Source organism: Halogeometricum limi (genome assembly GCF_900115785.1).
GTDB lineage: Archaea > Halobacteriota > Halobacteria > Halobacteriales > Haloferacaceae > Halogeometricum > Halogeometricum limi.
Genome location: NZ_FOYS01000001.1, coordinates 644,962 through 728,152 on the forward strand (window position 1 = coordinate 644,962; position 83,191 = coordinate 728,152).

Here is an 83,191-nt window from a genome sequence, read left to right on the forward strand (position 1 = left end):
TGGTCGTCGCGAGAGAGCGTCAGGTCCGCGAGGAGGCCGTCGAGACTCCGATGCTCGGATGCGGGCCGTGGTGGCCGGCCGCGAGTCCGTTCGTCCAAGCTCATATCGGTACGTCTCGTTCGCAGTCCGGTCGTCGTTCTGCCGCAGCCGTGAGGGACGTTTATATGATGTCGGCGAACAGTCACGTCCGTGAAGTCGCTCCGCGTCCGCCTCGCACTGCCCGAAGCGTACGTCCACCCGATGCACGCGTTCGTCGCCGACACGCCCGGGTTCAGACGGACGAGTCTCCTCCTGTGGAACCCCGACGTCGGCGCGGAGAACACGCTCGTCTTCCACGTCGACGGCGACGACGTGGAGACGTACACCGACGCCGTCGCACGCGCGCCGTCGATTCTGGACTACGAAGTCGCGACGGTGGCGAACCGGCCGGGGTTCTACCTCGCCGTCCACGAGGGACAACGCGACGCCGACGCGACGCTTGTGGGGGCGTTCGTCGAGAACGGCGTCGTCGTCGTCCCGCCCGTCGTCTACCACACGGACCGCAGCGTCGAACTCTCACTCGTCGGCGCGGCGGACGCCGTCGAACGAACGCTGGACGGTCTCCCGTCGGACGTCTTCGTGGACGTCCGGTCGATACACGACTACGACGGCCGGGTCGTCGACCCGGTGGCGGCGCTCTCGCCGCGCCAGCGTGACGCACTCGTGGCCGCCGTCGAACTCGGGTACTACGGCGACCCGCGGGCGGCGTCCGTCGGTGACGTCGCCGACAGAATCGACTGCTCGTCGGGAACGGCGGCCGAACACCTCCGAAAGGCGGAAGCGACGGTTCTCCGGCGTGCCGTCCGCGACGCCCCCGCGCGCTGGTGACCGTCGTTTCGAGTGTCGAGAACCGACTCGGGGGGAATCCGTCGTTCTACGGCCGGATACACTGACTGGACCGACAGCTAGTATCACGCGTGAGAACCAGCGGGATACAGTTATTGTGGATGTTGCGAAAGGGGGGACGATGTCCGAATCGTTGCTCACCCGACTCGTAGACGTCTTACCGGTGGGCGGCGACGGTCGCCCCCGGGCCGACGGTGGGGTCGGTTCCGGTGACTCGGAGATAGTCACCGGCGTCGCACGCTCGTTGAACAGCACGCAACTACTCTGTGGTATCGGCGCGCCGACGTTCGTCCTCGACGCCGACGGCGTCGTCGTCGCGTGGAACCAGCAGATAGCCGACCTCACCGCCGTCTCGTCCTCGGAGGCGCTGGGTTCCGAACACGCCAGCGAGGCGTTCTACCCCGACGGCCGGCGGGCGAAGACGCTGGCGGACAAGGTGCTCGAAGCGCCGACGGACGCAGACGAGGTGTTCGGCCTCTGTTCGACGGGCGACGGCGGATTCGAAGACTCGAGTACCATGGTGACCGGCGACGGCGTCGAACGACACATCCGCTTCGTCGCACGGCCGGTGTTCGAGGGCGACGAACTCGTCGCCGTCGTCGAGACCATCTACGACCGGACCGACGTCGTCGCGAGCGACCGCAAGTCGCACGAACTCGTCGAGGAACTCTTAGACACCGTCGACGACCTCGCCGAGGGCGACCTCTCGGCGCGCATCGAGTTCGAAGACGACACCGGCCTCCTCTCGGATGCGGCGCTGTCGGTCGTCCCCGAGTTCAACGCGATGGCCGACCGCTTCGAGCGACTGGCCGACGAGGTGGACGAGAAGGCGGTTCACCTCGGCGAAGCCATCGAACGCGCCGCCGACGCGGCGGCGCGCATCGAGTCGCAGGTCACAGAGCAGAGCGAACTGCTCGACGAGGGCGCCGACGAGATGCAGAACCTCTCGGCGAGCATGGAGGAGATAGCCGCCACGTCCGACCAGGTGGCCAGTTCCGCCGCGCAGGCGCAGACGGCCGCCGAGAGCGCTCGCGGGGCGGGCGAGTCGGTCCGCTCTGCGACGGACAACGTCATCGACATCTCCGACGACCTGCTCGACAGCGTCATCGAACTGCAAGAGCGGATGGGTGCCATCGAAGAGGTCGTCGAAGTCATCGCGGAAGTCGCCGACCGGACGAACCTGCTCGCACTCAACGCGAACATCGAGGCGGCGCGGGCGGGCGAGGCGGGCGAGGGGTTCTCCGTCGTCGCCGACGAGGTGAAGCAACTCGCCAACCAGACGCACGAGCACACAGAAGAGATCGCACACAGCATCGGCCAGATTCAAGAACAGGCCGACGAGACGGTGATGGCGTCCGAGCAGTCACACGAGCAGATTCAGGTCGCCTCCGGCGAGATAGAGGACGTCTTACGCTCACTCGAAGAGATAGCCGAAGCGACGAGTGCGGGCGCGGACGGTATCGCCGAAGTCGCGCGGGCGACCGACAGTCAGGCGACCAACATCGAGGAGGTCACGACGACCATCCAGACGGCCCAGACGCACGCGTTCGACGCGCGCGACGCCTCCACCGAGATTACGGACGCGACGGCCGACCAGACGATGGCGCTCGACGAACTCACCGACCGGGTCGCCCGCCTCTGCGGCGACGCCGAGGGGTCGTTCGACGCCGAACAGGTCGACACGTTCGACTTCGGCGACCACTCGGACGGTTCCGACCGAGACGACGCGGACGACGGCACCGCCGAAGTCGCTCCCGACGCCGAACTGGCCGACGTCGGGTCCGACGACGCGAGGACGAGCGACACGACGGCGGACGAACCCACCGACCCGGAACCCCTGGCGGTCGAACAGACCGACGGCGGCGTCGACACGCAGTAACAGTAACAGTAACAGTAACCGGCCGGTCTTCGCTTCTCTCGCCCGTCTAGTCCGACGACACCGTGCAGGCGTCGGTGTACTCCACGTCGGCGACGGAGTCTATCGGGTCGTCGCCGCAGACCAGACAGTCGGGGTTCTGCCGGTACGGCACCGTCTCGAACGTCATGTCCATCGCGTCGTAGAACAGGAGGCGACCGACGAGGGGGTCGCCCGCGTCGAGAGCGAGTTTGACCGCTTCCGTGGCCTGGATACAACCGAGCGTTCCCGGGAGGACGCCGAGGACCCCCGTCGTCGCGCAGTCGGGGACCGTCCCGGGTTCCGGCGCCTCCGGGAACAGACACCGGTAGCAGGGGCCGTCGGGGACGAGCGTGGTCGCCTGTCCCTCGAACTTGTAGATGGCCCCATGCGCCACCGGGATGTCGTGGATGCGGCAGAAGTCGTTGACGAGATAGCGCGTCGGGAAGTTGTCCGAGGCGTCCACCACGACGTCGTAGTCGGCGACGAGTTCGACGTTCTCCTTCGTCAGTCGAGTCTCGTAGCCGTCGACGTCGACGTCCGGGTTGAGTCGGCGGACGAACGCCGCGGCGCTCTCGACTTTCGGCGTCCCGACGTCGTCGTCGCCGTGGACCACCTGTCGCTGGAGGTTGCTCCGTTCGACCACATCGTCGTCGACGATACCGAGGTGGCCGACGCCCGCCGCGGCGAGGTACTGGATGACCGGCGACCCGAGACCGCCCGCGCCGACGACGAGAACGGACGCGTCGAGGAGGCGGGCCTGCCCGTCGGGGCCGACTTCGTCCATGATGATGTGTCTGGAGTACCGGTCCAGTTGCGTCGCGTCGAGTGAGAGTGACATGGTCGGAGTTGGTCGTTCGCGCGAATAAATCCGCGCCCGTCGGCAGGACGAACGCCGTGGTCTTCGACACCGTCTCTCGCCGCCCGCAGACTCGTTCTTCACGGGCGTTCGTGAGAGAGAGGCTCGAATCGAAGACGGTTTTTGACGCCGCACGAACACTCGCGTATGGTGATGGAGACGACACCGGAGGAGTTGGAGACGAGACTCGACGCGACCGACTCGGAGACGACTGTCGTCGACATCCGCGACCCGTCGTCGTACGCCGCCGGCCACATCGAGGGGTCGGTGAACCTCCCCGCCTCCCGCCTCTCGCTCTCGACGGTCGACGGTAACTGGAGCGACGACGTCGTCGTCACCTGCTACGTCGGCCAGAGTTCTCGCCGCGTCGCGTCTATGTTGGACTCGCACTTAGACGCCACCGTCTCCAGTCTCCGCGGTGGCTTCGACGCGTGGGACGGCCCCACCGAATCCGGTCCCGACACCTGACGCCGGAGCGAACGCCGGGCTTATCCCGTCACCACGTGAGTAGGTGACAGATGACACGGCGTCTCACTGCCAGCGACGGCCGTCCGAACCGCCGACAGCGGTACGTTCGTCGCGTCGGGGCACTGTTCGGCGTCGGACTCCTCGGCGTCGCCGCCCTCGGCGTCACCCTCGCGGTGTCCGGACTCCTCCCCGCCGTCCCCGAGACGTCTCCGCTCGTCGTCCTCGCCCTCTCGCTTCTCACGCCGACGGTGTTGCTCGGTGTGGCGGTTCTCGTCGGCACGCGCGCCGCCGACCCGGTCGGTCTCCGTTCGCTCGTCGCCGAACGCGTCGACGGCGGCGGCCCGGTCTGGCCCGAACTCGCCGCGGCCGCACCGCGCGCACTCGGCGCGGGTGTCGTCGTCGGGTTCCTCCTCGCCGCACTCGACGTGACGTTCTCGCCGTTGGGCGCGGTTCCCGCGGCGGCGACGCCGCGGCCGACGCTCGTGGACGTTCTCTCTTCGGCACCCGTCCGCTTTCTGTACGGCGGACTGACCGAGGAACTCCTGCTCCGTTGGGGGTTGATGTCGGCGCTCGTCTGGGTCGGGTGGCGCGCCGCCGGCGGCGTCAGTCGTCCCGGCCGCGACGTCGTGTGGCCCGCAATCGTCCTCACGGCCCTCGTGTTCGGCATCGGCCACCTCCCGGCGCTCGCCGGACTCGGTCCGCTCACGTTCGCGACGGTGATTCGAACGGTCCTGTTGAACGCCCTCGGCGGCGTCGTCTACGGGTGGTTCTTCTGGCGGTACCACCTCGAAGCGGCGATGCTCGCGCACGCGGGCACGCACGTCGCCTTCCTGTTCCTGTCGGTGCTCGTCGTCGTCCTCGCGTGAACGGACGCCCCACGAGCGTTTGACGGCGCGTTCGCTCTGCGGTCGGCGTCGAAAGAAATCAAGACCGTGTGGTACCGTTACTTGCCGCGGCGACGGTCGCTCCCGATGCTCGGGCGCGTGTGCTCGGAGCCCTTCCCGCGCGTGCGGAGACCGCGGTTGGACTTCCCGGCGTTCGTCAGACCGCGGAACGCGCGGCCCTTGTGGTCGTCGCTGCAGATCCAGTTGAGGTCGTCGTCGTTCTGAATCGCGGCGTGTTCGGGGTCCACGAGGATCACTTCGTGCCACTTCTGCGACCCGTCTTCGCCGACCCAGTAGGAGGCGAGGGTCCGCATGTTGGGGTGCTTGCGCGAGGCGCGCTCCTCGGCGATGCGCTGGATGCTCGTCCGGCGACCGAGGCGGTTGACACCCTGCCGCTTCGAACGGCGGCCGGCCTTGTGACGCTGTTTGCGCGCCCCGCCCTTGCGGACGGAGACGCGGACCACGACGATGCCCTGCTTGGCTTTGTAGCCGAGTTCGCGGGCCTTGTCGAGGCGCGTCGGTCGGTCGACGCGGACGATGGCGCCCTGGTCGCGCCACTCCTGTTTTCGCTGCCACTGCAGTTCGGCGAGTTTGCCGTCGCCGGGGTTCTTCCACGCGTCTTTGATGTGGGAATAGAAGCTTCGTGCCATAGTTTCACCACGGGCGCTTGCGATTCGGAGCGCGTTCGTTTCGGCCGTGAACGCGACTCCACATGTCGTCCCGAGTGCTCGGGTGCCCGCTGGCGTCCCGTCTGACCAGCGAGTTACCGTGACTACCTCCGGTTCGCCTTTAACGACTTCGAATCTTCGAGGTGCGTGCGGTTCGGTCACAGGGCAGCGTCGTCGAACGGGGGCGGTCCGAGAATCTCGATGCCGTACTTGTCGACGACGGCTTCGACGCGGGCCCACTCGGCGTCCGTCGGTTCGGGGGCCGGACCCGACGGGTCCGCCACGCTCGTGCCGACGTCTTCGAAGAACGTCTCGTTTCCCGGCGACCGACAGATGAGGTACCGAGTTCCGTCGGCCGCGATTCGAAACGCGTGCGGGACGCCGTGCGGGGTGAAGGCGGTGTCTCCGGCCGTCGCCGAGACGATGGACCCGTCGACGTACAGTTCTATCTCTCCGTCGAGGACGTACCACAGTTCGTCTTCCGAGCGATGGACGTGCAACGGCGTCACCACCGACCCCTCGTCACCCCGTCTCTCGACCAGACTGAACGACCCGCCCGTCTCTTCGGCCGTCGCCTTCAGTATCGCCACCGCGCCGAGGGCGTGGTAGGCGGGTCCCTCGTCTCGTCGCTTCACGAACGGTTCTCCCGGCGCGTCGTTGTGCACACTGCTCACCAGTCGCTCAGAGGTGCCGAGCGGAGATGAATCGACGGACGTCCGCGACGATGACACTCGCGGCGTCGCCGTCCCGCGCACGCGCGAAGAAGAAATTTTAGCCGCCGTTCAGCCTTCCATCCCGCTGAACGACAGGCCGCCCTCGATGTACCGTTGTGCGAACAGGTACACGAGCATGAGCGGCGAGGCGAACACGAGCGCGAACGCCGAGAACCGCGCCCACGGGATGGAGTACTCGTCGACGAGCGAGTACAGACCCACGGGCAGGGTGTAGTTCTCCGTGCCGAGCAACGTCTGCGCGACGACGAACTCCGTCCACCCCGTGAGGAACGTGAAGATGAACACCGTCGCCAACCCGGCCGCGGACAACGGGAGGATGACTTCGGTGACGACGCGCCACGGCGGCGCGCCGTCGACGACGGCCGCCTCCTCGTAGGAGGTCGGAATCCCGTCCATGTACGTCTTCAGAAGCCACGTGTTGAACGGCACCGCCGTCGCCGCGTAGTAGACGGCCAGCGCGAGTTTGCTGTTGTTCAGACCCACCTGCACGTAGACGGCGTACAGGCCGATGAGAAGCGCGATACCGAGGCCGCCGCCCACCTGCGTCAAGAGGACGTACGTGAAGAGCACTTTGCGCCGGAAGATGAACTCGCGGCGCGAGAGCGCGTACGACGCCGGGATGATGAGACACATCGCGATGATGACCGTCGGAATCGACACCGTGAGGCTGTTCCAGAAGAACGACTTGAACTCCGAGGGGTTGTCGACGCCGTAGGCCGAGGCGTCGAGGAAGACGAGTTCGGGCGTGTTGAACACCACCGCGAGGTTGGTGAACGGGACGTTCACCGTGATGGCGTACGCCGGGACGATGAGGTCACCGACCACCCACAGGAACGGCTTCAGCGACGGGTCCTGCGGGAGGAGGTGGAGTCCGCCCGACGAGTAGATAGAACCGCCCGTCCCCGACAGCGCGGACATCAGTATCCAGTACACCGGGAACAACAGAAGCGTCACGACGACGAGCGCGCCGAGCGTCGCGCCGACGGACTTCAGCGGTTCGGTCGGTGACGTCTCCCCGCGTGCGACGCTCCGCGCGGTGTACACCGCGTCGCGGCCGACTTCGACCGGGGTGTACGCGACGGTGCGCGCGTCCTCCGCGAGTTTGTCGACAACGCCGCGAACGAGGCTCACGAGTCGCTCACCCCGTCCGCGAGCTTTCCTTTCTTCACGTTCAGCCACATGAACGCGCCGATGAACAGGACGGCGAGGAGGCTGATGGCCGCACCCTCACCGTACTGCGAGAAGGTGAACGCCTCGCGGTAGCCGTAGACGACGAGCAGTTCGTTCGAGCGCGCCGGCCCGCCCTGATTGAAGACGAACGGGATGAGGAACGCCTGGAACGACGCCGCGGCGGTCAGAATCGAGGCGAACAGCACCGGCCGCTTTATCGAGGGGAGCGTGACGTGCAGGAAGCGCGAGAAGTAGCCCGCGCCGTCGACCATCGCCGCCTCGTGGAGTTCCTTCGGTACGTCCTGAAGCGCGCTCACCGTGATGATAACCATGAACGGGTACGCCAGCCACATCTCGGTGACGTTGTACGAGAGAAACGACATCCAGCGCTGCGAGAGCCACGCGACCGAATCGAAGCCGAGTTCGCGCAGTATCTGGTTCGCGAGTCCGAACTCCGCGGAACTGAAGATGCCGCGCCAGACGGTCACGGTGAAGATGGCCGGAAGCCCCATCGGGAGGATGATGAGAGAGCGCATGAAGCGCTTCCCGCGGACTCGTTCGTTCGTGACGACGAGTGCGACGCCGATGCTGAACGTTATCTTCGCCGTGACGCTCGTCGCGACGAACAGCCACGTCACGCCGAAGGAGTTCCAGAACGCCGGGTCCGAGAGCGTCGAGACGTAGTTCTGTAAGCCGACGAACTCCGCTTGACCGAACGTCAGCACGTCGAGCGCCGTCTCTCCGGCGAACAGGTTCGCGGGCCTCGCGTTGGTGAACGAGATGCCGACGAGGTACAGCACCGGGAACAGCATGAACGCGGCGAAGACGAACAGTCCCGGTAGGACGAGCAGCAGCGATGCGTCGTCCTTGTCGAGGAACGGCACCTCTCCCACCTTGGTTGCGACGCGCGATGCGGTGCTCATGGCGCGGTCACTCCCAGTTGCTACGGATGGTCTTCGCCGCTTCGTCGAGCGCGGGCTTGACGTCCATGTCGCCGTTGAACAGTTTGGTCAGCGCGTCGCCGTACGGCGTCCAGACGGCGTTCATCTTCGGATGCGTCGGCATCGGGACGCCCTGTTGGACGGCCTCGGAGAAGCCCTGGACGTTCTCGGGCAGGTCGTCGCTCGTGGCGATGCTGTCTAAGACGGGAATCGCGCCCTGCTCTTTCGCGTTGCGGAGGGCGATGTCTTCGTTCGTCGCGTACCACTCGATGAAGTCCATCGCCGCCTGCGTGCCGGGGCCGTCTTCGCTCATGGCCTTCGAGAAGTACCACATCGTGATGCCCGTGAACGGGTTGGGTTCGCCGCCCTCGGGCGTGGGGAGTTTGGCGACGCCGTAGTCGACGCCTTTCTCGTTCAGCGTGCTCAGATACCACGGGCCGTTGATGGCGAACGGCGCGTTACCCTCCGCGAACGCGGCCGCCTGCGGGCCGTACGTCGGGTCGTTCGGCATGTACGGGGCGAAGTTATCGAGCGCGAACTTCACGCCCTTCGCCGTCGCGTCCGTGTTGACGCCGAGTTGGGGGTCCTCTTCGGGGTCGAAGATGTAGCCGCCGAACGCCTGTGCCCACGCACTCGTGAAGTAGGGGTCGAACGGGTAGCCGAGACCGTACGTTCCGTTCTGCGGGTCGTGGTACTCCTCCATGACGGTCTTCATCTCCGACACCGTCGAGGGTGCGGAGTCGACCATCTCCGTGTTGTAGACGAGCGCCACCGTCTCCGCGGAGTGCGGGAGGCCCACCGTCGCGCCGTCGAACTGAACGGCGCCCTGTGCGGCGTCGGTGAACTGGTCCATCTCGACGGAGATGGAGTCGCTCTTGTCGACGATGAAGCCGCGCTGGTAGTAGTCGCCGACGAAGTCGTGCGCCCACTCGAACGTCTTCGGACCCTGGTTCGCCGGGATGGCGGAGGTGGTCTTCTTCCGGAGGTCGGAGATGTCCGCGCCCTCGATGGTGTGCTTGGACGCCTCGTTGTACATGCCGAGAGCCTCCTTGCGGAGCGGAATCTCCGTGTCGGGGAGCGAGTACCACGCCTTCGCCGTACCGGCCGGGCCGGACGACTCCGTCGTCGAGTCGGCGTCACCGCTCGCGGTGGAGTCGCCGGACCCGTCGCCCGACTGCGACGCCTCCGTCCCTTCGCCCTGTTCTTGTACGCCGGCACAGCCAGCGAGCGCGCCGACGACGCCCGCGGTTCCGAGGTGCTTGAGCACCGTTCTGCGGTCCATTGTCATGGGTGAATATGGGATGAATTATTCGTTCACAACTTAAATCATTCGGATAGGACACGATTTTTCGTACGATAGTCCCCGTTCGGCGTGGATACGATTCCTCTCCACTGCGGGTCGAAACCGCCGAATTCGGCCGTTTACTTCACTCACGTCGGTCTCTCCACAGTCGGTCAAAAGTAATACGAAATCGTACCTCACAAATTCCTCTCGGAGGGCAAGAACTATATCTCGCCGTCACAAGCATCGGTCAAATGGCAACCGTAACGCTCGATAATCTACGAAAAGAGTTCGACAACGGTCGCATCGTCGCGGTGGACGACGTCTCCTTCGAGGTGGAGGACGGGGAGTTCGTCACCGTCGTCGGACCGTCAGGCTGTGGGAAGTCGACGACGCTGCGGATGATAGCGGGACTCGAAAGCCCGACGTCGGGGTCGATTCGCATCGGCGAGGCGGACGTGACGGACGTCCACGCGCGGCACCGCGACGTTGCGATGGTGTTTCAGAACTACGCGCTGTACCCGCACAAGACCGTCCGGCAGAACATGGCGTTCGGTCTGCGGATGAGCACGGACTTCTCGAAGGACGAGCGCAACCGCCGCGTCGAGGAGACGGCGGAGATGATGGGCATCGAAGACCTGTTGGACGACAAGCCGAACGAACTCTCCGGCGGGCAGAAACAGCGCGTCGCCCTCGGGCGCGCTATCGTCCGCGAACCCGACCTGTTCCTGTTCGACGAACCGCTGTCGAACCTCGACGCGAAACTCCGGACGACGATGCGCACGGAGATTCAACGCCTCCAGAACGAACTCGGAATCACCTCCATCTACGTCACGCACGACCAAGAGGAGGCGATGACGATGGGCGACCGACTCGCCATCCTGAAAGACGGCATCCTCCAGCAGGTGGGGAAACCGAAGGACGTCTACGAGAACCCGAAGAACGCGTTCGTCGGCGGGTTCGTCGGGTCGCCGTCGATGAACTTCGTCGAGGTCGAAGCCACAGGCGACGGCGGGACGGTGACGCTCTCGAAGGACGGCGGCTTCGACTACACGCTCACGGGCGACGTCGCGCGCCGCGTCTCCGAGAGCGGACTGCAGACGCTCCGTCTCGGCGTCCGACCCGAGGACGTGACCGTCGCCGATACCGGGGCGGGTATCCCGACGACGGTGGACGTCGTCGAACCCGTCGGCTCGGACAACTACCTCCACCTCGACGTGGACGTGGACTTCATCGCCCGTGTCGACTCCGACGTCGAACCCGAGGTGGACGACACCATCGAGATAACGTTCGACCAGTCGGACGTCCACCTGTTCGACGCGACGACGGGCGAGGCGTTGCTGTACGAGTCACAGGAGACGGAACTCGCCGCGCAGTAGGCGTCGTCCGACTCCGTTCGAGAAGTTCGTCGAGACGGCGTCGTCAGTCGTCCGCGACGACCGAGCGTTCCTCGCCTTCGAGCAGTTCGTACTCGTCCATGAGCGCCACCGTCGCCAGTCGGAGCGCGTGCGGCCATCCGAGCGGCGTCGCGCTGTCGGGCGTGCCGTCGTCGAACACCTGTTCCGGTAAGTAGCCGCTGTCCATACAGAGCGGACCGTCCGGGAGGACGAGAGCGAGAAGGTCACGCGCCGTCGCCGCGAACGTCTCGCTTCGGTCGTCGCCTCGGTCGGCGAGAAGCGCGCTCAGACTCGCGGCGGCGTGCGCTCCCCACCCGGTCGAGACGGTCCAAATCTTCTCGTGGTCCTGTTCGCGCGTCCGCCAGCCGTCGCCCTCGTAGCGAACCAGGCCCTCCACGTCGCTCTCCGAGGGGTCGTAGTACAGTTCGTCGACGACGCGTTCGACGTGCGAGACGAGCCTGTCCGCGCGTTCGTCGTCCACCTCGCCCACGCGGGCGTACGTCCGATGGGCGTCCGCGAGAGCGAGCGTCGCGGAGTCGGCGCGTTCGTCCAGTCCGTCCGCCTCGTGGTCGTCGGTGAACTCGCGGAGCGCGTAGATGCCGCGCGAGGGGACCCACAAGTCGTCGATAGCGTCGTACACCTCGTCGGCGCGCGCTTTCGCCTCCGAGGCGAGGGCGGTGTCCGTCGCCGCCAGCGCCGAGTACGCCTCCAAGAACGTCGCCGTGGTGTGCGCGAAGCGACCCGACATGTCCTCCCACGCGTTCTGACAGGCGATTGGTCGGCCGTCGTCGGCCAGCGTCTCGTTCAGGCCGGTCAGGGCGCGCTCGACCGTCTCCGAGACGTCTCCGTCGGACTCCTCGAGATACGTCGCGAGGAAGGCGACGACGCTGCCCGTCTGGTCGGCCTGGTAGTCCACGTCCGACCCGGCCTCGATGCGGCCGTTCGCCCATCCGGGGGCGAGTTCGCCGCTGAACGGCCAGACGCGGTGCGGCCACGACCCGTCGTCCAGTTGCGTCTCGCGGTACGCGCGGGCGCTCCGGTCGTGCCACTCCGAGAGGTCCAGTCCGAACTGCCGGTCGCTCTCCAAGAGGAAACGAGATATCTCGGCGTCGTCGCGGAACCAGGTGTAGCCGTACCCGCCGGAGTAGGCGTAGTAGGGGTCGAAGTCCGGCCCGGCGATGCGGAGGCCGAGGCGACCGGAGAGAAGCGAGAGAACCCGGAGGTCCGTCGAAACGGCGTCCGCGTGCGGGAGGTCAGCGGACGCCGTCTCCTCGGCGGCGACGCGCGCCAGTTCGTCGGCGTCGTAGTCGGCGGCGGCGGTGCGAACCGCGTCGAGAGCCTCCGCGCGGGTGTGTTCCGAACGGGACGTGAGAAGCGTCGTGACCGTCGCCGTCCCCTCCTGCGTGGGGACGACACCGACCACGTCGCCGCTCAGGTGACCCTCCTCGTACCGGTCGTCGGACACCGGTCGGGGGTAGGCCGTCGGTTCGTCTTCCACGAGCGACTCGAAGTCGCCGAACGCTTCCCCGCGGAGTTCGACGAAACCCGTCTCGCTCGCGAGGTAGTCCGTCTCCTCGGCGTGATACACTTCCACGGCGTCGTCGTGGCGGAGTTGTCCGATGCGGGTGTCTCGCCCGTCCGGGGCGAACCCGACGCAGACGACGACGTCCAGTTCCTCGTCGGCGTCGCCCGTATCGAAGTGCGTCACGTGCGTCTCGCCGACCGTCGCGTCGTACTGCGTGACCGGGCCGTACGGCGTCTCGTGTTCGGTGACGACGAGCGCCGTCCCCGTCTCGTGCCGTTGGGTCGCGGCCTCGGCTTCGAACCACGCCGTGGTCCCCGACTCACCGGCCGGTCGGACGCCGAGTCGCGAACGGACGATACCCGTCAGTCCGACGAGCGGATAGCTGAAGTCGCGGAGTTGTCCGTTCTCGGCGACGTGGACGAGTCGCCCGGCCTGCCCGGAGAACCGGCCGAACGTCGTCCGGCACTCGCCGGGAAAACGCGTCCGGTGGTCGCGGTTGTGTTTGTAGTCGTTCAGCGCGTCGCGAAGTTGCATTGTCGGCCAGTCCACCGCCGAACGTTATAACTTTTGGTGAAATAGTCGTTCACGATTTCTCGTCGCTCCGAAACAGTGAAACGACTCGGCCTGCCTCTGTGCGTATGCACCATCCCGGACCCCCGCGCTTCACGGCGGTGGGCGACGCCGTCGAACTCGCGCCCCGAGACCCCTCGCCCGAAGAGACGTATCGGTGGCGAGTCACCGACAGACCGGACGGGAGCGAGGCGACGGTCGGAGACGCTCCCGTCGTCCACCTCGCGCCCGACGTCCCCGGTATCTACCGCGTCGAACTCGACGCCCCCGACGGAACGCACCGACAGACCGTCCGCGCGTTCCCCGACGTACGCACCGAGACCGAGTTTCGCGTCGGGGCGGACGAGGTGGACGTCGACTCCGACGACGTGGACTCCGTCTCCGTCATCGGTCCGTTCAACGACTTCACGATGGGACTCACGCGGCCGACGTTCGACGGGGAGGCGTGGACCGTGCCCGTCTCGCTCCCGCCCGGCGACCACGACGCCATCTTCGCGTTCGACGACGGCTTCGACTCCTACGCGAACACGTCGGTCACGGTGGACGGCCCCGGCCGTCCGCGACTCCGACTCGACGGAACCCGCGAGGGCGAGGAGGTGGTCGTGACGGCGACGGCCGACGCGGCCCCCGACGGCGACGACCCGGCCGTGGAGTTCTTCCTCGACGGCCGCGACGGACTCCGAGAGGAGGACGCCGCCGTCGACGGCGACGAACTTCGTCTCCCTCTGTCCGCCCTCTCGGAGTCCGAGACGACTCGTCTCCACGCCGTCCCCGTCGCCGAACGCCACGGTCTCTCGGACACGCTGGAACTCTCTCGCGACGGCGACGCCGTGACGTTCTCGCGCCCCGCCGACGCGCCGGCGTGGGTCGAAGACGCCACCGTCTATCAGATATTCGTCCGCGAGTTCGCGGGCGAGACGGTGGACACCACGTTCGAGGAGATTTCGCGGCGTATCCCGTACCTCGAACACCTCGGCGTCGATACCCTCTGGCTCACCCCCGTCTGCGCGAGTCCGACGCACCACGGCTACCACGTCACCGACCTGTTCGACACCGCGGACGACCTCGGGACGAGAGCGGAGTTCGAGTCGCTCGTCTCGGACCTCCACGACGCCGGCATCCGCGTCCTGTTCGACCTCGTCATCAATCACACCTCGCGGGACCACCCGGCGTACCAGCTCCACGAGGCGGGCGTTCCGGGCTACGAAGACCTGTACGAACGCGTCCCCGACTCGCACGACACCTCTGATATCGACTGGTCCGCCGACGGCACGCCCGGCGTCTACTTCAACTGGTGGATGATTCCGAATCTGAACTACGACTCACTGCGCGTCCGCGAGTGGATGCTGGACGTGGTGGACGAGTGGGCACCCCTCGTCGACGGCTTTCGGTGTGACGTGGCGTGGGGCGTCCCCCACGGGTTCTGGAAGGAGGTCAGAGAACGCGTCAAGGCCGACGACTCCGAGTTCCTCTTGTTGGACGAGACGGTCCCCCGCCGACCGGAGTTCCGTGAGAACGAGTTCGACCTGCACTACGACACGGACCTCTACTTCGCCCTCCGAGACGTCGGCACCGGCGAGAAGTCGGCGGCGGCCGTCTTCGACGCCCTCGACGCGTCCGAACGACTGGGCTACCCCGACGACGCCGTCCACATGCGCTACGTCGAGAACCACGACGAGGACCGCTACCTCGACGAGTGCGGCGCGGACGCCCTCCGGGCCGCCGTCGCGACGACGTTCACGCTTCCCGGGACGCCCCTGATATACTACGGGCAGGAACGCGGGGTGACCGAGCAACGCGGGACGATGCGGTGGCACGACGGCGACGCCGACCTGACCGACTTCCACCGCCGCCTCGTCTCGCTTCGGCGGGCCGAACCCGCTCTCCGTCGTGGGACGGTCGAACGGGTGGACTGTTCGGTCGGCGGTGACGACGACGGCGACCGCGACCGCGATGATGACGACGGCGACGCCGCCGACGAGTCTCGGGTCGCGGCCTACGAGCGAACGACGGCGGAAGACCGCCTCCTCGTCGTCGTCAACTTCGGTTCGGAGGCGGCGACGGTGTCGTTCGACGACGGGGAGACGGCCGCTCTCGCCGACGCCACCGACCTGCTCTCGGGGACCGACGTCGGAACCGACGAGGGCGTCCGCGTCGCCGACGCCGTCGTCCTCCGTCTCGACTGACCCCGGAGCGACGCGCCGTCTCGAACCGTCCCGAGCCGTCGCGTCCGACTCGCGGGGACAGGGGGACGTATAAGTGACCCTGTTCTGCATGTATCTTCATGGACGACGCGGCTCTCATCGACTTGCTCCAGCGATTCGGGTTCTCCGACAAGGAGATAGACACGTATCTCACTATCCTCGAACTCGGCGAGGCGAAGGCGAGTACCATCGCCGACGAGGCGGACGTGTCGAAACGCTACGTCTACAGCATCGCCGAGAAACTCGACGACCGCGGGTTCGTCGAGGTGAACGACCACGCCGTGCCGACGACCATCCGCGCCAAGCCGCCGTCGGACGTGGTGGACTCGCTCTCTTCGGACTTAGAGCAGATGCGTCCCGCCTTGGACGCGCGATTCTCCCGGGCGGCCCCGCGCTCCGAACGTTTCGAGGTGGTGAAGTCCCGCGTCACCGTCGTCAAACGCCTCGCTGAACTCGTCGCCCGCGCGGAGACGGAAGTGACGCTCAGCGTCCCGTACACGCTCGTCGACGACGTGGCCGACGAACTCCGCGACGCGGTCGATAGGGGCGTTCTCGTCCTCCTCATCGTCACCGGCGTCGGCCCCACCGACCCGCTGGAACTGTCGGGACTCGCGTCGGTGGTGCGAGCGTGGGAGCAACCGATGCCGACGATGCTCACCGTCGACCAAGCGGCGGGGCTGGTCGCGCCGACGGAGATGGTGACGCGGTCGAACAGCGAGGCGCAGGCCATCGTCTTCGCGCAGGAACAACTGGGTCCGGTCCTCGTCGGGTCGTTCCTCGGCAACTACTGGCCGATGGCCACCGAGACGTACACCTGCGAACCGGACGAACTCCCGACGGCGTACGGCGACTTCCGCCACGCCGCCCTGCAGGCGACGCTCCACGTCCGGATGGGCCACGAAGTGCGGGCGCGGGCCACCGGGCGGTCGGTTCACCTCGAAGACGGCCGCACGGAGTTGAACGGCCGAATCGTCGACGTCCGGCAGGGGCTGCTCGAACCGGCGACGAACTCCTTCCCCGTCGAGAACACGCTCGTCGTCGAAACCGAGGACGGGACGTTCAGCGTCGGCGGTCAGGGGGCGTTCATCGAGGACTTCGAGGCCGAGTCGGTCGAACTCTCGCTCGTCGAGTGAGAGAACCCCGCCGCGAGCCACGTCGCCGAAACCGCGCCTCGCGCCTCGCGAACCGCGCCAGCGTCGTCAACGCACGCCGTTCTTCACCGTCTGAACGAGTCGGTCGAGTCCGACGTCGAACTGCCGGTCCGCCAGCAACACGACGACCGGATAGACGACGGCGCCGGTGAGAATCGAGAGGACGAGCGTGACGAGGGCGCCGTACTCGGCGGTGGCGTTCTGGACGGCGACGACGGCGGCGAGCATGAGTGCGCTCGCCGCGGCGGGGTAGAACACCCGCGAGAGCAGGTCGAACGCGCCGCCCTCGAGGATTCGGACGACGAAGAGACCGGCCACCGGCGTCGCGATGGCGGCACCGACGACGGTCGCGCCCACGGTCCCCGCGAGTCCGTACGCGGCGCTCAGGGGGTAGAGCGCGAGGAACATGACGCCGACGTTCAGCGTCCGCGTCACCGTCTCGTAGTTCGGTTTGCCGACCGCGCGGAACAGCGGAATCGCGGTCGAGCGAACCGACCGGAGGAGCCCGTACACCGCGAGCAGTTGCAGGGGAACCACCATCGGCAACCAGTCGGTGCCGAGGACGACCCGCGTGAACGGTTCGGCGACCACCGCGATACCCGCCGCCATCGGGAAGCTGACGAGCGTCGTCACCTGCAGGGTGTTGGCGTAGCCCGTCTTGAGACTCTCCAGTTCGTCTTGTAACTTCGCGTACGCGGGGAAGACGGTCTGGGAGATTGTGTGGGTCACCTCGGTCGCCGGCGCGTTCGAGAGTCTGAACGCGAGCGTGTAGTAGCCGAGCGCGGTGCTGCCGAGGAACCAGCCGACGAAGGCGTCGTCACCTTCGTTCGACAGGTACGACAGCGCGCCGGAGACGAATATCCACCGCCCGTAGTCGAGCATCTCGCTCGCGCGGCCGACGTCGAGCGCCACCCTCGGGCGGTAGTCGTGAAGCAGGTACGAGACCACGACCCGCGCCGCCTTGTTCGCCAGCAAGCCGCCGACGAGCGCCCAGATGGTTGGGTCGTACAAGGCGATGCCGAGCGAGACGGCCGTCTCGAACAGGCGCGCGCCCATCTGTAGCCCGAACTGCTTGTGGAACGCCATGTCCTTCGAGAAGTAGACGATACCGGGGTTCTGAATGCCGCCGAGGAGGGGGACGATACCGAGCACCCGAATGACGGGCACGACGTTCGGCGCGTCGAACACGGACCCGATGAAGGGGGCGCTGAAGTAGACGACTGCGGCGAGTGTGAGTCCGCGAATCAGCCGAAGCGTCCACGCCGTGTCGAGATACGCGTTCACGTCGTCCTCGCGGTTGCTCACGAGGGCCTCGTCGAGACCCATCTGGGTCAGTCGCTGGAAGGCGTGAATGGCCAGCGTCGCGATACCGAAGACGCCGAACGCCGTCGGCCCGAGGAGACGAGCCAACACGAGGATGGTCGCCAGTTGGAGGACGCGGCCGAGGACGTTCATCGACCCCACCCACGCGCCGCCTTTGATGGCCCGCTGGGCGACGGTTCCACCCGGTGAGAGTCGCTTCACCGCGCGCCGAAGCCTATCGATCATCGCTCAGTCACGCTCCGTCCCCGGACGGTCGTCCGAGGTGACTCGCGCGCCGACAGTTCCGCTCCGCGCGGACCGCAGTGGAGATACTCCCATGTATACGACCATCTCACGAACTACAGGCCGTTAGTTACGGGCTCGACACCCGAGACTTATCGTCTCGTTTCGAGCGCTCCGTACCGCTCTGTATGTCTCCTTCTGTCATTCGCACCTCTCTTCGGAATCCTTCGGTAGGGTGTTGCTCCCACCGGTACTCGCGTCTCACGACGCCCTAACCCTGCGGAGAACGACCTTAACGACTCGTTTCGCACCGCTCGCGCCCGCGCTCACCGTTCCGAGTCGACGACCCAAGTGGGAACGAGACGAGCGAGTCGAACCTCGCAATCACGACCGTACCGCTGTCGGTCTCTGACTTCGACACCCTCTATTTAGTATCGCGATATCGAGTTTATCGACGCAGTTCGCTCGCTGGCTCTCGTCGTCACTCACGGGCGTTGCAGGGTCTCTCTGCCGGAGAATCGTCTCGGCGCGTCTTACGGAGCGAACGCGCGGACCGTCTCGAACTCGTTCGCCGCCACCGCGTCGCACAACGCCGACTGGTCGACGTCCTCGGGCATCGCCGCGGGATATTTTCGTCTGAAGTAGCCGAGGAGGTTCTTCACGTCGCGTTCGAGGAGTTCGCGCGCGTTGTCGTGTTCGGTCGCGACGGCCTGCGGCCAGTCGAAGATGGTGACGCCCGCCTCGCCGACGGCGACGTTGTACTCGCTCATGTCGGCGTGGACGTACCCGGCGTCGTAGGCGCGCGCGACTTCCGCGACGACCAGGTCGAAGACGCCGACGACCTGTTCGTCGGCTAGTTTCGCCCGGTCGAGTTCGACCCCCGGGAGTTTGTCCATCACGATGGCGTGGCGGTTCTGGTCGATGGGCCGCGGAACGGAGACGTCGGGGTAGAGGTCCTCTAACACCTCGTACTCGCGTTCGGCCGCCTTGCGCGCGGTGTAGAGCCACGAGACGTGCTGGTTGTCGGAGGTGTACTCGCGTTCGCGCATCACCTCGCGGAAGTTGGTGTAGCCCTCGCGGTGGAACTTCAGCGCGAGGGGTTTGTACGACTGCACCTCGAACACGTCGCTCTCTTTGCCGACACCGAGTGGCGCGCCGACGCCCTGGATGGTGTCTCGCTTCGAAAACGTGCGGAGGGCGAGTGCGTCGTACCCTTCGACGGCGAGTTTGTACCCCTCGTACTGAATCGTCTTCCGTTCGACGAGGTCACGCCGCATACAGCGGTTCAGTCGGTACTCGACGTTCTCCGCGGTCAATCCGGTGAGTTCGGGGAGTTTGCCGCGGTTGACCCACTCGCTGAAGCGCATCCCCTGCTCGACGCCAGAGAGGAGGTAGAAGTCCTCAGTTTCGAGTTCCGCCATCACTCCCGCGACGTTCCGCACCATACCCGAACGACGCCCGCGACGCCTAAAAGGGCCGCGAGTCGTCCGTGATAAACCAATGTATGCGATACAGAACTCCCGACGACACGGCACGACTCCCAGCACTTTAGGAATGTCACTCGAATAGCACTCGCATGGTCCCCTTCACGCGGAGACGACTCCTCCACGGAACCGTCGCGCTCGTGGCCGGACTGGCCGGGTGCGGTGGCTCGAACAGTCGTTCGAGTACGGCGACTGTCGCCGCACCCGCGCGACGAGACGACACCGGTTCGGTCCCCGCCCATCAGATGGTTCGCAACCCGGAGAACCGCGTCCCGGTATGGCTCGTGAACGAGTCAGACCGCACGGACGACGGGACGACTCGAACGCCACCGCCCCACGGGCGGTCACGCGCCTTCGTCGCGACGGCGGAGACGGCTGAGTGGCTTCGGTTCGCCGACGTCGAGGGCGCGGGCGCGGCCCGGCAGTTCGTCGCCGACACCGACTTCGAGACGGAGACGGTGTTCCTCGAATCGCGGACCGTCCGCGCGTGCCACACGCTCACGCTCTGTCACGTCTCGTGGACGAACTCGTCCGTCGAGACGGACTACGGCGGTGGCTATCGCGACGCCGACGTTCCCTGCGAGGTGGACGACGAGGACTCGGTCACGACGCTGATTCGCATCCCCGAAGCGCTCGACCCCGAGAGCGTCCGGAGTTACGGGTCGGGGTGGAGCAGTAGCGGGTGTCGGCGGCCCCGCCCTCGCGACGACGAAGCGACGGACGTGCCCGACTTCGGTCCGAAGACCGAGAACGGAACCGTCCGGACGACGACGGAGGGGCGATGACTCGCTCGCACGCGAGTCGCCGCGGATTCCTCGCGCTCCTCGGGAGCACCGCGCTCGCCGGGTGTAGCGGCTTCGACCCGCTCTCCGAGGACGAACAGACGCGCGTCGAGGTGTCCGCCCTCCGTGAAGCGCTCTCCGAGGAGGCACCCGCGGTTCCCGAGACGGTTCCCGTCGACATCGAACGGTCGCATCTCGAACGGACGGCCGCCGACCTGCGAGAGACGCTCTCTGCGGTTCCGGCACCGTTCGGCGAGCGCGACGTTCCGAACGGCGCGATTCGGACCGAACTCCAGCGACGGTACGACCGCGCGGAGACCAGACTCGACGAGTGGACGGAGACGGAGTCCCCGCTGGAGGCGCTGGACCGTCTCCGCTACGCTCGCCGGTCGGTGTACTCGGTCGTGGGCGCGTGGGAGGCCATCGAGTCGGACCTCACTTTCGCCGACGTCCGCGAGCGAATCCCCGAGGTTCGCGCGTCGTTCGACTCGTTTCGCGAACGCTGGGGGTACGTCGGCGACGACCGAATTCGCGCGGTGTTGGTCCACGCGACGATAGAGGAACTGGTCGCGAGGGCGGGCGGATTTCTCGCCCGCGTTCCCGACGCCGAACGGTTCCACTCGGACGACGTGGTCTCGGTCGGCGAGTTCGCGGGGCGAGTCGAGTCCGCGCGGGCCGCCGTCGCGGACGCCGCGTACCTCTACCACCGGTTCGTCGCGTCGCTGTCGACCACGCGTTCGCTCGGGTCGGTGTTCCGCGATATCGGCGAGTCGCTGACCGCGACGCTCGAATCCCGACGCGAGTCGCTGCCCCCGGAGTCTCGCGACGCGTCGTCGTTCGTCGACCGCGACGTCGAAGACACACCGGTCGGGGGTGCGCTCTCGGACCTCCGGCGCGCTATCGACTACGCCGACAACGTGGACGACGAACGGGAACGCGGCCAGCGCGCGAGCGTCGTCCTCTCCGCACACTGGACGCTGGCGCGAATCCGGGCGTTCGAGTTCCTCCGAGAACGCGTCTCGAACGACGAGTACGTCACCGTCGAGACGGTGGACGACGCTCGACTGATTCGAGGGCGGACGGTGTCTGCCGTCGAGGACGCACTCGCGAGCGACGAGCACCCGCGACTCACCAGACACCTGCTCCGCGTCGCGGAGGGACTCGACTACTTTCCGAGGCGACTCGACGAGTACGACGCCGACGACACGATTTCACTCGAGTGGCTCGCCGACGACTTGGGCGAGTACGTCCACATCGAGGCGACGGCGCGGGCGAGCGTCGAGACGAATGCGGACGTCGCCGACGCGATTCGCCGCGCCTGAGTCCGGCCGGCGTTCGTCACGTTTACCGGGAGACCCCACCGACTTCCGACGACAGATGTTGCGACGACGCCTCCTCTCCAGTCTCGCCGGTCTCACGAGCGTTGCCGGTCTCTCGGCGCTCTCCGGTTGCTCGGCCCTCGCGCCCGGTGCTTCGACCCCCAGACCGACCGCCTCGTTCTCGCTCCGATGGGTTCCCGACGAGTCGGTCTACCGCGTTCGATTCGAGGAGGGCGAGACGCTCACGGCGGCGAACACCGGCGAACTCCACGTCGCCTCGCCGGGCACGGACACGCTCTGGGCCGGCGGCGAGGACGCGGTGGCGTCGTTTCCGCTCGAACCGGGCGCGACGGTCCGCCACGCCGTCTCCGACCGGTCGGTCGTCCGCGTCGTCTGGGTGTCTCCGAGCGGGAACGACTCGGCGACGCTGGCGCAGTGGCGCCCCGATTCCCAGCGGACTGCGACTCCGTGACGCGACGACCCGTCGGCGTGGTCACCAACTTTCTTGTCTCTCCCCTGCGACGTACGCGCGATGCCCTCCAGACACAGACTCGGCTTCGTTCTCGCCGCCCTCGTCCTGTTCGGCACCGTCGGCGTCTCGTTCGCCGCCGTCCCGGTCACCGCACAACAGTCCGACCGGATGGCCTGCGCCGTCTGTTCGAGCGCGCTCGACACCACCGCCGCCCACGACGGCTACACGCTGACGCGAGGTCACTCGAAAATGGTCGTCGACGTCGCCGAGAACGGGTCGACGACGTGGACGGCGCACGTGACCATCGTCGACGGCGTCGAGCGATTAGAGAACGATTCGTACCGGGCGGAACTCGTCGCGTCCACCATCGCGCGGGGGCAGGCCGTCGCCGACCCGACCGACGTGTCGTCACGCCTCGAAGGGGACACGCTCGTCGTCACGTACCGCGGACAGGACGCGGTGACGGAGACGCACGGCGTGCTGTTCTTCACGCCGCTTCACGCCGATGAACCGATTCAACCGTTCGCCGCCGGCGGCGAGGGAACGGTGTACGTCGGCGCCGACGAGTTCGTCGTCCGCGCGCCACCGGGCTACGCCGTCCGAGGGAACTACGGGAACGCGACGACGACGGACGACACCGTTCGGTGGACCGGCGACGCCGCCGGTGACTCGCCCGTCAAGCGGTCGACGACGCTCGCGTTCGCCCGCGAAAATGACTCTCTCTGGTGGCCCAGAGTGACGGTCGCTCGCGCACTGCTGGACGCCTGAGTCGCTTCCTCGGCGTCCCTCGACTTTACTCGACGTCGATGACGACGGGGCCGTCGTCGTCGCTCTCGTCGACTCCGCTCTCGTCGAATCCGCCGCCGAAGTCGCCCTCGTCGAACTCCACGTCGTCGGTCAACTCCGAGAGGGCCATCTCGATGTTCCACTTGTTCGACTTCCACACCGCGTCGAACAGCGTCCCGACGTACGGAATCGCGCCCCCGGCGGTGTCGATAGCGACGTTCGCCAGCATCGCGAGGAGCGTCTTGTAAGAGACGCCGAGACGCGCCGATTCGAGGACGATGTACAGCGAGAACGCGGCACCGACCACGTCGCCGACGACCGGAATCGAGCCGAGGAGCGGGTCGATACCGACGCGTTTGTTCGTCCCCGGAATGCCGACCAGGTCGTCGAAGACGTACGCGACGGTTCGCATCCGCTCGACGGCCGCTTCGTCTACTCCCTCGGGAATCTCTCCGCCGTAGCCGTCGAGTTCGTCAACGATGTCGTGTCGGTCCATACCCCTGGATACTCACTCAGTGCTCAAAAGCCCGATGGCGGACGTTCTCGGCGCTGTGTCTCTCTTTTCGGTCGGACAGTACGAACATCCGACTGGCGGCGTCACGGCGGTCGCGGTGCGCCCGCGTGAGGACGAACGCCGGTTCGAGCGCGACGCGTCGGTGAGCTACGTTTATACGGTCACTCGAAAATCAGAGAGACGATGGTTGACCGAATCATGGTCGGCGACGACCAGTTGCGCGCCAAGGTCAAAGGCGAACGCGCCGGCGCGGACGTCGCGGGGATGCAGTACATCGGCTACGAAGTCGGCCTGACGAAACACAGCGTCCACGTCCTCGGAAAGCAGTGCAACGCGGACATCGCCGACGAGGACTTCCGCTACATGGTCGTCCCGATAGACAGCATCCGCGCGGTCAAACTCTCGGACGTGAAAGACCGCGGCCGGACGATAGAGGTTCACCTCGGCGAAGACGACGACATCGTCCTCCACAGCGAGGGCCAACGGACGCTCGGCGAGAACCTCAAGCGCCTCTTCTTGCTCCTCTCGCGTCTGCTCTCGTGAGTTAACCCGACTCAACCGCGCCGTTCAGGTACGTGGCGCTCCTCGTCGCACGCGTGACACGAACTGCCGTCGTCGTCGGCGCGTCCTCCGGTATCGGCCGCGCCCTCGCGCACGAACTCGCCGCGGACGGTTACGAAGTCGGCCTCGCGGCCCGCCGTCTCTCGAGACTCGAATCGCTCGGCGCGGACCTCCCGACGACGTCGTACGTCGCGCGGATGGACCTCTCCGACCCCGACGACGCCAGAGAGCGGATGGACCGCCTCGCCGACGCGATGGGCGGCGTCGACCTGGTCGTCGTCTCGGCCGGCGTCGGGTTCGAGAACCGCGCGCTGGAGTGGGAGGCCGAACGCGACACCGTCGACGTGAACGTCCGCGGGTTCGTCGCCCTCGCCACGTGGTCGATGGCGCACTTCGAGGCGCGCGGACACGGCCACCTCGTCGGCATCTCGTCGGTCGCCGAGTTCTTCGGGAACCCCGTCGCTCCCGCGTACAACGCCTCGAAGGCGTTCGTCTCGCGGTATCTCGACGGCCTCCGCTCTCGCGCGTCGGCCGGCGACGCCGAGGTGACCGTCACGGACGTGATTCCGGGGTTCGTCGACACCGAGATGGCGATGGGGAAGACGTTCTGGATGGCGTCGCCGGAGGCGGCGGCCGCGCAGATTCGCGACGCCATTCGCGCCGAACGGAGTCGCGTCTACGTCACGCGTCGGTGGCGACTCGTCGCCCTCCTCCTTCGCCTCCTGCCCGAGTCGGTGACGCGCCGCGCGTTCGACTGACCGCGTTTCGACGGCGTCACGCGACGAAACGGGTCTATCGAAGCTCTCGCCACCTGTCGGGTGTGCGTGCTGAATACGGAGGGTGAGCCGCTCGAAAGCCGCCCGCGCTATCCACCCTCTCGGGCGTCAATTCACATCCTCTCGGAGTCAAGAGCTGACTTTCTTGCTTATCTCCGTCTTCAGACGAGTCGTACTCCTCTCCGGGCTATCCAAACAAGAGCGACGGCAAACAGATAGGTGAAGATGAAGAATCCTACCGTGCCGAGTGACTGGTTCACCGGAGCGATGGCCCCGAAGAGCGTTGAGTAGAGAATCAACATCGGGAGGGCGAACAAGAACAGTCCCCCGAGGAAAATCCGAACAATCCCAGTCGGCTCACCGAGCAGAAACTGGGAGAGAAACCCGAGATAACCGAGTGCAGGTAGGGCAAACAGGACAAGGACCGCACGATTCCACAGGTGGCTTCGGAGGGCACTGTCCATACAAATGCATACGTAGTGACACGATATAACTGATACTGACCGACTCGCGCCCTGTATTCAGCACGGTCGCTGAGACCGCTCATCAACTGAGGGTTTCGACGAGGCCGACGAAACCGCTTTCCGAGACTCCCCCGTAGCCCGCGGCATGGACGAGGGACGCGGACGCGGCCCGTTGGCCGACAGAGAGTGGCGACTGATACGCGAAGAGCAGAGAGGCGGGGCGATGCAGATGGCGTTGGACGAAATCGCGGCCGAGACGGCGGCGGCGGGTGGGCCTCGGACCGTCCGGGTCTACCGCTGGGACCCGAGCACGCTCTCTCTGGGCTACCATCAGGACCCGGCGACGGTCGACTGGGAGTTCTGCGAACGCGAGGGTGTCACGGTCACCCGCCGTCAGACCGGCGGCGGCGGCATCTACCACGACTACGACGGCGACATCTCCTACTCCATCGTCGCGCCGAAAGCCGAACTCCCGGGCGACCTGATGGAGAGCTACCACCTCCTCTGTGAACCGGTCTTAGACGCCTTCTCCAGACTCGGCGTCGACGCGGACTTCGTCGCCGAGTCGGTTCCCGAGATATGGTTCCCGGCGTGCTATCTGCGCGAACTCCACCCCGCACACGACGTCGTCGCCGACGGGAAGAAGGTGAGCGGGAACGCGCAGTACCGCCGAAACGACGCCGTCGTCCAACACGGCTCTCTCACCTACGCGGTGAAGGCCGCCGACCACCTCGGCGTGTTCGACGGCCACGACGTCGCTCCCGAGCGGTTCGAAGAACGCGTCGGCGGCATCGCCGAGTTCGCGGACGTGACGCGAGAAGAGGCCGTCTCGGCCGTCGAATCCGCGCTGGCGACGTGGGCCGACGCCGCCGAAGGCTCGTGGACGGACGAGGAACTGGACCGCGCCCGCGAACGCGCAGACGAGAAGTACGCCGCCGACGAGTGGGTCCGACGCGACCCCAGAGACCGCTGAGTCAGAAGCCGAACGTCTCCGTCTCTCCGGGACCGAACTCCTCGACGATGGCGTCGTGAATCTCCCCGACCGAGGGCGTGTCGCGCGTGGGGTCCAACCAGTGTTCGCCGACCCACTTGTACCGAACCGTCATCTCCTCGTCGACGAGGAAACACGACCGACGTGAGCGGTCCGAGATGCCGAACGCCTTGTACCGGACGCCGAACGCCTCCGCGAGTCGGAGGTCGGCGTCGGCGAACAGCGGAAAGCCGAGGTCGAACCGACTGATGAACTTGCGGTGCATCCGCTCGCCGGACTTGCTCGCGCCGACCACCTGCACGGTGTCGCCGCTCGCGAACCAGTCGAAGTCCCGAAACTCACACCACTCCGACACGCAGTCGGGGCTGAAGTCCATCGTGTAGAAGTTCAGGAGTACGGGCCGTTCCGCGACCAACTCCGACAGTCGCGTCTCTTCTGTCTGGCCGTCTTCGCGGACGAGCGATTCGCGAACGTCCGGAACCGTCTCCCCAATCGAGAGTCCCACCTCTGACATCGTCGTGTCACAAGGAGTCGGAGAAAATAGCTGTTCGCCATCGTGTCATCGAGGATTCGGTTTTTCGCGGACAGTTCCGCGTCTCGCGCGCGCCGCCGTCGTCCGAAGTCACTATACCCTCCTACCACTTGCCGTAGTCCATGCGAGTCGGTGCACACGTCTCGATGTCTAGCTCGAAAGTCTCCTCGGACGAGGAGACGCCACCGCACGGGAACGTCGCGAACGCCGTCCACAGACAGGTCGCCTTCGGCGGCAACTGTGGACAGATATTCACCACCTCTCCGCAGGTGTGGCGCGACCCCGAGATAACCGACGAAGAGGCCGAACTCTTCCGCCGAGAGACGGCGGAGAAACTCGACGGGCCGTGGGTCATCCACTCGTCGTACCTCGTGAACCTCTGCACGCCGAAAGACGGCCTTCGGCAGAAGTCGCTCGACTCCATGCAGACGGAGGTCGACATGGCTGAGAAACTGGGAATTCCGTACGTCAACGTTCACCTCGGCGCGCACACGGGTGCGGGCGAGGAACAGGGGTTGAAAAACGCCGTTTCGGTCTTAGACGACCTCGACGTCCCCGAGGACGTCACGATTCTCATCGAGTCCGACGCGGGGAGTGGCACGAAGATGGGCGACGACTTCGAACACCTCGCGTACGTCGTAGAGCACTCCGAACAGGACCTCGACATCTGTCTCGACACCGCCCACGCGTTCGCCGCGGGCTACGACCTCTCGACGGCCGAAGGCGTCGAGGAGACGGTCGCGGAACTCGACGAGGTGGTCGGTCTCGAACACCTGCAGTGCGTTCACCTGAACGACTCGAAGCACGAGTGCGGGACGAACAAGGACGAACACGCACTCATCGGCGAGGGTCTCATCGGCGAGGAGGGGATGCGCGCGTTCGTCAATCACCCGGACCTCGCGGACGTCCCCCTCGTCTTGGAGACGCCCACCGAGGACGGCAAGGGCTTCGCGTGGAACATCGCTCGCGTGCGAGAACTCCGCGAAGACTGAGTCCGACGGCGATTGAGCGAGGTACTCACCGACGACTATCCGACCTCCTCGGTACGAACGTTCATCAGTGGGAAGGCGTAATCCGGCGGTATGGCCCCCGATACACCCGCGCTCTCCCGCCGGTCGGTGCTTCGCGGCGGTCTCACCGCCGGCGCCGTGGTCGGTACCGGCGTCACGCTTCCGTCCGTCGTCCGCGCCGTCACGTCCGCGGATTCGACTCCCGCTGACGACGCCGACGCTACCGAACTCCGCGTCGCGACGTGGAACCTCGGCCTCGGCGCGAACCTGTTTTCGCTGTTCTCCGTCGAGGACCGCGCGGACCTCGCCCGGACCGTCGGCGACCTGTACGAGTCCATCGGGCGAAGCGCCGTCGAGGCGCGGATGGGCGCCGTCGCGGACGAACTCGCGCGGACGCGACCCGACGTGGTGGGCGTCCAGGAGGCGGCACTCGTCCGAACCGGCCCGCCGACCGAGAGCGAGGCGACGGACGAACGCGACGCCGAGACGGTCGCGTTCGACTTTCTCTCCGCGCTCACCGACGCTCTCGACGAACGCGAGACGCCGTACGACGTCGCGCAGGTGACGACCAACGCCGACGCGGAGTTTCCGGGGCGCGTCGACGGCCGCCGCGTGGACGTGCGACTCACCGACCGCGACGCGATTCTGGTCCGGTCGGACGCCGACGTCTCCGTGACCGAGCGTTCCGCGGCGACGTTCGCGGAGGCACTCGTCTTCCCCACCGGCGAGAGTCGAACCCTCCGCGTCGACAGGGGGTACGGCGTCGTCTCCGCGACCATCGACGGCGGGCGCGTCACCGTCGTCAACACCCACTTAGAGTCGGCCTCCGAACGCGTCCGCGGCGCGCAGGCCGACGAACTCGCGTCGGTCCTCGACGGACTCGGCGGTTCCGTCGTCCTCCTCGGCGACCTGAACGACGGCCCGGCGTTCGGCGGCGGCGCGTACGAGACGTTGTCGTCGAACCTGACGGACGCGTGGGACGCCGCCCGCCCGGACGCCGACGGCGACACCTGCTGTCGGGCGGCGACGCTCGACGGACCGGGCGCACTCGACGAACGGGTCGACCACGTCCTCGTCGGATCCGGTCTCGCCGCGACGGACGCGCAGTTGGTCGGCGTGAGCGAGGCGAGTCGCGTGCGAACCACCGTCGACGGCGCCTCGCGGACGCTCTGGCCCTCGGACCACGCGGGCGTGGGCGCGACGCTTCGAGCGACGGCGACGGCGGAAGGGTCCGCGGACGCGGCGGACACCACGCCGGTGCCGACGGCGGAGAACGGTACTGGGACGGGAGACGACGCGACCGGAACCGAGACGTCGCCCGCCGAACCGACGACCGACGCGGCGAATCGGACCGCGAGGCAGTCGAACGGGACGGCGGACGCCACGACGGGCGACGGCGGACGAACCGGGGATTCGGAGACGGCCACGGAGTCGCCGGGGTTCGGCCCCCTCGCCGGCGTCGTCGGCGTCGTCGGCGCGGCGGCCGGTCTCCTGCGACGGCGGCGCGACGGAGCGGAGTAGTCGGCGACCCGCGCCGTTTTTGTCTCTCTGCGGCGAACGCCGACCGTGCGGAAGTTCTCGCCCGAGTATCTCCGACGGACGCGCGACGGCATGTGGACGGGGTCACGCGACGCCCTGCGAGACCTGTCGCTGTCGGACCGGAATCGAGTGCTGGACGTGGGGTGCGGCACCGGCGAACTCTCCCGCGTCCTCGACGCGGAGTCGCCCGGAGACGTTGTCGGCGTCGACGCCGATACGGAACTGCTCGCGGTCGCGCGGAGGGAGACCGGACTCGGGGCCGTCGCGGGCGACGCGACGCGTCTCCCGTTCGTCGACGACGCGTTCGACCTCGTGGTGTGTCAGGCGCTTCTGGTCAACCTCCCGCGACCGACCGACGCCCTCGCGTCGTTCTCGCGCGTCTCCTCGGACCTCGTCGCCGCCGTCGAACCCGACAACGCCGCGGTCAGCGTCGACTCCACCGTCTCGGCGGAGGTAGCACTCGAACGCTCGGTCCGCGAGGCGTACATCGAGGGCGTCCGGACCGACGTCGCACTCGGCGACCGACTCCCCGACCTGTTCCGCGAGGCGGGCCTCCGAGACGTGCGGACGCGCCGACACTTCCACCGGAAGGTGACCGAACCGCCGTACGACGAACTCGACGTCCGCGTCGCCGCGCGGAAGGCCGACGGGTCGGGACTCGCGACGCACGAGGCGGAACTGCGTCGGACGCTCTCCGACTCGGCGTACGACGCCCTCCGCCGAGACTGGCGACAGATGGGCAAGGCGGTGGTCGAACAGATGCAGGACGAACGTTACCGGCGCGCGGAAGTCGTCCCGTTCGACGTGGTCGTCGGACGCGTCCCCGACCGCCTGTAGGCCGGGTTCACCCGAGGAACAGGTCCACGAGGTTCCCGCTCGAATCCTTTCTGTACAGTTCCGAGTAGCCGCAGTTCGAACAGGAGACGACCGTGAAACTCCGGTTCTGGACGTCGAAGAACTTCGACAGTCCGGTTCCGCTGGTCGCGATGCTGTCCATCTCCGCTTCCGTGTGACCGCACTTCGGGCAACCGCGGTCGTCGAGCGCTTCGTTGCTCATGCAACTCGTCGGTGACGCGGTGCGGCCCTGAAACTTCGCGGGGTAGCCTCGACGCTGTCGTGACAGTCGTGACAGACACGACGCTCGCGGGGAAGCGACTACGGGGGTGCGGCGACGAGACGGCGTATGGCCGTCGAACTGCTGGTGTTCGCCCTGTTCGCCCTCCTGAGCGTCGGCGGAACGCTACTTTTGTACGCGTTTATCCAACGAGAGACGGACGCAGAAGAGACGATGGACCGCCGAGACGCCGAACGGGAAGCGCAGGAGGAATCGCGTCGGCGTTGATGACGCCGCGGTGGCGACGATGGTGCGGGGGACGGCGAGTTCGACGGAGAGACGACTCAGACCACGTCGCCGCGCACCGTCGCGCCCGTCTGGGAGGCGCGGTAGTCGCGGACGGCGTCCGCCGCCTCCGCCGCGTCGTCTTCGTCCATCCCGAGCATCGCGAGTGCTTCCGGGAGCGTCGGAAAGACGAGTTCGCCCGCGCGGAGTTTGTCGAGCGCCGTCTCCGACCGTTGACCGTCGGCGTACAGACAGACGCCGCGCGGGTCGAGAATCTGTTCGTAGGCGTCGCGGGCCATCGCTCCCTTCAGTCGCTGGGTGACGTTGTCGTCGAACGAGGCGTTACACACTTCGAGGTGGACGGGTTCGTCGTCCGGGAGGAGGTGGGCGGCGAGACACTTCTCGGGGGCGGCGTAGCCGTTCGTGTTCGCGCGGAGGGAGTCGGGGTTGGCCTCGGCCCACTCCGCGGAGACGCTCTTGCCGACGCCCTTCACGCCGTGTGACCGCTCGAACGCCTCGCTCGCCTCGGCGTCGCTGGTCATGAGGAGGTCCTTCGTGACGTAGACGTCGAGTCGGTCGATGGGGTCCAAGCCGAGGGCGACGTCGCCGTACACCCACACTTCGCGGACGGGCACGGGCATCGGTTCTGTCTCGACGGCGTCGAGGACGGACGCCACTCGGTCGATGGCGCGGGCGCGTTCCATACCCCGTCTGCGGCTTCGGGGGCCAAACGGGTTTCGACAGGTCGGGGAGAGACGAAACCCGTATTCGTCCCGGCGAGTAAGCGGGTGGTGATGGAGTGCGACAAGTGCGGCCGAGACGCGGTGATGCACGCGGGATACTCGGGGGCCCACCTGTGCGAGAGTCACTTCTGTGCCTCGGTGGAGAAACGCGTCCGCGGCCGGATTCGCAAGGATAGCCTCGTTCCGCGGGACGCGACGCCGGAAGACCCCGAACACTGGGTCATCGGCCTCTCCGGCGGCAAAGACAGCGTCGTACTCACCCACATCTTGGACGAAACCTTCGGCGAAGACCCGCGTATCGAGATGATGGCGCTGACCATCCACGAGGGTATCGAGGGCTACCGCGACGAGAGCGTCGACGCCTGCGTCGAACTCGCGGGAGACCTGCAGATGCGACACGAACTCGTCACCTACGAGGAGGAGTTCGGTATCCGCATGGACGACGTGGCGCGCGAGGACCCGGAGAACATGGCCCCCTGCGCGTACTGCGGCGTCTTCCGCCGCGACCTGTTAGAGCAGTACGCAGAGGAGTTCGGCGCGGACAAACTGCTCACCGGGCACAACTTAGACGACGAGGCGGAGACGGCGCTGATGAACGTCCTCGAAGGCAACGTCAAACAGATGGCCAAACACTTCGACGCGAGTCTCGGCCCGTTCGACGAACGGCATCCGACGGACGACTTCGTTCCGCGAGCGAAACCGCTCCGAGACATCCCCGAGAAGGAAGTCGCCCTCTACGCGCACCTGAAGGACCTCCCCGCGCACATCACCGAGTGTCCGCACGCCTCCGAGGCGTTCCGCGGCGAGATTCAAGAACTGATGCTCGACTTGGAGGACCGCCACCCGGGGACGCGTCACTCTATCATGTCCGGCTACGAGGAGATAGCGGAGATGGCCGCCGACCGCTACCGCAGCGACGACGGCGACGTGGACCTGAACGAGTGCGAACGCTGCGGGTCGAAGACGATGCGCGACCTCTGCCGGAAGTGCGGACTGTTAGAGTCGCTTCGAGCGGTCTGAACCTCTTTTCCACTTCTCGGCTGTCGGTCTGGATACGTCTCGTCGGCGTTCGGTGACCGACGACGAAAAGAACGAGAGTGCGCGGTCGCGCGGAGGCGAGCGGAAACCGCCCGTCTGCGTCGCGTTACCGGATGACGTCGAGACCGTTCTGCTTCTCGGACTGGTCGCGTCCGCCGTCGGACTGCCACGACCCGCTGACCGAGGACGGACTCTGCGTCTGTCCGCGACCGTTCGTGCTTCCGTTCGAGCTAAACTCCGAAGCGGAGCCTTCGATGCTCTGCCGCGACTTGTCTGCCTGTTTCTGCGTGGACGGACCGAGTACCTGTGCGGACTGGACGCCCGTCATGATGGCCATGACGCGGACCTTGCCCTTGTACTCGTCCTGGATGCGAGCGCCCCAGATGACGTTCGCGGAGGCTTCGAGTCGTTCCGTGATGTTGTTCGCGATGCCCTCGGCCTCTTTCAGGGTGAGGTCGGGACCGCCCGTGATATGGACGAGACCACCGGATGCGCCGCGGTAGTCGACGTCCAAGAGCGGGTGGTTCATCGCGTCGTTGACCACTTCTTGGGTCTTGTTCTTGTCCTGCGTCTCGCCGACCAGCATCACCGCGACGCCGCCCTGGTTCATGATGGTGGACATGTCGGCGTAGTCGAGGTTGATGAGCGAGGGCTGGGTGATGGTCTCGGAGATGCCCTTGACCGTCTCGGCGATGATCTGGTCCATCACGGAGAACGCCTTCCCGATGGGGAGGTTGGGCACGTAGTCGAGCAGTCGGTTGTTGTCGAGAACGATGATGGAGTCCGCTTCGTTGCGGAGTTTCTCCAGTCCTTCCTCGGCTTTCACCGTCCGGGCGCGCTCGACGTTGAACGGCGTCGAGACCATGCCGACGACGATGGCGCCCTGCTCTTTCGCTATCTTCGAGACGACGGGTGCCGCGCCGGTCCCCGTCCCGCCACCCATACCGGCGGTGACGAACACGAGGTCGGCGTTACCGAGGACCTCCTTGACGGTTCCCTGCGCCATCTCGGTCGCTCGCTCACCCATCGACGGGTCGCCACCGGCACCGAGACCCTGCGTCAGCGACTTGCCGACGAGAATCTTCGTGTCGGCCTCGATCATCTTCAGGTGCTGCTTGTCGGTGTTGATGGCCACCGTCTCGGCGCCGTCGACGCCGATGTTGTAGAGGCGGTTGACGGTGTTGTTACCGGCACCCCCACAACCGACGATGACGATTCGGGGGTTCCCGAACTCGTCGTCGTCGTCTTTCATCTCCGCGTCGCGCTTCTCGGCCTCGTCGCGCTCCATGGCTTCTCTGACGATATCCTGCATCGTCTTACACCTTGGCCCAGCTTCGCTTGGTCGAGGATTCCCGGCCCTCGACCTGTTGCTCGTTCAACATCTCACGCACGGCGGACCGGATGGCCTCCGACCGGTTCGGGAACTCCCCGGTCTCGACCATGCGTTCGACTTCTTCGATCTGCTGCTTCGGAATTCGTAGTGTCACACGCTCCATGTATGCATTCCCCCGGTAAGACGGCGCGCACGATTCGTGCGAGCGTCTTACACACCGAAATCGCCGGACGAGAGCGACTTCCTCCCGTCGGACCGGTGCTGTAAGACAACCGTCTTACGCGAGAGTTACCACAGAGCGTTATAATATAAATGTAACGGCGACTGTAAGACACGCTGCAGAAAGGCCGTATACGCTAGCGTCAGCGACGTTGGCCGCGCTCCAGTACGTCTGCCGCCGACGTCCGACGACCGCATCCGGGGCAGAACGCCCAGTCGGAGCGCACTTCGTCGCCGCACTCACAGAAGACGCGGTGCGTCGCTTTCTCCCCGCAGTTCGCACAGTAGACGTCGTCTGCGGACAGTCCGTCTCCGCACTTCTCGCAGGACTTCTGGCGGTCGGGTGCCTCCGACGCCGGGTTGTCTCGGTTCGTCTTACGGTCCACCGCGTCCGCCGTTCGAGGCTCGTCTGCCGCGTTTACGGGCGTCTCGGACGCCGACCCGTCGACGGAGATGTTGACGTTGACGTCTCTCGGTGGGAGCGACGCCCCCCGTCCGACGGAGTCGAATCGCTCCGCGAGGAGTTCGTCGACGCGCCGTCCGACGAGTTCGTCCACGCGCGAGCGTATCATCTCGTCGACGGTGTCCGACGCGACGTCGGCGTCGGACACGTCGGCGTCGGCGTCAGCGTCGTCCGAACGTTCCGCGTCGTCGAGATAGAGGCGAAGCGCGTCGCGCATCACCTCGCTCTTGGAGGTGTCGAGGTCCTCCAATCGCTCGACGAGTTCGTCGTCGGCGCGGAACGTTATCTTACTCATCGAATACTCATTCTCGCAAGCCTATTTTAATCTTCCCACGCGTCTGACGTGCGTCGGTCGCGACCGAATTGGTAATTCTTAAACCGGGTGGTTGGCTACGTGAGAGTGACCGCTCTTAGCTCAGCCTGGCAGAGCAGCCGACTGTAGATCGGCTTGTCCCCCGTTCAAATCGGGGAGAGCGGACTGAACTTCAGCACCCGTGAGCGACAGCGAACGGTGCTGAATGTGAAGGACGTCTCGACCCGGTTTGAGCAGCGAGCGAATCTCTGATTCGCGAGTGAGTTCATATCGGGGTAGCGTGTTCCCCTCGTCACGAGCCTTCGTTCGCTTCGCTCGCGAAGACGGAGAGAGCGGACTTCTCTTGCGACCGTCGGACGACCGATTCGTCGCCCGCCACTACCCTGCCGCTTCACCCACACTTACTCCGCACGCGCGGGACCTCTGAGTATGAACCAACGACTGCTCGGAACGACCGGGTTCGAGGTAGGAGAGGTCGGATTGGGAACGTGGCAACTCGGCGGCGACTGGGGAGAACTCTCCGACGAAGCGGGCCGCGAGGCGGTTCACGCCGCCCTCGACGAGGGAATCGACTTCCTCGACACCGCCGACGTGTACGGCGACGGCCGGAGCGAACGCCTCGTCGGCGAGGTACTGGACGAACGCGACGCGTGGGACGACGTGACCGTCGCGACGAAGGCGGGCCGCCGGTTGGACCCCCACGAGGCCGACGGCTACACCGCGGCGAACCTCGAACGCTTCGTCGACCGGAGTCGCGAGAAACTCGGCGCGGAGACGCTGGACCTACTGCAACTGCACTGCCCGCCGTGGGGGGTGTACTACCGGCCCGAGACGTTCGATGCGCTCTCGTCGCTCCGCGCGGACGGGAAGATAGCGCACTACGGCGTGAGCGTCGAGAAGGTCGAACAGGGGTTGAAAGCCATCGAGTACCCCGGCGTCGAGACGGTGCAGATAATCTTCAACCCGTTCAGACAACGACCCGCAGAGCGGTTCCTCCGGGAGGCGGAGCGACGGAACGTCGGCGTCGTCGTCCGCGTCCCACTCGCGTCTGGACTCCTGACCGGCGCGTTCGACGCCGACGAGGAGTTCCCCGAGGAGGACCACCGCAACTACAACCGCGAGGGCGACGCGTTCGACGTCGGAGAGACGTTCGCGGGCGTCCCGTTCGAAGTCGGTATCGAGGCGGCCGAAGCACTCGAATCTGCGGTGCCGGACAGCGCGACGATGGCGCAGCTCGCCCTTCGCTGGATTCTGGACCACGACGCCGTCACGACGGTCATCCCGGGGTCGTTGGACGCCGACCACATCGCGGACAACGTCGCCGCGTCGTCGTTACCGTCGCTGTCTGCGAACCGACACCGGCAGGTCGAACAGGTGTACGACGACGTCGTTCGCGAACACGTCCATCACCGCTGGTGAGACGCGTTCGCAGACAAAACGAGCCGAGACGGTCGAACGGGAACGTTCAGCCCTCGAAGGGGTCTTCGAAGCCGTTGCGGATGAAGTAGCGGACCCAGTTGCCCTGCGTGCGGTCGGCGGGGTGGTCTGCGACCTGTTCGTACCGCACCTGTCCGTCCGTGTCGATGACGTACACCGCGGCGATGCCGGTCAGGCCGTGACTGGTCTGTTCGGTGCCGCTGTACTGCTCTGCGACTTCGCCGTCGGGGTCGGCGAGCAGTTGGATGTCGAGGTCGTAGCGGTCGCGCATCTCCGTCACCGGACCGATGGGGTCGGTGACGACGGGGACGATGTCGACGTTGTCGTGGAACCAGAGGTCGTACGACACTTCGGAGAACGTCTGCAGTTGTTCGGCGCAGAAACTACACCAGTGACCGCGGTTGACGACGACGACGGTCGGACCGTCCTCCAGCGTGTCCGACAGCGTCAGTTCGTCGCCGTTCGTGCTTTCGAGCGTGAAGTCGGGTGCTTCAGAACCTTCGAGACTCATGCACTCCGTCGTCGGGGCGTCTCGGATAAAGACGTACGGCGGTTCCGTGGCGGCCGTACAGAACCGCCGCACGGGATGCTGTCGGACGCCCATCACGCCTTTGGGCGTGGCGACCCCCGCTCTACCCATGCCGAGCGACGAACGCGACCTCGACCGAGTGTCGGACCGCAAGAGCGAACGCGCCGAACACGTCGAGAGTATCCTCGACGAGACGGAGTCGCTCGTGCGCGACGAGCAGAAGTTCCCCGTCCGCTCCGAGGAACTCGCCGAGGAGTACGCCGACCAACCGCTCGACATGCCGAACGAGACGGAGTCGCTCGGGTCCGTGTTCGACCGCCTCGACGAACAGTACGAGAACGCCGAAGAGGCCAGAGAAGCCGTCTACGGCGCGTTGACGGGCGAGGCGGGCGGCGACGAGGAGTACAACGAGGAGCGCGACCTCGGGGCCCTCGACCGCGCGGAGAGCGACGCCCCCCGGAACGACGTGGACGGGGAGGCTATCATGGACGACGTGGCGGCGGACGACGACGCGGAACGGCACGACCCGCCCGAGGAGCGATAGGTCGGTTCCGTCCCGGTCGTCCGGCCGGGCGTCACTCCACCACGCGACTGGCCGCCTCCTGAGGAATAAAGGTGATAGAACCGCGTCTTTCGGTATGGCGACCAAACTCCCGTCCTCCGAGTTCTCGACACGACTCGACGCGATTCGCGGCCGTCTCGCAGACACCGACGCCGACGCGGCCGTCTGGTTCGACGCGACGAGCATCGAGTATCTCACCGGCTTTCACCACATCCAGACCGAACGCCCCGTCGTCCTCGCGGTGACGGACGACCGCGTGGAGATTACCGTCCCGCGACTGGAGGTCGAACGCGTCCAGGAGAACCCGCGCATCGACGCCGTCCACCACTACTTCGACTACCCCGGCGGGGACCCGATTCGAACGGCCGCGGAGATGCTGTCGGAACGCGACGTCCAGTCCGTCGCCGCAGACGGCGACGGCGCGCCGGGCGTGATGGGGTACGAGGGTCCGAAACTCTCGGAGTTCGTCGACGTGGAGACGCAGTCGTGGGTCACGCGCATGCGCTGGGAGAAGACTGACGCGGAAGTCGACCTCATCCGCGAGTCGGCGAAGTGGGCCAACCTCGGCCACCAGTACCTCGCGGACTTCACCGAAGTCGGCGCGCACCCCTCGACCGTCTCCCAACGCGCCTCGCTCGAAGCGTCGCGCGCGATGCTCGACACCCTCGGCGACCGCTACGCCGTCCGCGTCCGCGGCGGCGGCCCCGTCCACGCGGGCTACATCAGTGGTCGCGAGACGGCCCTCCCGCACGGCCACACGCCGAACGAACGCCTCTCGGAAGGCGACGTCCTCGTCACCGGGGCGACGGCGAACGTCGACGGCTACTACTCCGAACTCGAACGGACGATGTTCGTCGGCGAACCCTCCGCCGACGACGTCCACTACTTCGAACTCATGCTGGAGGCGCAGACCATCGCAATCGACGCGCTCGGTCCCGGCGTCGAACTCTCGTACGTCGACGACGAGGTGAACGACTACTTCGAAGAGCAGGGCGTCCTCGACTTGGCGCAACACCACGTCGGCCACAACATCGGCCTCGGCGGCCACGAACCGCCGTACATCGACTCGGGGTGGGGCGAACACTGCACCTCCGAGCACACCGAGATGAACGAGTCGGACGCGACGATGGCTCCGGGCCACGTCTACACCATCGAACCCGGCCTCTACACCGAGGACGCCGGCTACCGCCACTCCGACACCGTCGCCGTCACCGAGACGGGCACGGAGATGCTGACGTTCTTCGGCCGCGACCTCGAATCGAACATCATTCGGTAACGGCCTCGAACGCTCCGTTTACTCCCCGTTCTACTTTCACTCCCCCCTTGGCCGAGGTTCATACCCGTTCCCCCGCACTACCGCGTATGACACTCACCGGGGACACGACGCTCGCCCTCCCGACGGCCGCGCCGTTCGACTTCGACCAGTCGGTGCGAGTGCTCTCGCGGTCCGCTCCGTGCGCCCGCGGACGGGCGTGCGGGGAGTCGACGCTCGTCACCGGCGGGTTCGCGCCGGACCCGTTCGTCGCCCGCGTCACGTCCGACGGCCGCGGTGCCGTTCGGGCGCACGTCGAGTGGTTGGACGGCGCGGGCGACGGAACCGCCGTCGCGGCGTCTCTCGAGGCCTCCCTCTCTCTGTCGGACGACCTCTCTCGACTGTACGAGGCGGCGCGAACCGACGAGGCGTTCGCGCCCGTCGTCCGCGACCTGTTCGGGTACCACCACGTCCGCTTCTCGACGCCGTTCGAGGCGGCCTGCTGGGCCGCCGTCTCACGGCAGACGTCCTCCGCCGTCGCGGCCCGTCGCCACGACGCACTCGCCCGGTCGTTCGGACGGGTGGTCGCCGTCGGCGACGAGACGGTGTCGCTGTTTCCGACGCCCGCGATGGTCCGTACGCGGGCCGATGCGGTCCGCGAGACGCTCGGCGACGACCGGACGACGGAGACGGTACTCGCCCTCGCGGACACGTTTCTCGACGAGACGTTGGCCGACCGTTCGACGCCGGACCTGACGGAGAGACTCGGCGACGTGGAGAGGTTCGACCCGCGAGCCGCCGAGTTCGTCGCGCGTCGCGGCTTCGGTCGACTCGACGCGTCGCCGACGCACGACGACGGATTCCGCGCCGTCGTCGCCGACCGATACGGACTCGACGACGTGACGGGAGACGAGGTGGACCGCCTCGCCGCCCGGTACGGCGACCAGCGAGGCTACTGGGCGCACTATCTCCGGGTGTGGGATTCGCTCCGCTCCGGGTCCCGGACGCCGACGTAGCGTCGTCGTCGCTCCCCCCGTCAGACTGTCTCCGAACCCGGCACCGTCCGGCATATTCAAGTCCAGTTTCACCAATCCAAACGTAGTGGCAATCTCGTTCGACCTGTTCGGAACGCTCGTCGCCGTGGACCGACCGGCCGACCCCGCGGCGGCGGTCGCGACCGAACTCCGAGACAGGGGTGTCGCCGTGCCGGACGACTGGCCGGACGCCTACACCGAGGTGCACGTCGACGCGCCCGACGGTGCCGAAGTCCCCCTGCCCGCGCACGTCTCCGCGGCCCTCCGGTCTCGCGGCGTCGACGCCCCCGCGAACGCCGCCCGCCGCGCCGTCGTCAGCGCGTTCGACCCCGAGGTTCGAACCCGGGCCGGTGCCGTCTCGGCCCTCGAAGCGGCGGCCGAACGCGGCCCCGTCGGCCTGCTCTCGAACTGCGCCGTCCCCGAACTCGTCGCTCGCACGCTCATCCGGTCGGACCTCGACCGAGACGCGTTCGACGCGCAGGTGACGAGCGTCGCCTGCGGGTGGCGTAAACCGAGTCCGCAGGCGTTCGAGACGCTCGCCGGGAACCTCGGTGTCCCGCCCGCCGAACTCGTCCACGTCGGCGACGACGCGCGGACGGACGGCGGCGTCACGGGCGTCGGCGGCCGGTTCGTCGACGTGAACGGCGCGAGTCTCCGTCGCGTCGCCGCCGCGATTCGGGAGGACTCGCTCTCCGACCTCGCTTCGGGGGGGTCGCCGTGCCCGTGACGGCCGCGTTCGCCGTCGCCCTCGCGGCCGGCCTCGACACCGCGTTCGCCGAACCGCCGAGTCGGGTGCATCCGGTCGCCCTGTTCGGCCGCCTCCTCTCGCCGGCGAATCGGTCTTGGCCGACGCCCCGACTCGTCGGCGTCGCCCTCGCCGTCGTCGCTCCCCTCGCGTTCGCCGGTGTCGCCGCCGCCGCCGTCCTCGTCGGTGCCGCCGTCTCCCCGTGGGCGGGTGCAGTCCTCGCCGGTCTGGTCCTGTTCTCCGTGACGAGTCTTCGGATGCTGTCGGACGCCGCCCGCGACGTGGCCCGTGCGGCCGAGTCCGACCTCGAAACCGCTCGTCGCGAACTCCGCGCGCTGGCCGGACGCGACGCCGCCGAACTGGACCCCGCGCACGTTCGCTCGGCCGCCGTCGAGAGCGTCGCGGAGAACCTCGCCGACGGCCTCGTCTCTCCCCTCCTCGCGTTCGCCGTCTGCGCCCCGTTCTCGCTCGCACTCGCGGCGGCGGCCGCCGCGTGGGTCAAGGGTGTGAACACGCTCGACTCGATGTTCGGCTACCGCTCGAACCCGCTCGGATGGGCACCGGCCCGCCTCGACGACGCCGTCATGTGGCTCCCGGCGCGACTCTCGGCCGTCTGTCTCGCCGTCTCGGCCGGAGACCCGGCGCTCGCGTTCTCCGACCGCGTCCGGACGCTCGCGCGCCGCCCGCCGTCGCCGAACTCCGGGTGGCCGATGGCGACGATGGCCGCGGCGCTCCCGGCGCGCCTCGCCAAACCGGGCGTCTACGACCTCGACCCGGCCTCCGACGACGCGGGGACGCCGCTCCCGACGACCACCGACGCGATGCAGGCGGTCAGGCTGACCACCCGCGCCGGACTGCTGGCGTTCGCCCTCGCGGGGGTGGTCGCGTGGCTCTGACGGCGCTCAGAGGCGGTGTCGCCTTCCTCACGCGCCTCCCCGTCGGGGCGGACGACGCCGCGTGGGAGGCGTTCCGCCGGACGCCCCTCGCGTTCACCCTCGTCGGCTACCTCGTCGGGGCGTTGGCGGCGCTTCCGCTCTTGCTACCGATTCCGGTGCCGACGGCCGCTGCGCTGTATCTGGCGATGCTGTATCTCCTCACGGGCGTCACGCACGCGGACGGCCTCGCGGACGCGGGCGACGCGGCGGCCGTCCACGGCGACCCCGACCGTCGTCTCGCGGTGCTGAAAGACTCGCAGACCGGCGTCGGCGGCGCGTTGGCGCTCTCGCTCTCGCTCGTCGCGCTCGGACTCGGTGCGCTCGGCGTCGCCGGGACGCTCCCCCGAACCGCGTTCGCCCTCGCGCTCGCGGCCGAAGTCGGCGCGAAGACGGGCATGGCGACGCTCGTCTGCACCGGCCGGGCCGCACACGAGGGGATGGGGTCGGCGCTCCTGTCTGCGAACGACGCCTCGAACCTCCTGCCCGTGGCCGTCTCGCTCCTCCCGCTTCTCCTCGTCGCGCCTGTCACGGGCGAGGCGGGCGTCGTCGCCGCGGCGCTCTCGCCCGTCGCCGGCGCCGTCCTCGTCGGCCGGTGGGCCGAGAACCACCTCGGCGGCGTCAGCGGCGACGTGTTCGGCGCGGCGAACGAACTCGGCCGGGTCGTCGGTCTCCACGCGGGGGTGGTGGCGTGGACGCTGTTCTGATGTGCGGCGGACGCGGGACTCGGTTGGGCGGCGAGACGGAGAAACCGCTCGTCCCCGTCCGCGGCGTCCCGATGGTTCAGCGCGTCCTCTCGGCGCTCGACGGGAGTCGCGCAGAGACGGTGTACGCCGCCGTCTCGCCCGCGACGCCGGAGACGGCTCGGTTCCTCGAATCGGTCGAGTCGAGGACCGTTTCGGTCGTCGAGACGGCCGGGACGGGGTACGTGTCCGACCTCTCGACGGCGCTCGGCGTCGTCGACGGACCGGCGGTGACCGTCGCCGCCGACCTCCCGCTTCTCGCGGCCGACCACGTGGACGACGCTATCGACGCCGCGCGTTCGGCGGGTGCCGACGACGCTTCGACGGCCCCGTCGTCGGTCACCGTTTGCGTCCCCGCCGACCTGAAACGTCGCCTCGGCGTCTCCGTCGACACGGCGTTCGACCACGACGGGCGGTCGGTCGCACCGACCGGACTGAACGTCGTCGCGGGCGAGACGGACATCGTACAGTTGACGTGCGACGACCGCCTCGCGGTGAACGTGAACCGACCGAGGGACCTCGAACTCGCGGAGGCCCGATGCGACTGATGCTCGTCGCGGGGACGACCCGCACCGCCGAACGGGAGGGTATCAGCGCCGCGGGCGCGACGCGAGACCTGATGCTCCACACGCCGAGCGCCGACGCCGAGATTCTGGAGTACGGCGAACTCGTCCGCGCGCCCGTCACGCCCGTCAGTCCGACGGGCTGTCCGACGCCCGCCGCGGTCACCCGCGCCGTCCGCGAACGCCTCGGATTCGACGTGACCGTCGTCGACGGCGGCCTCGCGAAGCCGACGGGCGCACCGACGGTCAACGTGGGCGCGAAACCCGGCCGCGACGTCGGCGAGGCCGACCCCGTCCAGACCGCGCCGGGCGCGTTCGCCGCCGCCAGACAGTTCGGCCGGTCGCTTCCAGACGACGAACTCGTCGTCGGCGAGACGATTCCCGGCGGGACGACGACGGCGATGGCCGTCCTCCGCGCACTCGGCGAGGAGTGGCCCACCTCCTCGTCGCTCCCGGAGAACCCCGTCGAACTGAAGCGAGCGGTCGTCGAGGAGGCGTTCGCCGCCTCGGAGATAGAACCCGGACAGGCGGCCCACACGCCGGAACTCGCCGTCCGGTTCGTCGGCGACCCCGTCCTCGCCGTCGCCGGCGGCCTCGTCGCCGGCGCACTCGAAGCCGGCACCGAGGTGGTGCTCGGCGGGGGAACCCAGATGCTCGCCGTCGCGGCCCTCGTCCGACACGCGGGCGTCGTCGGCCCGTTGACGCTCGCGACCACCTCGTACCTCCTCGCGGACGTGCCCGAACTCCGGGCGGCGACGGCGGCGCACGACGTGGACCTCGTCGTCACCGACCCCGGGTTCGACGCGGCGGACGCGGGTCCCCTGTCGGCGTACGCCGACGGCGTCGCCAAGGAGGGCGCGGCGATGGGCGGTGCGCTCTACCTCGCGGACCGCGCGGACGCGCTCGAATCCATCACCACCGCAACACTTGACGTGCTCGCGCGTCTCCGGGACGACGATGGACCCTGACGCCCTCTCCGCCATCTCTCGCGTCCCCCACGGGGGCGACGACGACGTCGAACTCGTCGATTTCAGCGCGAACACGAACCCGTCGCGACCGTCGGGAACCGCGTTCACCTTCGAGTCCTCGTTCGCCGCGGCCGCGCGCTACCCCGCGGACGACTACGTGCCGTTCCGCGTCGCCGCGAGCGACTACGTCGACTGCGACCCGCACGACGTCGTGCCGACTGCGGGCGGGATGGCGGCCCTCCGCCTCGCGTTCGGCGTCGTACTCTCGCCGGGCGACGACGTGCTCCTCCCCGAACCGAGTTTCGGCGAGTACGACCGCGAGATACGGCTTCAGGGAGGCACGCCCGTCGCCGTCGCGTACGACGAGGTGTTGGCGACCGACCCCGCCGAGTACGCCGCCGTCGTCGTCTGTAACCCGAACAACCCGACGGGCGGCGCGTACGACCCCGACGAACTCCGCGACTACCTCGCCGACTGCCGCGACGCCGACACCGTCCTCGTCGCGGACGAGGCGTTCCTCGACTTCACCGACCACCCGAGTCTCGCCGGCGAGGCGGGCGTCGTCGTCTGCCGGTCGTTGACGAAGATGTTCGGGCTCCCCGGCCTGCGGATGGGGTTCGCCGTCGCCGCCGGCGAACTCGGCGAGCGGATGGAGGCCGCCCGCCCGACGTGGTCGCTGTCGACGCCCGCGGCCGACGTGGGCGCGTTCTGCATGCGCGAGGAGGCGTTCGTCGCGGAGACGAAACAGCGCGTCCGGACCGAACGCGACCGGATGGCCGGGCGACTCTCCGAGGCGTTCGACGTGTTCCCCTCGGACGCGCCGTTCCTCCTCCTCGGCGTCGACGGCGACGTGGACGAACTCCTCGAACACGCGCGCGAACGAGGGTTCGCCCTCCGCGACGCCCGCACGTTCGCGACGCTCGACTCGCACGTGCGCGTGGCCGTCCGCCGCCCGCACGAGAACGACGAACTCGTTCGGACGCTCCTCGAACTCCGATGACGGAGGTGTTCGAATCGACCGTCCGCGACGGCGTCCTCAGACTCCGCAGACCGAAGACGCGGTGGCTCTCGACGGGCCACGCGGGCGGGGAGTCACTCGGCCCCGTCGCGTACAACGTGAGCGTCCCCGAGGGGTGGGACGACAGAGACGTGGACGGCTACGTCGAACGCCGTCTGGCGGCCGCGGGGTTCGAAAGACCGGGGCCGACGCTCCTCACGGGCGTCTCGATGCGGCACGCGCGCCGCGCCCGTCTCGGCCCCGTCGAAGCCGTCGTCACGGCGGGCGTGTCGAACCCGGCGGCGCTTCCGGTGGACGGCGAACTCGGCCGACCCGCGCGCGGGACGCCGCCGGACGACCACGCCGGGACGGTGAACGTCCTCGTCGGAACCACGCGCTCGCTCGGGCCCGGTGCGCTCGCCAACCTCGTCGCCGTCGCCGCCGAGGCGAAGGCGACGACGCTTCTCTCGCGGGCGGGCGTCCCGGGGACGACGACAGACGCCGTCGTCGCCGCGTGCGACCCGGCGGGCGACCGGGCCTCGTACTCCGGAAGCGCCACCGACGTCGGCGGGGCGGCCCGCGCGTGCGTCCGCGACGCCCTCTGCGCGTCGTTGGACTCGCGGTACGCCGAAGACGACGGCGGCGCGACGGCCGCCGCCGCGGACGCGCCGTACGGCGTCGTCACCGACGAACGGGCGTCGGTGTCGCGGGTTCTCACAGCCGAGAACGACGGCGAAGCTCTTTAACGGAGAACGAAGGAGAGTCGGGTGATGACAGACACTCCGGCCCCCGCGGACCTCCCCGGGTTCGTCCTCGCGGGGACGGCCTCCGGCGTGGGCAAGACCGTCGCCACGCTCGCGGTCTGTCGGTCGCTCGAACGCGCCGGGCGGACGCCCGTCGCGGCGAAGGCCGGCCCCGACTTCATCGACCCGAGCCACCACGCCGTCTCGCTGGACCGGCCGTCGCGGACGCTCGACCCGTGGCTTTCGGGCGACGACGGCCTGCAGCGAACGTACGCCCGCGGCGCGCGCGACGGTGACATCTGCGTCGTCGAGGGGATGATGGGGCTGTACGACGGCGACGTGAGCACCGCCGCCGTCGCCGCGAAACTCGACCTCCCCGTCGTCCTCGTGGTCGACGCCGCGTCGGGGATGGAGAGCGTCGCCGCCACCGCGCTGGGCTTTCGCACCTACGCCGACCGGATGGAGTACGACGTGGACGTGGTCGGCGTCCTCGCGGCCCGCGCGCACGGCGGCAGACACGAACAGGGTATCGCCGGGGCGATTCCGGACTCGATGCACTACGTCGGCCGAACCCCGCCGCTCGCCGGCCTCTCCGTCCCCGACCGGCACCTCGGACTCCACGGCGGGCGCGAGGCCCCCGTGGACGACGACGCACTCGCGGCGGCGGCGCGCCACCTCGACGCGACGGAACTGCTCGCACTCGCCCGCCGTCCGCGGGTGGAGGCACCGCCCGAACGCCCGGCCGAACCGACGGACGCCACCGTCACCGTCGCCGTCGCCGAAGACGACGCCTTCCGTTTCGTCTATCCGTCGGTCCGCGAGCGACTCGCCGCCCGCGCGACGGTCGAACCGTTCGCGCCCGTCGCCGGCGACGACCTACCTGACTGCGACGCGGTCTACCTCCCCGGCGGCTACCCCGAACGCCACGCCGCCGCGCTGTCGGACTCGCCCGCGCTCTCGACGCTCGCCGACCGGGCGGCGGCGGGCCTGCCCGTCTTCGGCGAGTGCGGCGGCGCGATGGTCCTCGGCGAATCGCTGCGGACCGACGACGGCGAGGAACACGAGATGGCGGGCGTCCTCCCCGTCTCGACGCGGATGACGGACGGCCCCGTCGCACTGGACCACGTCGGCCTTCGCGCTCGCCGTGACTCGATACTCGCGCCGCGAGGAGAGACCGTCCGCGGCCACGAGTTCCACTACTCGGCGGCGACGGCGGACAGGGACGCCCGCTACGCGTTCGAGGTAGTTCGCGGCGCGGGGTTCGACGGCGCGAACGACGGTCTCACGGAGTACCGAACGGTCGGGACGTACGGGCACTTTCACGCGGAATCGGGCGCGTTCGACGCGTTCGTCGAGAGCGCCGACGGGTAGCGTTCAGGTCGCTGTCGATTCACCGACCGCTTCGGGTTCGTCTCGCTCCCGCGGCTCTCGGACCGTCGTCACCGGAATTGGCGACTCGCGGAGGCGAAACGTGTTGGCGAAGTCGTTGGCGTTTCTGAGGAAGACGGCCAGTCGGGCGGGGTGGTTCGCCGTCGCCGTCGCGGTGAAGCCGACTGTCACCGCGGCGTCGTCGGGCGTCCGGTAGTGCTGCGCGGAGAGCGCGTAGGCTCTGGGCGTCGTCTCCGCGTGTATCACCTGCCGCCAGTCGGGCCGCTTCTCCGGGAACGTCTCCGGGTCGCGACCGGCGTCGGGAGTCGAGGACGGCGTCTCGGTGTCCGTCTCGGATTCCGTCTTTTCCGCGGGTGCGCCTCGCGTCGTCTCCGACGACGAGCGAGGGTCGTTACAGCCGGCGGCGACGGGGAGGGACGCGGCGGCGATGGTCGCGAGGAGGCGGCGTCTGCGCATATCGGATGCATCCTGTCGGCGGATAAGTCTCTTCTGAAGACTGAAACGACGACTGAGTGTCCCGGTCGAAACGGCTTTTTCGCTCGCGGCGGCTCTCCCCGCATGGACACCGACACCGCCCGCTCGGTCCTCGAAGCGAACCGACGCGACGGCTACACGATACCGTCGGCGACGCTCTATCCCTTCCAGTGGAACTGGGACAGCGCCTTCATCGCCGTCGGCCTCGCGCACGCCGACCCGGCGGCCGCGAAACGCGAGATTCGGACGCTCCTCGACGCCCGATGGGAGAACGGGATGGTCCCGCAGATAGCGTTCTGGTCGGACGCCGAGGGCTACTTCCCCGGCCCCGATGAGTGGCGCGTCGGCACCGACCGCACCGTCCACGCCGCCGTCGAGACGAGCGGAATCACGCAACCGCCGATGGTCGTCCCCGCGGCGCGGTACGTCTACGAGGTGACGGGCGACGAGGCGTTCCGCGACTCCGTCCTTCCCGACCTGCGCGCGTACTGCGAGTGGTGGCTCCGAGAGCGCTCCGACGACGGCGAACTCGTCTGGATTCGCCACCCGTGGGCGACGGGGATGGACGACTCGCCCGCGTGGGTCGGCCCCCTCGAACGCTTCGACCCCGGCGAGGTGTCGTACGTCCGCGAGGACCGGAAAGACGACGACCTGGCCGACCAGCGACCGACCGACTGGGACTACGACCGCTACGTCGCCCTCGTCAGACAGGGGCGTGAACTCGACTGGGACGAGGCGCGACTGCGCGAGGCGTCGCCGTTCGTCGTCGAAGACGTGTTGACGAACGCGCTGTTCGTCCGCGCCTGCGAATCGCTCGCGGCGCTCTCCGCGGACGCGAGCGACGAGAGCGAGGCGACCCGGTGGCGCGAACAGGCCGAGACGACGCGACGGGCGCTCTCGGACCGGCGGTTCGACGACGAACGCGGCCTGTTCGTCTCCTACGACCTCGTGGCCGACGAACCGCTTCCCGCACGCTCTATCGCGGGTCTCGTCCCGACGCTCGCGGGCGCGCCGACGCCCGACCAGTTCGACCGGATGCGCGAGACCCTCGACTCGTTCTTCGACTACGACTACGCCGTCCCGTCGTACGTCGGCCCCGAGATGGACACCGACCGGTACTGGCGCGGTCCCGTCTGGTTGAACACGAACTGGCTGGTCGAACGCGGCCTGCGCCGGATGGGCGCTGAGACGGCGGCCGCGCGCGTTCGCGAGGACTCGCTCTCGCTCCTCGAACGCGAGGGGTTCCGCGAGTACTTCAGCCCCGAGACGGGTGCGGGGCGTGGGAGCGACCGATTCTCGTGGTCGGCGGCGCTGTCGCTGGCCTGGGACGGCGACGGTACCGACGAGGGCCGGATGCCCATCGGCCTCGGCCGCGACTGACCACTCGGCGGCTTCTTGTCCGTTCGCACGAGAGATGCCGGCATGAGCGACGGTGAGCGACCCGATACCGCGGAGACTTCACAGAACACGCCGGGCGGCGGCGTCTCGCCGACGGCGACGGCTATCGAACCCGACGCGCCGGACGAGTTCGGCCTCGTGCAGGCGTGGTGGGGCGAGGGGAAAGGCAAGACCACGGCGGCGTTGGGGATGGCGTTTCGCGCGGCCGGGCACGGCTACCGCGTCCACCTCCTCCAGTTTCTCAAAGGCGGTGCAGACTCCGTCGAGGGCGTCCGCGGCGAGTACAACGCCATCGCAGCGCTTCCCGGAATCTCGTACGAGAACACCGGTCACTACGGCTGGAAGGGCCTCATGGACGGCTCTGACGACGACGAACACGCCGCGAAGGCGCGGGCGGCGTTCGACCGCGCCCGGGAACTCGTCGCGGCCGCGGGCGACGCCGACCTGACCGAACCGCTCTCACTCGACGGCGACCCGGAAGCGGGCGTCCACATGCTCGTCGTCGACGAGGCGTTGTACGCCGTCGAGATGGGTCTGGTCGGCGAAGAGGAACTGCTGGAACTGGTCGCGTCGAAGCCCGCAGACCTCGAACTCGTCCTGACGGGCGGACACGAGGAACCGACGTTCCTCCTCGACGCCGCCGACCTCGTCACCGAGGTTCGGAAGGTGAAACACCCGTTCGACGCCGGCACGCGGGCGCGGAAGGGAACCGAGTACTGATGAGCGATGGGCGAGGCGCGACGGGCGGTGGAGACACCGCGACCCGCGGCCGGACGAAGACGCTCCTCGTCGCCGGGACGGCGAGTCACGTCGGAAAGAGCACCGTCGCCACCGGCATCTGCCGTCGCCTCGCCGACCGCGGTGTCTCCGTGGCCCCGTTCAAAGCCCAGAACATGAGCAACAACGCGCGGGCCGTCCCGGTCGCTCCCGACGCGAACCCGGTGTGCGACGAGGACGATGCTCCCGACGCGTTCGGCGAAGTCGGCGTCTCGCAGTACGTTCAGGCCCGCGCGGCCCGCGCGACGGCGACGACGGACCACAACCCCGTCCTGTTGAAACCCCGCGGCGGCGGCGAGTCGCAACTCGTCGTGGACGGTCGCGCCGTCGGCACGAACGCGGCGGGCGACTACTACGAGGAGGACTGGCACCGCGCCCGCGAGGCGGCCGCGGCGGCGCACGCGCGACTCGCCGACGCGCACGACGCCGTCGTCGCGGAGGGCGCGGGGTCTATCGCCGAGATAAACCTCCACGACCGCGACTTGGCGAACGTCGAGACGGTCCGGTTCGCGGCCGACGCGGGCGACGTCGACGTCCTCCTCGTCGCCGACATCGAACGCGGCGGCGTCTTCGCCTCTCTCGTCGGGACGCTCGAACTCGTCCCCGACGACGTTCGAGAACGGGTCGTCGGCGCGGTGATAACGAAGTTCCGCGGCGACGAGTCGCTCCTCGCCTCGGGTCTCGATGCCTTCGAGGAGCGAACCGGCGTCCCCGTCCTCGGCGTCCTCCCGTACGACGACCCCGGACTGCCCGAAGAGGACAGCGTCTCGCTCCCGCCGGTCGGGGAACGGGCCGTCGTCGGCCGCCGCGGCGACGGTGACGACGTCGACGGCGGTAGCGGTGACGACGTCCGTGTCGGCGACGGCGACGAACCCGCAGAGGCCGTCACCGTCGCCGTCCCGCGTCTCCCGCGCGTCTCGAACGCGACGGACCTCGAACCCCTCGCGGCCGAACCGGGCGTTCGCGTCGTCTTCGTTCCACTGGACGCCGACTTCTCCGACGCCGACGCCGTCGTCGTGCCGGGGTCGAAGAACACCGCAGACGACCTCCGGGCCTGTCGCGCGGCCGGGTTGCACGAGGAACTCCGCGCGTTCTCGGGACCCGTCGTCGGCCTCTGCGGCGGCTACCAACTCCTCGGCGAACGCCTCCGCGGGGTCGAACACGAGAGCGTCGCCGACGACGGGGAACTGCCCGGGTTCGGACTCCTCCCCGTCGAGACGACGTTCACGACGGAGAAGCGCGTCGCGCCGGTGGACTGGCGGTTCGACGGGACGGGGCCGTTCGACGGGTTCGCAGGTTCGGTCTCGGGCTACGAGATTCACACCGGCGAGACCGAACTGGTCGCGGGTCAGACGACGGGAGACGACGTGGCCGCGTTCCGCACGCCGTTCGCCGCCGACGGCGTCGCGGACGCCTCGCTCGGATTCGCCCGCGGGGTCGTCGTCGGGACGTACCTCCACGGTCTGTTCGAGAATCGGGGGGTACGAGCGGTCTTCTGCGACCACCTGTTCGACGCCGCCGACGTCTCGCGTCCGACCGCGGGAGTCGAGGACGCTCCCGTCTCGCCGTACGACCGGGCGGCCGAACTCGTCTCTCGACTCGACTTCGGACCGCTCGGACCGCCGTTCGACGTGGCGTAACCGGACGCGCGAGAACCGGTCGACTCGTCCCCAGCCGATTCGTTCTTCCCCTCTCGCATCCTTTCGAAAGAAAATGATCGAGACGGCCCGCCCGACGCGGACGCGACTCCTCCGCGTGGACCTCGATTCGGGCACGCTCTCCCACGAGACGGTCCCCGGCGAGTGGCGCCGACGGTTCGTCGGCGGGAAGGGACTCGCCGCCCGGTATCTCTACGACGAACTGGAGGGCGGGACGGACCCGCTGTCGCCGGAGAACGTCGTCGTCCTCGCACTCGGCCCGCTCTCGGGCGTCGCCCCCGGCGAGGACCGCTACGCCGTCGTCACGAAGTCGCCGCTGTCGGGCACGTTTTTGGACTCCTACGCCGGCGGGTCGTTCCCGCGGACGCTCGCGGGTGCGCTCCCCGAACACCTCCTCCTCGTCGTCGAGGGCCGGGCCGCGGAACCGACGACGCTCGTCGTCGAAGACGGCGACGCGCGACTCGAACCGAGCGACTGCTGGGGTCTCGACACCGTCGAGACGGACGCGAAACTCGACGGCTCGGTCGCCTGCATCGGCCCGGCGGGCGAGAACCTCGTCCGCTACGCCACGCTCGCCTCCGACGGCGGCGACCACCACGCCGGACGCGGCGGCGTCGGCGCGGTGTTCGGGTCGAAGCGGTTGAAAGCCGTCGTCGCCCGCGGTGACCCACCGGCGTCGACGCCGGAACTGGACGCCCTGCGCCGCGAGACCGACGACCGACTCGCGCGCGAGGGGGCGGGCGAGTGGCTCCGCGCCGGCGGGACGGTGGAGACGATAGACTTCGCCGACGAGGTGGGCGTCCTCCCGACGCGCGGGTGGGAGTCGGGGTCGTTCGAGGGGACCGAAGACGTGGGTATCGAGGCGATACGCGCCGCGGCCGTCGCCCGCGAGTACGGTGACGGCCCGGACGGTTCGGGCAGCGAGCGAGCGGTGGGCGACTTCCGCGTCGCCGCCGGCGAGGGCGACGACCGTACCGAATCCGTCCCGCGCGGGGCGACGCCCATCTCGCTCGGTGCGGGACTCGGCATCGACGACTTCGACGCCGTCGCGACGCTCGGTGCGCTGTGCGACCGACTCGGAATCGACGTGGTGAGCGCCGGCAACGCCGTCGCGTGGGCGATACAGGCCTCGAAGGCGGGCGTCGTCTCGCTGGACGTCGACTTCGGCGACGCGGCGGGCGCACGCGAACTCCTGACGAGCATCGTCGGTCGGACGGGCGAACTCGGCGACGCCCTCGCGGACGGTGTGGACGCGGCGGCCGTCCGATTCGGCGGCGAGGGATTGGTTCCGACGGTGAAGGCGATGGCGCTCCCGTCGTACGACCCGCGCGGGTCGCCCGCGATGGCGCTCGCGTACGCGACGAGCGACCGAGGGGCGTGTCACCGCCGCGCCCGCCCGGTGGTCGAGGAAGCGTTCGCGACGGAGGCGTGGTCCGTCGAAAAGCGGGCAGCGGCCGTCGCCGAAGAGCAGATTACCCGGGCCGTGCTGTGGTCGCTCGTCGTCGACGACTTCGCGGGCGAGGCCATCGCCGACTACGGGGCGTCGTGGCTCGCGGCGGTCGGTCTGGACTACACGCCCGAGGAACTCCGGACGGTCGGCGAACGCGTGTGGACGCTGACGCGACTGTTCAACGTCAGGGAGGGGTTCGACCGCTCGGACGACTCCCTGCCCGACGTCCTGACGCGCCCGCAACGCGAGGGCGGCCACGAGGGACTCGACGAAGCCGAGTTCGAGGCGACGCTGGACGCCTACTACGAGCGTCTCGGGTGGGACCGAGAGGGCGTGCCGACGCGGGAGACGTGCGAACGGTTGGGGCTCGAAGGACTGCGATGAGCAGCGACGTCGAAACTATCAGTTGTTGACAGTTCTTTGGGCAGTGCGCACGCGGCGTGCGAGTCGGTCAGCGACGACACCGCGTCCAGTGGTACGCTCGATCGGCTCTCCGATTTATCGTCTTCAGGAACGTAGAGTGACAGATGAAAAAGATATTTCGAGAGCGGATGGCGGCGGAGATGGACGACGGATTCGTGATCTACATCAACGGGATGCGTCTCAACAAGTTACGGGCGCTTCCACACTGGTTACTGGCGAACTGGAAAGTCGCGAAGATGTTCGAGGAGTTAGAGGCAGACCCCGATAGCGGGTTCCTCGGATATACACCGATCTTCCTCGGGTTCCGGAAGGGGGCCGCGATGCAGTACTGGCGGTCGCTAGAGGACCTTCAGCGGTTCGCGACCGATCCGAACGGTTCCCACGTGCCTGCTTGGAAGTGGTACAACGAGCAGGCCGACCCGGACGGAGGACTCGGGTTTTGGGCGGAACTGTACGTCATCGACGCCGATTCGTTCGAGACGTTCTTTCGGAACGTCCCTCCCATCGGAGTGGGGAAGTTCGCGAAGATGGTTCCGATGCGCGACCATCAGCGACGACTCGGACTCTCTCCCGACGGGAGCGCTCGAAAGGCGACTTCAGTCGAAGAACCCGTCGAGGGGTGACCGACTCCGTATCGGTTCCGGATAGAGCAACGCTCTCTGTCGAATCTATGCTCTCTGCTGCACGGCACTCCCGTCGAGTTCGGAGTGGTTCGACGGAGCCGCACAAAGAAGTTCTCGGGGAGAGCCGCCGTCTCGGACCGTTCAGTCGTCGCCGGTGGCCGGTTCGGGACTGTCTCCGCCGTCTTCGACGTCGGGCAGGTCGACGGTGAGCGGTTCCTCGTCCGGGTCGGGCCCGAGCGGCGTTATCTTCACGCTCGACACCTTGTACTCGGGGATGTGCGAGGTGGGGTCGAGTTCGTGCGCGGTGAGTTCGTTCACCGCCCCCTGCGCGAAGTGCATCGGGATGAACACGACGCCGGGGTCGGACTGCTCTTCGACGTGCGCGCGGACGACGATAGAGCCGCGTCGCGACTCGACGCGGACGTATTCGTCGTCTTCGACGCCGAGTTTCTCTGCCATCTCCGGATGGATGGTGACGTAGCTCTCCGGGACGTGGTGCATCAGTGCCTCCACGCGCCGCGTCATCGTCCCCGTGTGCCAGTGGTAGAGGACCCGCCCCGTCGACAGCGTCAGGGGGTACTCTTCGTCCGGCATCTCGACCGGCCCGGCGTAGTCCGCCGGGACGAACCGGGCGAGGCCGTCGTCGTGGTTGAACTCTTCCTCGTAGAGATACGGCGTTCCGGGGTCGTCCTCGTCGCGGCAGGGCCACTGCAGGCCCGTCGGCTTCTCCTCCAGTCGGTCGTAGCTGACGCCGCCGTAGATGGGGACGAGTCGCGATATCTCGTCCATCACGTCGGAGGCGCTGTCGTAGCCCCAGTCGTAGCCGAACCGTTCGGCCAGCGCACAGAGGATGTCGAGGTCGGACTTCGCGTCGCCCCGCGGTTCGATGGCCGGACGCACGCGCTGGATGCGACGCTCGGTGTTGGTGAACGTCCCGGACTTCTCCGCGGCGGAGGCGGCCGGGAGCACCACGTCGGCGTACTCGGCTGTCTCGGTCAGGAACAGGTCCTGCACGACGAGGAAGTCCAACTCCCGAAGCGCCTTCTCGGCTTCGTTGATGTCGGGTTCCGAGAGGACGGGGTTCTCGCCCATGATGTACATCCCGTGGAGGTCACCGTCGAGGATGGCCTCGTACTGTTGCGGGAGGAACAGTCCGAAGTCCTTCGGGGGCTTGACGCCGTCCCACTCGTCGGCGAACTTCTCGCGGACGTCCTCGTTCGAGAGGTCCTGATAGCCCGGCAGCGTGTGCGGGGCCGGACCCATGTCGCCGCCGCCGCCCTGGACGTTGTTCTGCCCGCGGAACGGTGAGAGTCCGGCGCGCGGTTTGCCGAGGTTACCGGTGACGAGTGCGAGGTTCGTGATGGCGAGGACGTTGCGCGTCCCGTGGGCGTGCTGGGTCATCCCCATCGCCCACCCGAAGATACAGGTGTCCGCCGTCGCGATGGTCTCGGCCGCCGTCTTCAGTTCCTCCGGCGGGACGCCGGTGAGTTCTTCGACGCGTTCGGGCGTGAACGAGTCGACCTTCTCTTTCAGTTCCTCGAAGTTCTTCGTCCGTTGCTCGATGAACTCCTCGTCGTGCAGGTCCTGGTCGATGATGTGCCGGACCATCCCGTTCAGCCACGCGATGTCCGTGCCGGGCTTGGTCTGGACGTACTGACTCGCGTGTTCGCCGACGCCGATTTTCCGGGGGTCGAAGACGATGAGGTCCGCGCCGTCGGCCGCGTTCTGCTTGATGCGCGTGGCGAGGACGGGGTGACTCGACGTCGTGTTCGACCCGGTGATGAGGTAACAGTCGGTCTCGCCGATGTCCTCGTTGATGCGGTTCGTCATCGCCCCGTAGCCGACGGTCTGTTGGAGACCGGCGACGGTCGAGGAGTGACACAGGCGAGCGCAGTTGTCGACGTGCGGGGTCTGCAGGACCTGTCTCGCGAACTTCTGGTTGAGGTAGTTCTCCTCGTTCGTCGCCTTCGAGGAGGAGGTGACCGCCACGGAACGCTCGCCGTGTTCCTCCTGAATCTCGGAGATGCGGTCGTACACCACGTCCAGGGCCTCGTCCCACGACGCCTCGCGGAACTCGCCGTCCTCCTTGATGAGCGGCGTCTCCAGTCGGTTCGGACTGTTGACGAAGTCGTAGCCGAACTTCCCTTTCACGCAGGTAGAGAAGTCGTTCGCGGGGGCCTCGTCGGGTTCCGACGGGCGGACGCCCAGCACTTTGCCGTCCTTCCCGTACAGGTCGAAGTTACAGCCGACCGCACAGTAGTTACAGGTCGTCTCAGCCTTCGTAATGCGCGAGATGCGCGCCTCGCTGACGATGGTGGCGATGCTGAACAGTTGGCCGATGGTGAACGTCTCGGAGGCGACTTTCTCACCGGCGTGTTCGAGTTGCTCTAAGCCGTCGTCGACGACGCGGTCCTGCACCGATTTCGCGCCGTCTCGCGCCTTCTTCATGAACCGCGCGACGCCCGTGAGGTCCTCGTCTTCGTCCGCGTCGCCGCGGCCGCGGTTCGGCGCTCTCGCGGTGTCGGCCGTCTCGACGGGTTCGTGTTCGATGACCTTCCCGATGGAGTTGCGCTGGTTGAAGCCGGGGAACGGGATGGTCGTCGTGTTCGCGAGGCCCTTCTCGACGAGCGACCCCGTCGGACAGACCGTCGCGCAGTGTCCGCAGGAGACGCAGGTGGAGTCGGCCATCGTCTCGGCGTCGGACTGGAAGCCGATTCTCGTGTCCGGTCCCTGCCCCTCGATTCGGAGGACGCCCTCCACCTGCACGTCGTTACAGGCGTCCACACAGCGGTTACAGAGGATGCACTTGTTGCGGTCTATCTGGATGACAGACGAGGTGTCGTCTATCGGTTCGTACTCGTCTCGCTCCTCGAAGACGCCGTAGCGTGGCTCTTCGACGCCGTGTTCGATGGACGTGTCCTGCAGTTCACAGCTCCCGTTCTGTCCGCAGGTGGTACAGCGGAGGTTGTGGTTCGAGAGGACCAAATCGAGGTTGACGTCGCGCGCCTCGGCGGCGTCCGTCGCGTCGGTGCGGACGTGCAGGCCGTCCTCGGCGGGGAAACTGCACGCCGGGACGACGCCGTGTTCGTCCGTCTCGACCATGCAGGTCCGACACTCGCTGCGCGGGCCGATGTTGTCGGCCTGTTCGGTGCCGCGGTCGTAGTAACAGAGCGCGGGCACGTCTTCCTCGGTGTCCATCGTCTCGATGGCGTCCATGATGGTCGCTCCCGGCGGCAGCGCTATCTGCTCGCCGTCCACCGTGACGTGGCTCATCTTCTCCGCTCGCGACCCGACTTCGGGGTCGTTCGCCGTCCCCGTGTTGAAGTCCTCCGTCAGCGGCGTACTCGGCCGCGGGTCCGTCACGTCCGGGACGCCCGGAAGCGGGTCGTTCGGTACCGTCGCGTCGTCTGCTGATGGGTCGTCTACACTCATTGAACTGCCCTCGTGTCGCACTCGCCGCTGGGACACCGTCCCTCGGCGTGCGCCTCGAACTCCGTCTCGAACGCGGCCATCGCCGTCCCGACGGTTCGGGCGGCGCTTCGGCCGAAGTCGCACGTACTCGTGTTGCCTATCGTCCGCGTCAACTCGCGGAGCATGTCGTCGTCGTAGTCGCCCGCGTAGATGTCGCGCAGCAGGTTCGTCAACTGCTTCGTCCCCTCGCGGCAGGGGACGCACCGCCCGCAGTTCTCCTCGGAGGCGAACCGGGCGCGGTCACCGACCGTCGCCAGCGCGCACCGGTCCTCGCCGAACAGTTCGACCACGCCCTCCGTCCCGAGGTTCGCGCCCGCGAGTGCGGGTGCGGAGACGCTGTGGTCGAGGCGGCGCGTGACGCCGCCGAACTGCCCGCCGACGATGGCCATCTTCGTCGTCTCGGCGTCGACGGCGTCCGTCGCCCGTCGGAGCGACGCCCCCGTCGCGAGTTCGACTGTCACCGGGTCGTCCACGTCGCCCGTGACGGTGACGAGTCGCGTCCCCGGGTCGGCGTCGTCGGCGTCGAAGCCGTCGGGTCGGAGGATGGCTTCGCGGACCTGCGCGAGCGTCCGCGGCGTGTGAATCACGGTCGGCCGCCCGTACAGACCGTGCGTCTCCGGTCCCGGCGGACGGAGGCGCGCCTCCAGTCTGTCGTTCCCTTCGAGCGATTCCAGCGCCATCGTCGGTTCGCCCGCGATGTACATCTCGGGGCCGACGGCGATTTGGGGTCCGTCGCCGTGTTCGCGTCGGTGGCGCGAGGCCGCCGACGAGAGGCGTTCGGTCGCCCGCGACTCCTCCTCGCAGTAGACGACGACGTCCTCGGCGTCGACGAGGTGCGCGACGGCCATCGCGGCGTCGACGACGCTCGCGGCGTCGCCCTCCGAGAGCGTTCGGTCCGTCCGGTTCCTGTCGTCGGCGTCGTTCGCGTTCACCACGAGGACGGCGTCGCCGTCGGCCTCGCGGCACTCCTCCCAGCCCTCCGCTATCGGACGGTCCGCGCGCGCGTCGCCGCGGCCACGTCCGAGGAGGCCGAGCGTCCGCATCGCCTCGCGTGCGCCCTCGGGGTCGTCACGAACCGCCTCCGCGACGGATTCGGCGGGCGGTTCGGTCGGGTCGACCCACCCACACCGCGCGAGGGCGCGGCGACGGCCGACGCTCAACGGTCCGTCGTCGGGCGTCGGAAGCGTCTCTCGCTCTTCGTCGTGCTCTACCACCGCGTCGGCGTCGTCTCGGTCACCCGCTTCGGCCGCGGCGACGGCGTCCGCGACGCGGTCGAGCGACGGTTTGGCGTAGAACGCCGTCTCCGCCCCCGTCGTCACCAAAAGCAACGGTTCGAGCGACGTCGCACCCGTCGGTCCCGTCTCGCGGACGACGGCCGCCTTTGCGGCCTCCCGCGCGGCGTCGGCGACGGCGTTCGCCTCCGTCCGTCGGGCCGACCCCCCCGCGACGCGAACGACCGGCGAACCGCCGGGTTCTTCGTTCGAAACTGTCATTCAAGAAGATTACAGACGGGGAGGAGGAAAGGTTTGTTGCCCCCGGCCGACTTGTCGGGTTCTTCTCAGCCCGCGGCGTGCGCTCAGAAAGGCGGTTCGAGGTCGGTGTCGTCGCCGCGACTGGCGACGTAGATGACCGCGGCGGCCACGCCGGCGAGTGCGAGCATGACGAGTCCGATGCTTCGGCTCCCATCGCTCTCGTCTTCGACCGGGTCGTCCTCGATGGGGATGCGAACGGGTCCGTCGTCTGCGGAGTCGTCTGCCATACGCGAGGGTAGAGTCGTCGGGAGTAAAGGCGTTCGGGCAGGCGGCGGACGCGACTGGGCCTCCACCGACCGGTCCGCCGCGTGTCCGAATCTTTAATTCGGCCAACCGTGAGGCGCGAGTATGGTCGAAGCGTTCGCCGTCGCCAGCGGAAAAGGGGGGACGGGCAAGACGACGAGTACGCTCGCACTCGGGATGGCGCTCTCGGAACGGTACGACGTGACCGTCATCGACGCCGACACGGGCATGGCGAACCTGCTGTTTCACACCGGACTGGACGACGCCGACGTGACGCTCCACGACCTGTTGGTCGAGGGGTGCGACGCGAGCGTCGACGACGCCGTCTACGACCGATTCGGGATGTCCGTCGTCCCCTGCGGGACGAGTCTGGAGGCGTTCGAGGCGGCCGACCCCGCCCGTCTCCGCGAGGTGGTCGCCGAACTCGCCGCCGACACGGACGTCCTCCTCTTGGACTCGCCCGCCGCGCTCGGGTCCAAGAGCGCCGTCCTCCCCGTCGTCCTCGCGGACCGCGTCGTGGTCGTCCTGCAACCGACCGTCCCGTCGCTGTCGGACGGTCTGAAGGTGCAGGAGTACGCTCGCTCCTACGGCACCGAGACGGCGGGCGTCCTGTTCAACCGCGTCCGCGACGACGAGGACACGGAGCGAATCGCCGAACAGGCGGCGCGCTACTTCGGCGGGACGACGCTGGCGTCGGTGCCCGAGAGCGACGCCGTCCGCGCGGCCCGCCGGGCGGGGAAACCCCTGCTGGCGCACGCGCCCACCGACCCCGCCGCGGACGCGTTCCACGAGGCGGCGTCGAACCTCGACGTGCGCGACGGCGACGCCGCGGGCGTGGCCGACCGGTTCAAGAGCGCCGTTCTCCCCGACCGGGTGTGACGATGTCGCCCGACTCGACGCTCGGCGTTCCCGAAGGCGACCTCTTGCACTCGCGCGTCGCGAGCGACGCGGGCGAGACGCTGGCGGCGGCCCTCGACACCGAACTCACGGGCTACGCCGTCTTCGAACCGCAGGGGTCGCTCCTCGGCGGCGGCGACGACGCCACCGTGGTGACGTTCGAGGCGGGCGTTCCCGTCCTCGCGTACGACGCGACGACGGACTGCGGTGGCCCGGACGCCCTCGACGCCCTCGACGCGGCCGGCCCGTACCGGGTCGAACTGTTCGAACTCGCCGCCGCGGACCTGCAGGTGGTCCACCGCGACGAGACGCATCGCGTCCCGCCCGCCCGCCCCGCGGACAGACTGTCGACGGACCCCGAACTCGCAGAGCGAACTCGCGCGGCGGCCCCCGACCACCGCCGGGCGGACGAACGGAGTTCGGTCGAGGCGTTCCTCGCCGACGCGGACCGCATCGAGGAACTCAAGCGGGAGGCCAGACGCGAGGCGCAGTCCCGCGCCGAGGAGTGGGGGCTGACGGGGCAACTGGAGGAGTGACCGGTCGTTCGCCGACGCGAACGCCGGTCGGACCGTATATACCCGACGCGGACCAAGTGCCGATGTGACGGTCTTCTCACTGGTTCCGTTGCGGACGCCCTCCGACTTCGCCGACTGGTACCGACCCGGTGCCGACTACGTCGCCAGAGTCGCGGAGGGGATGGGCTTTCCGACGGGCGACTACCCCGCACTCGTCGACGAGGCGGAGACGGCGATGCGCGCGAACCGAACCGGCGAGAACGTCGCCGTCGAAGTGGCCCGCACCATTACCGCCGACTTGCTCGCCGACGCCGTGTTCGGCCCGCCGTTCCTGGAGTGGACGCCCCTGTGGTACGAGATGGCGCTGACCGCGCCGACGTACTACGCCGGGTGGCAACTCCGGCGCGTCGCCAGCGCGTACGCGGAGTCGCTGGACCACGTGTCGGTCCCGCGGTTCAGTCGACCGCGAGACGTACTCTACGAGGGCGACCCGGCCATCGAACGCGTCTCGGGCTTCGCCGACCGGTTCGCCTTCGCCGACGCCATCACCCATCTGGAGTGGTTCGACTACGTCGCCACCGAGTGCGGCCTGCCGGTGCCGCCGGAGTTGGTCGCTCGCACGCGCGAGGAGACGGTGGCGTACTACGTCGGCGAGATGGCGATGGATGACCTGACGCCGACCGTCCGCCGGTTCCAACATCTGCTCTTCACCGACGACGTGTGGGTCCGCGACATCGACCGCCGCTACGACCTCGACAGCACGCTGTTCACGCTGTGGGAACGCGTCCTCACCCGCGAACGAGAGCGGTTCGACCCGCGGCAGTAACCACGCGTTCGCCATCGATTTCGACGCTCGGGCCGTGCGCTTGCGGCGGGGAGATTCGAGCAACGTCCTTAGGTTCTCTCACCCCTACGACTCCGCATGACACGTCAGGCGGTCGAATCGGGCGTCGAACGCTTCGTCGACGACGTGACGGCGTTCACCGTCGAAGCGTTCAGCGTGCAACGGGCGCTTCGCGGGTCGGCCCCGGGCGCGGGCGTCGGCGGCGCCGTCGTGGACCGACTCGCCGAGAACGAGGCGTTTCGCCGGCGCGTCGTCCGCCCGGAACTGGCCGACTACCACGAACGGACGCTCGACCAGTTCGCCGTCGTCCTCGACTGCGTCGAGTCGGGCGTCTCCGTCTCCGACCGCGCCGAGGACCTCCTCGCCGTCGACTCGTACTACCGAGCGCTCGACGCCGACGCCCCCGAAGACCGGCGAACCGCGCTTCGAGAGACGGTGCTGGACCGACAGCGACGCATCGCGGACGAAATCGGACCGCTCGTCGCCGCCGACGGCGACGACTACTGGGACGCCGTCCGCGAGGTACACGACGCCGCGTCCGCCCGCGCGTTCGTCGACCGGACGTTCAGGTTCACCGACCCCGCCGTCGAGTTCCGCGACGTCCTCGCCTTCCGAACGCGGTTCGACCCCGCGGACTTTCTCTCCGGACCGGGGCGACTCCTCGGCGGGTCGCTGCCGACGCTGACCGTCGACTTCACCGACGAGGCGATTCGCGCGATGCGACGGGCCGAGCACCGCGTGATAACGGAGACGAAGCGCGAAGTCGGACGACGGGTGGACTGACGCATCGTCCGCGACCGCCCGACGGCATCGATGGCTACGGCGAGGGGTCGTATCGCTCGCCGACGACCACGGCCAACGCCTTCGGCCGAACCGTCATCGAGAGGTCGTGATGCTCGCGCATCTCCCCGTCGAGGCTGAACTCGATCTGCTCTCGTTCGTGACTCGTCACGCGGAGTCGGTCGCTCCGCAGGTGCGTCACCCGGTCGGTCTCACCGCCGAAGAAACGCTGCACCGCCGCCTCGGTGAGCATCTCGCTCGTCGGCATCTCTTCGACGATGGTCACCTCGAACAGGCCGTCTTCGACGTTCGCCTGTCCGCCCGCGCCCGTGAACCGCCGAGCGTTTCCGACGAGGATGGCGAGCGCCTCACCCGACCAGCGTTCTGCGTCTGTACCTGAAGCGCCTTCGGCGTCTATCTCGACGCGGAGCGGTTCGAACTCTCGTACCGTCTGCAGTCCTGCGACGACGTACGCGAGCCTCCCGAACCGCTGTTTCATCTCCGACTCCGTCTCCGCGCTCGTCTGTGCTGTCAGGCCGGCGATACAGGAGTTCGTGAACAGTTCGTCGTCGGCGACACCGAGGTCGAGACGGCGCGTCTCGCCGCTCTCGAGGAGTTCGAAGGCGTGGTCGATGCTCTCGACGCCGATGTTGTCGGCGAAGTCGTTGCCGGTGCCGCCGGGGAGGACTCCGAGCGTCACCTCCCCCAGCGCGTCTGCGCGACCGAGTCCGTCGACGACGTTGTGAACCGTTCCGTCGCCCCCGCACGCCGCGATTCGTGTTACTCCCTCCGAGACCGCTTCGCTCACGAACGTGGCCGCGTCACCCGCCTTTCGCGTCTCTCTGACCGTGTACCCTCGCTCGGCCGCCAGCGACCGGACTCGCTCGGCGTGGTCTGCGGAACCGCTGTCGGGGTTCAGGACGATTCGCCACGTGTTGTTCGTCGGACTGTGGTCGGTGTCTGCTGTTGTTGTCATCGTTCGAGGCTCACGTCTGTTCGTCGCTCGATACGTCCCGAATGTGGAACAGACGCGTCCGAGCGACAAGTGTCTCGTTGGCCTCGAACGAGACGTTCCGCGGTGTCGATACGATTCACTCGTCCGTCGGCGTCATGCCGCCGCCGAACCGAAAGTCGCCGCCGTTCCGGTGTCTCGCGCGTGAGCGACTCACCGAACAGTTATCGAATGGTTATCACATCTCAAAACCATCAGTTCGGTGACCCATGTCTCCATCCTGGGACTCGCTATCCGAGAGAGAACGCACCGCCCTCCGCTCTAGCGGTGAGACGATGAGCGACGTCGAACTGGCGTCCCGGTTCACCGAGTCCGACGACGGAACTGTCACGTATCGAATCATGGTCCGGTCCGACGACTCGATGGCCGGTCCCCTCGACGTCGACGAAGCGATGGTCGCGGACGCCGACGCCCACGCCCCGGCCCACGACGACCTGTTCGACGCCGACTCGGGCGACGGCGAGATGGCCGACGCGCCGAGCGAACCCGCCGGACCGCAGACCGACCCGCCCGAGATGCCGATGGACGAGGAAGACGGCGGCTACGAGTTCACCGACGTCGTCCTCATCTCGCCGGACGATTTCGACTACAACCCGGAGTTGACCGAGGCGGACCGCAAGGCCGCCGAACCCATCGACGAGCAGATGAACGGACTCGACGCGTACTTCGACCGAAACGCCATCCTCGACGTCGACGACGACTCGATGGACGCGGAGATGGCGGGTCTCCCGCCGGTGGTCGACCTGCGAAGTCGCCAGTCGAGCGTCAAGCATCAAGGGGGGCGCGGGACGTGCGTCTCACACGCCGCGATGGCGTTGCTGGAGTCGTTCCAGCACATCCCCGAGGACCTCTCCGAGCAGTACACCCACTACAAGTTCAACGAGTTCCTCGAACGCCCGCACGACGAGAACAAAGGGCTCCGGACGACGGACTCCGCGCCGTTCTTAGCGCGCTCCGACGGTCGGGTCTGCACCGAGTCCGACTGGCCGTACGTCGCCTCGCAGAGCACGATAAACACGCTCGTCGACAACGGCACCTACGGCCCGCCGACGAGCGCAGTCGCCGACCAGACGTACGGCTACAAAGCGGACGCGTACAAAATCGTCACCAACGCCGGTCTGACCGGCGAGAGCATCCGCAACACCCGATACCTCGAAGCACTGCTTTACCAGGGCTTCACGCCGGTCATCGGGACGTGGGTGGGGTGGGACGACAAGGACAACAACGGCGTCCTCGACCCGCGTTTCGACGGCACCGGCGCTCCCATCCGCCTCGGCGGTCACGCCATGCTCCTCGTCGGCTACAACCGGACGGAGCAGTACTTCGTGCTGAAGAACAGTTGGGGGACCGGATGGGGCCACGAGGGCTACGGCTACCTCCACTACGACTATATCCGGACGAACTTCAAGTACGGCTACGTCGTCGAGGAAGTCGTCCCCGAGTCCGCCGCGACGCCCGTCCCCCGACAACTCGCGCAGGCACCGTTCAGCAGTGACCGCATCAGCCGGGCGCAACTGCGCGCCGCCGTCCTGTTCATGAGGAGTTCGGCCGGCCGGTACGCCGTCGCCGAGGCGTACGCGGGGCCGAACCTCTCGCTCCGTCACCTCCGCGTCTACAACCCCGACGGGAGCCTCCACCTCGAACGCGACTCGCTCGTGGTCCGCAGTTCGTACCTGTTCGACGTGGACAGCGCCCGAGAGACCAGAACCGACGCGGACTTCTGGTGGCACGGGGTCCGCCGCGGGGTCCACTATCTGGAGTGTCGAAACGGCGCGATGGCCTGCATCGGATTCGACCTCGCGGGCCTCTCCGTGCGCGACATCGCTCGGACCCGCTTGAGTTCGACCGCGGTTCCGGCCGCCGACTTAGACTACGCCGTCGTCGTCGGACGGACCACGGCGAACCGCCCGTTCAAACTCCTCGCCCACGTCGACGAGACCGACACCAGCCTCGACGTCTCCTCTCTGGAAGTGCTCCGGTGGAACGGTAGCCGCCGCCAGTACAAGCGGAACGTCTCCATCCCGTCGTCGTGGACGTACAACCTCGACACCGGGTCGCAGGGCGGCGGCCGGTACGCCGACCTCTGGTGGCACGTCGTCTCGCAGGGCGTCGGGTTCCTCGAACGCTACTCGACCGCGCGGACGCAACTCGTCTGGTGTCTCGGCGACGGTGCCGAGCGTCTCGAACGGGAGATGGCCCCCGCCGCGGAAGTCGACCACGCGGTCGAACCCGCGACGCCCGAGATGGTGGACACGCCCGCGCCCGTCGCCGAGACCGACGGGGGCGCGACGCGATGACCCTGACCCACGTGCGCGCCGCCGACACGGACGAACTCCGACTCACCGTCGGCGAACCGGTCGAACTCGAATCCTTGACCGAACCGCTCGTCCCCGAGAAACTGTCGCTGGAACCGTTCGTCGAGACGCCCGACGGCGTCTCCGTCGTCGAACGCCGCCCCCTCGACGAGGACGGCACCATGGGTGCCGTCTATACCCTCTCCGCCGACGCCGCCGTCGACGGCGAGATACGCGTCGGCTTCCGCGACGGAGCGACGGGCGCGGTCGACTCGGAGAAGACGCTTCGCGTCGTCGTCGAGTGAGTGGGCTGTGAACGAGGCGGTTTCGAGCGAGTCGATTACGGGCGAGTCGGCGACCGACCGTCGCCGTAGTCGTCGCCGTCACACCGCTCGCACGACGACTGTCGCGTTCGTCCGTTCGTCGGCGGCGACGACCCGGAGGTCGAACGCGGCGGCGACGACTGCCGTCTCGTTCCCGCGTTGCTGGACGACGACGCCGTCCTCGACGCGACACGGGCCGAACACGCGTCCACGACCGCCGGGGCAGTTCCGGGCGGCCCACCCGGCGGCTTCCGAACCGTTGTAGGTGACGCGGAGCGACCGGTCCGCGGCGAGGGTGGCGTTCTCCACTCGCGCGACGTCCGAGGCGAGTTCCGTCCGGACGGCCGACACCGCCCGTTCTCTGTCTCTCCACAGATACGCACCGTCCGTCTGCGCCGCGGCGTCGGTGAACGACGCCGAGAGCGCCCGCCTCGTGTCGTCGACGTCTGGTCCGGGTGCCTCGGCGCCGGCGTCGTAGCTGAGTTGCGCGTACGCGAGTGCCATCGGGACGAGGGCGATAGCGACGACGACGGCCGCGAGGAGGACCACCTGTCCTCTGTCTCGGTTCACACGTACCACACCCACAGCGTGACGGTACAGTCGTCCGTCGTCAGCGACGCTCGCCCCGTCGGGACGCCGGACGGTCGCGGCGTCCCCACGTCGCCGTGGACCGTCGTCAGCCGATACGACAGTGGTGTCGGGAGAACCGCGCCGAGTCTCCGGTCGATGGCATCCGCCTCGGTGTCGAACGCCGACGCGGACCGACACGCGACCGCGAGTCTGTTCGGTCCGCTCCCCTCCGGTGGCTCCGCGGCGAGCACCGAGAGCGCGTCTCCAGCGGTTCGGTCGAGCGTCGCCGTCTCCGCCGTCTCCACGGGAACGAGCGCGAACCCCAGCGAGACGGCGAGGACGAGGAATATTCCGACGGTCACTTCGACCATCGGCGTGGCGAGTTGCCCTCTGTCCTCAGCCATCGACGGTCACCTCCAACGGTTCGACCGTCGCGTTCGTGACCGTCCACCGGACGACGGCGCGTCCGTCGATACCGTCGTCCAGCGTGAACGAGAGTTGCGGCGGTTCGAGCCGCGTGGTCCGGAACTCGTACCTTCCGGTGAGACCGCTCCGGTCCCGAAGGACGATGCGGTCGTTCGTGCGGACGACGGTGAGCGTCGTACTTCCGTTGGTGGTGACGTCGAGTTCGACCGCAGACGTGCGGTTCGGGAGCGACACGCGCTGCCGAGCCGAGAGGTCGACCGTGACCGAGCGCTCCTCGTATCGTTCGACGCGGACGAGGCGGCGGACGGTCGGGCCGTCGGGGTCACCGCGTTCGAGGAGGACGTCGTCGCCCAACCGAACGCGGACGTCTCGGTCTCGGACACTCGGTGCGAGACGCTCCACGTCGGTGAGCGCCAGCGTACGAATCTCCGTCTCGCTGACGGCGTTCGCCCGCCGAGTGTGGTTCGCGTCGGCGGCGACCAATCGGTCCGCGACCGCCTCGGCGGCGTGGCGCGCGCCGGGGTCGGTGTCGGCGTCGGCGAGTGCGACGTTCGCGAGGACGACGCTCCCCGTCGCCACCGTCGTGAGGAGGACGAGCGCGGCGGCGAGGCCGAGGAGGTTCGCCTGCGCCCTGTCGACGCCCGCCCGAGGATTCGGCGTCACGACCGGCCTCCGTTCTGCAACTCGACCGAGAGACGGGACCCCTCGTCGCTGACGACCGCCCACGACTCGCTCGAACTCCGCCACGTTCCGCTCACGTCCACCGGACGTGTCGGGAGCGTCAGCGTCACCCGTCCGCCGATGCCGGCGTCGGGGTGGTCGAGCACCAGTGCGGTCGTTCCGTCGCTCGCGTTGGAGACGGCGCGAACTCGATACGGGTCGCCGCGGACGGTCGGCGGGAGCGAGACGGCGACTCGTCTGTCGAGACGACTCGTTCGTTCCGGAACCGCGCTTTCGACCCGTTCTGCCGCGCCGACGAGCGCCCGTTCTCCGACCTCGGCGGCGGCCGCCGTTCGGTAGTCGGGGACGATGCTCCCGTAGAACGAGGTGGTCAAGAGGGCGATGAACAGCACGACGATGCCGAGTTCGAGCGACTTGCCGACGACCGGCGAGAGGCCGCGGTCGGCGGTCGCTCGTCGCGTCCGTCGCGTCCGTCCTGTCCGCCCCGTCCGCCGCAAACGCCTCGCGTCGTCGCTCACGTCCCCACCTCCACGCGGAGTCGAAGGTCGTGCGAGACGAGGTGGACCGTCCGGACGCCCGCGTACTCGGCGACGACGCTCGGCGTTCCGTCGCCGTCGAAGTCCCGTCTGGACGTCGTCGCGTTCTGCTCCCGGAACCGTCGCTCCCACGCGCCGGGTGCCGCCGTCTCGACGGCCACGCGGTAGCGGTTCGGTTCGAGCGTCTGCCGGGCGTGCGTCGGTTCGGTCGAGAGTGTCACGGGAACGGTCGTCCCCCGCGCGGAGACGGCGTCGGTTCCGGAGGCGTTCAGTACCGGCACGCCGACGTACAGCGTCCCGTTTGCGGGGGCGACGCTCGGCGGGGCGTCGAGTCTGCTTCGCTCGCCCTCGCCGGTCGTCACCGCGCCCGCGACGGCCGCGACGCGTCGATTGTCCGACTCGTACACCAGGGCGCCGGCGTGCGACGACCAGACCACGCCGGAGTCGTTGAGGACGCGGACGCTCCGGTTTGCGACGCGGAGGGTTCCGCCGGTGAGACGGAGCGTCGACGTCGTCTCGGAGACCGTTCCGGTGTCGAGGACGTCGTCCAGTCCGTCGGCCACGCGGACCGTCGCGGCCGTCGACGCTCCCTCTTGGACGATGGTCCCCGCCGTGGCGGTGAGAACGCCGATGCCGACGACGGTGAGTCCGAGGAGGATGGCGACGCCGACGACGGCCGACTGCGCGCGGTCACGGTCGGGGGTTCGGCCTCGGTCGCTGCGACCGGTCGAACGGGTCATATCAACCCCACCCCCGCGAAGACGGCGTGGCAGACGGCGACCAAGAGCCCGGAGTGCAGGAGCGCCTCGTACCGGCCCCTGCTCGCGGTTCCGGCGAACCACCCCGAGGCGAGCATCGTCGCCTGCGTCGTCACGTAGATTCGGTAGCGGTCGCGTTCCAAGTCGACGGCTTGGGGGTCGATGGCGACGCCGGAGAGGTCCGACATCGACGACAGTTGCGCGAACCCGTCGAAGACGTGCCCGCCCGTGGCGACGGTGATTCCGACGACGAGGAGCGCCGTCGTCCACCCGACGGCGACGTACACGAGCATCCCCGAGCGAAGGGCGCGTTTCTCGTGGTAGAGGCGACCGACCTCCGACTGGAGCGTCTCGAACACGGTGCCGGTGTCGCTTCCGGCGTCCAGTGCGCCGATGACGAGGCCGATAGTCTGTTCGGCCATCGGCGTCCCGACGTGCCGGACGAAGCGGTCGAGTGCGGCGGTCCGAAGGTCCTCGTCCGTTCCGGTGTTCGGCGTCGTGAGGCGGAGGTTGAGCGCCAAGTCGGCGACGTCGCCGGAGAGCGGCCCCAAATCCACGTCGCGAGCGACGTGTTCGACGGCCTCGGGGAACGGCCGCCCGAGGCTGACGTGTCCGGAGACGGCGTGGACGAAGTCTTTCAGTTCGCGGTCTTTCGCGCCGTCGAGGCGGGCGCGGCGGACGGCCACCACGCCGACGGGAACGGCGTAGGCGACGTAGCCCGCGAGGACCACGTCGACGACGTTCGCGCCGACGAGAGCCGCGAGAAGGGCCGCGAGGACGCCCGCGGGGAGGAACCCGAGTGTCGCACTCGCCGGGTTCGTCGTCGCCGTCGCGAATGTGGTGAGCGTCGTCTCCGGGCGGTCGTAGGCGACCGTCTGGTCGGGTGGGCGGATGGTCGCAACCAGCGACGCCGCGCCGAGGCCGACGGCGAGGATGAACGCACCGCTGGCGTAGACGATGAGACCGCGGAGCGTCGTCGTCCCGACGGGCGTCGGAACCGGTGTCGACAGGCCGGGTGCGATGACGCTCATCACCGTGAGGATGATGACGAGCAGAGCGGGGAGGACGAGGAGGACGATGAATATCTCCGCGAGGAGTTCGAGAAAGCCCTCGGCGCGTCGGCGGGCGCGTTCCTGCTGGTGGCCGAGCATCCGACTCTCCATCTGGAGGTAGTTTCGCAGGGCGTCCGACCCCTGGTCTGCGTGCTCTCTGAACTTCAAGAGGAACGGCGCGAGCGTGTTCTGCGCGGGCGTGTCGCGGGCGACGCGTCGGAGGCCCTCGTTCACGTTGCCGGTCATCGCGGCGGTGTTGAGCGCCTTCCTGAGAGACACCGCCGTCTCGCCGTAGGCGTCGGTGTCGGCGACGCGACGGAGCATCTCCCGACGGCCGTCGCTTCCGGAGGCGAGGACGTGCAGGTACCGGACCGCGCCCGGTAACGTCCGGTCGATGTTCGCTTGTCGTGCGGCGGCGACCCACCGGAGGTACCGACCGCCGAGGACGATGACGGCCCGTTTGACGCCGATACCGGCGACTCCCGCGGCGACGACGCCGACGACCAGTCGCGGCACCGGCGGCACCGGGAGCGACTCCGCGAGGGGCACGACCGACTCCGCGAACGCGACCCACCCGTCTATCGTCGTCGTCGGGAGTGCGAGCACGACGAACGGGAGCGGAAGCGCGAGGGTGAACGCGGCCAGCCACGACGCGCCGTACACGCGGGCGAGGTAGAGGTCGAACCCCACTCTGAGGTCCGTTCCTCGGTACGCTCGCCGGGCGCGTTCGTGCCGTCTCGCGTCGGCGTGGCGAGCGAACAGCGCGTACAGCACGCGGTCGAGCGGCGAGAGCGAGTCGTCTCGGGCGGCCGTCGAACGCGAGACTGTTTCGGTCACCGCCGCACCCCTCTGTCGACTGCGAACGGCCGCGAACGCCGTCGAAGTCCGGGGACGAGACGACGGCGGTGCCGTCCGCTCCATCGCAGTTCACGCATCGTCTCTCTCCCGTTCGGCCATCTTCCGGCGGACGCGTTCGACCGTCGCCGCTTCGTCCGTCCGGAGGTCTGAGAGGAATCCGAACAGGGTGTCGAAGTTCGAGACGTCCTCGCGGACGAGATACTCGACGTAGCCCCGCTTTCGGAGGAACTCGGCTTCGACCGTCTCGACGTCTCTATCGGTCGCCGACGCGAGGCGGTGGAACACGCGGTGCGAGAGACGGTGGTGCTCGTCGCCGAGTTGCGGATGGTCGTGTGCGACCGAGAACGACCCGTCCGTCTCGCGCCACAGCACCGTGTTCCAGTAGAGCGTCTGTCCCCCCTTCTCGATGGACCCCTTCCGCGCCGTCGGCGGCAGGGCGTCGTAGCCCGCCTCGTCGACGAGTTCGACGACTTCGGCGACGTACCGCCGGCCGTCGACGCGGTGTGGGAACACCACAAGGTCGAGTTCGCGGAGGAGGTACGCGGGGAGGCCCTGTTCGACGACGCGGTTCACCAGCGTCTCCACGTCTTCGGCGTGGGTCGTCCCGATGACGCCGTGACCGGTGTTCAGCACTTCGGCGAACGTCTCGAACGACGCGGGCGTGTTCACCTCGGCGATGACCTCTACATCGGGGTTGAGGTAGTTCGCCTCGGTCATCAGGTCGGCCATCGAGACGCGCTTGAACTCGGACTCGTGGTCGCGCGTCGTCAACGAGATGCCCGTCTCGTGGGGGAGGCGGACCTCGCGGGAGCCTTCGTCGATGCTGACGGGGCGGTGGTCGTACGGGATGAACGGCATGTGCGCGTTCATCAGTGTCGTCTTCCCCACGCCCGTCGGCCCGGAGAAGAGCACGACGCGGTGGTGTTCGTACAGCATCCAGAGCAGCGCGACCAACTCGACCGGGAGTGCGTCGAGGCGGACGAGGTCGGTCGGAGTCATCGGGTCCGCGGACTGCTTGCGGATGGAGACGTGCGGACCGCCCTCTGAGATGACGGGCAGGGCGACGGCGCACCGAATCGTCTCCTCGACGCCCTCGGGCCGGAGGTTCACCTTCGCCGAGGGGCGAGAGGCGTTCAGTTCGACGCCGTCGGCGGCGGCCAACTGCGTGACGACGTTGACGAAACTCGTCTCGTCTTCGAACGCGAGGTTCGTCGGGACGCGCACGCCGCCGACGGCGTGGCCGTCCGTCGCTCCCGCACGCGGGATGACCTTCACCCGTTCGCCGACGCGGTTCGCCTCCACGTCCTCGAGGTTCGGGTCGCGGATGGGGACCGTGAGGACGCCCTCGCCCACGTAGTCGCGGAGCACGTAGTACACCAGGTCGTCCAGTCGGTCCTCGGCGAACCGCCTGTCGACCGGCGGGAGCGTGAGGCCGTACTCCGCGAGGGCGGTTCGGACGCGGTACCGGGTCGCTTCGACCCACGCGCGAGTGTTTCTGGCCGTCAGGCGACGCGAGAGAAACTGCCGGGCGCGTTCGTGGACGAACGTCCGCCGGTCGTCGACGACTTCCCCGGCGTTCGCCTCCCAGATTCGCTCTTTGCACTCGGCGATGAGTTCGTCGTCGCCCGGGAGGAGGTCGGGTTCGAGGACGGCGTACTTCGTCGTGAAGCGGTCGTCGCCGAGCAAGTGGTCGCGGTGCAGGACCACGTCGACGTCGAACCCGCAGAACGACACGGTGTAGTGACGGAGGCGTTCGCCCGCCACGCGGTCTGCGAACTGGGCGTCGGTCCGGTACGTTGTCGTCGCGGGCGCGTAGTTCTCCGTGTGGACGACGAGCGTTCCGGTTTCGTCTCCGTCGTCTCCGCTCACGTCGACCACGTCGATTCGGTCGTCGAGCGCCAACGGTGTCACCTCGCCGAGCAGGCGCAACTCGCAGAGCGCGTAGTACTCGATGCGCCGCCGCGCCGACGGCGACACGTCCAACAGGCGGTCGAACACTCGGCGGTACTTCGGCGGGACGCCCTCTGCGGCCCGTTCCGCGGTCCCTTCTCTCGTCAGTGGCCGCCGGCGGTTCACCGCCGAGAAGTGCGCTTCGACCGCCGCGAGCGCCGACTCCGATTCGGGTCCGAGGCCGGGTTCGCGGACGTCGTACCGGAACCCGACGCCGTCGTCGTCGCGGACGGTGGCGACGACGCCCGGGACGATTTCGTACTGCGCACGAACGTCAGGGGCGTACCACGCGTCTCCGTCGTCCGGCGGGAGTGGCGGCGGAACCGCCGTCGACTTCCCGGCTCCCGGCGTCGTCCTACTCATCGGTATCCACCGACGACACGTCACACGACATTGCGCGTGAGTTGCCCCGTTTTGTTTTATAAATATTGAGAATCAAGATACGCGATAGATTCTCTCGGAGCGTGTCGCTGTCTGCCGGTTTCGAGGCCCGTAACGGTCTGATTCCCGCTCGTAGTCTCCGAACAAAAATACTTCAGCTGAAACGTCCAGAACGGCTGACCCGAAGAGTATCGAAGTCGATAACCGGGCGACGGCGCTCGGATACAGGTCGAACGCATCTCAAAATTCAGTGCGAGGCACGGTCACACCCGACGTTTCATTGCCCTCGTTACCGAACGACGCACACTGATGGCTTCGACAGAGAGCGTGCTATCGCGGGAACCCGACGACCGACTACGAGTGCTCGACCCCGACGGCACCGTCGTCGAACCAGACCTCCTCCCGAACCTCGACGACGAGACGTTCGTGTCGATGTACCGCGACATGCGCTTCTGTCGGCGGTTCGACGAGCGGATGATTAGCCTCCAGCGACAGGGTCGGATGGGCACCTACTCGTCGCTCGCCGGGCAGGAAGGCTCGCAGATCGGGTCGATGTACGCGCTCTCGGACGAAGACGTCGTCTCCTACCAGTATCGCGAACACGGTGCCGTCGTCGCGCGCGAGTTCGCCTGGGAGTACCTCCGTTACTGGGCGGGCCACGAGGAGGGACAGGAGGCGCTCGCGGACCGGAACATCTTCCCGCTCAACATCACCATCGGCGACCATCTCCCGCACGTCGTCGGGATGGCGATGGCGACGAAACTCCGAGACGACTCGCGGGTCGTCGTGGCGCACTTCGGCGACGGGGCGACGTCGGAGGGCGACTTCCACGAGGCGCTCAACTTCGCCGGCGTGTACGACGTGCCGGCGCTGTTCGTCTGCAACAACAACCAGTGGGCGATTTCGACGCCGCGAGACCGGCAGACGGCGTCCGCGACCATCGCGCAGAAGGCGGTGGCCTACGGGTTCGACGGGGTGCAAGTGGACGGGATGGACCCGCTGGCGACGTACGTCGTGACGGAGGCGGCCCGAGAGCGCGCACACGACAGCGACGGCGACGACCCCCGTCCGACGCTCATCGAGGCGGTCCAGTACCGGTACGGCGCGCACACGACGGCCGACGACCCGTCGGCGTACCGCGACGAAGCGGAGGTCGACGAGTGGCGCGAGCAGGACCCCATCGACCGGTTCGAGGCGTTCCTCCGCGAGACGGGGCGACTCGACGACGACCGAGTGCAGGAAATTGACGCCGAGATTACGGAGACGCTCTCGGACGCGGTCGAGCGGATGGAGGCGGCCGAGGCGGACCCCGATTCGATGTTCGAGTACGCGTTCGCGACGCAGACGCCGGAGATTCGACGCCAGCACGAGCGGTTCGCCGCGTTGCGCGAGAGACGCGGCGACGACTCGTTCCTCAGAGACGAGTAGCGCGCCGTCGTGTCGCGGACGAGCGCGGCTACACTTCGCGCTCGATGTAAGCGCCGAGGACGCCGCCGAGGGTGCTCAGTGCGACCGAGTAGAACGTGATCACGAGAACGACTGCCACGACCCCGACCAAGAGACCGACGGCACCGCCTTCGGGTACGATGACGAAGAGCGCGAGCGCGACTCCCGCCAGAAGAGTGAACGGGATGGCCGCTAACACTCCCGAGACCGCTCCGATTCGTGCACCTGACCGGGTGTCACCGCCCTCGAGATAGCCGGCGACCCCGCCTCCGAGCAGTGGTGAGAAAGGGACGAACCCGAGGACGACGGCGACCGCCGCGCCGATGAGCGCGTTGAACAGCGTGTTCGGTGCCCGTTCGCTACCGTCCTCTGTGGCGGACACCGACGGGTCGCCGGTACCGATATCTGATGACATCGGCCGCAGCTTCTCTCGCCGTTCGTATAAGACCAGTGCCGCTATCTCCCCGTAGTACTCCGAAGAGTGGCTCAGATTCGTTCCTGCCCGCCGACTGCTCGTAAAGCCAGTTTGTCCGACTCTCGCCCGCGCGAGGCGTCCCTCTCGTCCAGTCGGGGCGACGTCGTGGGGACCTCAGTAGATACTCCGACGGGTTCGGAGGAGGCCGTTCTTCGGGTTCGGCTGGACGGGGAGATGGACGGAGCCGACAGCGTGCAGTCGGCCGCCGTCTCTGACTCGGAACTGTAACAGACCTGAATTTATAACGCCGGCCGCACACCAACCGGGCACAGAGTATCATGGTAAGCAGTGGAACCGCCGTCCAACTCGGTGTTCTCGTCGCGACAGTCGCGGGACTGTGGGTCGGTGCTCGTCTCCTCGTCGACAGCGTGGTTCGGTTGGCCCGTCGACTGGGCCTCTCGGAACTCACTATCGGCCTCACCATCGTCGCCGCCGGCACTTCCACGCCGGAACTGGTCGTCACCACCGACGCGGCACTGGCGGGATTGGGGGCGATCGCGGTCGGTAACGTCGTCGGGTCGAACATCTACAACCTCGCGTTCATCCTCGGCGTCGTCTCGCTGGTTCGCGTTATCCCGATCGAACGGTCGTTGGTCCACCGCGACGGTGTCGTCTTAGTTGCGAGTACGCTCGTCGGGGCGGCAGTGATGCTCGATCTGACGATTTCTCGGGTCGAAGGTGCCGTCCTCGTCGTCCTGTTCGTCGCCTACACCGGGTATCTGCTCCGAACCGGTGCCGGTCCCGACGATTCGGCTCCCGACACGCCGGGCATCTCGACGCAGTTGACCGAACGGGTGACGTTCCGCGGTCGCGACGCGGTACTGCTGGTCGTCGGCCTCGTCGTCGTCCTCGTCAGCGGCGACCTGATGGTCGGGGCGGCCTCGACGCTGGCGCGGGCGGCCGGGATTTCGGACTCCGTCATCGGCGCGACCATCGTCGCGGCGGGCACCTCAACGCCGGAGTTCGCCGTCTCGCTGGTGGCGATGCGGCAGGGACGAATCGGCGTCTCCGTCGGCAACGTCGTCGGAAGTAACGTGTTCAACATGCTCGGCATCTTGGGCATTGCGTCCGTCGTTCGGCCGCTCTCGTTCGGTGCCGTCGCCCTGGAGAGCGTCGCGTGGCTGACCGTCATCGTGGTGGTGATGGTCGCGGCGCTGTGGACGGGTCGGAAGCTCTCGCGACCGGAAGGAGCCCTGTTCGCCGCCTCGGAAGTCGGGCGGTGGGTGCTGGGGCTGTTGGGGCTACTCGGCTGAGGAGGTTCGACCGCGACGAGCGGCCGGGTGGAAGGCCGTCGAACAGTCCGGAGCGCCGACCGTCACTTCGGGACGCAGACGGTACCGTTGACCCTCGCGGTGAACGTCTGGTCCGCCGCGGCGTCTCCGTAGAAGAACAGGACTCCGCGCGCGTCCTCCCACCGTCCGGTTCCGCCGACCACACGTCCTCGGCTGGTGAACTCGCCGTCCGTCGTCAGGTCGGCGTCGAAGATACCCACGTCTTCGAGGGTCAACGTCCCCCGCTTCGTGGTTATCTCGAACGTCCCCGTGTAGGAGAGCGTCGTCGGCGGTACCGGACTCCCGGTCAGCCCGGCCGACGGCGCAAGCTGCGCTATCGAGAGCGCCGTCGAACCGTTGAACGGTCCCGCGCCGGTCAGCGTCCCCTCCGTCTCTATCCCCGACGGGAGTATCCGTCCCTCGATTCGACCGTCGGTGACGCTGAAACACCGTTCGTCCGGGGCGGCGTGAGCCGACGAACTGGCCGCGATTCCCAGCGCGCCGAGGCCGAAGAGGCCCAACGCGACTCGTCGCGACACTCCGTCGGCGTGGTCAACAGCGTCTCCGCGCGGTTCCGACCCTTCGTCTGGTACCCGTGTGCTCATCGGTGTTCCTCCGAGAACTATACCGCTCGTGATACGATAAAGTAGCACGTCCCTGACACGCCGGGGTCGACCGCCGGTCGACGTCCGAGACTCTGCTCACCGCGCCCGCGCCACCACCGCGTAGAACGGGTCCGTCTGCGGTCGGTCGCGGACGACGCGGACCGACTCGAACGCGCCCGTCGACGCGACGTACTCGGTCACCAATTCGGCGCGCTCGTCCATCGACGCCGCGCGCCACGCGCGAACCGCCTTCGTCGGAAACATCCGGTTCGTGAAACTGACCACGAGGACGCCGTCGTCCGCGAGGACGCGGGCGAACTCGCGGAACACCGCCGCGGGGTACTGGAGGTACTGGACCGACAGCGCACAGAGGACGGCGTCGAACGAGCCGTCCGAGAGGGGGAGCGACTGGTTCACGTTGAGGTCCTGGACGAACCACTCGTCCAGTCGGTCGTTGCGGTCGAGTTCGTCGGCGTTCAGTCCATGCCCGACGACGCCGTCGAACGCGGTGTCGGGAAGGTGCGACACCCAACTGCTCATCGCGTCGAACACGCGGTCGCCGGGTGATAGCTCCGACTCGTACAACGTCCTCAGACGGTCGAGGAATCCCTCGTCGGCGTGGGTGACGAACCGCGGCGAGTCGTAGAACGTCTCGTCCGGACGGCTGTCGAACTTCCGCCGGTCGAACTCCGAGAGTGGTTCCTCCATCGGTCCAGTAGTTGAGACTGCGGTTCTCAATGCATACGATAGGCTGGTCTGACTGTGACCCTCCGACTAAGGCGTGAATCAGCGTTCTGCGGTATGAATAGTTGAGACCGTGGTTCTCAATGCATACGCTCGGCTCGGTCTGCACCCATGTCTTATCCGGTGAGCCATCACATCCGAAACGGCGGAGAGTGGCTACTCGGTGAGCCGTTCGTAGAACGTGCGTGGCTCGACAATCGGGATACCTCTGAAAGAATCGAGATCTAAGAGATGCTTGTCTCCAGAGACAATGTAGTCGACATCACCCGCGATGGCCGCTTCCAGAAACTTGTCGTCGTCAGGATCGTCCTCGACTGCACGAACTTCCTCCTCGGGATCGACAAACTCGGCGAAATAGCGAATCGTCTCAACCTCCTTCTGAACCTCGTTCTCTTCTAAATGAAACCGCTCGGGATACTTGAGAAGCGTTCTCCGAAACTCGGTGAGCGTCTCGACGGAGACGACGATTTCGTACTCGCCCTCGAATCCCTTGACAACGATCTCGTGCGGAACGCCGGTCGAGAGAACGCTCGAAATGAGAACGTTCGTATCGAGTACGGCCCTCATTCCTCGGCACGAGCGTCGTGGACTAGCTGATCGATCTCGCCGATCGAGAGGTCGAGTTCATCTGACCTCTCTTCGACACGCTGCTGGAACTCCTGTACGGAGGGGAGTTCAAGCTTCTTCAGGACGAGGCCGTACTCTGTAGGGACGACCATTAGTTTCGTGCCCTTTTCGAGGCCGAACTGTTTGCGGAGGCGACTCGGAATCGTGATCTGTCCTTTCGAGGTAACCGTGGTCACCTCGGGTTCGTCCGTGCTCATTGGTGTTCTACGTAAGAATTCCTTACACAGTCTCTTCAATCCTCTGGTCATTGGGGATGAAAATGACGAGCATACAGGAGGAAATATCCCGTCTTGAAACCCCACACAGTAGCTAAAACCACGGCTTTCGATACATCAATCTGCTTGGAAACTGCTGTAACGTCGGTTCTTGACTCGAAGTACTCTATTCTGAAAACCACAAAATTCTCCGGTAGTTATATTATAGGAAATACTGAATTTTTTTTTTGGATGGAAAGATATTCCGACACGACTGCATCAACTCAGATGGGTCGCCGGTCAGTTCTGAGGCTCCTCGGGACGACTGGCCTCGCGATGGGTGCGGTCGGCGGGGGGAGTACAGCGCTGTCACAACCGGCTGCAGCCGCTACTGGACTAGATATCGACAACTTCGATGACTCGGATTTCAGTGAGTACACGTTTTACAGAGACGGAGTTGCCACGAGCACCTCGAATCCCACGTTCAGCGGTTCAGGCGCGCTCAAAATCGACGGCGTGGCCACTGATTGTGTGAGTCGGTCTGGGCTGGACGCGTATCCGAGTCGCGGAGATACGTTCTCAGTCAGAGTCCGGTGGACTGCTGGTGCGCACGCAGTGATTTTCGCATACGGTATCCAAACCTACGTCGAGTACGCTGACACCGAATACTACGACGTTACTATTCGCCCCGATTCAGACAAAGTAGTACTGAAAAAGACCACGCTCAACGGAACTTCGGCGATGGACAAAGAGTTCGGTGTATCTCTCTCACCAGATACGTGGTACAGGATCGAAGTGAAATGGGAGACGGACGGAACACACGGTTACTCTCTTCGACGAGTCCTCACAGCAGGTCACACAATTAGTCGGATCTGACTCGGAGTGGAGCGACGGGGGAGTCGGATTCTTCGGTCGAGAACACAACTCCGGAGCGACGGTTTACTTCGACGAAGCGGTCGTCGACTACGCTCCGAACGAGCCTGTTCGTACGCTGGGTGTCATCGACGACTTCGAAGACGGGACGCTCGACGAGTACACACAGTATCGCCAGGAGTCAGCCACGATTACCTCCAGTCCAACCGCCGCTGGCGCGGGTGCGCTCGAAATCGACGGGGCGAGCACCGACCTCGTAAGCCAGTCCGGCCTTCCACAGTATCCACAGGCCGGAGATACGTTCTCGGTTCGAGTGCGGTGGACACCGGGAGCGAACGCGGCAATCGTCGCCTATGGCCTTCAGACGTACGTGGAGTTCTCCGATCAGGAGTACTACTACGTCGTCATCAAGCCGGATGCGGATCAGATCGTCCTCAAGAAGAGAGACCTCTCGGGAACGTACGAACTCGAAAAGAACTTCGACATCGGATTGGTGGACGACGAGTGGTATCGACTAGTCATCGACTGGCGCGTCGATGGGGCGCATACTGTCACGCTGTTCGAGGAGGACGGAACCCAGATCACGCAGCTCTCTGCGAAGGATTCGACGTGGAGCGAGGGTGGAATCGGTCTGTTCGGGCGTGAAGCGAATACTGGTGCGACGGTCTACTTCGACGAGGTTCAAGGGAGTTCTCCGTTGGTGGGGAATTTCGAGGTCGGTGAGAACAGTTGGTTCACCACGGCGAACAACACGCTTACTCGATTAGACAACACGCCCGCAGCGATTACGAACGGGGCGACGGCAATCGAGGTGACGGTGAACGATGATCCTCAACCAGTACTCGAAAACGAGGTTCGGATTCAGAATGCCGATCTAGAGTCGTATCCGTACTTGTTAGCAGATGTCGTGCCAGTCGAAGTAGAGAACTCTGATTCTCCGGTTACGTTCAAATTCCGATATACTCACTACGCATCTGGTGGTGTGGAAGAATCAGAAGAACAGATCGTCGCGCAGGCTCTTGGAAAAACACTTGCGTGGGACCTGAGCAACCTCTCTGCCGAGAAATTGGCTGCTGCTGAAAGTCTCCAAATTGTTTGGTATCCAGAGGATCATCCGCCGTCGTCTGGTTTCACCTACAACGGAAGTGTACTTATCGACAATATACGACTTGTTGATGACTCGACACAGCTGACTCGGGCGAAAATCTCCCAAAAGCACAGAGACCTCATCCGAGCGCATGGACCGATGCTTGATCAAGAGATTCAATCACAGACAGACATGGTACAAACCGGCGTTTACAACTACTACGATGAGACGGAGGTGCCTTACCGAATCGAGTTACTCAGCAATGGCGACATTGAGGAGACGATTGATGGAGAAACGTTCTACTGGGAGGAGGACGGCCAATGAGCTTACAGAGTACTTACGACAACTACGAGAAGGTCAACTCTGTCACCTCTATTCTCGGATACAACGAGAATGGCACGCCGAGTAATAGTGCGATTCCGAACGTATTCGACGACTGGTTCCATGGCGATTTCAGAACGGCACGGCCACAAAGTTTGAGCAGCGCACTTGGAAAGAAATACCCAGATGAGTACAACGGTAAATCGTTCCCAAATTGGCGAATAAATTCTGCTATCGAAGTTGGATTCGACTCACCGAATGGTCGAAGCATTGCGAACAACGACTGGGCAGTCTCGTTCGGAAAAAGCAAACAGGCAAAGATCACCCTCGAGGGCGAAAAATTCAATCCATTCCGGGATGTCCCCGGATTGAATTTTGACGGATCTGAGAACGCACTTACATCTAATGTAAAAGGACCGTTCACTGCCAAAAAGAAAATTAGTATTCCCGATTCTGATGGGAATTCTGTTGATGGCATTCGTGCATCATCTATCTATGGCGGCAGTGATCGGTATCTTACAACGGCGAAGAAAAGAGGGTACACACTTAAGGAACTATTTGCTCTCACGCCGGGAGGAGCGATTATCGCGCCACTCGCGGACTCCGCATTTATGATCCATGTGACGACATTCTATACGTTCACGGACATCATTTATATGGCCGACGGTGCCAAAGTCGTCCGACTCTGGGATGCTAGTAAATATCCCGCTCATGACCTCTATGTCGATGAAACACGAGAGGATGGAAACCCATTCCGTGAAGGGATAGAATGGGTCAGACGAAACGGTAAGCACGCTGCATTTGAGGACTTTGCCTTCGAGGGAAACACAGTTGGGTTGACACCATTCGATAGAAGTGGATCTTTCTTATACCGACAGAAGATGTTCAAAGGCAAAGGAAGTCATCCAGTCGGCACGTTCACCGACAATGGGACCATATTTAGAGCATCCACGGTTGCAAATGCAAAGTCTCAACCCTTGTTCCCTTCCGGTATCTAGTTGAATCTCTTTACGCCAAAGAATTTATTTTGTTGCTTATTTTAATTGATGTGTGATAATGAGGACGATATTGAAGGTGTTACTAATCTCTTGTATTGTTTCTACTGCAGGCTGTATTTCTTTTGCTTCAGATACCCCATCAAAGCAGAATGAGCCAGTTGCTTTTTATGCGAATAATACTGCGTCCTCTCCATACACGTTTGAGGTCTTCGTTACTGATCACTCAACAAACGTGTCTGTAAGAGAGAGTGATGGGAAGTCGTATTCGGAGTCAGTAACTTTAGGCGGTGTCACTACTTCAAGACCAAGTGAAGGCCACCATTTCACAGAGGTACGCCCCGATTCCGGCCGACACCACGGCAACTTCACAGTAAATAGCGGAGAATCAGTAGAAAGTAACATTACTGACCTCCCCATTGGGGTTGTCATTCTCGTCGTTGTATACAACGATGAAAATCAGATTGTCCAGTACTCAAGTGCAACGTGCGATGATGAAAGTCTACTAGCCTTTGGACTTATCGCTTACTCTAATGGAATAGCTACAGAATCACTGTGCGATTAGCGTATCACGAAACCAGGTTGTTAATTAGAAAACGAGGAGGCACCGGTATAGTTAAGTTCTTAAGTTGATGTTCGATCGCTGAGCGACTGATGTGGTCCTGAACGTCATATGGATTGTAACCGGTGCTCTTGATGCATCTATACTCAGTTCATTTATGTATCTATCCAGCACACGCTCTCTACGTTGGAGATACTCGTAGAGACGCTCCACCCTTCCGTGAAGGAATTGAGTGGACGCGAGACGGAAAGAACTCTGCATTTGACAAGTTCGCTGTTGAATCTCAATATCCCGACCGAACACCATTCAGTACCTTCGCTCCGCTAAAGTACGCGAATGCATTTAAGTCGGGTAAAGGAGAGCATCCAGCAATGACGTATGTAAGTGAGGGTACGGCTCTCTCAGAATCTAACGTAAGAAACGCTTTCCCATCGCCTTTTGTCCCATCACTGATTTGAATAGGCATGAATTGTTTTTTATCGGAGTTGAATTCACGACATGTGTTAATTTGTATTGCAATTGTGTGTACAATCATGATTGCTGGATGTACAGCGAATCCATTCGATAGCTCATCAGGTCAGGAAGGTCCAGTTACTGTCATTGCAAACAATTCAGCAACAGCTACATACACATTCGAGATCTACGTGATTGAGTCGCCTCCGATTGATCCAGAGCTGTCAATAACAAGGCGGAACGGAATGAAGGATACATTATCAACGGACGGTGGACTGACTGTCACCGATCTTGCTGGTGACGATAGAAGTGTTGTGTCCGTTAAATTCCCACAAAATCAATCACGTCTCCACGAGCGGTATTCTGTTCCACCAACGGCAGAGAAGCTGACTAACATAACTGAATTCAAGAGTTATGACACGGTAGTAATCGTGATTCGAGATGATGAACGAATTCATACTATCGTGACCGCTGATTGCGACGATGACCTCGTTATTGTTGAGGGGTATATCGGACCTAATGGAGGGGCAGGGGGCTACAACTGCGAGTGACGATTATGGGGACATTGGAAATAACAATGCTCGGCCTTGTTGAAATCCTCAAACGATGATAGGTTTCAGCACCCGCGCTGAATAGAGGAGGAAGCGTCGATCACGTGACTTTCCGGCACTCGGTGTTACGTACAGAGGTGTACTCAGCAGGACTCAGTGATCGAAGTTCAACTTCACGGTTGAACAACTGTTAGAATGGGCTTGTGACCCTCCCAGTTGTTTCAGACGACGGCGACGAATAAGGGGATATAGACGAACAGGACAAGAACCCCAGGATATGCCTACTTGCCAACCAGGATGAGATACCGAGAT

General features: G+C 66.7%; 85 protein-coding genes and 1 tRNA gene (1 of these 86 cut by a window edge). 50 read left to right on the forward strand and 36 right to left on the reverse strand.

The genetic code is table 11. From position 1 onward, the window contains the following. Window positions 1–104, reverse strand: the beginning of a protein-coding gene (locus BM282_RS03405; RefSeq protein ID WP_089876759.1) for an NADH-quinone oxidoreductase subunit D. 1,555 nt of this gene lie to the left of the window's left edge; only the first 104 of its 1,659 coding nucleotides appear in the window; it begins with the start codon at window positions 102–104; its stop codon lies beyond the left edge, outside the window. Window positions 105–189: 85 nt separating this feature from the next. Between BM282_RS03405 and BM282_RS03410 the strand changes: the two genes are divergently transcribed. Continuing rightward, entirely contained in the window at window positions 190–867 is a 678-nt protein-coding gene (locus tag BM282_RS03410) for a helix-turn-helix domain-containing protein (protein ID WP_245758283.1), read from the forward strand. Between the two features lie 139 nt (window positions 868–1,006). Continuing rightward, a complete protein-coding gene (locus BM282_RS03415) occupies window positions 1,007–2,764 on the forward strand; it encodes a methyl-accepting chemotaxis protein (protein ID WP_089876760.1) in 1,758 nt (585 codons plus the stop codon). A gap of 46 nt (window positions 2,765–2,810) precedes the next feature. Here BM282_RS03415 and ubaA read toward each other — a convergent pair whose 3' ends face one another. After that, the gene (gene ubaA / locus BM282_RS03420; protein ID WP_089876762.1) at window positions 2,811–3,620 is read right to left on the reverse strand and encodes an SAMP-activating enzyme E1; all 810 of its coding nucleotides are present in this window, start codon (window positions 3,618–3,620) and stop codon (window positions 2,811–2,813) included. Window positions 3,621–3,785: 165 nt separating this feature from the next. Here ubaA and BM282_RS03425 point away from each other — a divergent pair, with 165 nt between their 5' ends. Together BM282_RS03425 and BM282_RS03430 are read left to right on the forward strand one after the other, a co-directional pair. Continuing rightward, window positions 3,786–4,106 carry a rhodanese-like domain-containing protein gene (locus BM282_RS03425; RefSeq protein WP_089876764.1) on the forward strand — a complete coding sequence of 107 codons (321 nt, stop codon included), beginning with the start codon at window positions 3,786–3,788 and terminating at the stop codon, window positions 4,104–4,106. Between the two features lie 50 nt (window positions 4,107–4,156). Continuing rightward, complete coding sequence (locus tag BM282_RS03430; protein WP_089876766.1) at window positions 4,157–4,972, forward strand: CPBP family intramembrane glutamic endopeptidase; 816 nt, start codon at window positions 4,157–4,159, stop codon at window positions 4,970–4,972. 77 nt (window positions 4,973–5,049) lie between these two features. Here BM282_RS03430 and BM282_RS03435 read toward each other — a convergent pair whose 3' ends face one another. The 5 genes from BM282_RS03435 to BM282_RS03455 all read right to left on the reverse strand — a co-directional run bounded on the left by BM282_RS03435 (window position 5,050) and on the right by BM282_RS03455 (window position 9,791). After that, window positions 5,050–5,640, reverse strand: coding sequence for a 50S ribosomal protein L15e (locus tag BM282_RS03435; RefSeq protein WP_089876768.1), 591 nt, complete (start codon window positions 5,638–5,640; stop codon window positions 5,050–5,052). A 176-nt stretch (window positions 5,641–5,816) separates the two neighbouring features. Further along, window positions 5,817–6,332: a quercetin 2,3-dioxygenase gene (locus BM282_RS03440; RefSeq protein WP_245758284.1), complete on the reverse strand. Its 516-nt coding sequence runs from the start codon at window positions 6,330–6,332 to the stop codon at window positions 5,817–5,819. Window positions 6,333–6,440: 108 nt separating this feature from the next. Beyond that, a complete protein-coding gene (locus BM282_RS03445; RefSeq protein ID WP_089876772.1) occupies window positions 6,441–7,523 on the reverse strand; it encodes a sugar ABC transporter permease in 1,083 nt (360 codons plus the stop codon). Next, window positions 7,520–8,485 carry a carbohydrate ABC transporter permease gene (locus BM282_RS03450; protein WP_089876775.1) on the reverse strand — a complete coding sequence of 322 codons (966 nt, stop codon included), beginning with the start codon at window positions 8,483–8,485 and terminating at the stop codon, window positions 7,520–7,522. Before BM282_RS03450 ends, BM282_RS03445 begins: the two co-directional genes overlap by 4 nt. A gap of 7 nt (window positions 8,486–8,492) precedes the next feature. After that, complete coding sequence (locus BM282_RS03455) at window positions 8,493–9,791, reverse strand: sugar ABC transporter substrate-binding protein (protein WP_089876778.1); 1,299 nt, start codon at window positions 9,789–9,791, stop codon at window positions 8,493–8,495. A 248-nt stretch (window positions 9,792–10,039) separates the two neighbouring features. Between BM282_RS03455 and BM282_RS03460 the strand changes: the two genes are divergently transcribed. Then, on the forward strand, window positions 10,040–11,164 hold the full coding sequence (locus BM282_RS03460) for an ABC transporter ATP-binding protein (RefSeq protein ID WP_089876781.1): 1,125 nt from the start codon (window positions 10,040–10,042) through the stop codon (window positions 11,162–11,164). 43 nt (window positions 11,165–11,207) lie between these two features. On the opposite strand, the gene BM282_RS03465 is transcribed toward BM282_RS03460, so the two are convergent. Beyond that, complete coding sequence (locus BM282_RS03465; protein WP_089876783.1) at window positions 11,208–13,241, reverse strand: glycoside hydrolase family 15 protein; 2,034 nt, start codon at window positions 13,239–13,241, stop codon at window positions 11,208–11,210. Window positions 13,242–13,345: 104 nt separating this feature from the next. On the opposite strand from BM282_RS03465, the gene BM282_RS03470 reads away from it, so the two are divergent. Together BM282_RS03470 and BM282_RS03475 are read left to right on the forward strand one after the other, a co-directional pair. Beyond that, on the forward strand, window positions 13,346–15,463 hold the full coding sequence (locus BM282_RS03470; protein ID WP_089876785.1) for an alpha-amylase family glycosyl hydrolase: 2,118 nt from the start codon (window positions 13,346–13,348) through the stop codon (window positions 15,461–15,463). 98 nt (window positions 15,464–15,561) lie between these two features. Beyond that, window positions 15,562–16,614, forward strand: coding sequence for a TrmB family transcriptional regulator (locus BM282_RS03475; RefSeq protein WP_089876787.1), 1,053 nt, complete (start codon window positions 15,562–15,564; stop codon window positions 16,612–16,614). Between the two features lie 66 nt (window positions 16,615–16,680). Here the strand turns inward: BM282_RS03475 and BM282_RS03480 are convergent, their stop codons facing one another. Both BM282_RS03480 and BM282_RS03485 read right to left on the reverse strand, forming a co-directional pair. Further along, window positions 16,681–18,180, reverse strand: a complete 1,500-nt coding sequence (locus BM282_RS03480; protein ID WP_089876789.1) for a lipopolysaccharide biosynthesis protein — start codon at window positions 18,178–18,180, stop codon at window positions 16,681–16,683. A 530-nt stretch (window positions 18,181–18,710) separates the two neighbouring features. After that, window positions 18,711–19,622, reverse strand: coding sequence for an RIO1 family regulatory kinase/ATPase domain-containing protein (locus BM282_RS03485; protein WP_089876791.1), 912 nt, complete (start codon window positions 19,620–19,622; stop codon window positions 18,711–18,713). Between the two features lie 131 nt (window positions 19,623–19,753). Between BM282_RS03485 and BM282_RS03490 the strand changes: the two genes are divergently transcribed. The 4 genes from BM282_RS03490 to BM282_RS03505 are packed head-to-tail and all read left to right on the forward strand — an operon-like array spanning window position 19,754 to window position 23,002. Continuing rightward, complete coding sequence (locus BM282_RS03490; RefSeq protein ID WP_089876793.1) at window positions 19,754–20,446, forward strand: hypothetical protein; 693 nt, start codon at window positions 19,754–19,756, stop codon at window positions 20,444–20,446. Continuing rightward, window positions 20,443–21,765: a hypothetical protein gene (locus tag BM282_RS03495; RefSeq protein WP_089876794.1), complete on the forward strand. Its 1,323-nt coding sequence runs from the start codon at window positions 20,443–20,445 to the stop codon at window positions 21,763–21,765. Before BM282_RS03490 ends, BM282_RS03495 begins: the two co-directional genes overlap by 4 nt. A gap of 55 nt (window positions 21,766–21,820) precedes the next feature. Then, the gene (locus tag BM282_RS03500; protein WP_089876796.1) at window positions 21,821–22,234 is read left to right on the forward strand and encodes a hypothetical protein; all 414 of its coding nucleotides are present in this window, start codon (window positions 21,821–21,823) and stop codon (window positions 22,232–22,234) included. 60 nt (window positions 22,235–22,294) lie between these two features. After that, entirely contained in the window at window positions 22,295–23,002 is a 708-nt protein-coding gene (locus BM282_RS03505) for a hypothetical protein (protein WP_089876798.1), read from the forward strand. Window positions 23,003–23,027: 25 nt separating this feature from the next. Here the strand turns inward: BM282_RS03505 and BM282_RS03510 are convergent, their stop codons facing one another. After that, window positions 23,028–23,516 carry a DUF4112 domain-containing protein gene (locus BM282_RS03510; protein ID WP_089876799.1) on the reverse strand — a complete coding sequence of 163 codons (489 nt, stop codon included), beginning with the start codon at window positions 23,514–23,516 and terminating at the stop codon, window positions 23,028–23,030. Between the two features lie 201 nt (window positions 23,517–23,717). On the opposite strand from BM282_RS03510, the gene BM282_RS03515 reads away from it, so the two are divergent. After that, window positions 23,718–24,077: a hypothetical protein gene (locus BM282_RS03515; RefSeq protein ID WP_089876801.1), complete on the forward strand. Its 360-nt coding sequence runs from the start codon at window positions 23,718–23,720 to the stop codon at window positions 24,075–24,077. Between the two features lie 53 nt (window positions 24,078–24,130). After that, a complete protein-coding gene (locus BM282_RS03520; RefSeq protein WP_089877360.1) occupies window positions 24,131–24,853 on the forward strand; it encodes an SDR family NAD(P)-dependent oxidoreductase in 723 nt (240 codons plus the stop codon). A 179-nt stretch (window positions 24,854–25,032) separates the two neighbouring features. Here the strand turns inward: BM282_RS03520 and BM282_RS03525 are convergent, their stop codons facing one another. After that, window positions 25,033–25,335, reverse strand: coding sequence for a hypothetical protein (locus tag BM282_RS03525; protein ID WP_089876803.1), 303 nt, complete (start codon window positions 25,333–25,335; stop codon window positions 25,033–25,035). 145 nt (window positions 25,336–25,480) lie between these two features. On the opposite strand from BM282_RS03525, the gene BM282_RS03530 reads away from it, so the two are divergent. After that, the gene (locus BM282_RS03530; RefSeq protein WP_089876804.1) at window positions 25,481–26,308 is read left to right on the forward strand and encodes a lipoate--protein ligase family protein; all 828 of its coding nucleotides are present in this window, start codon (window positions 25,481–25,483) and stop codon (window positions 26,306–26,308) included. 1 nt (window position 26,309) lies between these two features. Here the strand turns inward: BM282_RS03530 and BM282_RS03535 are convergent, their stop codons facing one another. Further along, complete coding sequence (locus BM282_RS03535; protein ID WP_089876806.1) at window positions 26,310–26,840, reverse strand: peroxiredoxin family protein; 531 nt, start codon at window positions 26,838–26,840, stop codon at window positions 26,310–26,312. 140 nt (window positions 26,841–26,980) lie between these two features. On the opposite strand from BM282_RS03535, the gene BM282_RS03540 reads away from it, so the two are divergent. From BM282_RS03540 to BM282_RS03550, 3 genes are all read left to right on the forward strand, one after another. Next, a complete protein-coding gene (locus BM282_RS03540; RefSeq protein WP_089876808.1) occupies window positions 26,981–27,850 on the forward strand; it encodes a deoxyribonuclease IV in 870 nt (289 codons plus the stop codon). 90 nt (window positions 27,851–27,940) lie between these two features. Continuing rightward, the gene (locus BM282_RS03545; RefSeq protein WP_089876811.1) at window positions 27,941–29,389 is read left to right on the forward strand and encodes an endonuclease/exonuclease/phosphatase family protein; all 1,449 of its coding nucleotides are present in this window, start codon (window positions 27,941–27,943) and stop codon (window positions 29,387–29,389) included. Window positions 29,390–29,434: 45 nt separating this feature from the next. Then, window positions 29,435–30,244: a class I SAM-dependent methyltransferase gene (locus BM282_RS03550; RefSeq protein WP_089876813.1), complete on the forward strand. Its 810-nt coding sequence runs from the start codon at window positions 29,435–29,437 to the stop codon at window positions 30,242–30,244. A 7-nt stretch (window positions 30,245–30,251) separates the two neighbouring features. On the opposite strand, the gene BM282_RS03555 is transcribed toward BM282_RS03550, so the two are convergent. Further along, entirely contained in the window at window positions 30,252–30,464 is a 213-nt protein-coding gene (locus BM282_RS03555; RefSeq protein WP_089876815.1) for a zinc ribbon domain-containing protein, read from the reverse strand. Between the two features lie 126 nt (window positions 30,465–30,590). Between BM282_RS03555 and BM282_RS18390 the strand changes: the two genes are divergently transcribed. Beyond that, window positions 30,591–30,749 carry a hypothetical protein gene (locus BM282_RS18390; protein WP_175501345.1) on the forward strand — a complete coding sequence of 53 codons (159 nt, stop codon included), beginning with the start codon at window positions 30,591–30,593 and terminating at the stop codon, window positions 30,747–30,749. Window positions 30,750–30,805: 56 nt separating this feature from the next. Here the strand turns inward: BM282_RS18390 and BM282_RS03560 are convergent, their stop codons facing one another. Next, a complete protein-coding gene (locus BM282_RS03560; protein WP_089876817.1) occupies window positions 30,806–31,450 on the reverse strand; it encodes a DUF7095 family protein in 645 nt (214 codons plus the stop codon). A gap of 90 nt (window positions 31,451–31,540) precedes the next feature. On the opposite strand from BM282_RS03560, the gene ncsA reads away from it, so the two are divergent. Beyond that, window positions 31,541–32,509, forward strand: a complete 969-nt coding sequence (gene ncsA / locus BM282_RS03565) for a tRNA 2-thiolation protein NcsA (protein WP_089876819.1) — start codon at window positions 31,541–31,543, stop codon at window positions 32,507–32,509. A gap of 124 nt (window positions 32,510–32,633) precedes the next feature. Here the strand turns inward: ncsA and ftsZ are convergent, their stop codons facing one another. The 3 genes from ftsZ to BM282_RS03580 form a co-directional block, all read right to left on the reverse strand. Then, entirely contained in the window at window positions 32,634–33,839 is a 1,206-nt protein-coding gene (gene ftsZ / locus BM282_RS03570) for a cell division protein FtsZ (protein ID WP_089876821.1), read from the reverse strand. A 4-nt stretch (window positions 33,840–33,843) separates the two neighbouring features. Continuing rightward, window positions 33,844–34,023, reverse strand: coding sequence for a ribbon-helix-helix domain-containing protein (locus BM282_RS03575; protein WP_089876823.1), 180 nt, complete (start codon window positions 34,021–34,023; stop codon window positions 33,844–33,846). A 199-nt stretch (window positions 34,024–34,222) separates the two neighbouring features. Beyond that, window positions 34,223–34,837 carry a double zinc ribbon domain-containing protein gene (locus BM282_RS03580; RefSeq protein WP_089876825.1) on the reverse strand — a complete coding sequence of 205 codons (615 nt, stop codon included), beginning with the start codon at window positions 34,835–34,837 and terminating at the stop codon, window positions 34,223–34,225. Between the two features lie 109 nt (window positions 34,838–34,946). On the opposite strand from BM282_RS03580, the gene BM282_RS03585 reads away from it, so the two are divergent. Beyond that, window positions 34,947–35,020, forward strand: a tRNA-Tyr gene (locus BM282_RS03585). A 264-nt stretch (window positions 35,021–35,284) separates the two neighbouring features. Continuing rightward, entirely contained in the window at window positions 35,285–36,274 is a 990-nt protein-coding gene (locus BM282_RS03590) for an aldo/keto reductase (RefSeq protein WP_089876828.1), read from the forward strand. Window positions 36,275–36,320: 46 nt separating this feature from the next. On the opposite strand, the gene BM282_RS03595 is transcribed toward BM282_RS03590, so the two are convergent. After that, complete coding sequence (locus tag BM282_RS03595) at window positions 36,321–36,803, reverse strand: peroxiredoxin family protein (protein WP_089877363.1); 483 nt, start codon at window positions 36,801–36,803, stop codon at window positions 36,321–36,323. A gap of 127 nt (window positions 36,804–36,930) precedes the next feature. Here BM282_RS03595 and BM282_RS03600 point away from each other — a divergent pair, with 127 nt between their 5' ends. The 11 genes from BM282_RS03600 (at window position 36,931) to BM282_RS03650 (ending at window position 46,731) form a co-directional block, all read left to right on the forward strand. Continuing rightward, entirely contained in the window at window positions 36,931–37,365 is a 435-nt protein-coding gene (locus BM282_RS03600; RefSeq protein WP_089876830.1) for a DUF5789 family protein, read from the forward strand. Between the two features lie 94 nt (window positions 37,366–37,459). Continuing rightward, a complete protein-coding gene (locus tag BM282_RS03605; RefSeq protein ID WP_089876833.1) occupies window positions 37,460–38,659 on the forward strand; it encodes a M24 family metallopeptidase in 1,200 nt (399 codons plus the stop codon). Window positions 38,660–38,745: 86 nt separating this feature from the next. Then, window positions 38,746–39,651 carry a DNA-3-methyladenine glycosylase family protein gene (locus BM282_RS03610; RefSeq protein WP_089876835.1) on the forward strand — a complete coding sequence of 302 codons (906 nt, stop codon included), beginning with the start codon at window positions 38,746–38,748 and terminating at the stop codon, window positions 39,649–39,651. An 85-nt stretch (window positions 39,652–39,736) separates the two neighbouring features. Next, the gene (locus BM282_RS03615) at window positions 39,737–40,396 is read left to right on the forward strand and encodes an HAD family hydrolase (RefSeq protein WP_089876837.1); all 660 of its coding nucleotides are present in this window, start codon (window positions 39,737–39,739) and stop codon (window positions 40,394–40,396) included. Beyond that, on the forward strand, window positions 40,387–41,310 hold the full coding sequence (gene cbiB / locus BM282_RS03620; RefSeq protein ID WP_089876839.1) for an adenosylcobinamide-phosphate synthase CbiB: 924 nt from the start codon (window positions 40,387–40,389) through the stop codon (window positions 41,308–41,310). The genes BM282_RS03615 and cbiB overlap by 10 nt, the downstream gene beginning before the upstream one ends. Then, window positions 41,301–42,053, forward strand: a complete 753-nt coding sequence (cobS, locus tag BM282_RS03625; RefSeq protein WP_089876841.1) for an adenosylcobinamide-GDP ribazoletransferase — start codon at window positions 41,301–41,303, stop codon at window positions 42,051–42,053. The genes cbiB and cobS overlap by 10 nt, the downstream gene beginning before the upstream one ends. Then, window positions 42,053–42,637 carry an NTP transferase domain-containing protein gene (locus BM282_RS03630; RefSeq protein WP_089876843.1) on the forward strand — a complete coding sequence of 195 codons (585 nt, stop codon included), beginning with the start codon at window positions 42,053–42,055 and terminating at the stop codon, window positions 42,635–42,637. Before cobS ends, BM282_RS03630 begins: the two co-directional genes overlap by 1 nt. Next, window positions 42,628–43,620: a nicotinate-nucleotide--dimethylbenzimidazole phosphoribosyltransferase gene (locus BM282_RS03635; protein ID WP_089876845.1), complete on the forward strand. Its 993-nt coding sequence runs from the start codon at window positions 42,628–42,630 to the stop codon at window positions 43,618–43,620. The genes BM282_RS03630 and BM282_RS03635 overlap by 10 nt, the downstream gene beginning before the upstream one ends. Next, complete coding sequence (locus BM282_RS03640; protein WP_089876847.1) at window positions 43,610–44,620, forward strand: threonine-phosphate decarboxylase; 1,011 nt, start codon at window positions 43,610–43,612, stop codon at window positions 44,618–44,620. The genes BM282_RS03635 and BM282_RS03640 overlap by 11 nt, the downstream gene beginning before the upstream one ends. A 5-nt stretch (window positions 44,621–44,625) precedes the next feature. Then, window positions 44,626–45,363 carry an adenosylcobinamide amidohydrolase gene (locus BM282_RS03645; RefSeq protein ID WP_175501366.1) on the forward strand — a complete coding sequence of 246 codons (738 nt, stop codon included), beginning with the start codon at window positions 44,626–44,628 and terminating at the stop codon, window positions 45,361–45,363. Between the two features lie 24 nt (window positions 45,364–45,387). Further along, entirely contained in the window at window positions 45,388–46,731 is a 1,344-nt protein-coding gene (locus tag BM282_RS03650) for a cobyrinate a,c-diamide synthase (RefSeq protein ID WP_089876851.1), read from the forward strand. Between the two features lie 3 nt (window positions 46,732–46,734). Here BM282_RS03650 and BM282_RS03655 read toward each other — a convergent pair whose 3' ends face one another. Continuing rightward, window positions 46,735–47,205 (reverse strand): hypothetical protein, encoded by a 471-nt coding sequence (locus BM282_RS03655; RefSeq protein ID WP_089876854.1) that lies wholly within the window; start codon window positions 47,203–47,205, stop codon window positions 46,735–46,737. A gap of 102 nt (window positions 47,206–47,307) precedes the next feature. Here BM282_RS03655 and BM282_RS03660 point away from each other — a divergent pair, with 102 nt between their 5' ends. From BM282_RS03660 to BM282_RS03680, 5 genes are all read left to right on the forward strand, one after another. Further along, entirely contained in the window at window positions 47,308–48,603 is a 1,296-nt protein-coding gene (locus BM282_RS03660) for an MGH1-like glycoside hydrolase domain-containing protein (protein WP_089876859.1), read from the forward strand. A gap of 42 nt (window positions 48,604–48,645) precedes the next feature. Next, a complete protein-coding gene (locus tag BM282_RS03665) occupies window positions 48,646–49,341 on the forward strand; it encodes a cob(I)yrinic acid a,c-diamide adenosyltransferase (protein WP_089876861.1) in 696 nt (231 codons plus the stop codon). Continuing rightward, the gene (locus tag BM282_RS03670) at window positions 49,341–51,038 is read left to right on the forward strand and encodes a cobyric acid synthase (protein ID WP_089876863.1); all 1,698 of its coding nucleotides are present in this window, start codon (window positions 49,341–49,343) and stop codon (window positions 51,036–51,038) included. The genes BM282_RS03665 and BM282_RS03670 overlap by 1 nt, the downstream gene beginning before the upstream one ends. Window positions 51,039–51,111: 73 nt before the next feature. Then, window positions 51,112–52,890, forward strand: a complete 1,779-nt coding sequence (locus BM282_RS03675) for an aldehyde ferredoxin oxidoreductase family protein (RefSeq protein ID WP_089876865.1) — start codon at window positions 51,112–51,114, stop codon at window positions 52,888–52,890. Window positions 52,891–53,033: 143 nt separating this feature from the next. Beyond that, window positions 53,034–53,552, forward strand: a complete 519-nt coding sequence (locus BM282_RS03680; RefSeq protein WP_217642684.1) for a monooxygenase family protein — start codon at window positions 53,034–53,036, stop codon at window positions 53,550–53,552. Window positions 53,553–53,693: 141 nt separating this feature from the next. On the opposite strand, the gene fdhF is transcribed toward BM282_RS03680, so the two are convergent. The 3 genes from fdhF to BM282_RS03695 form a co-directional block, all read right to left on the reverse strand. Beyond that, window positions 53,694–56,984 carry a formate dehydrogenase subunit alpha gene (gene fdhF, locus BM282_RS03685; protein WP_089876867.1) on the reverse strand — a complete coding sequence of 1,097 codons (3,291 nt, stop codon included), beginning with the start codon at window positions 56,982–56,984 and terminating at the stop codon, window positions 53,694–53,696. After that, window positions 56,981–58,516 (reverse strand): NADH-ubiquinone oxidoreductase-F iron-sulfur binding region domain-containing protein, encoded by a 1,536-nt coding sequence (locus tag BM282_RS03690; RefSeq protein WP_089876869.1) that lies wholly within the window; start codon window positions 58,514–58,516, stop codon window positions 56,981–56,983. Before BM282_RS03690 ends, fdhF begins: the two co-directional genes overlap by 4 nt. A gap of 83 nt (window positions 58,517–58,599) precedes the next feature. Beyond that, a complete protein-coding gene (locus BM282_RS03695; protein ID WP_089876870.1) occupies window positions 58,600–58,782 on the reverse strand; it encodes a hypothetical protein in 183 nt (60 codons plus the stop codon). A gap of 121 nt (window positions 58,783–58,903) precedes the next feature. Between BM282_RS03695 and BM282_RS03700 the strand changes: the two genes are divergently transcribed. The 4 genes from BM282_RS03700 to BM282_RS03715 all read left to right on the forward strand — a co-directional run bounded on the left by BM282_RS03700 (window position 58,904) and on the right by BM282_RS03715 (window position 61,837). Further along, window positions 58,904–59,677 (forward strand): nucleotide-binding protein, encoded by a 774-nt coding sequence (locus BM282_RS03700; RefSeq protein WP_089876872.1) that lies wholly within the window; start codon window positions 58,904–58,906, stop codon window positions 59,675–59,677. Window positions 59,678–59,679: 2 nt separating this feature from the next. Next, window positions 59,680–60,231 (forward strand): hypothetical protein, encoded by a 552-nt coding sequence (locus BM282_RS03705; protein WP_245758308.1) that lies wholly within the window; start codon window positions 59,680–59,682, stop codon window positions 60,229–60,231. Window positions 60,232–60,295: 64 nt separating this feature from the next. Continuing rightward, a complete protein-coding gene (locus BM282_RS03710; protein ID WP_089876875.1) occupies window positions 60,296–61,036 on the forward strand; it encodes a hypothetical protein in 741 nt (246 codons plus the stop codon). 96 nt (window positions 61,037–61,132) lie between these two features. Further along, window positions 61,133–61,837 (forward strand): hypothetical protein, encoded by a 705-nt coding sequence (locus BM282_RS03715; protein WP_089876877.1) that lies wholly within the window; start codon window positions 61,133–61,135, stop codon window positions 61,835–61,837. Between the two features lie 34 nt (window positions 61,838–61,871). Here the strand turns inward: BM282_RS03715 and BM282_RS03720 are convergent, their stop codons facing one another. Beyond that, window positions 61,872–62,810: a diacylglycerol/lipid kinase family protein gene (locus BM282_RS03720; RefSeq protein WP_089876879.1), complete on the reverse strand. Its 939-nt coding sequence runs from the start codon at window positions 62,808–62,810 to the stop codon at window positions 61,872–61,874. 245 nt (window positions 62,811–63,055) lie between these two features. Here BM282_RS03720 and BM282_RS03725 point away from each other — a divergent pair, with 245 nt between their 5' ends. Together BM282_RS03725 and BM282_RS03730 are read left to right on the forward strand one after the other, a co-directional pair. Next, on the forward strand, window positions 63,056–65,143 hold the full coding sequence (locus BM282_RS03725) for a C1 family peptidase (RefSeq protein WP_139229679.1): 2,088 nt from the start codon (window positions 63,056–63,058) through the stop codon (window positions 65,141–65,143). Continuing rightward, the gene (locus tag BM282_RS03730; RefSeq protein WP_089876881.1) at window positions 65,140–65,445 is read left to right on the forward strand and encodes a hypothetical protein; all 306 of its coding nucleotides are present in this window, start codon (window positions 65,140–65,142) and stop codon (window positions 65,443–65,445) included. Before BM282_RS03725 ends, BM282_RS03730 begins: the two co-directional genes overlap by 4 nt. A 78-nt stretch (window positions 65,446–65,523) precedes the next feature. Here BM282_RS03730 and BM282_RS03735 read toward each other — a convergent pair whose 3' ends face one another. From BM282_RS03735 to BM282_RS03765, 7 genes are all read right to left on the reverse strand, one after another. Further along, the gene (locus tag BM282_RS03735) at window positions 65,524–66,033 is read right to left on the reverse strand and encodes a DUF7261 family protein (RefSeq protein WP_245758286.1); all 510 of its coding nucleotides are present in this window, start codon (window positions 66,031–66,033) and stop codon (window positions 65,524–65,526) included. Then, complete coding sequence (locus BM282_RS03740; RefSeq protein ID WP_089876882.1) at window positions 66,030–66,437, reverse strand: DUF7262 family protein; 408 nt, start codon at window positions 66,435–66,437, stop codon at window positions 66,030–66,032. Before BM282_RS03740 ends, BM282_RS03735 begins: the two co-directional genes overlap by 4 nt. After that, the gene (locus BM282_RS03745) at window positions 66,430–67,122 is read right to left on the reverse strand and encodes a DUF7263 family protein (protein WP_089876883.1); all 693 of its coding nucleotides are present in this window, start codon (window positions 67,120–67,122) and stop codon (window positions 66,430–66,432) included. Before BM282_RS03745 ends, BM282_RS03740 begins: the two co-directional genes overlap by 8 nt. Continuing rightward, window positions 67,119–67,658 (reverse strand): DUF7266 family protein, encoded by a 540-nt coding sequence (locus BM282_RS03750; protein WP_245758287.1) that lies wholly within the window; start codon window positions 67,656–67,658, stop codon window positions 67,119–67,121. The genes BM282_RS03745 and BM282_RS03750 overlap by 4 nt, the downstream gene beginning before the upstream one ends. Further along, on the reverse strand, window positions 67,655–68,416 hold the full coding sequence (locus BM282_RS03755) for a DUF7289 family protein (protein ID WP_089876885.1): 762 nt from the start codon (window positions 68,414–68,416) through the stop codon (window positions 67,655–67,657). Before BM282_RS03755 ends, BM282_RS03750 begins: the two co-directional genes overlap by 4 nt. Continuing rightward, window positions 68,413–70,323: a type II secretion system F family protein gene (locus tag BM282_RS03760; protein WP_089877375.1), complete on the reverse strand. Its 1,911-nt coding sequence runs from the start codon at window positions 70,321–70,323 to the stop codon at window positions 68,413–68,415. Before BM282_RS03760 ends, BM282_RS03755 begins: the two co-directional genes overlap by 4 nt. A 90-nt stretch (window positions 70,324–70,413) precedes the next feature. Next, window positions 70,414–72,657: a type II/IV secretion system ATPase subunit gene (locus BM282_RS03765; RefSeq protein ID WP_089876887.1), complete on the reverse strand. Its 2,244-nt coding sequence runs from the start codon at window positions 72,655–72,657 to the stop codon at window positions 70,414–70,416. A 327-nt stretch (window positions 72,658–72,984) separates the two neighbouring features. Between BM282_RS03765 and pdhA the strand changes: the two genes are divergently transcribed. Further along, a complete protein-coding gene (pdhA, locus tag BM282_RS03770) occupies window positions 72,985–74,103 on the forward strand; it encodes a pyruvate dehydrogenase (acetyl-transferring) E1 component subunit alpha (RefSeq protein ID WP_089876889.1) in 1,119 nt (372 codons plus the stop codon). A gap of 28 nt (window positions 74,104–74,131) precedes the next feature. Here the strand turns inward: pdhA and BM282_RS03775 are convergent, their stop codons facing one another. Next, entirely contained in the window at window positions 74,132–74,536 is a 405-nt protein-coding gene (locus tag BM282_RS03775; protein ID WP_175501347.1) for a DUF5518 domain-containing protein, read from the reverse strand. A 338-nt stretch (window positions 74,537–74,874) separates the two neighbouring features. On the opposite strand from BM282_RS03775, the gene BM282_RS03780 reads away from it, so the two are divergent. Further along, window positions 74,875–75,849: a calcium/sodium antiporter gene (locus BM282_RS03780; protein ID WP_089876893.1), complete on the forward strand. Its 975-nt coding sequence runs from the start codon at window positions 74,875–74,877 to the stop codon at window positions 75,847–75,849. Window positions 75,850–75,911: 62 nt separating this feature from the next. Here BM282_RS03780 and BM282_RS03785 read toward each other — a convergent pair whose 3' ends face one another. The 4 genes from BM282_RS03785 to BM282_RS03800 all read right to left on the reverse strand — a co-directional run bounded on the left by BM282_RS03785 (window position 75,912) and on the right by BM282_RS03800 (window position 78,040). Continuing rightward, window positions 75,912–76,472: a hypothetical protein gene (locus tag BM282_RS03785; protein WP_139229680.1), complete on the reverse strand. Its 561-nt coding sequence runs from the start codon at window positions 76,470–76,472 to the stop codon at window positions 75,912–75,914. Between the two features lie 96 nt (window positions 76,473–76,568). After that, the gene (locus BM282_RS03790) at window positions 76,569–77,180 is read right to left on the reverse strand and encodes a class I SAM-dependent methyltransferase (RefSeq protein ID WP_089876896.1); all 612 of its coding nucleotides are present in this window, start codon (window positions 77,178–77,180) and stop codon (window positions 76,569–76,571) included. Between the two features lie 192 nt (window positions 77,181–77,372). After that, on the reverse strand, window positions 77,373–77,783 hold the full coding sequence (locus BM282_RS03795) for a putative toxin-antitoxin system toxin component, PIN family (RefSeq protein ID WP_089876898.1): 411 nt from the start codon (window positions 77,781–77,783) through the stop codon (window positions 77,373–77,375). Further along, window positions 77,780–78,040, reverse strand: coding sequence for an AbrB/MazE/SpoVT family DNA-binding domain-containing protein (locus tag BM282_RS03800; protein WP_089876899.1), 261 nt, complete (start codon window positions 78,038–78,040; stop codon window positions 77,780–77,782). Before BM282_RS03800 ends, BM282_RS03795 begins: the two co-directional genes overlap by 4 nt. Window positions 78,041–78,133: 93 nt before the next feature. Here BM282_RS03800 and BM282_RS18100 point away from each other — a divergent pair, with 93 nt between their 5' ends. The 5 genes from BM282_RS18100 to BM282_RS18115 all read left to right on the forward strand — a co-directional run bounded on the left by BM282_RS18100 (window position 78,134) and on the right by BM282_RS18115 (window position 82,879). Beyond that, entirely contained in the window at window positions 78,134–78,913 is a 780-nt protein-coding gene (locus BM282_RS18100; protein ID WP_139229681.1) for a hypothetical protein, read from the forward strand. Window positions 78,914–79,280: 367 nt separating this feature from the next. After that, entirely contained in the window at window positions 79,281–80,321 is a 1,041-nt protein-coding gene (locus BM282_RS03805) for a hypothetical protein (protein ID WP_139229682.1), read from the forward strand. After that, window positions 80,318–81,316 carry a hypothetical protein gene (locus BM282_RS18105; RefSeq protein WP_139229683.1) on the forward strand — a complete coding sequence of 333 codons (999 nt, stop codon included), beginning with the start codon at window positions 80,318–80,320 and terminating at the stop codon, window positions 81,314–81,316. The genes BM282_RS03805 and BM282_RS18105 overlap by 4 nt, the downstream gene beginning before the upstream one ends. A 52-nt stretch (window positions 81,317–81,368) precedes the next feature. Then, on the forward strand, window positions 81,369–81,878 hold the full coding sequence (locus BM282_RS18110; RefSeq protein ID WP_139229684.1) for a hypothetical protein: 510 nt from the start codon (window positions 81,369–81,371) through the stop codon (window positions 81,876–81,878). Between the two features lie 530 nt (window positions 81,879–82,408). Next, on the forward strand, window positions 82,409–82,879 hold the full coding sequence (locus BM282_RS18115; protein WP_139229685.1) for a hypothetical protein: 471 nt from the start codon (window positions 82,409–82,411) through the stop codon (window positions 82,877–82,879). The last annotated feature ends 312 nt before the right edge of the window (window positions 82,880–83,191 follow it).

Coding starts and splice junctions, on each gene's coding strand:
- BM282_RS03415 (WP_089876760.1), top strand. CDS start 1,007: ATGTCCGAATCGTTGCTCACCCGACTCGTAGACGTCTTACCGGTGGGC.
- ubaA (WP_089876762.1), bottom strand. CDS start 3,620: ATGTCACTCTCACTCGACGCGACGCAACTGGACCGGTACTCCAGACAC.
- BM282_RS03425 (WP_089876764.1), top strand. CDS start 3,786: ATGGTGATGGAGACGACACCGGAGGAGTTGGAGACGAGACTCGACGCG.
- BM282_RS03430 (WP_089876766.1), top strand. CDS start 4,157: ATGACACGGCGTCTCACTGCCAGCGACGGCCGTCCGAACCGCCGACAG.
- BM282_RS03435 (WP_089876768.1), bottom strand. CDS start 5,640: ATGGCACGAAGCTTCTATTCCCACATCAAAGACGCGTGGAAGAACCCC.
- BM282_RS03450 (WP_089876775.1), bottom strand. CDS start 8,485: ATGAGCACCGCATCGCGCGTCGCAACCAAGGTGGGAGAGGTGCCGTTC.
- BM282_RS03455 (WP_089876778.1), bottom strand. CDS start 9,791: ATGACAATGGACCGCAGAACGGTGCTCAAGCACCTCGGAACCGCGGGC.
- BM282_RS03460 (WP_089876781.1), top strand. CDS start 10,040: ATGGCAACCGTAACGCTCGATAATCTACGAAAAGAGTTCGACAACGGT.
- BM282_RS03465 (WP_089876783.1), bottom strand. CDS start 13,241: ATGCAACTTCGCGACGCGCTGAACGACTACAAACACAACCGCGACCAC.
- BM282_RS03470 (WP_089876785.1), top strand. CDS start 13,346: ATGCACCATCCCGGACCCCCGCGCTTCACGGCGGTGGGCGACGCCGTC.
- BM282_RS03475 (WP_089876787.1), top strand. CDS start 15,562: ATGGACGACGCGGCTCTCATCGACTTGCTCCAGCGATTCGGGTTCTCC.
- BM282_RS03480 (WP_089876789.1), bottom strand. CDS start 18,180: ATGATCGATAGGCTTCGGCGCGCGGTGAAGCGACTCTCACCGGGTGGA.
- BM282_RS03485 (WP_089876791.1), bottom strand. CDS start 19,622: ATGGTGCGGAACGTCGCGGGAGTGATGGCGGAACTCGAAACTGAGGAC.
- BM282_RS03490 (WP_089876793.1), top strand. CDS start 19,754: ATGGTCCCCTTCACGCGGAGACGACTCCTCCACGGAACCGTCGCGCTC.
- BM282_RS03495 (WP_089876794.1), top strand. CDS start 20,443: ATGACTCGCTCGCACGCGAGTCGCCGCGGATTCCTCGCGCTCCTCGGG.
- BM282_RS03500 (WP_089876796.1), top strand. CDS start 21,821: ATGTTGCGACGACGCCTCCTCTCCAGTCTCGCCGGTCTCACGAGCGTT.
- BM282_RS03505 (WP_089876798.1), top strand. CDS start 22,295: ATGCCCTCCAGACACAGACTCGGCTTCGTTCTCGCCGCCCTCGTCCTG.
- BM282_RS03510 (WP_089876799.1), bottom strand. CDS start 23,516: ATGGACCGACACGACATCGTTGACGAACTCGACGGCTACGGCGGAGAG.
- BM282_RS03515 (WP_089876801.1), top strand. CDS start 23,718: ATGGTTGACCGAATCATGGTCGGCGACGACCAGTTGCGCGCCAAGGTC.
- BM282_RS03525 (WP_089876803.1), bottom strand. CDS start 25,335: ATGGACAGTGCCCTCCGAAGCCACCTGTGGAATCGTGCGGTCCTTGTC.
- BM282_RS03530 (WP_089876804.1), top strand. CDS start 25,481: ATGGACGAGGGACGCGGACGCGGCCCGTTGGCCGACAGAGAGTGGCGA.
- BM282_RS03535 (WP_089876806.1), bottom strand. CDS start 26,840: ATGTCAGAGGTGGGACTCTCGATTGGGGAGACGGTTCCGGACGTTCGC.
- BM282_RS03540 (WP_089876808.1), top strand. CDS start 26,981: ATGCGAGTCGGTGCACACGTCTCGATGTCTAGCTCGAAAGTCTCCTCG.
- BM282_RS03545 (WP_089876811.1), top strand. CDS start 27,941: ATGGCCCCCGATACACCCGCGCTCTCCCGCCGGTCGGTGCTTCGCGGC.
- BM282_RS03555 (WP_089876815.1), bottom strand. CDS start 30,464: ATGAGCAACGAAGCGCTCGACGACCGCGGTTGCCCGAAGTGCGGTCAC.
- BM282_RS18390 (WP_175501345.1), top strand. CDS start 30,591: ATGGCCGTCGAACTGCTGGTGTTCGCCCTGTTCGCCCTCCTGAGCGTC.
- BM282_RS03560 (WP_089876817.1), bottom strand. CDS start 31,450: ATGGAACGCGCCCGCGCCATCGACCGAGTGGCGTCCGTCCTCGACGCC.
- ncsA (WP_089876819.1), top strand. CDS start 31,541: ATGGAGTGCGACAAGTGCGGCCGAGACGCGGTGATGCACGCGGGATAC.
- ftsZ (WP_089876821.1), bottom strand. CDS start 33,839: ATGCAGGATATCGTCAGAGAAGCCATGGAGCGCGACGAGGCCGAGAAG.
- BM282_RS03575 (WP_089876823.1), bottom strand. CDS start 34,023: ATGGAGCGTGTGACACTACGAATTCCGAAGCAGCAGATCGAAGAAGTC.
- BM282_RS03580 (WP_089876825.1), bottom strand. CDS start 34,837: ATGAGTAAGATAACGTTCCGCGCCGACGACGAACTCGTCGAGCGATTG.
- BM282_RS03590 (WP_089876828.1), top strand. CDS start 35,285: ATGAACCAACGACTGCTCGGAACGACCGGGTTCGAGGTAGGAGAGGTC.
- BM282_RS03595 (WP_089877363.1), bottom strand. CDS start 36,803: ATGAGTCTCGAAGGTTCTGAAGCACCCGACTTCACGCTCGAAAGCACG.
- BM282_RS03600 (WP_089876830.1), top strand. CDS start 36,931: ATGCCGAGCGACGAACGCGACCTCGACCGAGTGTCGGACCGCAAGAGC.
- BM282_RS03605 (WP_089876833.1), top strand. CDS start 37,460: ATGGCGACCAAACTCCCGTCCTCCGAGTTCTCGACACGACTCGACGCG.
- BM282_RS03610 (WP_089876835.1), top strand. CDS start 38,746: ATGACACTCACCGGGGACACGACGCTCGCCCTCCCGACGGCCGCGCCG.
- BM282_RS03630 (WP_089876843.1), top strand. CDS start 42,053: ATGTGCGGCGGACGCGGGACTCGGTTGGGCGGCGAGACGGAGAAACCG.
- BM282_RS03635 (WP_089876845.1), top strand. CDS start 42,628: ATGCGACTGATGCTCGTCGCGGGGACGACCCGCACCGCCGAACGGGAG.
- BM282_RS03640 (WP_089876847.1), top strand. CDS start 43,610: ATGGACCCTGACGCCCTCTCCGCCATCTCTCGCGTCCCCCACGGGGGC.
- BM282_RS03650 (WP_089876851.1), top strand. CDS start 45,388: ATGACAGACACTCCGGCCCCCGCGGACCTCCCCGGGTTCGTCCTCGCG.
- BM282_RS03655 (WP_089876854.1), bottom strand. CDS start 47,205: ATGCGCAGACGCCGCCTCCTCGCGACCATCGCCGCCGCGTCCCTCCCC.
- BM282_RS03660 (WP_089876859.1), top strand. CDS start 47,308: ATGGACACCGACACCGCCCGCTCGGTCCTCGAAGCGAACCGACGCGAC.
- BM282_RS03665 (WP_089876861.1), top strand. CDS start 48,646: ATGAGCGACGGTGAGCGACCCGATACCGCGGAGACTTCACAGAACACG.
- BM282_RS03670 (WP_089876863.1), top strand. CDS start 49,341: ATGAGCGATGGGCGAGGCGCGACGGGCGGTGGAGACACCGCGACCCGC.
- BM282_RS03675 (WP_089876865.1), top strand. CDS start 51,112: ATGATCGAGACGGCCCGCCCGACGCGGACGCGACTCCTCCGCGTGGAC.
- BM282_RS03680 (WP_217642684.1), top strand. CDS start 53,034: ATGAAAAAGATATTTCGAGAGCGGATGGCGGCGGAGATGGACGACGGA.
- fdhF (WP_089876867.1), bottom strand. CDS start 56,984: ATGAGTGTAGACGACCCATCAGCAGACGACGCGACGGTACCGAACGAC.
- BM282_RS03690 (WP_089876869.1), bottom strand. CDS start 58,516: ATGACAGTTTCGAACGAAGAACCCGGCGGTTCGCCGGTCGTTCGCGTC.
- BM282_RS03695 (WP_089876870.1), bottom strand. CDS start 58,782: ATGGCAGACGACTCCGCAGACGACGGACCCGTTCGCATCCCCATCGAG.
- BM282_RS03700 (WP_089876872.1), top strand. CDS start 58,904: ATGGTCGAAGCGTTCGCCGTCGCCAGCGGAAAAGGGGGGACGGGCAAG.
- BM282_RS03705 (WP_245758308.1), top strand. CDS start 59,680: ATGTCGCCCGACTCGACGCTCGGCGTTCCCGAAGGCGACCTCTTGCAC.
- BM282_RS03715 (WP_089876877.1), top strand. CDS start 61,133: ATGACACGTCAGGCGGTCGAATCGGGCGTCGAACGCTTCGTCGACGAC.
- BM282_RS03720 (WP_089876879.1), bottom strand. CDS start 62,810: ATGACAACAACAGCAGACACCGACCACAGTCCGACGAACAACACGTGG.
- BM282_RS03725 (WP_139229679.1), top strand. CDS start 63,056: ATGTCTCCATCCTGGGACTCGCTATCCGAGAGAGAACGCACCGCCCTC.
- BM282_RS03730 (WP_089876881.1), top strand. CDS start 65,140: ATGACCCTGACCCACGTGCGCGCCGCCGACACGGACGAACTCCGACTC.
- BM282_RS03740 (WP_089876882.1), bottom strand. CDS start 66,437: ATGGCTGAGGACAGAGGGCAACTCGCCACGCCGATGGTCGAAGTGACC.
- BM282_RS03755 (WP_089876885.1), bottom strand. CDS start 68,416: ATGACCCGTTCGACCGGTCGCAGCGACCGAGGCCGAACCCCCGACCGT.
- BM282_RS03765 (WP_089876887.1), bottom strand. CDS start 72,657: ATGAGTAGGACGACGCCGGGAGCCGGGAAGTCGACGGCGGTTCCGCCG.
- pdhA (WP_089876889.1), top strand. CDS start 72,985: ATGGCTTCGACAGAGAGCGTGCTATCGCGGGAACCCGACGACCGACTA.
- BM282_RS03775 (WP_175501347.1), bottom strand. CDS start 74,536: ATGTCATCAGATATCGGTACCGGCGACCCGTCGGTGTCCGCCACAGAG.
- BM282_RS03780 (WP_089876893.1), top strand. CDS start 74,875: ATGGTAAGCAGTGGAACCGCCGTCCAACTCGGTGTTCTCGTCGCGACA.
- BM282_RS03785 (WP_139229680.1), bottom strand. CDS start 76,472: ATGAGCACACGGGTACCAGACGAAGGGTCGGAACCGCGCGGAGACGCT.
- BM282_RS03790 (WP_089876896.1), bottom strand. CDS start 77,180: ATGGAGGAACCACTCTCGGAGTTCGACCGGCGGAAGTTCGACAGCCGT.
- BM282_RS03795 (WP_089876898.1), bottom strand. CDS start 77,783: ATGAGGGCCGTACTCGATACGAACGTTCTCATTTCGAGCGTTCTCTCG.
- BM282_RS03800 (WP_089876899.1), bottom strand. CDS start 78,040: ATGAGCACGGACGAACCCGAGGTGACCACGGTTACCTCGAAAGGACAG.
- BM282_RS18105 (WP_139229683.1), top strand. CDS start 80,318: ATGAGCTTACAGAGTACTTACGACAACTACGAGAAGGTCAACTCTGTC.
- BM282_RS18115 (WP_139229685.1), top strand. CDS start 82,409: ATGATTGCTGGATGTACAGCGAATCCATTCGATAGCTCATCAGGTCAG.